At 67.3% G+C, this 109,669-nt stretch carries 107 protein-coding genes, 3 tRNA genes, 2 pseudogenes and 1 riboswitch (1 of these 113 cut by a window edge); of the genes and pseudogenes, 43 read left to right on the top strand and 69 right to left on the bottom strand.

The window, feature by feature from the left end; genetic code table 11:
- The 3 genes and pseudogenes from AB0280_RS14095 to AB0280_RS14085 form a co-directional block, all read right to left on the bottom strand.
- A protein-coding gene (locus AB0280_RS14095) for a putative quinol monooxygenase (protein WP_307487807.1) crosses the window boundary here: on the bottom strand, positions 1–216 show its 5' portion. 105 nt of this gene lie to the left of the window's left edge; only the first 216 of its 321 coding nucleotides appear in the window; its start codon is at positions 214–216; its stop codon lies beyond the left edge, outside the window.
- The gene (locus tag AB0280_RS14090; RefSeq protein ID WP_307487805.1) at positions 213–761 is read right to left on the bottom strand and encodes a DUF1990 family protein; all 549 of its coding nucleotides are present in this window, start codon (positions 759–761) and stop codon (positions 213–215) included. Before AB0280_RS14090 ends, AB0280_RS14095 begins: the two co-directional genes overlap by 4 nt.
- Positions 754–1,166, bottom strand: a pseudogene (locus AB0280_RS14085) (MmcQ/YjbR family DNA-binding protein). The gene AB0280_RS14090 and the pseudogene AB0280_RS14085 overlap by 8 nt, the downstream one beginning before the upstream one ends.
- Positions 1,167–1,211: 45 nt before the next feature.
- Between AB0280_RS14085 and AB0280_RS14080 the strand changes: the two are divergent.
- Positions 1,212–2,246 (top strand): isopenicillin N synthase family dioxygenase, encoded by a 1,035-nt coding sequence (locus tag AB0280_RS14080; RefSeq protein WP_307487800.1) that lies wholly within the window; start codon positions 1,212–1,214, stop codon positions 2,244–2,246.
- A gap of 24 nt (positions 2,247–2,270) precedes the next feature.
- On the opposite strand, the gene AB0280_RS14075 is transcribed toward AB0280_RS14080, so the two are convergent.
- Positions 2,271–2,696, bottom strand: coding sequence for a CoA-binding protein (locus AB0280_RS14075; protein ID WP_307487798.1), 426 nt, complete (start codon positions 2,694–2,696; stop codon positions 2,271–2,273).
- Positions 2,697–3,013: 317 nt separating this feature from the next.
- Here AB0280_RS14075 and AB0280_RS14070 point away from each other — a divergent pair, with 317 nt between their 5' ends.
- The 7 genes from AB0280_RS14070 (at position 3,014) to AB0280_RS14040 (ending at position 10,890) form a co-directional block, all read left to right on the top strand.
- Positions 3,014–3,829 carry an ABC transporter ATP-binding protein gene (locus AB0280_RS14070; protein WP_307487796.1) on the top strand — a complete coding sequence of 272 codons (816 nt, stop codon included), beginning with the start codon at positions 3,014–3,016 and terminating at the stop codon, positions 3,827–3,829.
- 136 nt (positions 3,830–3,965) lie between these two features.
- Positions 3,966–5,015, top strand: a complete 1,050-nt coding sequence (locus AB0280_RS14065) for an aliphatic sulfonate ABC transporter substrate-binding protein (protein WP_307487794.1) — start codon at positions 3,966–3,968, stop codon at positions 5,013–5,015.
- Positions 5,015–5,917: an ABC transporter permease gene (locus tag AB0280_RS14060; protein WP_307487792.1), complete on the top strand. Its 903-nt coding sequence runs from the start codon at positions 5,015–5,017 to the stop codon at positions 5,915–5,917. The genes AB0280_RS14065 and AB0280_RS14060 overlap by 1 nt, the downstream gene beginning before the upstream one ends.
- Positions 5,908–7,860, top strand: a complete 1,953-nt coding sequence (gene acs, locus AB0280_RS14055; protein ID WP_366367560.1) for an acetate--CoA ligase — start codon at positions 5,908–5,910, stop codon at positions 7,858–7,860. Before AB0280_RS14060 ends, acs begins: the two co-directional genes overlap by 10 nt.
- On the top strand, positions 7,857–9,047 hold the full coding sequence (sfnG, locus tag AB0280_RS14050) for a dimethylsulfone monooxygenase SfnG (protein ID WP_224024721.1): 1,191 nt from the start codon (positions 7,857–7,859) through the stop codon (positions 9,045–9,047). The genes acs and sfnG overlap by 4 nt, the downstream gene beginning before the upstream one ends.
- Positions 9,047–10,399 carry an O-acetylhomoserine aminocarboxypropyltransferase/cysteine synthase family protein gene (locus tag AB0280_RS14045; RefSeq protein ID WP_307487788.1) on the top strand — a complete coding sequence of 451 codons (1,353 nt, stop codon included), beginning with the start codon at positions 9,047–9,049 and terminating at the stop codon, positions 10,397–10,399. Before sfnG ends, AB0280_RS14045 begins: the two co-directional genes overlap by 1 nt.
- Positions 10,396–10,890 (top strand): CoA-binding protein, encoded by a 495-nt coding sequence (locus AB0280_RS14040; RefSeq protein ID WP_214944045.1) that lies wholly within the window; start codon positions 10,396–10,398, stop codon positions 10,888–10,890. Before AB0280_RS14045 ends, AB0280_RS14040 begins: the two co-directional genes overlap by 4 nt.
- A 60-nt stretch (positions 10,891–10,950) precedes the next feature.
- Here the strand turns inward: AB0280_RS14040 and AB0280_RS14035 are convergent, their stop codons facing one another.
- The 5 genes from AB0280_RS14035 to AB0280_RS14015 form a co-directional block, all read right to left on the bottom strand.
- A complete protein-coding gene (locus tag AB0280_RS14035; RefSeq protein WP_307487785.1) occupies positions 10,951–11,892 on the bottom strand; it encodes a hypothetical protein in 942 nt (313 codons plus the stop codon).
- Entirely contained in the window at positions 11,889–12,440 is a 552-nt protein-coding gene (locus AB0280_RS14030; protein WP_364399031.1) for an RNA polymerase sigma factor, read from the bottom strand. Before AB0280_RS14030 ends, AB0280_RS14035 begins: the two co-directional genes overlap by 4 nt.
- A gap of 295 nt (positions 12,441–12,735) precedes the next feature.
- Positions 12,736–13,107, bottom strand: coding sequence for a YegP family protein (locus AB0280_RS14025; protein WP_159633548.1), 372 nt, complete (start codon positions 13,105–13,107; stop codon positions 12,736–12,738).
- A gap of 178 nt (positions 13,108–13,285) precedes the next feature.
- Complete coding sequence (locus AB0280_RS14020) at positions 13,286–14,575, bottom strand: adenylosuccinate synthase (protein WP_175319083.1); 1,290 nt, start codon at positions 14,573–14,575, stop codon at positions 13,286–13,288.
- Positions 14,576–14,771: 196 nt separating this feature from the next.
- On the bottom strand, positions 14,772–15,836 hold the full coding sequence (locus AB0280_RS14015) for a M14 family zinc carboxypeptidase (protein WP_366367557.1): 1,065 nt from the start codon (positions 15,834–15,836) through the stop codon (positions 14,772–14,774).
- A gap of 229 nt (positions 15,837–16,065) precedes the next feature.
- Positions 16,066–16,170: riboswitch (SAM riboswitch) on the top strand.
- Positions 16,171–16,183: 13 nt separating this feature from the next.
- Here AB0280_RS14015 and AB0280_RS14010 point away from each other — a divergent pair.
- Both AB0280_RS14010 and AB0280_RS14005 read left to right on the top strand, forming a co-directional pair.
- On the top strand, positions 16,184–17,392 hold the full coding sequence (locus AB0280_RS14010; RefSeq protein WP_366367555.1) for a cobalamin-independent methionine synthase II family protein: 1,209 nt from the start codon (positions 16,184–16,186) through the stop codon (positions 17,390–17,392).
- A gap of 211 nt (positions 17,393–17,603) precedes the next feature.
- Entirely contained in the window at positions 17,604–18,233 is a 630-nt protein-coding gene (locus AB0280_RS14005; protein WP_275180994.1) for a uracil-DNA glycosylase, read from the top strand.
- A 70-nt stretch (positions 18,234–18,303) separates the two neighbouring features.
- Here the strand turns inward: AB0280_RS14005 and AB0280_RS14000 are convergent, their stop codons facing one another.
- From AB0280_RS14000 to AB0280_RS13990, 3 genes are all read right to left on the bottom strand, one after another.
- Positions 18,304–18,729, bottom strand: coding sequence for a DUF3151 domain-containing protein (locus tag AB0280_RS14000; RefSeq protein ID WP_224024709.1), 426 nt, complete (start codon positions 18,727–18,729; stop codon positions 18,304–18,306).
- The gene (gene fbaA, locus AB0280_RS13995) at positions 18,730–19,749 is read right to left on the bottom strand and encodes a class II fructose-bisphosphate aldolase (RefSeq protein ID WP_141158310.1); all 1,020 of its coding nucleotides are present in this window, start codon (positions 19,747–19,749) and stop codon (positions 18,730–18,732) included. It lies immediately after the preceding gene.
- 122 nt (positions 19,750–19,871) lie between these two features.
- Positions 19,872–20,528 (bottom strand): TrmH family RNA methyltransferase, encoded by a 657-nt coding sequence (locus tag AB0280_RS13990; protein ID WP_236560896.1) that lies wholly within the window; start codon positions 20,526–20,528, stop codon positions 19,872–19,874.
- 71 nt (positions 20,529–20,599) lie between these two features.
- Here AB0280_RS13990 and AB0280_RS13985 point away from each other — a divergent pair, with 71 nt between their 5' ends.
- Complete coding sequence (locus tag AB0280_RS13985) at positions 20,600–21,436, top strand: HAD-IIA family hydrolase (RefSeq protein ID WP_159633566.1); 837 nt, start codon at positions 20,600–20,602, stop codon at positions 21,434–21,436.
- On the opposite strand, the gene AB0280_RS13980 is transcribed toward AB0280_RS13985, so the two are convergent.
- The 5 genes and pseudogenes from AB0280_RS13980 to AB0280_RS13960 all read right to left on the bottom strand — a co-directional run.
- Positions 21,433–22,473 carry a thioesterase domain-containing protein gene (locus AB0280_RS13980; protein WP_159633569.1) on the bottom strand — a complete coding sequence of 347 codons (1,041 nt, stop codon included), beginning with the start codon at positions 22,471–22,473 and terminating at the stop codon, positions 21,433–21,435. The genes AB0280_RS13985 and AB0280_RS13980 overlap by 4 nt on opposite strands.
- Positions 22,474–22,542: 69 nt before the next feature.
- A complete protein-coding gene (locus AB0280_RS13975) occupies positions 22,543–23,163 on the bottom strand; it encodes a hypothetical protein (protein ID WP_307487774.1) in 621 nt (206 codons plus the stop codon).
- An 81-nt stretch (positions 23,164–23,244) separates the two neighbouring features.
- Positions 23,245–23,994 carry a GAF and ANTAR domain-containing protein gene (locus AB0280_RS13970; protein WP_307487772.1) on the bottom strand — a complete coding sequence of 250 codons (750 nt, stop codon included), beginning with the start codon at positions 23,992–23,994 and terminating at the stop codon, positions 23,245–23,247.
- A gap of 145 nt (positions 23,995–24,139) precedes the next feature.
- Entirely contained in the window at positions 24,140–24,724 is a 585-nt protein-coding gene (gene pyrE, locus AB0280_RS13965) for an orotate phosphoribosyltransferase (protein WP_200830744.1), read from the bottom strand.
- A 48-nt stretch (positions 24,725–24,772) separates the two neighbouring features.
- Positions 24,773–26,032, bottom strand: a pseudogene (locus tag AB0280_RS13960) (FAD-dependent oxidoreductase); the annotation flags it as partial.
- A 75-nt stretch (positions 26,033–26,107) separates the two neighbouring features.
- Here AB0280_RS13960 and nadE point away from each other — a divergent pair.
- Positions 26,108–26,962 (top strand): ammonia-dependent NAD(+) synthetase, encoded by an 855-nt coding sequence (gene nadE, locus AB0280_RS13955; RefSeq protein ID WP_159633581.1) that lies wholly within the window; start codon positions 26,108–26,110, stop codon positions 26,960–26,962.
- 90 nt (positions 26,963–27,052) lie between these two features.
- On the opposite strand, the gene AB0280_RS13950 is transcribed toward nadE, so the two are convergent.
- On the bottom strand, positions 27,053–27,850 hold the full coding sequence (locus AB0280_RS13950) for an IclR family transcriptional regulator (protein WP_307487770.1): 798 nt from the start codon (positions 27,848–27,850) through the stop codon (positions 27,053–27,055).
- Between the two features lie 161 nt (positions 27,851–28,011).
- Here AB0280_RS13950 and AB0280_RS13945 point away from each other — a divergent pair, with 161 nt between their 5' ends.
- The 4 genes from AB0280_RS13945 to AB0280_RS13930 are packed head-to-tail and all read left to right on the top strand — an operon-like array spanning position 28,012 to position 32,111.
- On the top strand, positions 28,012–28,728 hold the full coding sequence (locus tag AB0280_RS13945; RefSeq protein ID WP_307487767.1) for a CoA transferase subunit A: 717 nt from the start codon (positions 28,012–28,014) through the stop codon (positions 28,726–28,728).
- Positions 28,729–28,781: 53 nt separating this feature from the next.
- Positions 28,782–30,221 (top strand): short-chain fatty acid transporter, encoded by a 1,440-nt coding sequence (locus AB0280_RS13940; protein ID WP_224024697.1) that lies wholly within the window; start codon positions 28,782–28,784, stop codon positions 30,219–30,221.
- 37 nt (positions 30,222–30,258) lie between these two features.
- Positions 30,259–30,930, top strand: coding sequence for a CoA transferase subunit B (locus AB0280_RS13935; protein WP_275180997.1), 672 nt, complete (start codon positions 30,259–30,261; stop codon positions 30,928–30,930).
- Positions 30,927–32,111, top strand: a complete 1,185-nt coding sequence (locus AB0280_RS13930; protein WP_275180998.1) for an acetyl-CoA acetyltransferase — start codon at positions 30,927–30,929, stop codon at positions 32,109–32,111. The genes AB0280_RS13935 and AB0280_RS13930 overlap by 4 nt, the downstream gene beginning before the upstream one ends.
- A 126-nt stretch (positions 32,112–32,237) precedes the next feature.
- Here AB0280_RS13930 and AB0280_RS13925 read toward each other — a convergent pair whose 3' ends face one another.
- Both AB0280_RS13925 and AB0280_RS13920 read right to left on the bottom strand, forming a co-directional pair.
- A complete protein-coding gene (locus AB0280_RS13925; RefSeq protein WP_307487762.1) occupies positions 32,238–32,921 on the bottom strand; it encodes an ankyrin repeat domain-containing protein in 684 nt (227 codons plus the stop codon).
- Positions 32,922–32,931: 10 nt separating this feature from the next.
- Positions 32,932–33,504 (bottom strand): GlcG/HbpS family heme-binding protein, encoded by a 573-nt coding sequence (locus AB0280_RS13920; RefSeq protein ID WP_275181000.1) that lies wholly within the window; start codon positions 33,502–33,504, stop codon positions 32,932–32,934.
- Between the two features lie 197 nt (positions 33,505–33,701).
- Here AB0280_RS13920 and AB0280_RS13915 point away from each other — a divergent pair, with 197 nt between their 5' ends.
- The 5 genes from AB0280_RS13915 to AB0280_RS13895 all read left to right on the top strand — a co-directional run bounded on the left by AB0280_RS13915 (position 33,702) and on the right by AB0280_RS13895 (position 37,183).
- Complete coding sequence (locus AB0280_RS13915) at positions 33,702–34,931, top strand: sensor histidine kinase (protein ID WP_307487760.1); 1,230 nt, start codon at positions 33,702–33,704, stop codon at positions 34,929–34,931.
- Positions 34,928–35,554 (top strand): response regulator, encoded by a 627-nt coding sequence (locus tag AB0280_RS13910; RefSeq protein ID WP_224024691.1) that lies wholly within the window; start codon positions 34,928–34,930, stop codon positions 35,552–35,554. The genes AB0280_RS13915 and AB0280_RS13910 overlap by 4 nt, the downstream gene beginning before the upstream one ends.
- A gap of 132 nt (positions 35,555–35,686) precedes the next feature.
- Positions 35,687–35,890, top strand: a complete 204-nt coding sequence (locus AB0280_RS13905) for a cold-shock protein (RefSeq protein WP_009357211.1) — start codon at positions 35,687–35,689, stop codon at positions 35,888–35,890.
- A 121-nt stretch (positions 35,891–36,011) separates the two neighbouring features.
- Entirely contained in the window at positions 36,012–36,347 is a 336-nt protein-coding gene (locus AB0280_RS13900) for a hypothetical protein (protein WP_224024689.1), read from the top strand.
- Between the two features lie 50 nt (positions 36,348–36,397).
- Complete coding sequence (locus tag AB0280_RS13895; RefSeq protein ID WP_307487755.1) at positions 36,398–37,183, top strand: MerR family transcriptional regulator; 786 nt, start codon at positions 36,398–36,400, stop codon at positions 37,181–37,183.
- Between the two features lie 33 nt (positions 37,184–37,216).
- Here AB0280_RS13895 and AB0280_RS13890 read toward each other — a convergent pair whose 3' ends face one another.
- The 4 genes from AB0280_RS13890 to AB0280_RS13875 form a co-directional block, all read right to left on the bottom strand.
- Complete coding sequence (locus tag AB0280_RS13890; RefSeq protein ID WP_159633609.1) at positions 37,217–37,885, bottom strand: DedA family protein; 669 nt, start codon at positions 37,883–37,885, stop codon at positions 37,217–37,219.
- Positions 37,886–38,003: 118 nt separating this feature from the next.
- Entirely contained in the window at positions 38,004–38,780 is a 777-nt protein-coding gene (locus AB0280_RS13885) for an enoyl-CoA hydratase (protein WP_366367548.1), read from the bottom strand.
- The gene (gene mmsB / locus AB0280_RS13880; RefSeq protein WP_307487750.1) at positions 38,777–39,799 is read right to left on the bottom strand and encodes a 3-hydroxyisobutyrate dehydrogenase; all 1,023 of its coding nucleotides are present in this window, start codon (positions 39,797–39,799) and stop codon (positions 38,777–38,779) included. Before mmsB ends, AB0280_RS13885 begins: the two co-directional genes overlap by 4 nt.
- Positions 39,792–40,916, bottom strand: coding sequence for an enoyl-CoA hydratase/isomerase family protein (locus AB0280_RS13875; protein ID WP_366367546.1), 1,125 nt, complete (start codon positions 40,914–40,916; stop codon positions 39,792–39,794). Before AB0280_RS13875 ends, mmsB begins: the two co-directional genes overlap by 8 nt.
- Before the next feature lie 160 nt (positions 40,917–41,076).
- On the opposite strand from AB0280_RS13875, the gene AB0280_RS13870 reads away from it, so the two are divergent.
- Positions 41,077–41,883 carry an exodeoxyribonuclease III gene (locus AB0280_RS13870; RefSeq protein WP_307487745.1) on the top strand — a complete coding sequence of 269 codons (807 nt, stop codon included), beginning with the start codon at positions 41,077–41,079 and terminating at the stop codon, positions 41,881–41,883.
- Positions 41,884–41,917: 34 nt separating this feature from the next.
- The gene (locus AB0280_RS13865; protein WP_366367544.1) at positions 41,918–42,808 is read left to right on the top strand and encodes a hypothetical protein; all 891 of its coding nucleotides are present in this window, start codon (positions 41,918–41,920) and stop codon (positions 42,806–42,808) included.
- Between the two features lie 20 nt (positions 42,809–42,828).
- Here the strand turns inward: AB0280_RS13865 and AB0280_RS13860 are convergent, their stop codons facing one another.
- The 5 genes from AB0280_RS13860 to AB0280_RS13840 all read right to left on the bottom strand — a co-directional run bounded on the left by AB0280_RS13860 (position 42,829) and on the right by AB0280_RS13840 (position 47,516).
- On the bottom strand, positions 42,829–43,884 hold the full coding sequence (locus tag AB0280_RS13860; protein WP_224024677.1) for a LacI family DNA-binding transcriptional regulator: 1,056 nt from the start codon (positions 43,882–43,884) through the stop codon (positions 42,829–42,831).
- A gap of 156 nt (positions 43,885–44,040) precedes the next feature.
- Positions 44,041–44,289: a hypothetical protein gene (locus AB0280_RS13855; protein WP_159633630.1), complete on the bottom strand. Its 249-nt coding sequence runs from the start codon at positions 44,287–44,289 to the stop codon at positions 44,041–44,043.
- Positions 44,286–45,185 carry a carbohydrate ABC transporter permease gene (locus tag AB0280_RS13850; RefSeq protein ID WP_307487740.1) on the bottom strand — a complete coding sequence of 300 codons (900 nt, stop codon included), beginning with the start codon at positions 45,183–45,185 and terminating at the stop codon, positions 44,286–44,288. Before AB0280_RS13850 ends, AB0280_RS13855 begins: the two co-directional genes overlap by 4 nt.
- Entirely contained in the window at positions 45,182–46,219 is a 1,038-nt protein-coding gene (locus AB0280_RS13845) for a carbohydrate ABC transporter permease (protein WP_159633636.1), read from the bottom strand. The genes AB0280_RS13850 and AB0280_RS13845 overlap by 4 nt, the downstream gene beginning before the upstream one ends.
- 7 nt (positions 46,220–46,226) lie before the next feature.
- Positions 46,227–47,516: an ABC transporter substrate-binding protein gene (locus AB0280_RS13840; RefSeq protein WP_159633639.1), complete on the bottom strand. Its 1,290-nt coding sequence runs from the start codon at positions 47,514–47,516 to the stop codon at positions 46,227–46,229.
- Positions 47,517–47,656: 140 nt separating this feature from the next.
- Between AB0280_RS13840 and AB0280_RS13835 the strand changes: the two genes are divergently transcribed.
- Positions 47,657–49,465 carry a glycoside hydrolase family 13 protein gene (locus AB0280_RS13835; protein WP_307487736.1) on the top strand — a complete coding sequence of 603 codons (1,809 nt, stop codon included), beginning with the start codon at positions 47,657–47,659 and terminating at the stop codon, positions 49,463–49,465.
- A 32-nt stretch (positions 49,466–49,497) separates the two neighbouring features.
- Here AB0280_RS13835 and AB0280_RS13830 read toward each other — a convergent pair whose 3' ends face one another.
- From AB0280_RS13830 to AB0280_RS13790, 9 genes are all read right to left on the bottom strand, one after another.
- On the bottom strand, positions 49,498–50,109 hold the full coding sequence (locus tag AB0280_RS13830) for a hypothetical protein (RefSeq protein ID WP_307487734.1): 612 nt from the start codon (positions 50,107–50,109) through the stop codon (positions 49,498–49,500).
- Positions 50,106–50,744 (bottom strand): hypothetical protein, encoded by a 639-nt coding sequence (locus AB0280_RS13825; protein WP_366367541.1) that lies wholly within the window; start codon positions 50,742–50,744, stop codon positions 50,106–50,108. Before AB0280_RS13825 ends, AB0280_RS13830 begins: the two co-directional genes overlap by 4 nt.
- Entirely contained in the window at positions 50,741–51,121 is a 381-nt protein-coding gene (locus AB0280_RS13820; RefSeq protein WP_307487731.1) for a hypothetical protein, read from the bottom strand. Before AB0280_RS13820 ends, AB0280_RS13825 begins: the two co-directional genes overlap by 4 nt.
- On the bottom strand, positions 51,118–51,309 hold the full coding sequence (locus AB0280_RS13815) for a hypothetical protein (protein WP_159633655.1): 192 nt from the start codon (positions 51,307–51,309) through the stop codon (positions 51,118–51,120). Before AB0280_RS13815 ends, AB0280_RS13820 begins: the two co-directional genes overlap by 4 nt.
- Positions 51,306–51,755: an Asp23/Gls24 family envelope stress response protein gene (locus AB0280_RS13810; protein WP_224024667.1), complete on the bottom strand. Its 450-nt coding sequence runs from the start codon at positions 51,753–51,755 to the stop codon at positions 51,306–51,308. The genes AB0280_RS13815 and AB0280_RS13810 overlap by 4 nt, the downstream gene beginning before the upstream one ends.
- 199 nt (positions 51,756–51,954) lie before the next feature.
- Positions 51,955–53,547 (bottom strand): glycoside hydrolase family 68 protein, encoded by a 1,593-nt coding sequence (locus tag AB0280_RS13805; RefSeq protein ID WP_307487726.1) that lies wholly within the window; start codon positions 53,545–53,547, stop codon positions 51,955–51,957.
- A 494-nt stretch (positions 53,548–54,041) separates the two neighbouring features.
- A tRNA-Phe gene (locus AB0280_RS13800) sits at positions 54,042–54,117 on the bottom strand.
- Between the two features lie 48 nt (positions 54,118–54,165).
- Positions 54,166–54,239, bottom strand: a tRNA-Asp gene (locus tag AB0280_RS13795).
- A 91-nt stretch (positions 54,240–54,330) separates the two neighbouring features.
- Positions 54,331–54,403, bottom strand: a tRNA-Glu gene (locus tag AB0280_RS13790).
- Positions 54,404–54,567: 164 nt separating this feature from the next.
- Here AB0280_RS13790 and AB0280_RS13785 point away from each other — a divergent pair.
- The gene (locus tag AB0280_RS13785; protein WP_224024664.1) at positions 54,568–55,584 is read left to right on the top strand and encodes a PHP domain-containing protein; all 1,017 of its coding nucleotides are present in this window, start codon (positions 54,568–54,570) and stop codon (positions 55,582–55,584) included.
- A 42-nt stretch (positions 55,585–55,626) separates the two neighbouring features.
- On the opposite strand, the gene AB0280_RS13780 is transcribed toward AB0280_RS13785, so the two are convergent.
- A complete protein-coding gene (locus AB0280_RS13780; protein ID WP_307487723.1) occupies positions 55,627–56,310 on the bottom strand; it encodes a DsbA family protein in 684 nt (227 codons plus the stop codon).
- A 79-nt stretch (positions 56,311–56,389) separates the two neighbouring features.
- Between AB0280_RS13780 and AB0280_RS13775 the strand changes: the two genes are divergently transcribed.
- The 4 genes from AB0280_RS13775 (at position 56,390) to AB0280_RS13760 (ending at position 60,395) form a co-directional block, all read left to right on the top strand.
- On the top strand, positions 56,390–57,361 hold the full coding sequence (locus AB0280_RS13775; RefSeq protein WP_370871738.1) for a DMT family transporter: 972 nt from the start codon (positions 56,390–56,392) through the stop codon (positions 57,359–57,361).
- A 9-nt stretch (positions 57,362–57,370) separates the two neighbouring features.
- The gene (locus AB0280_RS13770) at positions 57,371–57,799 is read left to right on the top strand and encodes a metallopeptidase family protein (RefSeq protein WP_275181014.1); all 429 of its coding nucleotides are present in this window, start codon (positions 57,371–57,373) and stop codon (positions 57,797–57,799) included.
- Between the two features lie 10 nt (positions 57,800–57,809).
- Complete coding sequence (locus AB0280_RS13765; protein WP_275181015.1) at positions 57,810–58,730, top strand: cation diffusion facilitator family transporter; 921 nt, start codon at positions 57,810–57,812, stop codon at positions 58,728–58,730.
- A gap of 183 nt (positions 58,731–58,913) precedes the next feature.
- Complete coding sequence (locus tag AB0280_RS13760) at positions 58,914–60,395, top strand: C40 family peptidase (RefSeq protein WP_366367538.1); 1,482 nt, start codon at positions 58,914–58,916, stop codon at positions 60,393–60,395.
- 48 nt (positions 60,396–60,443) lie between these two features.
- Here the strand turns inward: AB0280_RS13760 and AB0280_RS13755 are convergent, their stop codons facing one another.
- The 5 genes from AB0280_RS13755 to AB0280_RS13735 form a co-directional block, all read right to left on the bottom strand.
- A complete protein-coding gene (locus tag AB0280_RS13755) occupies positions 60,444–61,328 on the bottom strand; it encodes an ABC transporter permease (RefSeq protein WP_224024654.1) in 885 nt (294 codons plus the stop codon).
- Positions 61,318–62,307: an ABC transporter ATP-binding protein gene (locus AB0280_RS13750; protein ID WP_307487714.1), complete on the bottom strand. Its 990-nt coding sequence runs from the start codon at positions 62,305–62,307 to the stop codon at positions 61,318–61,320. Before AB0280_RS13750 ends, AB0280_RS13755 begins: the two co-directional genes overlap by 11 nt.
- Positions 62,308–62,352: 45 nt before the next feature.
- Entirely contained in the window at positions 62,353–63,504 is a 1,152-nt protein-coding gene (locus tag AB0280_RS13745; protein WP_307487712.1) for a LolA family protein, read from the bottom strand.
- An 84-nt stretch (positions 63,505–63,588) separates the two neighbouring features.
- Entirely contained in the window at positions 63,589–66,453 is a 2,865-nt protein-coding gene (locus AB0280_RS13740; protein WP_370871737.1) for a PEP/pyruvate-binding domain-containing protein, read from the bottom strand.
- 38 nt (positions 66,454–66,491) lie between these two features.
- Positions 66,492–67,532, bottom strand: a complete 1,041-nt coding sequence (locus AB0280_RS13735) for a universal stress protein (RefSeq protein WP_159633685.1) — start codon at positions 67,530–67,532, stop codon at positions 66,492–66,494.
- Between the two features lie 425 nt (positions 67,533–67,957).
- Here AB0280_RS13735 and AB0280_RS13730 point away from each other — a divergent pair, with 425 nt between their 5' ends.
- Entirely contained in the window at positions 67,958–68,593 is a 636-nt protein-coding gene (locus tag AB0280_RS13730) for an NAD(P)-binding protein (RefSeq protein WP_159635870.1), read from the top strand.
- 55 nt (positions 68,594–68,648) lie between these two features.
- Here the strand turns inward: AB0280_RS13730 and AB0280_RS13725 are convergent, their stop codons facing one another.
- Positions 68,649–69,302: a copper resistance CopC family protein gene (locus AB0280_RS13725; protein ID WP_307487710.1), complete on the bottom strand. Its 654-nt coding sequence runs from the start codon at positions 69,300–69,302 to the stop codon at positions 68,649–68,651.
- Positions 69,303–69,413: 111 nt separating this feature from the next.
- On the opposite strand from AB0280_RS13725, the gene AB0280_RS13720 reads away from it, so the two are divergent.
- Entirely contained in the window at positions 69,414–70,856 is a 1,443-nt protein-coding gene (locus tag AB0280_RS13720; protein ID WP_159633691.1) for an NCS2 family permease, read from the top strand.
- A gap of 80 nt (positions 70,857–70,936) precedes the next feature.
- Here the strand turns inward: AB0280_RS13720 and AB0280_RS13715 are convergent, their stop codons facing one another.
- A complete protein-coding gene (locus AB0280_RS13715) occupies positions 70,937–72,241 on the bottom strand; it encodes a cation:proton antiporter (RefSeq protein WP_364398978.1) in 1,305 nt (434 codons plus the stop codon).
- A gap of 196 nt (positions 72,242–72,437) precedes the next feature.
- Between AB0280_RS13715 and hutG the strand changes: the two genes are divergently transcribed.
- Positions 72,438–73,391, top strand: coding sequence for a formimidoylglutamase (hutG, locus tag AB0280_RS13710; protein ID WP_366367535.1), 954 nt, complete (start codon positions 72,438–72,440; stop codon positions 73,389–73,391).
- A gap of 54 nt (positions 73,392–73,445) precedes the next feature.
- Here hutG and AB0280_RS13705 read toward each other — a convergent pair whose 3' ends face one another.
- Both AB0280_RS13705 and AB0280_RS13700 read right to left on the bottom strand, forming a co-directional pair.
- Positions 73,446–74,111 carry a response regulator gene (locus AB0280_RS13705; RefSeq protein ID WP_224024643.1) on the bottom strand — a complete coding sequence of 222 codons (666 nt, stop codon included), beginning with the start codon at positions 74,109–74,111 and terminating at the stop codon, positions 73,446–73,448.
- The gene (locus tag AB0280_RS13700; RefSeq protein ID WP_366367658.1) at positions 74,108–75,688 is read right to left on the bottom strand and encodes a sensor histidine kinase; all 1,581 of its coding nucleotides are present in this window, start codon (positions 75,686–75,688) and stop codon (positions 74,108–74,110) included. Before AB0280_RS13700 ends, AB0280_RS13705 begins: the two co-directional genes overlap by 4 nt.
- Before the next feature lie 311 nt (positions 75,689–75,999).
- Here AB0280_RS13700 and AB0280_RS13695 point away from each other — a divergent pair, with 311 nt between their 5' ends.
- The 4 genes from AB0280_RS13695 (at position 76,000) to AB0280_RS13680 (ending at position 79,511) form a co-directional block, all read left to right on the top strand.
- Positions 76,000–77,010: a Bug family tripartite tricarboxylate transporter substrate binding protein gene (locus AB0280_RS13695; protein WP_307487702.1), complete on the top strand. Its 1,011-nt coding sequence runs from the start codon at positions 76,000–76,002 to the stop codon at positions 77,008–77,010.
- A complete protein-coding gene (locus AB0280_RS13690; RefSeq protein WP_366367532.1) occupies positions 77,007–77,510 on the top strand; it encodes a tripartite tricarboxylate transporter TctB family protein in 504 nt (167 codons plus the stop codon). Before AB0280_RS13695 ends, AB0280_RS13690 begins: the two co-directional genes overlap by 4 nt.
- A complete protein-coding gene (locus AB0280_RS13685) occupies positions 77,511–79,049 on the top strand; it encodes a tripartite tricarboxylate transporter permease (protein WP_366367531.1) in 1,539 nt (512 codons plus the stop codon).
- Positions 79,050–79,118: 69 nt separating this feature from the next.
- Complete coding sequence (locus AB0280_RS13680; protein ID WP_159633713.1) at positions 79,119–79,511, top strand: universal stress protein; 393 nt, start codon at positions 79,119–79,121, stop codon at positions 79,509–79,511.
- Here AB0280_RS13680 and AB0280_RS13675 read toward each other — a convergent pair.
- Positions 79,508–80,389, bottom strand: coding sequence for a fumarylacetoacetate hydrolase family protein (locus tag AB0280_RS13675; protein ID WP_275182278.1), 882 nt, complete (start codon positions 80,387–80,389; stop codon positions 79,508–79,510). The two genes, AB0280_RS13680 and AB0280_RS13675, sit on opposite strands and share 4 nt — an antisense overlap.
- 205 nt (positions 80,390–80,594) lie before the next feature.
- Between AB0280_RS13675 and AB0280_RS13670 the strand changes: the two genes are divergently transcribed.
- A complete protein-coding gene (locus tag AB0280_RS13670) occupies positions 80,595–80,852 on the top strand; it encodes a hypothetical protein (protein WP_224024637.1) in 258 nt (85 codons plus the stop codon).
- A gap of 76 nt (positions 80,853–80,928) precedes the next feature.
- Here the strand turns inward: AB0280_RS13670 and AB0280_RS13665 are convergent, their stop codons facing one another.
- The 5 genes from AB0280_RS13665 to AB0280_RS13645 all read right to left on the bottom strand — a co-directional run bounded on the left by AB0280_RS13665 (position 80,929) and on the right by AB0280_RS13645 (position 87,494).
- Positions 80,929–81,174, bottom strand: a complete 246-nt coding sequence (locus AB0280_RS13665) for a hypothetical protein (protein ID WP_159633722.1) — start codon at positions 81,172–81,174, stop codon at positions 80,929–80,931.
- Positions 81,175–81,336: 162 nt separating this feature from the next.
- Complete coding sequence (gene hutH, locus AB0280_RS13660) at positions 81,337–82,929, bottom strand: histidine ammonia-lyase (RefSeq protein WP_275182280.1); 1,593 nt, start codon at positions 82,927–82,929, stop codon at positions 81,337–81,339.
- 99 nt (positions 82,930–83,028) lie between these two features.
- Entirely contained in the window at positions 83,029–84,726 is a 1,698-nt protein-coding gene (gene hutU / locus AB0280_RS13655) for a urocanate hydratase (protein WP_307487692.1), read from the bottom strand.
- A gap of 157 nt (positions 84,727–84,883) precedes the next feature.
- Complete coding sequence (locus tag AB0280_RS13650; RefSeq protein ID WP_307487690.1) at positions 84,884–85,726, bottom strand: IclR family transcriptional regulator; 843 nt, start codon at positions 85,724–85,726, stop codon at positions 84,884–84,886.
- 136 nt (positions 85,727–85,862) lie between these two features.
- Positions 85,863–87,494, bottom strand: a complete 1,632-nt coding sequence (locus AB0280_RS13645) for an HNH endonuclease signature motif containing protein (protein WP_366367529.1) — start codon at positions 87,492–87,494, stop codon at positions 85,863–85,865.
- A 229-nt stretch (positions 87,495–87,723) separates the two neighbouring features.
- Here AB0280_RS13645 and AB0280_RS13640 point away from each other — a divergent pair, with 229 nt between their 5' ends.
- Entirely contained in the window at positions 87,724–89,196 is a 1,473-nt protein-coding gene (locus tag AB0280_RS13640; RefSeq protein ID WP_307487685.1) for an amino acid permease, read from the top strand.
- 76 nt (positions 89,197–89,272) lie between these two features.
- On the opposite strand, the gene AB0280_RS13635 is transcribed toward AB0280_RS13640, so the two are convergent.
- Positions 89,273–90,136 (bottom strand): SDR family oxidoreductase, encoded by an 864-nt coding sequence (locus tag AB0280_RS13635; RefSeq protein WP_366367527.1) that lies wholly within the window; start codon positions 90,134–90,136, stop codon positions 89,273–89,275.
- A gap of 121 nt (positions 90,137–90,257) precedes the next feature.
- Here AB0280_RS13635 and AB0280_RS13630 point away from each other — a divergent pair, with 121 nt between their 5' ends.
- A complete protein-coding gene (locus AB0280_RS13630; RefSeq protein WP_159633752.1) occupies positions 90,258–90,632 on the top strand; it encodes a winged helix-turn-helix transcriptional regulator in 375 nt (124 codons plus the stop codon).
- Between the two features lie 167 nt (positions 90,633–90,799).
- Positions 90,800–91,063: a hypothetical protein gene (locus AB0280_RS13625; protein WP_159633755.1), complete on the top strand. Its 264-nt coding sequence runs from the start codon at positions 90,800–90,802 to the stop codon at positions 91,061–91,063.
- Positions 91,064–91,067: 4 nt separating this feature from the next.
- On the opposite strand, the gene AB0280_RS13620 is transcribed toward AB0280_RS13625, so the two are convergent.
- Positions 91,068–91,817 carry a 3-hydroxybutyrate dehydrogenase gene (locus tag AB0280_RS13620; RefSeq protein ID WP_224024612.1) on the bottom strand — a complete coding sequence of 250 codons (750 nt, stop codon included), beginning with the start codon at positions 91,815–91,817 and terminating at the stop codon, positions 91,068–91,070.
- 75 nt (positions 91,818–91,892) lie between these two features.
- Positions 91,893–93,272 carry an MFS transporter gene (locus tag AB0280_RS13615; RefSeq protein ID WP_159633761.1) on the bottom strand — a complete coding sequence of 460 codons (1,380 nt, stop codon included), beginning with the start codon at positions 93,270–93,272 and terminating at the stop codon, positions 91,893–91,895.
- Positions 93,273–93,399: 127 nt separating this feature from the next.
- Between AB0280_RS13615 and AB0280_RS13610 the strand changes: the two genes are divergently transcribed.
- Positions 93,400–94,296, top strand: a complete 897-nt coding sequence (locus AB0280_RS13610) for a LysR family transcriptional regulator (protein ID WP_224024609.1) — start codon at positions 93,400–93,402, stop codon at positions 94,294–94,296.
- A gap of 48 nt (positions 94,297–94,344) precedes the next feature.
- On the opposite strand, the gene AB0280_RS13605 is transcribed toward AB0280_RS13610, so the two are convergent.
- The 11 genes from AB0280_RS13605 to AB0280_RS13555 form a co-directional block, all read right to left on the bottom strand.
- The gene (locus AB0280_RS13605; protein WP_224024606.1) at positions 94,345–95,253 is read right to left on the bottom strand and encodes a spermidine synthase; all 909 of its coding nucleotides are present in this window, start codon (positions 95,251–95,253) and stop codon (positions 94,345–94,347) included.
- 60 nt (positions 95,254–95,313) lie between these two features.
- On the bottom strand, positions 95,314–96,849 hold the full coding sequence (rfaE2, locus tag AB0280_RS13600) for a D-glycero-beta-D-manno-heptose 1-phosphate adenylyltransferase (protein ID WP_224024604.1): 1,536 nt from the start codon (positions 96,847–96,849) through the stop codon (positions 95,314–95,316).
- Positions 96,846–98,297, bottom strand: coding sequence for an aldehyde dehydrogenase family protein (locus tag AB0280_RS13595; RefSeq protein WP_366367523.1), 1,452 nt, complete (start codon positions 98,295–98,297; stop codon positions 96,846–96,848). The genes rfaE2 and AB0280_RS13595 overlap by 4 nt, the downstream gene beginning before the upstream one ends.
- Before the next feature lie 93 nt (positions 98,298–98,390).
- On the bottom strand, positions 98,391–99,107 hold the full coding sequence (locus AB0280_RS13590) for an SDR family oxidoreductase (RefSeq protein ID WP_159633779.1): 717 nt from the start codon (positions 99,105–99,107) through the stop codon (positions 98,391–98,393).
- A 44-nt stretch (positions 99,108–99,151) separates the two neighbouring features.
- A complete protein-coding gene (locus AB0280_RS13585) occupies positions 99,152–100,546 on the bottom strand; it encodes a PfkB family carbohydrate kinase (protein WP_366367521.1) in 1,395 nt (464 codons plus the stop codon).
- Complete coding sequence (locus tag AB0280_RS13580) at positions 100,543–101,193, bottom strand: D-sedoheptulose-7-phosphate isomerase (RefSeq protein ID WP_370871741.1); 651 nt, start codon at positions 101,191–101,193, stop codon at positions 100,543–100,545. Before AB0280_RS13580 ends, AB0280_RS13585 begins: the two co-directional genes overlap by 4 nt.
- A gap of 86 nt (positions 101,194–101,279) precedes the next feature.
- Positions 101,280–102,545 carry a glycosyltransferase gene (locus AB0280_RS13575; RefSeq protein WP_224024594.1) on the bottom strand — a complete coding sequence of 422 codons (1,266 nt, stop codon included), beginning with the start codon at positions 102,543–102,545 and terminating at the stop codon, positions 101,280–101,282.
- Positions 102,542–103,576 carry a glycosyltransferase gene (locus tag AB0280_RS13570; RefSeq protein ID WP_224024592.1) on the bottom strand — a complete coding sequence of 345 codons (1,035 nt, stop codon included), beginning with the start codon at positions 103,574–103,576 and terminating at the stop codon, positions 102,542–102,544. The genes AB0280_RS13575 and AB0280_RS13570 overlap by 4 nt, the downstream gene beginning before the upstream one ends.
- Positions 103,573–104,661 carry a glycosyltransferase family 9 protein gene (locus AB0280_RS13565; RefSeq protein ID WP_224024590.1) on the bottom strand — a complete coding sequence of 363 codons (1,089 nt, stop codon included), beginning with the start codon at positions 104,659–104,661 and terminating at the stop codon, positions 103,573–103,575. Before AB0280_RS13565 ends, AB0280_RS13570 begins: the two co-directional genes overlap by 4 nt.
- The gene (locus AB0280_RS13560; RefSeq protein WP_224024588.1) at positions 104,661–105,197 is read right to left on the bottom strand and encodes a D-glycero-alpha-D-manno-heptose-1,7-bisphosphate 7-phosphatase; all 537 of its coding nucleotides are present in this window, start codon (positions 105,195–105,197) and stop codon (positions 104,661–104,663) included. The genes AB0280_RS13565 and AB0280_RS13560 overlap by 1 nt, the downstream gene beginning before the upstream one ends.
- A gap of 129 nt (positions 105,198–105,326) precedes the next feature.
- The gene (locus tag AB0280_RS13555; protein ID WP_307487666.1) at positions 105,327–106,286 is read right to left on the bottom strand and encodes a sigma-70 family RNA polymerase sigma factor; all 960 of its coding nucleotides are present in this window, start codon (positions 106,284–106,286) and stop codon (positions 105,327–105,329) included.
- A 146-nt stretch (positions 106,287–106,432) separates the two neighbouring features.
- On the opposite strand from AB0280_RS13555, the gene AB0280_RS13550 reads away from it, so the two are divergent.
- The gene (locus AB0280_RS13550) at positions 106,433–107,473 is read left to right on the top strand and encodes an NAD-dependent epimerase/dehydratase family protein (RefSeq protein ID WP_307487664.1); all 1,041 of its coding nucleotides are present in this window, start codon (positions 106,433–106,435) and stop codon (positions 107,471–107,473) included.
- A 92-nt stretch (positions 107,474–107,565) separates the two neighbouring features.
- Here AB0280_RS13550 and ccmD read toward each other — a convergent pair whose 3' ends face one another.
- Complete coding sequence (gene ccmD, locus AB0280_RS13545) at positions 107,566–108,435, bottom strand: heme exporter protein CcmD (protein WP_307487661.1); 870 nt, start codon at positions 108,433–108,435, stop codon at positions 107,566–107,568.
- Between the two features lie 185 nt (positions 108,436–108,620).
- Between ccmD and AB0280_RS13540 the strand changes: the two genes are divergently transcribed.
- Complete coding sequence (locus tag AB0280_RS13540; protein ID WP_224024581.1) at positions 108,621–109,589, top strand: hypothetical protein; 969 nt, start codon at positions 108,621–108,623, stop codon at positions 109,587–109,589.
- Positions 109,590–109,669: the final 80 nt, after the last annotated feature.

Genomic DNA, 109,669 nt, shown 5'->3' with positions numbered 1-109,669 from the left:
CTTCTTGAAGTGGTCGCTGTTCACGTGGTCGCCGGCGGCGTCGTCCTTGAAGGCTTCCACGAGGACGTATTCGTTGGGATCGTCCAGGCTGCGGGACCAGTCGAACCAGAGGTTGCCGGGTTCCTTCCGGGTGGCTTCGGTGAAGTCCGCCACGAGGGCCGGCCAGCGCTCGGACCACTCGGGCTTGACCTTGAACTTGACGACGATAAAGATCACTGGGATTTTCCTTCCGCGGCGAGACTGCGTGCCCCTTCAATGTACCGGGAAGTAACGTAGCGCTGCGCCGCACGGGTCACCACGCCGCCGGCCGCGTAGAACCAGTTGGCAGGCCTGCTGAACGCCCGGATCCGCAGCCATACTTCACCCTGGCTGTTGATCTCCACTTCAAAGGACTCCTCCCCTCGGGCAGGGTGTCCGGGCAGCGTCCCGTAGCCAAAACCCGCCGATTGCGGCACGCCGTCCGGCGTCGGCTCATGGACCCACACCACCTGGCAGGGGGCCGGCAGGCGGAAGGGCCCGACGCCGAATCCGCTCACCACGCGTGCGCCGGGGACCGCCTTTGGCGTGTCCGCGCGGACGCGCAGACCTGCCCGCCGCTGCAGCTCCCAGGCCAGGATGCCGTCCGCCACGCGACGGTAAACGTCCAGTCCGGTCCCCAGGCGTGTCTCCTCAAGGACACGGCCGTATCCTTCGGGAGCGCTGCCCTGTTCCGTGCCTCCCACTCCCGGGTAGTCCAGCCTGGCCGCGGCCCTGTCAGTCAATGCTGCCTTCCTTCCCGAGGCGCGCCCACCCCAGTTGTTCCTGCTGCTTCCCGCTCAATCCTGACACCACAAGGTCGTAGGAGTCCTCCACCATGTCCCTGACCATCCCGTCCGGCAACGAACCGTCGAGGCGGACACCGTTCCAATGGGTCTTGTTCATGTGCCATGCGCCGGTAATCGCCGGGTGCACCGCCCGCAGCTGCACGGCAAGGGCCGGTTCGCACTTCAGGTTCACGTAAAAGTCGTCCTCATCCATGGATGACACGCAAACAGCTTGGCCTCATGGCGGGTGCCGCCGGCAATGTGGGCCCGGACCTTGAAGACCGATGTTTCCGGTCCGAACGGAAAATCCTCGTAGGCTCCCGGAAACGAAAGGCAGATCGTCCGCAGCGCGTTTGGGTCCATGAAGGAAGCCTATAAAGCAGGCCTGCACGGTGCTAGTCTGCGAGGATGTCACGCGACCAGGGAGCCATACCTGTTCTGGATCTGAGTACCGCACGGCAGCCCTACGGGCCCTTCAGCCCGGAGTTCATCGAGCAGCTGCGGCATGCCACCCACGATGTGGGCTTCTTCCAAATTACCGGCTACGGGGGCCGCCCTGGCCAGGCAGAAGAGCTGCTGGACCTCCTCAGGCGCTTCTTCAACCTGCCGATTGAGGAGCGGATGAAGCTGGACAACCGGCTGTCCCCGCACTTCCGCGGCTACACCCGGATGGGCACCGAAATGACCCAGGGCCGGGCGGATGCGAGGGAGCAGATCGACTACTCCCCCGAACGTGAGCCGGTGAAGGACTATCCGGAGGACCAGCCCTACTGGCTGCTGCAGGGGCCCAACCTCTGGCCGGACGAGGCGTTCCCCGGGCTCAGGCCTGCCGCCATGGAGTGGGCCGAACTCATGTCGGAGGTAGGGATGGAGCTGCTGCGGGCCATCGCGGTGTCGCTGCAGCTGCCGGAGGACTACTTCGATGAACCGTTCCGGGACACCCCGGCGTGGATGGGCAAGCTGGTGCACTACGTGGGCGGCGTGGTGGAAGCCGCCGGTGACCAGGGTGTCGGTTCGCACGCCGACTACGGGTTCGTGACCCTCCTGCTCCAGGACGGCGTGGGCGGCCTGGAAGTACTGCCGCCCGGCACCAGCCAGTGGTTGCCCGTGGAGCCCCTTCCGGGAGCCCTGGTGGTGAACCTCGGCGAGATGCTGGAGGTAGCCACGGAGGGATACCTCGCAGCCACTGTCCACCGCGTCCAGGCCCCGCCGCCGGGCGTGGACCGCTACTCGGTACCGTTCTTCTGGTCGCCCCGGCTCGATGCGGTCATCGAACCGGTTCCGCTGGCTTCCGGGCTGAAGGCGGCGGCCCGGGGCATCACGGACGATCCCGCCAACCCGCTGCTGGCTTCCTTCGGCATGAACATGCTCAAGGGCCGCATGCGCGCACACCCTGACGTCACGGAGCGGCACTATCCTCACTTGTTGCAGGGCCGGAGCTGATTAACTGCCGGAGCCGCTGAAGCTCTACAGGTTGTACTTCCAGGCGAGCTGCGCCGGGCAGGCGTTCATCACCACGTCGAGGCCGGCCGCCTTGGCGCGCTCCGCCGCCGCCTCATCGATGACGCCCAGCTGCAGCCAGACGGCTTTGGCCCCCACGGCAATGGCCTGGTCGACCACGCTGCCCACCTTCTGCGAATTCACAAAGCAATCCACGACGTCGATGGGCTGCTTTTCCGCCGGGATGCCGGCCAGCGTGCGGTACCCGGTTTCGCCGTGGACAGCATCGCCGGGCAGGTTGACGGGAATGATGTCCATGCCAAGCTTGTCGCGGATAAAGAGCGAAACATCGTAGGCTGCGCGCCACTCATTGGTGGTGAGGCCGACGATGGCCCAGCGGCCCTTGGTTCGCATGAGGCGTTCAATGACTGCAGGATCGTTCGTGTGGCCCATGGGATCAGCCTACGCGCCATGCCCGGGCTCGTGGAGTGTCGAATAAAAGAACGATCTCCATTCGCTGACGGACGCGTGAACGAATATTACGCGGCAGACGCGAGAGTTTGCTCTCGCCGATTCATTGCTGTGTAGTGGTCTTTGACCATCCCGAGCGGCCGAGAGACCTGGATCGATGACGCCGCAGCAACCCTGGTCGCCGGACGCGCCCCAACGCCCCGGCGATAGCAAGGACCGCAGCCGCGGGTATCCGGAACTGACCACTCCGGACGGCTGGCTCCGTAGGGTGCTACTGCCAGGACCGATGGAGTGATCCTATGACCGCAGTTTTGTCGCCCCTGCCAGCCGGGGCGGGCACCGCCCACGCGCCAGCCCTTCCGGTGTCCTTCCGGGGCCTGCGCCGCACATTCGGTACCGGTTCCGCTGCCCACACCGTCCTGCGGGACGTGACCTTCGATGTGGCAGCGGGAGAGGTGCTGGCCATCCTGGGACCCTCCGGTTGCGGAAAGTCCACCCTCCTGCGCGCCACCGCCGGCCTGGATTATCCAAGCGCGGGGTCGGTAGTCATCGAGGACACCCCCGTGCATGGCATCGATCCCCGGTGCGCCTTCGCCTTCCAGGAGCCCCGGCTGCTTCCCTGGCATACCCTGCAGGCCAACGTCGCCATCGGACTGCCTGCCGGAACCAGCGCGAAAGAAGGCAAAGCCAAGGTGGCGCGGCTCCTGGAACTCGTGGGGCTCCAGGACTTCGCCAAACATCGTCCCCGCGAGGTGTCCGGCGGCATGGCGCAGCGCACGTCGCTTGCCCGGGCCCTGGCCCGGAACCCCGGGGTCCTGCTGCTCGACGAACCCTTCGGCGCGCTGGACGCCCTCACCCGCATCAAGATGCAGGACCTGCTCCTGGACATCCACCGGGAAGAGCCCACCACCGTCCTGCTGGTGACCCATGACGTTGACGAAGCCCTTCAGCTCGCCGACCGCATCATCGTCCTGGGTCCCGACGCCGCCGGCGCAGGCGCCACCATCGTCAGGACCATCAAGGTGCCCGGCAGCCGGCCGCGAGAGCGTGCCTCCGCGGAACTCGCGCACCTGCGCAGTTCGCTGCTTGAGACGCTGGGCGTCGACGGGCACTAAGCGCCCCTGACACCTCCGGGACCGCCACCGCCCCCGGTTGGTGCCTGCCGCCGTCGTACTTCACGCTCCACTCCCCGGCACCCGGCCGGCCGCTTCTTCTCCGCACCGTTCCATCACCCGCTTCCAAAGGAAACCCATGCCGCACGCATTGCCCATCACCCGCCGTTCAATCCTTGGCGCAGCAGCCCTTGCTGCCTCCGCGGTCCTGGCACTCACAGGCTGCGTCGCCGGGGAAGGCTCCTCCGGCAGCGCGGCAGCGGCCGGTAGTAGCAAAGGCGGAACGCTCAACATCGACTTCGCCACCTACAACCCGCTGAGCCTGGTCATCAAGAAGCAGGGCTGGCTCGAGGCCAGCCTCAAAGACCAGGGCGTCACCGTGAACTGGGTTCAGTCCGCAGGCTCCAACAAAGCCAACGAAGCCCTCCGCTCCGGCGCCATCGACGTAGGTTCCACCGCCGGATCCGCAGCGCTGCTGGCCCGGGCCAACGGCTCGGAAATCAAGACCATCGACATCTACTCCCAGCCCGAGTGGGCGGCCCTGGTGGCACCCGCCGGCTCGGACATCTCCTCCGTGGCCGACCTCAAGGGCAAGTCCGTGGCCGCCACCAAGGGCACCGACCCCTATTTCTTCCTGCTCCAGGCACTCGAGCAGGCCGGCCTCAAGCCCGGTGACGTGACCGTCCAGAACCTGCAGCACGCGGACGGCCGCACCGCCCTGGAAAACGGCTCGGTCCAGGCCTGGTCCGGGCTGGACCCCATCATGGCCGGGGCGGAGCAGAAGGGCGCCAAGCTGTTCTACCGCAACCTGGACTTCAACACCTACGGCTTCCTGAACGCCACCGAATCGTTCCTCAAGAACAAACCTGAGCTGGCCCAGGCCGTGGTGAACGCCTATGAAAAGGCGCGCGCATGGGCGGCGCAGAACCCGGACCAGACCGCCCAGATCCTGGCCGACGTAGCCGGACTGGACCTCGCCGTGGCTAAGACCGTGGTTTTGGAGCGAAGCAACCTGGACGTGGACCCCGCGCCCGGTGACGCGCAGCGCAAAGTATTGGAGAAGATCGGCCCCACCTTCGTGGAAACAGGTGACGTCAAAACGCAGAAGCAGATTGACGACGCCGTGGGCTCCCTTCTCGACGACTCGCTGGTGAAGAAGGCTGATCCGTCAGCCATCAAGGCCTCCTGATGAGCTACCCAGGAGAGCCGAAGACCACCAGCGGCAGTGTTGCGGACAGGCGTGCTGCAGCCGCCGCCGCAACCGCGGCAGACGCCGCCCAGACGGGCGCCGCTACGGCATCCGCTCCGGCACCGGGATGGTCTCCCGCCGGAGTCCGTTCCAGGAACTGGGCGCGTCTGCCCCTTGGCCTCATCATTCCCGTTGCGCTGCTGGCAGCATGGCAGGTGGCCTCCACGAACGGTATGTTCACCGTGGTCCAGCTGCCTCCGCCCGCCATGGTGCTGGCTGCTGCCGGCGAGCTCGTGGAACGCGGCGAGCTGGGCACCCACATCGCCATCTCCACCCAGCGGGTCCTCATCGGGTTCCTGGTGGGAGCCGTCCTGGGCCTGGTCGTGGGCGCCACCGTGGGCCTGTCCAAACTGGCCGACGCCCTGCTGGCACCCACCATCGGCGCACTGCGCGCGGTGCCGTCGCTCGCCTGGGTGCCGCTGCTGATCCTGTGGATGAAGATCGGCGAGGACTCCAAGGTCACCCTCATCATCATCGGCGCGTTCTTCCCGGTGTTCACCACCGTGTCCCTGGCACTGCGCCACGTGGACCGGAACCTGGTGGAAGCCGCCCGCGCTTTCGGCCTGAAGGGGGTGCGGCTGCTGACCACCGTGCAGCTTCCCGCGGTGGTCCCCGCAGTGTTCTCGGGGCTGCGCCTGGCCCTGGCCCAGGCCTGGCTTTTCCTGGTGGCCGCTGAGCTGATCGCTTCCTCCATGGGCCTGGGCTTCCTATTGATCGACTCGCAAAACAACGGCCGAACTGACCGGCTGCTCCTGGCCATCGTGATGCTCGCCGTCATTGGAAAAATTACCGATGCCCTGCTGGGCCTGGCTGAAAAATGGGCGGTGAAACGATGGGCTTAAGCGCCGCTGAAACGATGGACCTGAACGCGGGGGTCCACCCTGACAATGTTGCCTTTTGGGAGCAGCAGGCGCTGCGTCTGGACTGGGACACACCGTGGCACACGGCGCACCGCTGGCTTCCGGCAGACCCGGAGGCTGCCCGCGGCCCGGAGATCACCTGGTTCGAGGGCGGCACGCTCAACGTCGCCGCCAACTGCGTGGACCGCCACGTGGCGGCCGGCCGCGGCGCCAAGGTGGCCCTCCACTTCGAAGGTGAGCCGGGCGACCGCAGGTCCATCACGTACGCCGAACTCCAGCGCGAGGTGGCCAAAGCCGCCAATGCGCTCCTGGCCCTGGGCATCACCAAGGGTGACCGCGTGGTCATCTACCTCCCGGTCATCCCCGAGACAGTCATCATCACGCTCGCCGTGGCCCGGATCGGCGCGATCCACTCCCTGGTGTTCGGCGGTTTCTCGGCCGAAGCGCTGAAGTTCCGGGTAGAGGACACCGGCGCCAAGCTCCTGGTCACCACCGACGGCCAGTTCCGCCGCGGCGTGGCCGTTCCCGTGAAGGACAACGCGGACGCCGCCGTCGCCGGGGACAACGCCATCGAGCACATCCTGGTGGTCAACCGCACCACCCCTGCCAACGGCCTGGCCGCCGTCTCCATGACCGCAGGCCGCGACGTGTGGTGGCATGACGTCGTCGGAAACGCCCCGGACGTCCACGAGCCGGAGGCGTTTGACGCCGAGACGCCGCTGTTCATCATGTACACGTCCGGCACCACCGGAAAGCCCAAGGGGCTGGTGCACACCTCCGGCGGCTACCTGACGCAGGCTTCGTGGAGCTTCGAGCACCTGTTCAGCAACCCGGATCCGGCCCTCCGCGACCACGACGTGCACTGGTGCACGGCCGACCTCGCCTGGGTCACGGCCCACACCTACGAAATCTACGGCCCGCTGTCCAACGGCGTGACGCAGGTGATCTTCGAAGGCACTCCCAACACCCCGCACCCGGGCCGGCATTTTGAGGTCATCGAACGCTACGGCGTAACCCAGTACTACACGGCACCCACCCTGGTCCGGTCCCTCATGGGCTGGTTCCCGGACGGCGTCCCGGACACCTACGACCTGTCCTCCATCCGCCTGCTGGGGACCGTGGGGGAAGCGGTCAACCCCGAGGCCTGGCGCTGGCTGCGGAACAACGTGGGCGCCGGCACTGCACCGGTGGTGGACACGTGGTGGCAGTCCGAAACCGGGGCCACCATCCTCTCCCCCGCGCCGACGGACAGCAGCTTCAAGCCCGGCTGCGCCGCCCGTCCCCTGCCGGGAGTCAGCACCAGGATCGTGGACGACGGCGGCAACACCGTTGCGCCGGGCGTACAGGGAAACATCGTGGTTGACTCCCCCGGACCCGCCATCGCCCGCACCGTCTGGGGCAACCCGCGCCGCTACTTCGACTCCTACTGGAGCAAGTACGCGGACCAGGGCTGGTTCCTCGCAGGCGACGGCGCCAAGTACGACGCCGACGGCGACATCTGGATCCTGGGCCGCGTGGATGACACCCTGAACGTCTCCGGCCACCTGCTCTCCACCATCGAGATCGAGTCCGCCCTGGTGTCGCACCCGGACGTGGTGGAGGCCGGCGTCTGCCCGGTGGCGGATCCGAAGACCGGCCACGCGGTGGTGGCCTTCGTCGTGCTGAAGGCCGGGGCCCCGGCTGACTGTATCGACGAGCTCCGCAACCACGTGGCCAAGGAGATCGGCCCCATCGCCAAGCCACGCGACGTCGTCGTGGTTCCCGATGTCCCCAAGACCCGCAGCGGCAAGATCATGCGCCGGCTGCTCACCCAGCTGTTCGAGGGAACTGCGCTGGGCGACACAACCTCCCTCCAGAACGAACCGGCCATCGCCGGTATCCAGGACGTCCTGCGCCAGCGGGCCCTACCGAAGGAAAATTCATGACCGAGATCAGCAACGTCGCACGACTCTCCGAACCGCTCAAGTTCGCCTACTGGGTGCCCAACGTCTCCGGCGGCCTGGTGGTATCCACCATCGAACAGCGCACCGGCTGGGACTTCGACTACAACAAAAAACTGGCGCGCATCGCCGAGGAGTCCGGCTTCGAATATGCCCTGACGCAGACGCGCTACGCCGCCTCCTACGGCGCGGACAAGCAGCACGAGGCGACGTCGTTCAGCCTGGCCCTGTTGGCCGCCACGGAGCGCCTGAAGGTCATCGCCGCGGTCCACCCGGGCATGTGGCACCCGGGCGTGCTGGCGAAGTACATCATCACCGCCGACCACATCTCCAACGGCCGTGCCGCCGTCAACATCGTCTCCGGCTGGCTGAAGAGCGAGTTCACCAACTTCGGCCTGGAGTGGCTGGAGCACGACGAGCGCTACGTCCGCACCGAGGAATTCATCAACGTCCTGCGCGGCCTGTGGACCGAAAAGGAGTACAGCCAGTCCGGCAAGTACTACAACATCACCGACTTCACCCTGAACCCCGCCCCGGTGGACGTCCCCGGCCGCGCCCACCCCGAGATCTTCTTCGGTGGAAACTCGACGGCGGCCCAGGCCACCGCGGGCCGCGTGGCGGACTGGTACTTCTCCAATGGCAAGGACCTTGAGGGTTTCAAGGACAACATCGCCGGCGTCGTCGCCTCTGCCGGCGAGGCCCGCCGCGGCACTGCCGGCCAGTTGGCCGCTCCCCGTTTCGGGCTGAACGGCTTCGTCATTGCGCGCGACTCGGAGAAGGAGGCCCGGGACACCCTGCGCGAGATCGTGGAAAAGGCGCACAAGCCCGCCGTCCAGGGGTTCCGGGACGCGGTGCAGGAGGCCGGTGCCGCCACCAAGGACGGCAAGGGCATGTGGGCGGATTCCACGTTCGAGGACCTGATCCAATACAACGACGGCTTCAAGACCCAGCTGATCGGCACCCCGGAGCAGATCGCCGAACGGATCGTCGAATACAAGAAGATCGGCGTGAACCTGTTCCTCACCTGCTACCTGCACTTCCAGGAGGAGGTGGCCGCATTCGGCCGGGACATCCTGCCGATCGTCCGGGAGCTTGAGGCGGACCTGGCCCGCAAGCACGGCACGGAACTCGACCTCTCAATCACTCCCGCCGCCCAGGCGGTGGCTGTCTGATGGCTGAGCGTACTTTCGGTTTCCGCACCCGCGCCCTGCACGCCGGCGGCACCCCTGACGCCGAACACGGCGCCCGTGCCGTTCCCATCTACCAGACCACGTCCTTCGTCTTCAAAGACACCAACGACGCCGCCAACCTGTTCGCACTGCAGAAGTACGGCAACATCTACTCCCGCATCGGCAACCCCACTGTCGCGGCGTTCGAGGAGCGCATCGCGTCCCTCGAGGGCGGCATCGGAGCGGTCGCGACGGCGTCGGGCATGGCAGCGGAGTTCATCACCTTCGCCGCCCTGACGCAGGCAGGCGACCACATCGTGGCAGCCTCCCAGCTGTACGGCGGCACGGTGACCCAGCTGGACGTGACCCTGCGCCGGTTCGGCGTGGACACCACGTTCGTGCCCGGAACCGACCCTGCCGACTACGCCGCGGCGGTCCGGGACAACACCAAGGCCATCTTCGTGGAGGTGGTGGCCAACCCGTCGTCGGAGGTCCAGGACCTGGCGGGGCTGGCAAAGGTGGCGCACGACGCCGGCATCCCCTTGGTCGTCGACGCCACCTTGAGCACGCCGTACCTGGTGCGGCCCATCGAGCACGGGGCGGACATCGTGATCCACTCCGCCACGAAGTTCCTGGGCGGCCACGGCACCACACTCGGTGGCGTGGTGGTGGAAAGCGGCCGGTTCAACTGGGGCAACGGCAAGTTCCCCACCATGACCGAGCCCGTGGCTTCCTACGGCAACGTCTCCTGGTGGGGCAACTTCGGTGAGTATGGCTTCCTCACCAAGCTGCGCAGCGAGCAGCTGCGCGACATCGGCCCGGCCCTCTCGGCGCAGTCGGCGTTCCAGCTGCTCCAGGGCGTTGAGACACTGCCGCAGCGGCTGGACGAGCACCTGAAGAACGCGCGGGCCGTGGCCGAGTGGCTGGAAAACGATGACAGGGTGGCTTACGTCAACTACTCCGGGTTGCCCTCCCACCCGCACTACGACAGGGCACGGAAGTACTTGCCGCTGGGCCCCGGGTCGGTCTTTTCGTTCGGGGTCAAGGGTGGGCGCGCCGCAGGGCAGAAGTTCATCGAGTCCCTGCAGCTGGCCTCCCACCTGGCCAACGTGGGTGACTCCCGGACCCTCGTCATCCACCCCGGCTCCACCACCCACCAGCAGCTCAGCGCAGCCCAGCTGGAATCCGCGGGCGTGCCGGAGGACCTGGTCCGCATCTCGGTGGGCCTCGAGGATATCGAGGACATCCTGTGGGATCTGGACCAGGCACTCACCGAAGCCTCCAACGCCGCGGCCCGGGACGCCGCCGTCGCCCAAGAACCCGCAGGCGCCTGCACGATCGGAGCAAACGCATGAGCACCGCCGAACGCACCTGGTCCGGCCCGTCGGCACCTGAGCGGCTGGCCCTGCTCCGGCAGGCGAAATCCATTGCCATTGTTGGAGCCTCTGACAAGCCGTCGCGGGCCAGCTACTTTGTGGCCACGTACCTGCTGTCCTCCACCCGCTACAAGGTGTATTTCGTGAACCCGGTGGTCAAGGAGATCCTGGGCCAGCCCACGTATGCGTCCCTGGCGGACCTGCCGGAGAGCCCGGACATCGTCGACGTGTTCCGCAAGCATGACGACCTTCCGGGCGTCCTGGACGAGGCCGTGGCCGCCGGTGCCAAAACACTCTGGCTGCAACTGGGTTCCTGGCACGAAGGCGTCGCTGCAGGCGCGGAAGCCGCGGGGCTCAACGTGGTGATGGACCGCTGCGTGAAGATCGAGCACGCGCGCTTCCACGGCGGACTCCACCTGGCCGGCTTCGATACCGGCGTGATTTCCTCCAAGCGCCAGGTCATGGCCTGACCGCGACTGCATGAGGCGACAGCGGGTCCGTCCGACGGGCCCGCTGTTGCTGTGTTTCGGCTATTTCGCCGGAGACGTGGGCTTGGGCCCGGCTCCCTGTCCTGCCGCCTGGGAGCCTGTTTGGCCCTGTCCCGGCATTGCGTTGGCCGCGGAGCCCGGCGCCTTTAGTGCCTCGGCGGCTGCATCCCCGGCTGACGGCCCGGTGCTGGCCGCCGGGAGTCCGGCCTTCGGCGGCCCGGAAGCCCCTTGCCCTGCCGGCATCCCGTCCGTCGCGGCGCCGGGATTCTCCTTGCCCCTGCCAAGTCCATTGCCCTGCAAAGAAGTCCCGGGAGCCGCGGGCGTGCACGCTTCGGCGCCGGCCTCGTGTTTGACCGGGCCGACGCACGGCGGGAACCCGGTGTGCGCCCGTCCCGTGTGGCGGGAGGAGCCGGCAGGATCCCGAAGGAGGCTGGAGGCAAGGTTTGCGGCATCGGCGGGCCCACCGGGTGCAGGTGAGCCGGCAGCGGCAAGGTCCCCGTCGGAAGCCACCTGGGGGCCCCGATAGCTGTAACCGGCGGCGGACGGTTCCCCCGCTGTACCGTTCCAGGGCGCCCAATCCTCCAGCAGGTGCTCCACGGGGCTGGTTCCGGAAGTGCTGGAGCTGGCGGCTACCCCGCCCACACCCAGCCCCATCCCGGCCACCAGCACCAGGCCCAGCGCGGTGGGGCGGTGCCGCCGGCGGCGGCGGCGGGCCAGTTCGTCCCCAGGCAGCGCATCGGGCTGTCCAGTGGCCTGTACACCGGGCTGTTCCGGCACCTCTTCAGCTGCCTGTTCAGCTGCTTCCCCGCCCGGTTCCCCTGCCGTGAGCAGTGCGGCAAGCTCACCGCTGGGTTCCGGCGCGGGCAGCGAAGCCAGGGTGCCCAGCGACAGCAGGGCGTTGCGAAGGTCCGCATCCAGCTGGCAGCCGGCGTCCAGCAGCATGTCATCAACAAGGGCGGCGCGGTTTTCCGGGGCGGGTGTCATGGCGCTAGGTACTCCTTCACTGCGGCGAGTTCCCGGAGTTTCAACAATGCGCGCCGCTGAAGCTGCTTCACCGAACCGGCGCTCTTTTCCATGGTCTCGGCCGTCTGTTCCACTGTGAGGCCTCCCACCAGGCGCAGCGACAGGACGTCCCGCTGGTCCTGCGGCAGACCATCCAGCAGCGTCAGGACCTCCTGGGGCGAAATGCGCTGCAGGGCTTCCTTTTCCGCTGAGGTGTCTACCCGCTGGTCGAGCTCGGGCTCGAAGGGCAGCTTGACCGGGGTCCGGCTTTGCCGCCGGTGGTCATCCACCATGCGGGCGTGGGCAACGGAGAAGATAAAAGTCCGCAGGCCGGATTCGCCGCCGTGCACGGTGTGGAGGCGGGGCAGCACGGAAAGGAACACTTCCTGCATGGCGGCCTCCGGATCCTCGACTCCCCGGGCTGTGAGGTAGCCCAGCACCTGTGATGCGTAGGTCTTGTAGACAAGGCTGAAGGCGGCAGTCCCGGAAAGCGGCTGGTCCGGAGCCTCGTCTGTCTGTGCATCGGTCACTGACGTAGTGCTTTCCGTCAAAGAAGGGTGTTGGCAAGGCGGGCGCTCAGTACATCCGGAACGCTGCCCTTACTTTACCCTCAGGTAACCACCCCGCCGGAACCGCCACGACGCCGGCAACAGGGCCGGTGCCGGGCCAGGCGGGTGCAGCCACCCTTGCGGAAAGACAAAAGAGCCGGCCTGGAACGTGATGGGGGACAGGTTCCAGACCGGCACTTCATAGGGGTAATCGCCGGGGACCCCCAAAGGGTTACGCGCTTTCAAAAAAACTTGTGAGAATTTCCTTCCCCGCCTGTCAGCGGGCTGCTGCCCTGGTCCACCGGGGTGCCGTGGCATGCCGGCGCGGCGCATTGGCCAGCGCAAAGGCGTGCCGCGTGGAGGGCGCGCGTTCTTCTCCGCACACGGGCACGACGGCGGCGGGCAGCCCGGCCGGAACAGCGGCAGCAGCCGCAGCGGGTTCAGCCGCGGGACGGGCTACGGTTCCGGCGGGACACAGGTCGGTGACCAGGCCCGTGCCGGCACATTCACGCACCGCGGCGATCCCTGCCGCCACAGCGGCCTTGTCCTCGAAGGGGCCGGAGACGGCGATAACGGCCCCGTCCGGAGCCAGGAGACGGAACCGGAAAAACGAATCAGCGTCGACGAATGCTTCAAATTTTCCGGCCATGACGATCCTTCCTTGGGCACCAGGTTGTACAGACGAGTCTGGCCGTGGCACCGGAAACCTCACAAGACCATGCGCGTTAAGCCTGTGTAAATTCGCTGTCCGCCACCAAAAGAGAAGCGGCAGGCCACCTGCGAAAGGTGGCCTGCCGCCGTCGTCATGCCTGCTCCGGGAGGGCGCGTCAGTCGTTGATGAGGTCGTTCACCACGATGGTCTGGTCGCGGTCCGGGCCAACGCCGATCGCGGAGAACCGGGTTCCGGAGAGCTTCTCCAGCGCCAGCACGTAGTTGCGGGCATTCTCGGGGAGGTCCGCCAGCGTCCGGGCTCCCGTGATGTCCTCGGTCCAGCCGTCAAAGTACTCGAAGATCGGCTTCGCGTGGTGGAACTCGGTCTGCGTCATGGGCATCTCGTCATGCCGGACACCGTCGACGTCGTAGGCCACGCACACCGGGATCTGCTCGATGCCGGTCAGGACGTCCAGCTTGGTGACGAAGTAGTCCGTGAAACCGTTCACGCGGGAAGCGTGCCGCGCCAGGACGGCGTCGTACCAGCCGCAGCGGCGCGGGCGGCCGGTGTTGACGCCGAATTCGCCGCCGGTCTTCTGCAGGTACATGCCCATCTCATCGAAAAGTTCGGTGGGGAACGGGCCGGCACCAACGCGGGTGGTGTAGGCCTTGATGATGCCGATGGAACGCGAAATCCGGGTGGGGCCGATGCCGGAACCCACCGAGGCGCCCCCGGCGGTGGGGTTGGAAGAGGTCACGAACGGGTAGGTGCCGTGGTCCACGTCCAGGAACGTTGCCTGGCCGCCCTCCATCAGGACTACCTTGCCCTCGTCCAGCGCCGAGTTAAGGACCAGGGTGCTGTCGATGACCAGCGGGCGGAGCCGCTCGGCGAAGGACAGGAAGTACTCCACGATCTCGTCAACCACAACGCTGCGGCGGTTGTAGACCTTGACCAGGAGTTCGTTCTTCTGGCGCAGCGAGCCTTCCACCTTCTGGCGCAGGATCGATTCGTCGAAGACGTCCTGGACGCGGATGCCCAGCCGGGCCACCTTGTCCATGTAGGCGGGGCCGATGCCGCGGCCGGTGGTGCCAATGGCACGGCTGCCCAGGAAGCGCTCGGTCACCTTGTCCAGCACCTGGTGGTACGGGGCCACCAGGTGGGCGTTGGCGGAGACCCGCAGTTTTGAGGTGTCGGCGCCGCGCGCCTGGAGTCCGTCGATTTCCTGGAAGAGTGCCTCCAGGTTCACCACGCAGCCGTTGCCGATGATGGGAACGGCGTTGGGGCTGAGAATGCCTGCCGGCAGCAGCTTGAGTTCGTACTTTTCACCGCCTACGACGACGGTGTGCCCGGCGTTGTTGCCGCCGTTGGGCTTGACGACGTAGTCAACACGGCCGCCCAGCAGGTCGGTGGCCTTGCCTTTTCCTTCGTCGCCCCACTGGGCTCCTACGATCACAATTGCTGGCATGGGATCCTCCCCCATTCGTTCGGACTGCCCGGGCCGGCCACCAGGTGGCGGGCCCATGCAGCGCCGTTCATGAGAATGCCCCGAACATACCGGCCTTCGCACAGCCGCAGCACGGCGCAGCGAAGCAAGAGTTCCGGGGCTCTTACCACCCAAGTTTAGCCGATGGGGCACTTTGTCCACTGTTGTGGCCCGCCGCCTATTCGTCCTCCGCCTCCCCGGCGGGCCGGGACGTCTGTTCGGCGAGCCTGTTCCAGAAGGAGGTGTCGGCGTCGGCAATGGACCCGTCCGCGATGGCCGCGGCCGTGGAGGTCAGCGTGGTGACGGTCTGCTTGATCAGGTAGCCGTTGCTGCGCTGTCCGAGTGCATAGCCGTCCAAATAGTGGTCCGACATGCCGCGCATCTCGAAGAGCAGGGTGGCGATGCCGTACTCCACGGAGATGCCGTTGCGGCTGATGGTTTCGGCACTGCCGCCCTGGTACTTGCCCAGGTGTCCCCAGCCGGTGGAGTCGACGTTGTTGAACACCACGGCGCCGAGCTGCTTGGATTTTTCGACGACGGCGGGGTCGGCGTTGGGGGTGGTGGGGTACAGGATGGAGCCCGACACCAGCTTGCCGTCACGCTCGGCCCGGGTTCCCTGGTGGTGCAGGTCGATCATGTAGTCGATCCGGTATTTGCGCATGACGTTGTTGTGCAGCGCCTGGGTCTCCGGCTGGACCTTGGCCACGTGGTCGCGGTTCAGGTCCACACCCTCGGCGTTGTAGCGGGTGAGGTGCCGGTCCCCCTTTGCGAGGTAATTGTCCAGGGAGAAGTTCACGTCGCCCATGGCGCCGTCCGCATTGAGCATGGGCACCACCAGGATGTTCACGCCTTTGAGGATGTCCGCGGATTTGCCGGTCCCCAGGTGCTTGATGAACTCCATGGCGCCCTCGGTGGTGAGCTGCTCGTTGCCGTGCTGCTGGGTCAGGTACAGGATGGTGGGCTTGGCGGGGTCCGAAATGTACTTGACCAAGTGGATGTCGCGCCCCTTGACCGTCTGCCCGATGACCTCCAGCTCCATTGCCGGCTGGCGGGCATCCTGGTCCTTCAGGAACGAGACCATCTGTTCGTACGTGGCGAGCTTGGACGTGGTGATCTGGCCGTTGCCGTCGTAGGTGGGGCCTTCGCCCACAGCGTGTGCCAGCGGGGCAGGTCCTGCTACGACGGCCAGCGCCAGGGCTCCGGAGACGGCGAGGGTCCTGAAATTTGCCAGGGGTTTCTTCACAGTGCGTTACCTCTTTCGAGTGCATCGGGGTGCCGTTAGCCAGCTTCGTCGCGGCGGCGGCATGTGACCTCAGCCAACCAAGCTTAACGAAACCTGTCAATAACCTGAACAAAAGCTGTAAGTATGCTGCTGCCCGCTGGGAAACGGCAGGAAAGCCGCCGGGCAGCCCGTCGCGACATAAAGCGGAGCAGACTTGCCCCGGGGCAGGCATCTGGATTTATGTGAGAGTGAACCATCCGGAGCGGCCGAGAGACCTGGCTCGATGACGCCGCAGCAACCACGGTCCAGCAGGATTCCTGCCGGCCGAAGGTGCTACTGCCAGGACCGATGGAAAGGAAGATTCCAGCATGTCCCTGAACACCGACCACATCCGCGTCACCCACGCGGGATCCTTGCCCCGCACCCCCGAACTCATCGCGGCCAACGCAGCCAAGGAAAGCGACGGCGTCACCCCTGAATTCCTGGAACTCCTGGAGGCCTCCGTGGTGGAGGTGGTCCAGCGCCAGAAGGACCTCGGCATCGACATCCCCAACGACGGCGAATACGGGCACACGATGTCCAGCTCCGTGGACTACGGCGCCTGGTGGAACTACTCCTTTGCACGGCTGGGCGGCCTGGAGCCAACCAACGTGGACCGCTGGGCCGATGCCCAGGTGCACCGCTCCTCGCCCGGCAACATTGTCCTGACCTCATTCCCCGACCGGCGCGACCGGCAGGCGTTTAACGAGGCCTACAACGACCCCTCCTCGGGCATCCTGTCCCACCGCAAGAGCGTGACCCAGCCCAAGATCGCCGGACCCCTGACCTACACGGGCCAGGACCTGGTGGCATCGGACATCAGGAACCTGAAGACCGGCCTCGCAGCCGCCGGGTTGTCGGACGGCTTCGTAGCATCCCTCTCCCCCGGCTCCTGCGCCCGCGTGGCCAACGAGTACTACAAGTCGGATGAGGAACTTGTCTACGCCTGCGCCGATGCCATGCGGGAGGAGTACAAGGCGATCATCGATGCCGGCCTCACCGTGCAGCTCGATGATCCGTCCCTGGCCGAGAGCTGGGACCAGATCAATCCCGAGCCCAGCCTGGAGGACTACCTGAAGTTCATCCAGCTGCGCGTCGAGGCCACCAACTGGGCCCTCCGCGACCTGCCCCAGGAACAGATCCGGCTGCACGTCTGCTGGGGTTCCTGGCACGGTCCGCACACCACGGACATCCCCTTCGCCGACATCATCGGATCGGTGCTGCAGGTGAACGCCGGCGCCTACTCCTTCGAGGCAGCCAACGTCCGCCACGAACACGAATGGCGGGTATGGGAGGACACCAAGCTCCCCGAGGGCAAGGTGATCATCCCGGGCATCGTCTCGCACGCCACCAACGTGGTGGAACACCCGGACTTGGTGGCAGACCGCATTGTCCGCTTTGCCGACGTCGTGGGCCGTGAGAATGTCATCGCCTCCACCGACTGCGGCCTGGGCGGCCGGGTCCACCCGCAGATCGCCTTCGCCAAGCTGGAGGCCCTCGGCGAGGGCGCCCGCCGGGCCACCAGCCGCCTCTGGTAGCTGCAAGAGGCGACGCGGGAACCCGCCGGTTCCGTGCCCTGGCTGAGTCAGGTGCACGGGACCGGCGTTTCGTTTCCCGGGGCTTGCTAAACTGGGTAAGGCCGACCAGGAATCGGCCCACCCCAATCAACCGCCGCTGATGTGTCGCGCCCCCGCGTGCCCGTTTCCGTGGCGGCAGCAACGCCAATCCCCGCAGGAGAACCAGCACTTCATGACAGCCCTGGCACCCGAAACATTCCACGAACAGCTCATGAGCCGCCGCTACGACCCCAGCGTTGCTGCCGTTAACGAGCTCTGCGATTCCCTGCGGGAGACCAAGCCCGGAACCGTGGTCCCTTATGTGGATCCCATGCACGACGTGGAGGAATGCCGCATCATCAGCCTGTTCTCCAACATTGGCGAGGCGGACCCGTCCGGGTTCATCACGGCCGGGGACCAGGACGCCGCGACCCGCATGCTGGGACTGCAGTGGAAGCTGGGCCTGCGCCCCGAGTTCGTGATGCCGTGGAACGTCCACCCCTGGCACGTTCCCGGTGAGCCCAACGGCAAGTTCACTCCCGACCAGATCCAGGCAGGCCTGAAGCCGCTGCTGAAGTTCCTGGCCCTGGTGCCCCGTGCCTCCGTCATCGTGGCGCACGGAACCGAAGCCAACCGGTTGGCCAACGCACTCCTGAAGACCGAAGTTCCGCTGCTGTGGCGCCGTGGCCTGAAGACCTACAAGGTGCGCTCCCTGAGCGGCCGCGCCTTCGCCGGTTCCCCCGCTCGCCAGGAGGAGTACCTCGAGGACATGCGCGCGGCCTACGCCGACGCCATGGCACGCACCGGCATCGCCAAGCCTTAAGCGACCGACGGCGGGTGGTTACCTTTCCAGGAAAGGTAACCACCCGCCGTCGTTGTTTAAGCGCAAAGGACTAAAACTTGCCCTCGATCGCTGCCTTCGCCGTGGGGTCCGAGTCGTTGAGGAACTTTTCGATCCGCTCCGGCTCGTCAGCCTCGCCGATGGCAGAGGAAGCCCTGCCCAGGGAATAGAGGGCCCGCAGGAATCCGCGGTTGGGCTCGTGCTCCCACGGGATGGGCCCGACGCCGCGCCAGCCGTTGCGGCGCAGCGAGTCCAGGCCGCGGTGGTAGCCGACGCGGGAGTAGGCGTAGGAATCGATGATCCGGCCCTCCGCCCATGCTTCTTCGGCGAGCACAGCCCAGAGCAGCGAGGACGTGGGGTGCTTGGCCACCAGGTCCAATGCCTCGTGGCCGGCCTCCAACTGCCCGTGCACCTCGGTTTCGGCAGGCAGGAGCGTGGGCTCCGGCCCCATCAGGTTCCGGCGGAACTCGTCCGACATCTAGAAGGTCTTTCCGGCCGAACCGAGCTGCTTGGTGGCTTCCACCACGCGGGCTGCCAAGCCGGCTTCGGCGGAGGCGCCCCAGACGCGGGGGTCGTAGGTCTTCTTGTTGCCCACTTCGCCGTCAACCTTCAGGACGCCGTCGTAGTTCTTGAACATGTGGTCAGCCACCGGACGCGTGTAGGCGTACTGGGTGTCGGTGTCGATGTTCATCTTGATCACGCCGTAGGAAACGGCGTCGGCGATCTCCTGGTCGGAGGAGCCGGAGCCGCCGTGGAACACGAGGTCGAACGGGTTGTCCTTGCCGATCTTTGCACCCACCTGGGCCTGGATGTCCTTGAGGATCTCCGGGCGCAGCTTGACGCCGCCGGGCTTGTAGACGCCGTGCACGTTGCCGAACGTCAGGGCGGTGATGTAGCGGCCGTTTTCACCGGCGCCGAGGGCGTCGATGGTGGCCAGGGCGTCCTCGACCGTGGTGTAGAGCTTGTCGTTGATGGCGTTCTCCACGCCGTCTTCCTCGCCGCCGACGGTGCCGATCTCCACCTCGAGGATCATCTTGGCGGCAGCGGTGCGGGCCAGCAGGTCACGGGCGATCTTCAGGTTCTCCTGCAGGGTCTCTGCGGAGCCGTCCCACATGTGGGAGTTGAACAGCGGGTTGCGGCCGGCCTTGACTTCAGCCTCGGACGCTTCCAGCAGCGGCAGGACAAAGCCGTCCAGCTTGTCCTTGGGGCAGTGGTCCGTGTGCAGGGCGATGTTGACACCGTAGTTCTTGGCCACCTCGCGGGCGAAGGCAGCGAAGCCCAGGGAACCGGCCACCATGTCCTTGGTGGAGGCACCTGACCAGTAGGCGGCACCGCCGGTGGAAACCTGCACGATGCCGTCGGACTCTGCCTCGGCGAAGCCACGCAGTGCCGCGTTCAGCGTCTGCGAGGACGTGACGTTGACGGCGGGGAAGGCGAATCCGCCCGCCTTCGCGCGGTCGATCATCTCGGCGTAGATCTCTGGGGTTGCAATGGGCATGCTGGCTCCTCTGCTGAGTTTCGTCTGTGGGTGGATGACCCTCAAATAGACCGCTTACGGCTTGGCACCATCCTAGCCATTCCCGGGCTGCCAGGGTGTTTCGGGTCACCTGTCGGTAATACTCACACGTGCTGGTTGAAGACGTGCCGGCGGATCCAGGCGTGCATGGCTATAGCCGCGGCGGAGGCGGCGTTGATGGAGCGGGTGGAGCCGAACTGCTCGATGGACAGGGTGGCGGCGGCCGCCTGGTGGACTTCCGGGGTCAGGCCCGGGCCCTCCTGCCCGAACACCAGCACGCAGTCGCGCGGCAGTTCGTACGTCTCCAGGGGCACCGAGTCCGGGAAGATGTCGATCCCGATGATCGCCAGCCCCTCCCCCTGCGCCCACTGGACGAAGTCCTCCACGGTGGGGTGGTGGCGAACGTGCTGGTAGCGGTCGGTGACCATGGCGCCGCGCCGGTTCCACCGCCGTCGGCCGATGATGTGTACTTCCTTGGCGAGGAAGGCGTTGGCGGTGCGCACCACGGTGCCGATGTTCAGGTCGTGCTGCCAGTTTTCAATGGCCACGTGGAAGTTGTGCCGCCGGGAGTCCAGCTCCGCGACGATCGCCTCGTGCTTCCAGTAGCGGTATTTGTCCAGGACGTTGCGCCGGTCGCCGTCCGCCAGCAGGTCAGGGTCCCAGTGGTCGCCTTCCGGCAGTTCCCCTTCCCAGGGCCCGACGCCGACCTCCGCCTTTGCGGGTCCGGCCTCCCCGGGCTGGTGGTCGGGTTCGTCTGTCATGCCGGGCGTTTGGTTCACCCTTCAACACTAGACTGGACTCTTCGGGCAATCATCACAGGCGGAGGCAGGGCATGGCAGACGAGGACCAGGTAGCAGGCAACCCGGCGGTATACCGGAGCGGCCAGGAGATTGAGTGCTGGCTGACGGACATGGACGGCGTCCTGGTCCATGAAAACCAGCCCATCCCCGGGGCGGCTGAGCTGATCCAGCGCTGGGTGGACACCTCAAAGCGCTTCCTCGTGCTGACCAACAACTCCATCTTCACGCCCCGCGACCTCGCCGCACGCCTGCGCGCTTCCGGACTGGAGATCCCCGAGGAGAACATTTGGACCTCCGCCCTGGCCACCGCCCAGTTCCTGAAGGACCAGGTGTCTGCCGGTGGCTCGGAATCGGGCAACCGCGCCTACACCATCGGCGAAGCAGGGCTGACGACGGCGCTGCACGAGGCCGGCTTCATCCTCACCGACCAGAGCCCGGACTTCGTGGTCCTCGGCGAGACGCGCACGTACTCTTTTGAGGCAATCACCACGGCCATCCGCCTGATCCTGGCCGGTGCGCGGTTCATCGCCACCAACCCGGATGCCACCGGCCCCTCCAAGGACGGCCCCATGCCGGCCACGGGTGCCATCGCGGCCCTGATCACCAAGGCCACCGGCCGCGAACCGTACATTGTGGGCAAGCCGAACCCCATGATGTTCCGGTCGGCCATGAACCAGATCGATGCACACTCCGAGACCACCGCCATGATCGGTGACCGGATGGACACGGACATCATCGCCGGCATGGAGGCAGGCCTGCACACCGTCCTGGTCCTCAGCGGCATCACGCACAAGGACGACATCGCCGCGTACCCCTTCCGGCCCAACCAGGTGCTGAATTCGGTGGCGGACCTGAAGAACCAGATCTAGAAGATGCTGACCCGGGAGCCGCCCCGGGGCAGCGGGAAGTACTCGTCCAGCAGTTCCGTGACCAGGGGCCGGTAGATCTGCGGGTTCCAGCCGGGGCTGGCGTGGGCGGGCGCCGCACCCGTGGTCTGCAGGTTGCTGGAGACCATGTTGTCCTTGAACACCACCGCCCAGGTTTCGGCCGCGGTCTCATAGTCAACAGTGCCGTCTTTGGGGTTGCCGATATAGGCCATCTTGGCTGTTCCGAGGTGGCCGGCGAACTGGCTTCCCTCGAAGTGGTAGATGTAGGCGGACTCCGTTTGGACCAGGACGTTGGACGGGGCAATGGGTGAGAGCTGCTCCAGCGTCTGGTTCAGGATCTGGCGCCAGCTCCGTTCGTCCTTGTGGATGATCCGCTCCCCCAGTTCATACCCGCCGCGCAGGGTGGAGGGGAACCTGACGCCGCTCTCGTAGAGGAACACCACGCCGTCGAACCAGCTTTGGTCCAGGACGTCATGGGCGCTGTAGGGGCTGGAGTCCAGGAGGATGAACTGCACCTGGACGCCCTGCAGGGCCAGGAGCCGGGCCGCCACCTGGGTGGCGAGCATGCCGCCGAAGCTGTGCCCGTAAAAGAAGAGCTTGGTGATCTTCTCGGCAGTGATGTAGTCGGTGATCGCGTTGACCACCTCAGTGATGTTGAGCCCCAGGTTGGAATATCCGACGGCGGCGAGCCGGGCGCGCTTGTTCAGTGCGCCCCTGAGCGTGTTCAGGATCCACTGCGCTTCTTCCCAGCTGGTCTTGTACCCGGGGAACAGGAACCAGCTTGCGTCCGGGTAGTAGGCATCGGCGAAGTCGTCCGCAATGGTCAGGATCCTGGTAGTCCGGCGCTGCGACTGCACTTCACGGGTCATCAGCATGTCCGCCGCCAGCAGCCCGGAGGCGCCGGCCCCGGCCAGGAACGTACGCCGCGAAAAGCGTTTGAGGGCAGCCGCTTCCGCCAGCAGCCGGGCATCGGAGACCCCTCGCCGGCTCTGTGGATTAACTTCCCCCTCATACGGCACACTCCTACCGTAAGCCCCGGGAAAGTCACCACGGCAACCGCGGATGTTAACGTTCGGTGACGCTGAGCGTCAACTGGCGGCCTGCCCCTCCGTGGCCGGGAAGGGCGCCTGCGGTTCCTGCTGGCGGCGAAGGATCTCCAGGCCAATGTCGTTATAGCGGCCCAGCAGGTCAGCGCCGTCGGTGGCGTCCGGGTTATCCAGCAGGGCAAAAGCGGAGTCGCTGGCGTGCAGCAGTTCCTGCTCCGTGTATTCCGTCAGCGGACGGCCATACAGCCCTTCGATCCACATCACCGGCAACTGGGGGTACTCACCTGCGAACTCACCGCCGGGGAAAAGCTCCCTGATGTCATCATCCACCAGGAGCGGGCGGAGGCTGGAGGCGTCCCATTGTGCCCAGTCGTGCGCCGCGGGGGTGAGCTGAAGGGACACCCCGGCGGAGGGGACGCCCGGCAGGGACGTGGTGTCCATGGCGTTGAGGTCGCCGCGGAGACCTGCCAGCGCGGATGATTCGACAAGTTCAGCCTGCGAGAGATCGACGCAGATACGGCAGCGGATGCCCATCCTCCGGACGCGGCGGATGATGTGGACCAGTTCAGCACGGGAATCGTGGTGAAGGGCTCCCCGGACTTCAATCCGGACGATGTCCGCGGGGACATCAAGGTTAACGAGTGCGTCTAGCGCGCGGTCCATAGGTACTCCAAAAGAGGTTCTATGGCCGACGGCTCAACCTCCGCTAGCGTAACCCTCACCGGGCCTCCGCACAACCTGCCTTCAGGCCCGCCGACCCTGGCCGACTTTGCCCGGTTCCTGGTAGTGGGTACGCGCTCCGGCGGTGCCGCCCACCGAATCCACCAGCGACTTGGCGATGTCCCGGAGTTTGGTGTTGCTGTTGCTGGACGCCTCGGTGAGGATTTCGACGGCCGCTTCCTGGCTGCACCGGTTCTGCGCCATGACGATGCCGATGGCGATATCGATGATGGTCCTCGACTCCAGCGTGGCCCGCAGGTTCGTCGCACTGTCTGCGTGCAGCGAGAACCGGACAGCCAGCCGGAGTGCTTCGGAAATTTCCCGGGTGAAGTCCCGCGCCCTGTCCGCCGCCCGGCCGTCAAACTTGCGCGGGGCGTCGGAGTAAAGGTTCAGCGCGGCCTTGGCCTCCCCCTGCAGGTTGAACGGCAGCGACAGCACCGAACGCAACCCGTGGGAGGCAACGGCAGCCGCATAGTCCGGCCCCCACCGGTCCTCCTGCAAGAGGTCCGGTACGTAGACTTCGCGCTCTTCCTGCGCCGCGGACAAGCACGGACCCTGGGCGAGGGAATACTGGATTTCATCCACTTCCCGCGCCGTTTCGCTGCTCCAGCCGATGGTGGCTGCCTTGCGGTCGCGGAGCAGCGTGATGCCGCACAGGGCGTCGTCGCCGTCGCCTGCCATCTGGTGCGCGGAGAAGCGTGCCAACTCGTTGAGGAAGTCCTCGAAATCGGCGCTTTCCAGGATGAGGTTCTGGACTTGGTCCGTCGCGCTCAAAGGCTGTTGTGGGGGGAGCAAAATACAGGATCTCCAAGCAACTGAAAGGTGTTAACGCAAATAATAAATCAGCCACCAGCGGCGGGCCAACACCGGTCCCCCAGGTGTCCCGGAGCCGGCCGCCGGGGCCGGCCCCGTCACGGGACTAGTCCAGGCCCAGCTCGTCCTTGCCGAATGCGAACAGGTAGGGAACGCCGGTTTCGGCTTCGATCTTTTCCTTGGCGCCGGTATCGCGGTCCACGATCACGGCCACTGCCACGACGTTGCCGCCGGCTTTCCGGACGCCTTCCACTGCGGTCAGCGCGGAGCCGCCTGTGGTGGACGTGTCTTCCAGGACCAGCACCTTGCGGCCCTCAACGGACGGCCCTTCCACCTGGCGGCCCATGCCGTAGGACTTCTGGGCCTTCCGGACCACGAACGCGTCAACTGTCCGGCCGGCGTCAGCGGCAGCGTGCATCACTGCAGTGCCAACGGGGTCGGCACCCATGGTGAGCCCGCCGGCGCACTCGAAGTCGATGCCGGCGTCGTCCGCCAGTGCCAGCATTACCTGGCCCACCAGCTTTGACGCCTCATGGTGCAGGGTGATGCGGCGCAGGTCGATGTAGTAATCGGCCTCGGCTCCGCTGGAGAGGATCACCTTGCCGCGGACCACGGCAAGTTCCTTGATCAGTTCGAGCAGTCGGGCGCGGGCAGCCGCGGTGTCTACCGCAGTGTCAGTGGGCGAAGTCATGGCCCCAAGTTTAGTGGGTGGCGGGACGGTGAGCGGGCGGGCGAAGCCGGGCGCGTGCTCGGGGCGCGGCCCGATCGCAATGACCCGGGGCAGGACACGCTTGACCACGGGGTTGTGGCGGAGGATGAAGAAAAGCAGGCGCTGGATGGAGAACGGCTTCCGGTCCCCCACCCGGGCCAGCATGTCGCCGGACAGTGTGCCCGCGAAGAGCGGAACGAACACCACCCGGTGCATGACCCGCTGCACCGCCTGGACCAGCACCGTGGGCATGCGGCGGCGGCGCTGGATCGAAGCAAGGGTCCTGGTCCGCACGCGCCCTTGGCGCAAATCAGGGGCCAGGCGTTCCGCGGCTGCCACCGCGTCCTGGATGGCCAGGTTGATGCCCACCCCGCCCGCGGGGGACATCGCGTGCGCGGCGTCCCCAATGCAGAGAAAACCGTCGACGTACCAGCGCCGCAGCCGGTTCAGCCTGACGTCCAGCCAGTGCAGGTCCGCCAGGCTGCGGATGGAATCAACGCGGTCGGCGAGGTCGGGGCGCAGCGCTGCCACCCGCTGGCGGAAGTGTTCCACGCCGTCTTCCCGGATTTTGGCATCCGAGCCCTTGGGGGCCAGGTATCCCATCTGGTAGTAGTCGGTGCGGTTGAGGGCGATCAGGGCATCGCGGTCCCCCAGGGCGGGGACCACCCCGGCGACTTCGCCGCGCTCGGCGGCGCGGCGCGGGATTTTGAACCACCAGGTGTCAAAGGGCACCGGGTACTCCTTCGCCCGCATCCCGGCCGCCTGTCGCAGCACTGAATGCCTGCCGTCCGCGGCCACTACGACGTCGGCGTGCAGCACCTGCTCCGGGCCCTCCGCGCCGCCGGCGGTGGACCGGAAGCGCACTCCGGTGACGCGTCCGCCGTCGAACTCCAGGCCGGTGGCTTCCGTTTCCATGAGCAGGGTGAACGTCGGTTCCGCGGCGGCGGCCGAGGCGAGGAAATCCAGGAAGTCCCACTGGGGCATCATGGCCACGTAGTTGTACGGGGGCTTCAGGGAGTCAAAAGCCGCCAGCGTGACCAGCCCGCTGCCGGGGACCGGGACAGCGACGTTGCTCAGCCTGCTCTGCGGGAGGGCCCGGAATCCGGCGCCCAGGCCCAGTTCGTCGATCAGCCGGATGGTGGACGCATGCACGGTGTCGCCACGGAAATCCCGCAGGAAATCACGGTGCTTTTCCAGGACTGCCACATGCACTCCTGCCCGTGCCAGCAGCAGCCCCAGCATCATTCCTGCAGGGCCCCCGCCCACCACGGCGCATCCCGTCCGCTCCATGCACCTAAGCTACGCCGCCCAGGGCCTGCCCGGAACAGTTGAGGGTTGTTGACAGCGCTGGCTAGGCTGGACACCATGCGCGAACTCCAGGCCAAGATCATTGAAGAAATGGGCGTGCAGCCCCGGATCGACCCCGCAGGGGAGGTGCGCAAACGCGTCACATTCCTCAAGGAATACTTGAAGGCCACCCACACCAAAGGCTTTGTCCTGGGCATCTCCGGCGGACTTGATTCCTCGCTCGCCGGAAGACTGGCCCAGCTGGCGGTTGATGAGCTTGAGGCCGAGGGCGTAGAGGCCAACTTCGTTGCAGTCCGCCTGCCCTACGGCGTGCAGCACGATGAGGAAGACGCCCAGGCGGCGCTGGACTTCATCAAGGCCAAGACCGAATGGACGTTCAACATCTCGGCGGCGGTGGATGGCTTCGAGGACGAGTTCGAGAAGACCGTGGGCTCGGAGATCTCCGACTTCCACAAGGGAAACACCAAGGCCCGCACCCGGATGATCGCCCAGTATGCGCTGGCCGGCGAGTTCAACTACCTGGTGCTCGGCACCGACCATGGCGCGGAGTCCGTCACGGGCTTCTTCACCAAGTACGGCGACGGCGGGGCTGACATCCTTCCCCTGTTCGGCCTCAACAAGCGGCAGAACCGGGCCCTCCTGGCGGAACTGGGTGCACCAGCGCGCGTGTGGGAAAAGGTGCCCACGGCGGACCTGCTCGACGACCGGCCGGGCCGCACCGACGAGGACGAACTGGGCATCAGCTACGACCAGATCGACGACTACCTCGAAGGCCGCGAGGTGCCGGACGCGGTGGCCGAATCCATCGAGCAGAAGTACCTCCGGACCCGCCACAAGCGCACCGTGCCGGTGACCATCTTTGACACGTGGTGGAAGGGCGAAGGGCCCGTGGAGCCCCGCGCCGGGCTCTAGGCAGGAATTCCCCACCCTTTGGGGTACGACGGCGGGTGTCACCGGACAGGTGGACCCGCCGTCGTCGTATCCCGGCACAGCCGTGGCGGCTCAGCGGGCCCGGCGCCCGCCGTCGGCGCGTCCGCCCAGCTGCTGTGTAATCCTGTGGGCCTCCGCCATCAGCAGGCCACCCAGCTCCTCCTGCCGTTCGGCCTTGAACCGCGGTTCAATGCCGGTCAGTGACAACGCCCAGGCCGGCCGTCCTGAACGGTCGAACACCGCCGCGCCCATCCCCCAGCTTCCCTCCAGGACCAGCCCCGGGTTCACCGAGTAGCCGGCCAGCCTGGTGCGGGCAAGGTTCTTCCGGACCAGGTCAGCCGTGTGGTTCACCGCGAAGGCCCCCGCATGCTCCGGCCACCGGCCCAGCAACTCTTCCTGCTCATTCGTTGGCAGGAAGGCCAGGATGGCTGTCCCGGCTGACGCGACGCCCAGCGGGAAGCGGACGCCCTCATGCAGGACAAAAGACCGGACAGGGAAGCTGCCCTCCTCCCGCAGGAGGCACACCGTCTCATTGCCCCGGCGGATGGAGAAGAAGGCGCTCTCCCCCGTGGCCTGGGCCAGCCGGCGCAGGCTGGGCCGGGCGATGTCCTCCATGGGAAACCGTGCCGAGGCCACCGATCCCATCAGGAGAATTTCCGGACCCAGGACCCAATTGCCCGTGACGGGATCATGGTCCAGCAAGCCCTCCGCGGCGAGCGATGTCAGGAGCCTGTGGGCCGTTGGGCGCGTGAGGCCTGATTCCCGGACCAGGGCCGCGAGGGGCATCCCCTCCGCGCCGCGGCCCACCAGCCGCAGCAGTTCGGCGATCCGTGCCACCACCTGGGCACCCTGCACCGGCGTCGATGCCATCACTTCCCCTTTGTCCACAATATGGATGCTTTTCGCCCTACTGTCCATACTGTAAGGCACAAACGAGTGATTCTTGACACGTTCTGCCGGGCGCCCGTAGTCTCCAAACTCAGATCCCAAGCGTCCACTAAGTGGACTACCGCGCTCAACGAGGAGACGTCATGAAGAAACTCCAGGCTTCTGCCGCCACGGCCCTGGAAGGGTCCCTGCAGGACGGCATCACCCTCGCCGTCGGCGGGTTCGGCTTGAGCGGCATCCCGGCCGACCTCATCGAAGCCGTCCGGGATTCCGGCGTGCGGGACCTCACCGTGGTTTCCAACAACATGGGCGTGGACAGCAAGGGGCTGGGCATCCTCATCGAGGCGGGCCAGGTCCGCAAGGTGATCGCCTCCTACGTTGGGGAAAACAAGCTGTTCGCCGAGCAGTACCTCGCCGGCAAGCTGGAGGTGGAGTTCACCCCGCAGGGCACCCTGGCTGAGCGCCTCCGCGCCGGCGGCGCCGGAATCCCGGCTTTCTACACCAAGACCGGGGTGGGCACCCTGGTGGCCGAAGGCAAGCCGCACGAGGTCTTCGATGGTGCAACGTACGTCCAGGAGCGGGCCATCCGCGCCGACGTCGCACTGGTCCACGCCCACACCGCGGACACGGATGGCAACCTCGTCTACCGCTACACGGCCCGCAACTTCAACCCGGTGGTGGCCACCGCCGGGATCCTGACCGTTGCCGAGGCGGAAGTGATCGTGGAGCCCGGCGTCCTGGACCCGAACCACATCGCCACTCCGGGCGTCTTTGTCCAGCGGCTGGTGCAGGCCACGGACCGGGTCAAGGACATCGAGCAGCGCACGGTCCGGCAGCGCACCGGCCTTGTCCCGGCCTGACCGAACCCACGCCAGCCCCTGAAACACAGCACTCAATGGAGAGAAACACCCTCATGACCAGCACGCAGACCACCCACCAGGACGTCCGCCAGAAGGGTTTGGCCCGGATGGCGGAAACGCTGGCCGGGTGGACGCAGAAGTGGTTCCCGGACGCCTATATCTTTGCCCTGGCGGGCGTGCTGCTGGTGGCCATCGCGGCCCTGGCCATCGGCGCCTCACCCAAGGCTGTGGTCGATTCGTTCGGCAACGGGTTCTGGGACCTCACGGCCTTCACTTTGCAGATGGCCATGGTGGTACTGACCGGCTACGTCGTGGCAACCTCGCCGCCCGTGGCCAGGCTGATTGAGCGGCTGGCCCAGGTTCCCGGCTCCGCCCGCTCCGCCGTCAGCTTCGTGGCGGTCCTGTCCATGTCCGTCTCGTTCGTGAACTGGGGCCTGAGCCTGATCTTCGGCGGCCTCCTGGCGCGGGCCGTGGCCCGGCGCAAGGACCTGCACGTGGACTACCGGGCACTGGGCGCCGCGGCCTTCATGGGGCTGGGTGCCGTCTGGGCCCTGGGCATGTCCTCCTCCGCCGCCCAGCTACAGGCAACCAAGGCCTCCATTCCGCCGGCGCTGCTGAAGATCACCGGCGTCCTGGATTTCGGGACCACCATTTTCACCTGGCAGTCCCTGCTGACCCTGGCCATCCTGATGCTGCTGACCACGGTCATCGCGCACTTCTCGGCCCCGACGGGAGCCGGCGTGAAGACGGCGGCCGATCTCGGCGTCGACCTTGATGACCAGCCCGAACCGCCGGCCGAAAAGTCCCGGCCCGGCGAATGGCTGGAATACAGCAGGGTCCTGCCCATCCTGGCCGGCGTGCTGACCTTGGGCTGGCTGGTGTCCCAGCTGCTGACCCTGCCCATCCTCAGCGTGGTCAGTTCACTCAACGGATACCTGCTGGTCTTCCTGATGCTGGGGCTGGTGCTGCACGGCACCCCGCGCAAATTCCTGCAGTCGGTCACCAAGGCCGTACCCGCCACGGCAGGAATCCTGGTGCAGTTTCCGCTGTATGCAGCGATGGCCGCCATCCTCACCAAGGCCCAGGGGGCCGGTGGCCTGTCGGTGTCCGAACACCTGGCACACTTCTTCACCAGCATCGGCGGCAACGGGGCATTCGCCGTCATCATCGCCATCTATACGGCCATCCTGGGCATGTTCGTCCCGTCCGGCGGCGGAAAGTGGCTGGTGGAGGCGCCCTACGTCATGCAGTCCGCCACGGACGTGAACATGAACCTTGGCTGGACCGTGCAGATCTACAACATGGCCGAGGCCCTGCCCAACCTCGTCAACCCGTTCTTCATGCTCCCGCTGCTCGCGGTGCTGGGCCTGCGGGCCCGGGACCTGGTGGGCTTCACGTTCCAGCAGTTCCTGTTCCACCTGCCGGTGGTGCTGCTGCTCGCGTGGCTGCTGGGCATGACGTTCGAGTTCGTGCCGCCGGTAATACCCAACTAAGTCAACGGGAACAGCTACAAGACCAAGGAGAAACCCCATGGGATGGACCAGGGATGAAATGGCTGCCATCGCGGCCGAGGAACTGAACGACGGCGACTACGTGAACCTGGGGATCGGCATCCCCACGCTGGTGGCCAACAACCTGCCCGACGGCGTGCGGGTGGTCCTGCAGAGCGAGAACGGCCTGCTGGGCATGGGCCCCTTCCCCTACGAGGGCGAGGAGGACGCGGACCTGATCAACGCCGGCAAGCAGACCGTCACGGTCCTGCCCGGCGGCAGCATCTTCGATTCCGCCACCTCGTTCGGCATGATCCGCGGCGGACACGTCAAGGTGGCCATCCTGGGCGCCATGCAGGTCTCCGGCAACGGCGACCTGGCCAACTGGACCATCCCGGGAAAGATGGTTAAAGGCATGGGCGGCGCCATGGACCTGGTGGCCGGGACCCCGCGCGTCGTGGTCCTCACCGAGCACAACGCCAAGGACGGCAGCGCAAAGATTGTGCGCGAGTGCACGCTGCCGCTGACCGGGCTCAGCTGCGTGGACCGGATCATCAGCGACCTCGCCGTCTTCGATCTGCACAAGGCGGACGACGGCGGCCGGCAGCTCACCCTGATCCGGCTGGCTCCGGGGGTCACCGTGGACGAGATCCGGGAAAAGACCGAAGCCGGCTTTGAGGTCCGGCTCGAGAATGAGGAAGTGGCGGCATGAGCCTGAAGGAACAGTTCGGCAAGGATGTCCTGCTCACCGGCTGGGGACACAGCCGGTTCGGCAAGCTGACGGAGGAGACCCTCGAGTCCCTGATCGTCCAGGTGGCCACCGAAGCGATCGGCACAGCCGGAATCGACCCCGGGCAGATCGACGAGATCTACGTGGGCCAGTTCAACTCCGGCATGATGCCGCTGGCGTTCCCGTCCTCGCTGGCCCTGCAGGTCTCCCCGGCCCTGGCCAACGTGCCCTCCACCCGGGTGGAGAACGCCTGCGCCTCGGGGTCGGCCGCCTTCCAGCAGGGCACCAAGTCGCTGCTGGCCGGCACCGCGAAAACCGTCCTGGTGATCGGTGCCGAGAAGATGACCCACGCCGGTGCAGACGTGGTGGGCGCTGCCCTGCTCGGCGCTGACTATGACATGGCCGGCAAGCCCTCCACCACCGGCTTCACCGGACTTTTCGCCGAGGTCGCGAAGCACTACGAAAAGCGGTACGGACCTGTTTCCGACGTACTGGGCAGCATCGCGGCCAAGAACCACCGCAACGGTGTGGACAACCCGTATGCCCAGCTCCGGAAGGATCTTGGCGAGGAATTCTGCCGCACCGTCTCGGACAAGAACCCCATGGTGGCGGACCCGCTGCGCCGCACCGACTGTTCGCCCGTCTCCGATGGTGCCGCCGCCGTCGTGCTGTCCGTCTCCCCCACCGCCGGCGCCACCGCCCCGGTCCGGCTCGCAGGCTTCGGCCAGGCCAACGACTTTTTCCCCGCCGAGCGCCGGGACCCCACCGCCTTCGCCGCCACCCGTGCCTCCTGGCAGCGCGCCATGGCGATGGCGGGCGTCGGCCTGGCGGACCTGGACTTCGCCGAGGTGCATGACTGCTTCACCATCGCCGAGCTGCTCATGTACGAGGCCATCGGCCTGGCCGAACCCGGCCAGGGGGCCAGGGCAGTAAACGAAGGCTGGGTCTTCAAGGACGGCAAGCTTCCCATCAACGTCTCCGGCGGCCTGAAGGCCAAGGGCCACCCGGTGGGTGCCACCGGCGTTTCCCAGCACGTCATCGCCGCCATGCAGCTCACCGGTACTGCGGGCGACATGCAGCTCCCGGCGCCACGGCGGGCGGCTGTGCAGAACATGGGCGGCGTGGGCATCGCGAACTATGTGAGCGTGCTGGAAGCGGTCTGAGCTGACAGCCCGCTGAATCTCCCCGGATTCAAAGCCCGACGGCGGCGCGTCGCACCAAGAGTGCGGCGCGCCGCCGTCGTTAACCGGCAAAGGTGGGCAAGCCCGGCGGTCCGGCACCCCGACCGGCTAACCCTGGCCGCGTATCACGGCGGCTATCCCTGAAAAGCCGAGCCGCTCAGCGTTCTGCAGCGCCGTCCGGCCTTCCGGGTCGCGGATTCCGGGGTCTGCGCCGGCCGCCAGCAGCAGCCGCACCACCTCCTGCTGGCGCGGGCCGCCGTCGTTGAGCAGGATGGCCTCCTGCATGGCGGTCCAGCCAAGGTTGTTGACATGGTTGACAGGCACTCCGGCGTTGATGAGGATCGTCACTGTTTCCACGTGTCCGTGCTCGCTGGCCGGGATCAACGCCGTCCCCCCGTAGCGGTTGGTGCTGGTGACGTCTGCCCCGGAGGCCAGCGTCAGCTGCAGGACGTCGTTGAGCCCTTCAGCTCCGGCGAACAGGAACGCAGAATCCTGGATAGGGTCCTTGGCGTTGACGTTGCCACCCCGGCCGATGAGTTCGGCCACCAACGCGGCGTTGTTGGCTTTGGCGGCCACGATAAGGTCCTGGTCCAGCCTTGCCTGGTCCGCGGGCGTCAGCGCCGGTGGGGACGCAGAGGAGGGCGGCGCGGGCGTCCCGGCACCGGGGCTGACCGAGGCAACGGGCGGCGGGGTATCCACTCCCTGCGGCTGGCCGGGACTGGCCTGGCACGCGGCCAGGAGCAACCCCAGCGCGGCCACGGTCATGAGTGCTGCGGTGCTGCCGGGCCTCAACGCGTCCAGCCTATTTCGCGGCGCCGGCGATGGCCTCCGCGCCTGCCGCCGCGCAGGCTTCATCCAGGGCGCCGTCAGGGGCCCCGCCGACGCCGATGCCGGCCACGGAGACACCGTTGACCTTCAGTGGAACACCGCCTGCGAGAAACAGGGTGCCCGGCAGATCCGCGATGGAGGGACCGTTGCCGTTGACGCGCCTGGCCAACTCGCTGGTGGGGGCACCGAACGCGGCTGCCGTATAGGCCTTCTGCTTTGCCGCTTCGATGGTGTGGGCGGCGGCGTTGTCACCCCGGAGCAAGGCCTGGACAGTACCAAAGCGGTCAACGAGGGCCACCGTGACGAACGGTATCTTGTCGGCCTGGCACTTCGCGAGCGCCGCCGTGACGGCCTGGGCCGAGGCGCCGGCGGCAATGCGGTTTTGCTGCACCACCGTTTCCGGAGCCGGCTGGACATCAACGGCAGGTACGACGACGGGTGCTTCCGTAGTGCCCGCGGTACCGGCGTTGGCGGCAGCCGTTGCTCCGGCAGTGATCATGAGGGCTCCGGCTGCGGCGGCGGCGAGGGCTTTGGTGGACTTCTTCAAGGTGTTTCCTTAGGTCAGGGAGGGATCGTGTTGCCGCTATCCATGCTTTCGGGAAACACCGGACCTGGCATCGGGCCTTCGTCTGGTCCCGGCTCCGACGAAAGGCCAGCCGTATCAGCCAAAAGGCTGAGGCACGGGAGAACCCGTGAGCCCTAGCATGGAAGGCAGCACTTCCCGCCACCAGATCCGGATCCAGCATGCCCGCCAGAAACACCACCCAACACACCGGGCCAGCCCAAGCCGCCGCCGGTCAGGGCGCCGGATCCCGCCGTCCGCTGCTTCCCAATGCCACAGGCCGGCCGGGCAGCATCGAAGCAGCCGTCCACCTGGGCTTCGCCGTCCTCCTGGTGGCCTCGGTGGTCCGCTACGTCATGCGGCATACCCCGGCCGACAATCTCCTGGTCCTGGGGCTCGCCGTTGCCGCTTGCCTGCTCTACGCCGTCGTGGCCCTGCTCTCGGTACAGGACCGCCGCGGAACCCCCTGGATGGTGGCCCTGGTGGCCGTCTGGGCGGTCCTGGTTGTGGCTGCACCGAGTTTCGCGTGGTGTTCCTTCGCTCTTTTCTTCCTCTGCAGGAGCGCCCTGCGCGGTGCCGCGTCCTATGTCCTGGCCGGCGCCATCACACTCGCCACCGCAGCCGGCCTGTTCCGGCTGGGCAACGGTACCGACCTGGCCATGCTTTTGGGGCCCTTGGCCGTGGGCGTTATGCTGACATTGATTTACGACCGGATACAGCACGACGCCGAGGAGCAGCGCCGCCTGCATGCGGACATTTCCCTGGCCCAGGGCCAACTGGCCGCCAGCGAGCGACGGGCGGGCACCATTGCCGAACGGGAGCGGGTGTCGCGGGAAATCCATGACACTGTCACCCAGGGCCTCGCCAGCAGCTTGCTCCTGCTCGAGGCCGCCGGCCGTGGATGGCCCAGTGCAGCAGCCCGTGACGGCCTTCTCCAGGCCACCAGCCTGCTCCGCGCGAACCTGGCGGAGACCCGGAGCCTGGTCCATGAGCTGGCCTCGCCCGGTTTGGAATCGGTTCCCTTGCCGGAGGCACTGCTGGCCACCGCCCGCCAGTACGTTCCCGGGACCACGCTGCTGGTGACCGGTGAGCTGCGGCCGGTCTCCCCTGATGTTCGCCACGCCCTGTTGCGCGTCGTGCAAAGCGCGGCGTCGAACATCCTGCTCCACGCTGCGGCGTCGGCGGCCACGGTAACGCTGGGCTTCCTGCCGGACGCCGTGACCTTGGATATTTACGACGACGGCGCCGGCTTCGATCCGGGGGCGGCGGCTCCGCCGTCGCACACGGGAGGCTACGGGCTGCGGGCCATGCGGCAGCGGGTGGAGCAGCTGGGCGGAACATTCTCCGTGCAGAGCGCCCCCGGCGACGGAACAATCGTGGCGGCGCAGCTGCCGGTGGAGGCGGGCGCATGAACAACATCACCGTCCTGCTGGTGGACGACCACCTGGTAGTCAGGAGCGGACTGCGCGCACTGCTCAGCACGGAGCCGGACATCGAGGTGGTGGCCGAAGCCGCGTCCGGCGAGGATGCCGTGCACCTGGCCCAGGCGTTCTCCCCCGCGGTGGTGGTGATGGACCTTGCCATGGGGCCGGGCATGGATGGGCTCGAAGCGATCAGGCGGATCAGGGACCTCAACGGCCGGCAGGCCATCCTCGTGTTCACCACGTACGATTCCGACGCCGACATCGTCCGTGCCGTGGATGCCGGCGCCATGGGCTACCTGTTGAAGGATGCTGCTCCGGAGGAGATTTTTGCCGCCATCAGGGGGGCGGCCGTGGGCAGAAGCGTGATGAGCCCGCCGGTGGCATCCCGGCTGTTCCAGCAGCTCCGCAATCCCGACGAAGTCCTGACGCCGCGGGAGGCCGAGCTGCTGGGCCTCCTCACCGAGGGCCTCAGCAACCGCGAACTCGGCCGGCGGCTTTTTATCTCCGAGGCCACGGTCAAAACCCATCTGGCGCACATCTACGCCAAACTCGGGGTGGACACCAGGGCGGCCGCCATCGCCACCGCGATACGGCGCGAGGGCATGCGTTGACGGCACTTTATGGCGCATACCCTTGCACCCAGAGCCTGCGCCCCGTACGTTGGGGTCTGTGGGGGACTAACTCCCGCACACTCCGGGACGATCCCCGGGGAGAGAATCAGAGTCACATGAAGGAATGCAGCCATGGCAACAGGCACAGTTAAATGGTTCAACGCCGAAAAGGGTTTTGGCTTCATTGCCCCCGATGACGGGTCCGCTGACGTATTCGCCCACTACTCGGCAATCGCCACCAGCGGCTACCGCTCACTGGACGAGAACCAGAAGGTCGAATTCGATGTGACCCAGGGCCCCAAGGGCCCGCAGGCAGAGAACATCCGCCCGCTCTAAGTCTTCGGCGGCCTCCGGCATACGCCGGGACCCCATCCAGCGGTTCCTCCAACCCAGGTTGGAGGGGCCGCTGTTTTTGTACCCGGCGTCTCTGGGTTTCCGCATTTGGGATAATTGATTCATGACCGGACAGGACCAGGACAGGGATCCCTGGGAGGAGTTTGACTCCCTTGGCCCCGCAGCGCCGGACCGCGTCCCCGGACAGCCCGGCGGGGAGCCGCACGGCTTCGGGTTCCGGACGGGGGTCCGCAGCGCCCGGGTGGCTGTCGGATTCGCCGTCTACGCGCTGGCCTTGGGGACCATCCTGGCCCTGACCGGGTGCGTCGTCTTCATCAGCCGGCAGCAGTGGCTGCTGCTGGGCCTCATGCTGCTCATCGAGGCCATCTTTGTTTTCGCCTTCACGCGTTTGGTGGCCCAGGCCAGGCGCCGGAGGCCCCACGGCCGGCGGGTTGGGTGACGGTCCGCCGCCCTTGACCTTGACGCAGCGTCAATGCCTAGGCTCGGTGCATGCAGGATTTCTACGACGCCGGTGGCAAGGACTGGTCCATCCAGGACGTAGCCAGGCTCGCCGGCACCACCAGCCGCACGCTCCGTCACTATGACGACATCGGCCTGCTGAAGCCCAGCCGGGTGGGCCACAACGGCTACCGCTATTACGACGGCGCCGCCCTCCTCCAGTTGCAGCGCATCCTGTTGCTGCGCGAACTGGGCCTGGGTCTGCCCGCAATCGCGGAAGTCTTTCACCGCCAGGTTGATCCAGTGGCAGCGCTGAGCCGGCATCTGGACTGGCTGGGCCAGGAGCAGCAGCGGCTGGCCCGCCAGGCTGAGTCCGTGCGGCAAACCATCGAAACAGTAAAGGCAGGAGGCCATCTGATGGCGGAGGACATGTTCAAGGGCTTCGACCACACGCAGTACAAGGACGAAGTTGAAGAACGGTGGGGCAAGGACGCCTATGCGGCATCCGATTCGTGGTGGCGCGGCATGGGGGCCGCGGAGAAACGGGAGTGGAAGTCCCAGGCGGAGGAGCTTGGCCGGGACTGGACGGCTGCCGCGGCTGCGGGCGTTCCTGCGGACGGGCCGGAAGCCCGCGAACTGGCAGGGCGGCATGTGGCGTGGCTGAAGTCCATCCCGGGAACGCCTGCCGCTGAAAGCGGCGGCGATATCCGGGGATACGTCACCGGGCTGGCCGACATGTACGTGGCGGACCCCCGTTTCGCCGCGAATTACGGCGGTGTCGAGGGGGCACGCTTCGTCCGGGAGGCCCTCCACAGCTTCGCGGAGACGTACCTCTAGGACACCGGGCCTCCAGGGCACCGGGAGGCTCCCTCAGCGGCGGGCATCCTCCCGTTGGGCCCTGGCCCGCTTGGTCCGCCGGACGACGAGCAGCACCACCGCAACGGCCAATGCGCCATAGACCGCGTAGTTCAGGAACCTGGAGTACTCCTCGATGAGCTGGTACTGCGTGCCCAGGAGGTAGCCCAGCCCGATGAGGGCGCCGTTCCACAGCCCGCTGCCGGCAAGGGTGAAAAGAGTGAATGTTCCCAGCGGCATGGCCGCCGCGCCCGCCGGCAGGGAGATCAGGCTGCGGACCCCGGGCAGCAGGCGGCCGAAGAAAATGGACGACCTGCCGTGCCGCCGGAACCAGCCCGCCGCGTGCTCGAAGTCTTCCCGGTCCACCAGCGGCAGCTTGGACAACCCCCGGATGGACCGGTCAAGCCCCAGCTTTGCCCCCAGCAGGTAGAGCAGCAGCGCCCCCAGATACGCACCAAGGGTACTGGTGGCAAAGACGAGGAAAAGATTCAGGGAGCCCTGCTTGGCCAGATAGCCCGCAAGCGGGAGGATCACCTCGCTGGGGATGGGCGGCACCACGGTCTCCGCCAGGGTAAACGCCCCGACGCCCCACTCCCCCAGCGTGTCGATGGACCTCGCCGCAAAGCCCACGATGCCCGTAAGTCCCTCGGTGGGGCTGGCTGCACCGGTGATCATCGTCCACATACGCTTACCCCGTTCCGCTGCATGCCGTGGCCGCGTGCTGGCCCGTACTGTCTACCTTACGGGGACCGGCGGACGCATGCCGTGCCGGCCGCGCCTGCCAGGGCATGCGTGCCAGGGACTAGCGGTGCTTGAATTCCGGCTGGCGCTTTCCCGTGAACGCCGCCATGCCTTCCTTCTGGTCCTCCGTGGCGAACAGGGAGTGGAAGAGCCGCCGTTCAAACACCACCCCCTGGGCCAGCCCGGTTTCGAAGGCAGCATTCACGGCTTCCTTCGCTGCCAACGCCGCAGGCTTTGACTTCCCGGCGATCACCCCGGCTGCCGTGAGTGCCTCGGACACCACGTCTGCTGCCGGAACCACCCGGGAGACCAGCCCGCACCGCTCTGCTTCCTCCGCGTCGATAAACCGGCCGGTGAGGATCATGTCCATGGCCTTGGCCTTGCCCACGGCCCGCGTGAGGCGCTGCGAGCCGCCCATGCCGGGGAGCACGCCCAGGTTGATTTCCGGCTGCCCGAACTTGGCGTTGTCCCCCGCGATGATCAGGTCGCACATCATGGCCAGTTCGCAGCCGCCGCCCAGGGCAAAGCCGGATACCGCGGCGATGGTGGGGATCCGCAGGCGGGTGAAGTCTTCCCAGCCCCGGAACCAGTCCGCCACGTACATGTCCATGTAGCCCTGGTCCGCCATCTCCTTGATGTCGGCGCCCGCGGCGAAGGCCTTGCCCGAACCGGTAATCACGACGGCGCCGACCCCGGGATCGGAATCCATGGCGGTCACGGCGGCCACCAGCTCTTCCATGGTGGCCTTGTTCAGCGCGTTCAGTGCCGAGGGCCTGTTGAGGGTCACCAGCCCTACCCTGCCCTGCTGCTCCACCAGGATGTTGGCGTACTCCGTCATTCGGGACTCCCGTCGTCGTGTGCTGTTGTGGCCCTGCGCCGGTCCGGCAACTCAATGCCGTGCTCCGCTGCGGGACCGTCGCCGGCCTGCCGCTCCGATGCGCCGCGGATTTCGGTGATGATGGCGGAAAAGTCGCGGCCCGCGCCGCCCTCCGCGGCAAACCTATCGTAGATCCGGGCCGCGAGCGCTCCCATCTGCCCTGCCACCCCGGTACTGTCGAGCGCGTTGACGGCCAGGTTGAGGTCCTTGGCCATGAGGGCCGAAGCGAATCCCGGCTGGTAGTCCCTGTTGGCGGGGCTGGTGGGGACCGGCCCTGGCACGGGGCAGTTGGTGGTCAGCGCCCAGCACTGCCCTGACGCGGCGGACGCGACGTCGAACAGGGCCTGGTGCGTCAGTCCCAGCTTTTCCCCCAGCACGAAAGCCTCGCTGACTGCGATCATCGAGACGCCCAGGATCATGTTGTTGCAGATTTTGGCGGCCTGGCCCGCTCCATGGGCACCACAGTGCACCGCCCGCTTGCCCATCACCTCCAGGAGCGGCCGCACTGCCTCGACGTCCTCCGCCTCGCCGCCGGCCATGAAGGTCAGGGTGCCTGCCTCCGCTCCCACCACGCCGCCGGAAACGGGGGCATCGACGGAACGGTGGCCCGCTTCGATGGCCAGGCGGGCTGCTTCCCGCGCCTCTTCCACATTGATGGTTGAGCAGTCCAGGAACATGGTCCCGGGCCGCGCGGCATCCAGCAGCCCGGGTTTCTCCGGTTGTCCAGGATTTCCAGCGCCGCCCCGGTAGGCGTCCAGGACGTGCCGGCCGCTGGGGAACATGGTCAGCACCACGTCGGCGCCCGCCAGCGCATCGACCGCGCTGGTCGCCACCGGAACACCCTGTGCCCGGGCAGCCTCCGCGGCTGCCGGCACCACGTCGAACCCGGTCACGCGGTAACCGGCACGGACCAGGTTCACGGCCATGGGACCGCCCATGTGTCCAAGGCCCAAAAAGGCCACACTGCCCTTTTCAGGCATGGTCCGCCTCCTTCACTTCCAGGTCCGGCCCGGGCTGCAGGTCCAGCTCCCCGCCGTCCAGCGGCTGGAAGAACCTGTCCACCTGCGCGGGCAGCACCTCGGCCAGCGTGGCCGGCTTCCACTGCGGGTTCCTGTCCTTGTCCACCACCTGGGCGCGGATACCCTCGCGAAAATCAGGGCCGGCCAGGAGGCGGATTCCTACCCGGTATTCCTGGGCCAGGGCCTCATCAAGGGTCAGGTTTGCGGCCCGGCGCAGGGACGCCAGGGTGACCTTGACCGAGGTGGGTGACTTGGCTTCGATGGTGTCCGCTGCGTCCGTGGCATCTTCCCGGCCGGGCCCGGTCCAGGCGCGGAGCCGGGCCACGATTTCCCCGGCATCGTCGCTGGCGTAGCAGGCGTCGATCCAGTCCCGTTGCCCGGACAGTGCCGAGGCCGGAGGCTGTTCGGCGCAGCGGGCGACGGCGGCTTCCGGGCTTTCGTCCTCCAGCGCCGCCACCAGCCCGGGCAGCGCGTGCGAGGGGACGTAATGGTCGGCAAGGCCCAGGAACAAGGCATCCCCCGCGTCCAGGTGTGCCCCGGTCAGGGCCGCATGGGTTCCCGTTTGGCCCGGCGCGCGGGACAGCAGGAAGGTGCCGCCGACGTCGGGGGCGAACCCGATGGTGGTTTCCGGCATCCCCATCCTGGTCCGCTCGGTGACCACGCGGACATTCCCGTGCGCCGAGACGCCCACCCCGCCGCCAAGGACCAGGCCGTCCATGAGGGCAACATACGGCTTGGGATACCGGGCGATGAGCGAGTTCACGCGGTACTCGGTCTGCCAGAAGCCGGCGGTCCGGTTTCCGCCGTGCAGCATGTCCCGGTAGATGGCCACGATGTCTCCGCCCGCGCACAGGCCCCGCTCCCCGGCCCCCTGCACCAGGACGGCCGCCACGCCGTCGTCCCCTGCCCATGCGGTGAGCTGCCGCAGGAGCAGGTCCACCATTCCGGCGGTGAGCGCGTTGACCGCCCGTGGCCTGTTGAGGGTGATCACGCCGAGCCGGCCGCGGCGGTCAAAAAGCACTTCCGCGGTTCCGTTTCCTGCCGTGCTGTCCGTGGTGTTGCCCGTAGCTGCCGTCATCGGCTGGTGCTCCTTCGCATGGTGGCCGGACGTGTGATCCAGGTCATTCTGGTGCGAATATACCCGCCGCCTGCTGCCCGGGACCAACCGTGCCCGCGGCGCGGACGGGGCCTTTTGAGGGCTTTACCTGCCGCGCGGCTGCCAAGGTAAGTTAGGAACCGTGAAGATAGCTACCTGGAATGTGAACTCGCTCCGTGCCCGCGCCGACCGCGTCGAAGCCTGGCTCCAGCGCAGTGACTGCGATGTCCTGGCCATCCAGGAGACCAAGTGCAAGGACGACAACTTTCCGTGGGAACTCTTTGAACGGATGGGCTACGAGGTGGCCCACTTCGGGGTGAACCAGTGGAACGGCGTGGCCATCGCCTCCCGGGTGGGGCTTGAGGACGTGGAACGGACGTTCCTGGACCAGCCCTCGTTCGGCAAGGCCGGCAAGGATCCCGTCCAGGAAGCCCGGGCCATGGCTGCCACGTGCGGCGGCGTCCGCGTCTGGAGCCTCTACGTCCCCAACGGCCGCTCCCTGGACGACGAACACATGCCGTACAAGCTCAAATGGCTGGAAAGCCTGAAGACCCATGCCCAGGGACTGGTGACCGATAACCCCCAGGCGCAGGTGGCGCTGATGGGCGACTGGAACATCGCTCCATTCGACGACGACGTCTGGGACATCGACCTGTTCATCGCCAACCGGTCCACGCACGTCAGCCCGCCCGAGCGTGCGGCGTTCCACGCGTTCGAATCGGCGGGCTTCACCGATGTGGTGCGCCCCTACACCCCCGGCCCGGGCGTCTACACCTACTGGGACTACACCCAGCTGCGGTTCCCCAAAAAGGAGGGCATGAGGATCGACTTCGTCCTGGCCTCCCCCGCGCTGGCGGCCCGCGTCACCGGCGCCTCGATCGACCGCGAGGAACGCAAGGGCAAGGGCGCTTCTGACCACGCTCCCGTGCTGGTGGAACTGGCGGACTGATGACTGCACCCTGGACCCTTCCAAGGAGACCGTGATGACGGGAAACCTCTACCGGGGCCAGGCCGGCCTGCCATTTTCCTCCACCCTGCGCGTCTACGAGCCCCTGGAAGCCTTCCCGGAGGAACAACGCCCGGCCATCAAGGCCGCGGGCGCTCAGGCCGTGTCCCGCGCCGCCGTCGAAAACGCGGAACTGCTGGCGTCGCTGGGACGTATCACCCGCACGGGCGGCGATCCGTTCCCCACGGGCCGCACCGACCTGGTGCGCGTCACCACGGCGCCGGAGCCGGAAGGCGGAACGGCCGACGACGGTGCCGGCGCCGGCACTGAGCCGGTCCTCCTGTATTGCCCTAGCCAGCTTGTCCTGCGCGCCGGGCTGGCCGCGAACGCCCTGATGGAGGGAATCCACGGTCCGCTGGCCGAGCTGCTGATTCCGGAGGAGCAGCGGGACCGGCACCAGGAGCGGATCGACCTGGTGAAGGCCCGTGACGGTTCCGTCCGCGTCCATACCCGGGCCTCAACCTGGGGCATCCCGTTCAGCTGGTTCTCGCTGTTCATGGAGTCCGACCGCAAGGATGTGGTGGAAGCCGCCGGGCGCATCCTCACCGTCCGCGTCTGGACGCCCATCACCGACGCCCTGGAGCGGGCCCGCTACGCGGTGGCCAATCTGGCCCTCGCCGCCCCGGACCTGGACATGCTCGATGACCTGGCGCAGCTGACGGAATGGCTTGAACTGTTCCACGTGAACTCCATGGTGGAGCTGGACTACGGCGCCGTGGCGGACAAGGTGTACCCGGACGAGTCCCCCATGGACATCAGGCTGGGCATCGAATGCCTGGCCGAGGGTGACATGACCGGCGCCGCCGCGGCCTACCGGCGGCTGGCCTCACGCTGGATCCCCATCCGGCAGCTGGCCCGCGCGTCGTAACGGTCCCCGGTTCCTGGCTGTTACAGGTTTTGGGGCGGCGCAGTGGTGCGCCGGATGATCAGTTCGTGGGGGGCGACGGCGGAACGCACCGCCCCTGCCTCGCCATCCAGTTCGTCCAGCAGCATCTTGGTGGCCAGTTCGGCCTGCTCGTCCGGGCGTTGCCCCACGGTGGTCAGGCCTATGGCGTCGGCAAAGTCGTGGTTGTCGATGCCCACCACGGACAGTTCGCCGGGAACGCTGACGCCCAAGCGGTTGGCCTCAAAAATGACCCCCATGGCCATTTCGTCCGAGGCACAAAAGATGGCGGTGGGCTTCTGCCCCGGCCGGGACCACAGCCGGCGCAAGGCTTCCTGGCCGCTGCGGACGGTGAAGTCCCCCCACTCATCCCATTCCGGCCGCGTCGGCAGCCCGGCCGCCGCCATGACGTCCTTGAAGGCCAGGATGCGCACCCGGGGGACGTCGAAGTTCAGGTCGGTCTCGTCGTCGCCATGCAGCAGGGCGATGTCCCGGTGGCCGAGGTCGATCAGGTGCCGGACCGCGGTTGAGGCGGCGGCGTAGTCGTCGATGCCGATGTACGGGCATTCCTCAACGTGCCCTCCCACCACAATCAGGGGGATATCGATCTTCTGCAGGTGCTCGATCTCTTCGTGGCTGAGCGCCATACACAGGACCAGCAGGGCATCGATCTGCTTGTAGACCATGGTCTTGCTGAAAAGCCGTTCGCGGTTGCTGCCATGGCCGCCAAGGTTGAACAGCGAGAGATTATAGTGGCGGGCGTGCAGTTCCCGGTCGGCGCCCTCGATGGCCTTGGAGAAGAACCAGCGGCTGACGAACGGGGCCAGGACGCCAATGGTCTTGGTCCGTCCGGTGGCCAGGCCGGAGGCCGACGAAGAAGCCACGTAGCCCAGGTCGCCTGCGACTTCCAGGATCTTCTTCCGGGTGGCCGGCGAAACCCGCGGCAATCCGCGGACGGCCCGGGAGACTGTGGCTGTTGAGACTCCGGCGGCAGCCGCCACGTCCTCGATGCTGACGCCGTTATGGCCGCCCCGCTGGGACCTTTCCGTTGTCCGTGCCACCGTGTCCCCTCTTTAACTCCTTTGCGGCGTAGGGCCGGCCGGCCCTGCGTTTACCCCGGCCCTGTATTTTTCCACTCCGCGGGCAGGCAGTGTTAACCGGTCCGCTGGCTGGGGTATGCACCCACCATCACAGCGGCGGCCCGGCGACGACCATTCCTACCTGCGGGCGGGGAGTTTCCGGCGCAGCCGCACCATGCCATACAGTGCCAGCAAAGTTGCCAGCAGTCCCAGCGCCCATCCAAGGGCAGGCTGGGCAGTTACTTCCATCCACACGGTGACCACCAGGAGGACCAGCGCCCAGAATGCGAGGAAGCCAATGATGATGTCGAAGTCCTCACCCGAGCGGACCAACCGGCTGCGGTTTCCCGCCCCCGGGATGCGGGGGCGGGAACCGTTGTCCGTCACTTGACTGCACCTGCCGTGAGGCCGGCGACAATCTTGCGCTGGAAGACCAGCACCAGGATCACCAGCGGAATGGTGACAATGGTGCCTGCGGCCATGATGGCCGTGTACGGGATCTGGTTGGGCTGTGCACCGGCGAAGTTGGCGATGGCCACCGTCACCGGCTGGGTTGCGTCGCTGGACAGCTGGCTGGCAATCAGGAACTCATTCCACGAGGAAATGAACGCCAGGATTGCGGTGGTGAAGATTGCCGGTGCAGCCAGGGGCATGATGACCTTGCGGAACGCCTGTCCCTGGGTGCAGCCGTCCACGCGGGCCGATTCCTCAAGCTCCCAGGGCATTTCCCGGAAGAACGAGGTCATGGTGTAGACCGTCAGCGGGAGCACGAAGGAGATGTTCGGGATGATCAGCGCCTGATACGTCCCCATCCAGCCGATGTTGGTGAACAGCTGGAAGAGCGGGGTGATCAGGGCAACGCCGGGGAACATGGAGGCTCCCAGGATGAAGCCGAGCACCAGGAACTTGCCCTTGAAGTTCAAACGGGCCAAGGCGTAGGCCGCGAACACACCGATCAGCAGCGAGACGGCCGTGACCACCCCGCCGATGAACACACTGTTCAGCAGAGCCTGGCCGAACCTGTTGCCGAAGGACGTGTCAAAGGCTGTCGTGAAGTTGTCCAGCGTGACGTGCGTGGGAAGGATCGAGGTGTCGTACGTGAAGCCCACCTCGCGGAACGCGGTGACCACCATCCAGTACGCCGGTGCCAGGCACCAGAGCAGGATGATGGCGGCGCTCAGGTAGGTCCGCCCCTGCGCCCACTTTTCCCGGTTCTGCGCAGCCTGGCGGCCCTTGTCCTGGCGGGCCCGGAGTGCCGAGGCGTCTGCTGTTGCCGTGGTCATTTCTTCCCCTTTCCTGTGGCGCCACTCTGCTCAACCACGTTTGCCCCGAGGAAGCGGACAAAGATGAAGGCGACGAGGAAGATGATGATGAAGGTGATGGTGGACAGCGCAGCCGCCGCATTGAAGCCTTGCCTGATTTGGTTGATCACCAGGATGGACAAGGTGGTGGTGTTATTGGCACCGCCGGTGAGGATGTACGGCAGGTCGAACATGCGCAGCGCATCCAGCGTACGGAACAGGATCGCCACCATGAGGGCCGGCTTGACCAGCGGAAGCGTGATCAGCCGGAACCGCTGCCAGGCAGTGGTTCCGTCCACCTTGGCTGCCTCGTAGACTTCTGCCGGGATCATCTGCAAGCCTGCCAGGATCAGCAGCGCCATGAACGGCGTGGTCTTCCATACGTCGGCGATGATCACGGCCCACTTGGCCGGCCACTCGCTGCCCGTCCACAGGATGGTGGTGTTGAACAGCTTGTTGGCGATGCCTTCGAAGGCGAAGATAAAGAACCAGAGCTTGGCCGTCACAGCGGTAGGGATGGCCCAGGGCACCAGCACGGCGGCGCGGACCAGGCTGCGTCCGCGGAACGTGCGGGCCATGATCATGGCCATCCAGAAACCGAGGACGGTTTCCAGTGCCACCGTTACCACCGTGAAGAAGAACGTGGTGGCCGTGGCGGACCAGAACTGGCCGCCCAGGGTGCCCGGCGGGCAGGCGACGGTTCCGCCCCCCGGCGCCGAACACTGCTGCGCCAGCCAGTTGACGTAGTTCTGAATTCCCGCCGGGCCGCCCGCGGTGAAGAGGCCCGTGGCCGGATCCAGGCCGGCATCCTTCTGGAAGGACATGACGATGGCGCTGATGATCGGGTAAACGATCACCACGGCCAGGGCGATGATGGTGGGGGCGAGGAGCCAGGAGGCCCAGCGCCCCTGGCTTGCAATCCTGTTGTCCTCCCCCACGCCCTTGGGCGCGTGATGGACGGGGGTACCGCCCGACGCCGGTGACTTGACCGGCGTCGGGCCTAGTTCGGTTGCCATGGCAGAACTACGATCCCGCACCGGCGGATTCGATGGACTTCTGCATGTCAGAGAGTGCGGTTTCCACGGACTTTTCTCCCTTGATTGCGGAGTAGGCGTTCTCTTGGATTGCCTTGGTGACAGCCGGGTAGAACGGCGTAACGGGACGCGGTACGGCGTTTTCGATGGACGTCTTCAGGACCGGCAGGTAGGGCAGCTTGGCAACGAGTTCCTGGTCCTCATACAGCGAACCAAGCACGGGGGCCAGCGAGCCCTGCGTGGCGTAGAACTTCTCGGTTTCGGCCGAGGTCATGAACTTCATGAAGTCGAGCGCGGTGGCCTTGTTCTTGGAGTAGACGCTGGTGGCGAGGTTGTGGCCACCAAGCGAGGAGGCACCCGGGCCGCTCTTGCCCGGCAGGGCTGCCAGGCCGGTCTTGTCCTTCACAGTGGATGAGCCTTCAGTGGTGATCAGGTTGAACGCGTACGGCCAGTTGCGGAGGAACAGGAGCTTGCCGCTCTGGAAGGCCTGCCGGCTGTCCTCTTCCTTGTACGTGATGGCTTCCTTGGGGATGTTGCCGTCAGCGTAGGCCTTCGCCAGGTTGCCCAGGCCGGCCTTGGCCTCGGCGGTGTTCAGGTCCGGCTTTCCATCCTTGTTAAGGACGGATCCGCCCGCGGAGTTGATGGCCTCGGAAGCATTTACCGTGAGGCCCTCATATTTGCTGAACTGGCCTGCGTAGCAGCCGATGTTGTTCTGCTTGGCGATGGAGCACATGCTCATCATCTCGTCCCAGGTCTTGGGCGGGGTGGGGACCAGGTCCTTGCGGTAGTACAGGATGCCGCCGTCGGAGGTCTGGGGAGCCGCGTACAGGGTGCCCTTGTACGTGGCGCTGTCCACGGTGGGCTTGAGCATGGCGCTGGTGTCGATCGCCATCTTGTCCTTCAGCGGCTGCAGCCAGCCCTTCGCTGCGAACTCCGCGGTCCAGACAACGTCCACATCCACGACGTCGTAATCGGACTGCTTGGCCTGGAAGTGCTGGACCAGGTCGTCGTGCTGCTGGTCCGCCTGGTCGGTCTGTTCCTTGAAGGTGACCTTTTCGTTCGGGTGGGCCGCATTCCACTTATCGACCAGGGGGCGGACAACGTTGCTGTTGTCCTTGCCCTGTACATACGTGATGGGGCCGCGGCCGTCGAGGTTGGCGTCAGCGTCGCTGCCCCCACCACCCGTAGTGCCCCCTCCACCCCCGCCACCGCAGGCGGACAACGTAAGGGCCAGAATGCCGGCAGTGGCAGCCGGAAGCAGGAATCTCGGGGTTTTCATTAGCTTGAAGCTCCTCGCTGAGTGACAAGTAAGTCGACAGTGCGCTTGCTAGGTGAGGTTGATGTGGTGACCATCACACTAGTAAGGTTGCTGTCTGCAATGCAAGCGTTTACATCAAAAAGTTATCAGAGGGGAACCAAATGCCCGATCCGTCCGTTCCCGCGCCGCGTCCAGCCTCCTATGCCTGGTGGGCCGACGCCGTGGTCTACCAGATCTACCCCCGCTCGTTCGCCGATGGCAACGGCGATGGCATGGGCGACCTGGGCGGCGTCACCGGCAGGCTTCCCTACCTTCGCGCCCTCGGGGTGGACGCCGTCTGGCTCTCACCCTTCTACAAGTCGCCGCAGGCAGACGGCGGTTACGACGTGGCGGACTACCGCCAGGTGGACCCCCTCTTCGGCTCGCTGGCCGACTTCGACACCATGTTGCAGGAAGCTCACCGCCTCGGCCTGAAGGTCATTGTGGACCTCGTTCCCAACCACACCTCGGATGAACATGCATGGTTCCAGGAGGCGCTGGCGTCCGCCCCGGGGAGCCCGGCACGGGACCGGTATATCTTCAGGGACGGCAAGGACGAGGTGCCGGGATCCGGCGACGGCAACCGGGCTCCCAACAACTGGAAATCCATCTTCGGCGGGCCGGCCTGGAGCCGCGTGAATGAAGCCGACGGATCACCGGGCCAGTGGTACCTGCACCTCTTTGACACCCGGCAACCGGACCTGAACTGGGACAACCCGGAAGTCCAGGAGGAGATGCGTTCAGTGCTGCGCTTCTGGCTGGACCGCGGCGCCGACGGCTTCCGGGTGGACGTCGCCCACGGATTGGTGAAGGAGGCAGGGCTTCCGGACTGGGAGGGCGTTGCAGCAATGGTGGAGGGAACCTCTGCACCCCACCGGGAAAGCCACCTGCCCGGTGATGCGCCGCACGCCCACACCGATGCCGAGGAACCCCACAGGGCAGTGTCCCCCATGTATCCGCCGTCGCCCTTTTTCGACCAGGACGGGGTCCACGCCATCTACCGGGACTGGAACCGCGTCCTTGCCGAATATGGCGGGGACCGCATGATGGTGGCCGAGGCCTGGGTGGAACCGGCCGAGCGCCTGGCCCGCTATGTCCGGCCAGACGAAATGCAGCAGGCCTTCAACTTCGATTTCCTGCTGGCAGGGTGGGATGCCGAGCGCATGGCGGACGCCATCGACGCATCCCTGGCAGCGGCAGCATCAGTGGGGGCCCCGTGTACGTGGGTGCTCAGCAACCACGACACCGTACGGCACACCACCCGGTTTGGCCTCAAGGATCCCACGACGTTCCCGAAGGGCATCGGCCCCGCCGACGAACAGCCGGACGCGGCGCTGGGCCTTGCGCGCGCCCGTGCCGCCACGCTGGTTGAGCTGGCGCTGCCTGGGTCCGCCTACCTCTACCAGGGTGAGGAACTGGGACTTCCCGAGCACACTGCGCTTCCTGACTCCGCCAGGCAGGACCCCACATTCTTCCGGACGGGTGGGGCTGAAATCGGGCGTGACGGCTGCCGTGTCCCGCTGCCGTGGGTCCAGGACCAGCCCGGGTTCGGATTCTCCGGGGCACTCTCCGCCAACGCGTCCGGGCCATGGCTTCCCCAGCCGGAAAGCTTTGGCCCCTTGGCCGCGGACCAGCAGGATGGCGAGGAGGGCTCAACCCTTGAGCTCTACCGGGCAGCGCTGGCCTTCAGGTCAGCACAGCAACTGGGCAGCGGCAGCGTGGAATGGACTGATGAACACGCGCCGGACAGTGGACTGCTGGCGTTCCGGAACGGGGATGTAGTGGTCCTGTCCAACATGGGCTTCGCCTCCGCCCCTGTGCCGGAGGGCTACACCGTGGCGCTCTCCAGCGGTCCCGAACCGGCCGATGAATGGGCCGGGATGCGGGAGGTTCCCGTGGACAGCACGGTGTACCTTCTGGGCGGCCGGTAGCAGCAGGGTGCCTGGGCTGCCCGTGCAGCAGTTCAGCGGACGCGCTCTGCCCGGCTGAAGCGTGTTCGCGCCCCGGCCCCGATGTGGATGAGGACAGGAATCTCCTTGCCCACAACGGACTCCAGGGCGTCCAGGAGCCCGGAGACCTCGGCTGCGAGCAGGTGCGGGGCCACCCCTTGGCGTGGCAGGAGCCGGACCTTCAACGCCGGGGAACCTTTCACGTCGTAGGTGGTGACGGTGGCGCCTGCCAGGTCCGGCCGTCCTTCAAGGGCCTGCCGGAGGGCCTGCTCGGCCACCCCGCCGCCTATCCGGACGTCCCCGGGGATCTCTCCGGGATCGTATTCGGCGGCCAGCAGGTTTGACCGGCCCTTGCCTTGCTGGGCGATCCAGGCGACCATGAGCCCCATCAGTGCCAGGAGCGCCAGCGCCACGACGATCCACAGCCAGCTCTCCGGCCGGCCCGGGAAACGGGTGGAGTCGAACAGCCGGCTGACACTCTCCCAGGCTCCGCCGGACCAGGAATGCCACCAGGAGCCCACCGGGGGCACGGTTGCCAGCAGCACCAGGAGGAGTCCGGTGCCCAGCAGGATCAGGCCCAGCACGGTGAGGAGGATGCGGTTGAGCAGTGCCGGGGTGCTGTTCATGCTCCGATCACCCCGGTCGGGGTCACGTTGACGCGCGGAACAGGGGCCGGCTCCAGCAGCATCTGGTCCAGCTCATCCCGCACCGCGCCAAGGACGCGGTCCGCGTCCACGGGCACACCGGAGGTTGGCCGGACGTTCACCAGCACCTGGCGCTGGGAGACGACCACCATGACCTGGTCGGGGGTGACGTTGGCGGCCAGCCGCGCGCGCCGGGCGATCGAGGAAGCGACGACCTCGTCATCCACCACCACGGCCGGGAGTCCCTCGCCCGGGGCGCCGGCCAGGAGATGGCGGGCACGTTTCCCGGGAAGGATTCCGTTGAGCAGGAAGACCAGGCCCAGCATGGCCAGCACACCGCCGATGGCCGCCAGCAGCAGCGGGGGGATTCCGGCGGGCAGGTCGACGATGCGCTGGGCAGCCACCTGCGGCTCGATCAACCAGGCGGGCTGCCCCACGGCGTGAACGCCGGACTCGAGGACGCCGTAGCCAGCCAGCACCAGGACCAGGACGGCGGCCACGACCGACACCACGGCCCTGGAGGAATGGGTTTCGCGGTAGACCACCCTGCGCATGTCCGGGCCGTTGCTTCTCCGGGATCTGCTGTTGGCCCGGCGGCTTTCCACGCTGCTGCTCACCGTACCCGCCCTCCTGTACTGATCTTTGCCCCGCTGACGCGGATGTCCACCCGGCTCAACTGCGAGCCGCTCAGTTCCGAGACCCTCGCCAGGATGCTTTCCTTGGCCTTCACCGTGCGGTCCCAGATGGATCCGCCCGCGATCCCGACCCTGGCAGCGTCCAGCACCACGGACTGCAAGGGCAGGATGCTGATGGGAGTGACGAGGGACAAGGCCAGCAGGCCGTCGTCGTCCGTCCAGTCCGCGCGCACGTCCTGGGCGTCGACTCCCAGCGCCTGCGCCGCAGCCGCCTTGGCAAGGCTGGTCAACGCCTGGGTGCTGATCCGGTTATGGCCGCTGAGCGCCTGCCCACGCACAACGGGCGCGGGCGAGCTCATGAGGAGGAGCGCCGGCCGGTGATGGCATCGAATATGCCGCGCAGGTCCAGCTTGCCTTCGGCGGCACGGCCCAGGAGCGCCCCGATGGCCATGAAAAGTAGGGAAACGAGAAAGCCCCACAGCCCGAACTGCAGGGACATGAATGCCACGAACGCGCCCATGGCCGTGCCTGCAACGGTGAGGTTCACAGCAGCGCCTCCCGTTCGGGAGCAACCGGCGCGGTGGTCTTGACGGGCGGCGGCACGTAGACGTCCGTGATTTCGACGTTCACCTCGATAACCTGCAGCCCCACGAGTTCTTCAACTGCCCGGTAAACGGCGGCCCGGACATCATTGGCCAGGGCGTGCAGGGGCGTTCCGTAGCTGGCCACCAGGGTGATATCCACGGCTACCTGCGTTTCGCCCACTTCCGCGTGGACGCCGGCGGCATGATCGGAACTTCCGACCGCATCACGGATGGCGCCCAGGGCACGGGACGGACCCGAACCGAGGGAGTAGACGCCGGGGACCGAGCGCGCGGCGATCCCCGCCACTTTTGCCACGGCGGTCTCGGAAATTACGGTCCGTCCCGGACCGGGAGCCGGACTGGCGGCAGGACGGCTTGGCACCACGGGTTGCGGGTTCTGGTATTCCATCAGGCACTCCCCCTTCTGTTGGTTCCACCCTATAACCAGGCTGCGGCACATGGGCTGGAAAACCCCGCGGGCGGGCCGCATCGCATATGGCGTTCCGCGCCGGGGTAATTCCGCGCCGGTTAAAAGGAACCAGGCGGGAAGCCCCTGGGGGCTCCCCGCCTGGATCACGTGCGGCGACCAGCCGCTGGTGCGTGAGGACCTACTTGTAGAGGCCTTCGCCGCCAACCCTTACATTGGTGGGCAGGTAGCCGAACGGGCCCAGGCCGTTCCGGCCAAAGTTCCTGTCCACCTGGGACACACCGTTGCGGAAGTTGATCTTCACGGTCGGTGACAGGGAGCCGCCGCGGACGCCGTTGACGTTGTCGATGAAGGACTGCACCAGGCCGCCGGGCTGCACGTAGTGCGAATATGCCTGGAACTGCCGGCCGTTCTGGTTCGGGGTGGGTGCCTCAGGGGACTCGGACGGAAGGTTCAGGTCCGTGGGCGAACCCAGGGCCAGGCCGCTGTTGTTCATCGGCTGGTAGTCCGAGCGGATGCCGTCGCCCACGAAGCCGTACACGCCGTCGGGACCGCGCATGCCTGCCGCGTAGGTGAACTGGTGGCTGATGGTGAACAGGTAGTACTTGTTCTTGCCGTTTTCATTCTGGATGAAGATCTGCGGACGCTCCGTCTGGTCGTTCACGCAGTTGCCGGAAAGGATGGGCGGAAGGAAGGACCACTTGGTCAGGTCCTTGTTGTCCGCCACTGCCAGCCCCACGTTCGCTGTCTGGAAGTAGGCGCCGCTGTTCTGGACGTCCGTTACGCTTTCCGCATGGGGCTCACCGGGGCGGTAGCCCAGGTCCTCGGCCTTGCACTGGTAGTCGCCGCGCTTTGCTGCGGTGTTGCCTTCGAAGACCATGTACGTCTTCCCGGGGTGGGCCGGGTCCACGAACGTGTAGGGGTCGCGAAATGCGAACCCGGCGTTCTGCGCCTTGGTCTGGTACATCTTTCCGTCCGGTTCCAGCAGCTTGGTGTGCTGGAACCCGTCGAACGTGACGCCGTTCTGGTCGGCGTGGATGTTTCCCAGCGCCTTGGCGATCACAGCGTCCGGGGCGATTCCGCCGCCGCCGGCGTTCCGCTCGGCCACATCGTAGAACGTGGTGGCCGTGTAGAAGACGTTCACGTGGTTGCCCTGCATCAGGCGCGTGGAGCCGGACCATTCGGTGTTGCCGATGGAAGTGTTGTCCAGGAACAGGTGTCCGCCGTAGTTCCACTTGTCCTTGGCCGGGTCCGCGTTGGTCTTCCGGAAGAAATAGCCGATCCGGGCGTTCCAGTGGCGCTGGTCGAAACCGTAACCGGCGTGCCGGTCAGCGACCAGGGAGAAGATGACGTCCCAGCCCTTGTAGCTGATCTGGTTGGCGTTTTCGTCCGTCAAGGACCAGGTGTCCCAGACCCAGACGTCGTCGTTCATGGCGGGGAAGTCCTGCGGGATTTCCGGCATGGTGACGTCCGGGCTCATGGAGTTCGCGCCCGGCGCGACGGTGGAGTCGCTCTGCGCCATGATCTGCCGGGCGTCTGCGCGGGTCCACTTGGAGGTGAAGTCCGACGCCGGGTCGAAGGCCTGCTGCGTGTGCTGCGTGGGCAGGGGGAAGCCCGGGGCGGGGGCCGGCATCTGCTGGACGGCAGGCGGGTCGGAAGGCTCGTTGGCCTGTGCCGCGGGGACGGCCAGCAAGGCCGAGGCGGCCAGGGTTGCCGCCAGCGCTGCGGCGCCGGTGCGCCACCGCAGCAGCCGGTGTTGGGGGTGCTTGTGCATGTCTTGCTCTTCTCGCGGAGTTGTAACTTTTCGTGGAAGGCGGGCGTGTGCCCATAACCCCGAAACCAACCGCGGCCCCGGCAACACCTCTGGCGTCATCAGGGACGCCGTTGTGTTGTGGGGTTCAGGCCTGGGTAGGGCCTGTCCGGCCGATGGAAAGCATGCTGTCCTCCGGCCGCGCTCAACCGTAGACGGGGTGGAGGGAGCACTTCAAACCCTGTTTCGGGAGCCGGAACCGGTTACCGCCCAGTAGAGTGCAAGCGCTTACGCAAGTCATTGCGCGCGCGTGCCACACCCCGTCGGCAGGGGTCAAATGTTTCGTTGGGTGCCCAAAGATTTCTCTCGACGGTGGCTGCGATGTTGCGTTAGCCACAGGGCGGACACTCATACGTGGCGGAAGGCCGCGTCAGGGGCAGAGGCGAAGCCTGGTCAAGGTTGCCCGAACCGGTGTTAAAGCAGAAAAGCACCAGTTCCGAAGAACTGATGCTTCCCAGTGGTGGCTCCGACCGGCGTCGATCCGGTGACCTTTCGATTTTCAGTCGAACGCTCTACCAACTGAGCTACAGAGCCTAGGTGACTAGTCACCATGACAGCCGGAATTTCTTCCAACAATCAGAGCGACCCTGACGGGACTTGAACCCGCGACCTCCGCCGTGACAGGGCGGCGCGCTAACCAACTGCGCTACAGGGCCTTGCGTTTCTTGCTTTTGCAGTATCTCTACCGCTTTTTTCAAGGCTTCCAGCCTACCAGACTTTTTTAGCCTGTTTGACCAGTTCCTTGCGTACCCCCAACGGGATTCGAACCCGTGCCGCCGCCGTGAAAGGGCGGTGTCCTAGGCCGCTAGACGATGGGGGCCAGAACCCGTTCGGAACAAAATAAAAGGCGTCAAGCGGGGCTTTCCGTCTTTGTCCTCTGCGTTTCTCCGAACTGGACTCTAAAACTATAGGGGCTAACCGGGAATATTCCAAAATCGGTGAAAAACCCCGCCGTTTGGCCCCGGGACGGGTCAAGATGGACGGATGGATGCCGTCGACGCGCTCAATGAGATCGCTTTCTGGCTGGAGCGCGGACGCGCGGCCACGTTCAAGGTCCAGGCTTTCCGGAAGGCGGCCGCCGCCATCAGCCCCCTCGGCCCCGCGGAAGTAGCCGAACGCGCCCGGAGCGGCCGGCTCAAATCCATGAAGGGAATCGGCGACCGGACCTACGCGGTGATCCGGCAGGCCGTGGACGGACAGGTCCCTGACTACCTGGCGGACCTCAGGGAGAAGGGTGCCCAGCCGCTGGCATCGGGCGGAACGGAGCTCCGGGCGGCGCTGCGTGGCGACCTGCACAGCCACAGCGAATGGTCCGACGGCGGCTCCCCCATTGAGCTGATGGTGGCGGCCGCTGAGGTGCTGGGCCGCGAATACCTGGCCCTGACTGACCACTCCCCCAACCTCACCATCGCCAACGGGCTGTCCGCCGGGCGCCTGCGGGAGCAGCTGGACGTGGTGGCAGGCATCAACAGCAACGGCGGGGCCACCCGGCTGCTGACGGGCATCGAGGTGGACATCCTGGAATCCGGCAGCCTGGACCAGGACCCGGAGCTGCTGGACCGCCTGGACATCGTGGTGGCCAGCGTCCACTCGAAGCTCCGTGCGGACCGGAAAACCATGACCACCCGCATGCTCGGGGGCATCCGGTCTCCGCAGACCAACGTCCTTGGCCATTGCACGGGACGGCTCGTTGAGGGCTCGCGCGGGACGCGGCCGCCGTCGGAATTCGACGCCAAGGAAGTCTTCGCAGCGTGCGCGGAACACAACGTTGCCGTTGAGATCAATTCCCGCCCGGAGCGGCAGGACCCGCCCGATGCCCTGATCCAGCTGGCACTGGACGCCGGGTGCCTGTTCTCGATTGACAGCGATGCCCACGCACCGGGACAGCTGGATTTCCTGCAGTACGGTGCCGAACGGGCAGCCCGCAACAACGTTCCGGCAGACCGGATCATCACCACCTGGCCGGTGGACAAGCTGCTTGCCTGGGCCGCCACGAAGTAGGGCGGCCTCGCTTCGGGGCAGCGTCGGCGGGGCTGACCGCCGCTACTTGACGGCGTCTGCCAGCTTCTGGCGGAAGTCCGCCTTGGTGGACAGCGTGAGCTTCTCACCGTTGAGGAAGAACGTGGGTGTGCCGGTGACGCCGAGGGCGTTGCCGTCCGCGATGTCGGCCAGGATGCGGTCCTCGGTCTTCTGGTCGGCCACGACGGCATCGAACTGCGCCAGGTCCAGCCCCAGCTGCCCGGCGTAGGTGCGGAACAGCGGCGCCTGGGACTGCTGGCTGCCGGCCCACTGAGACTGGTTTTCGAAAAGCTTGGCGGCCATCTGCTGGTACTGGCCCTGCTGCGCGGCCGCTTCCGCCGCCAGGGCAGCCTGGCCGGAATTGGGGTGCGCAGAAAGCGGGAAGTACCTGTTGACGAAAGTAATCCTGTCCCCGAACTCCGCCTTGAGCTCCTCCACGAAAGGATGGACTGCACCGCAGGACGGGCACTCGAAGTCCAGGAACTCCACCAGCTGGGCCTTCTCCTCGGCAGGCGCAGTGAGGCGGTGGCTGTCGGCACGAACCAGTTGCACAGCACCCGCGGCCGGAGGCGCCGCCTGCTGGGGCTTCGTTGCGGCAAAGATGGCGTACCAGGCAACGCCGCCCAGGACGATGAGAGCCAAGGCGATCCAGATGATCTTCCTGACAAGGCGCGGGGTGTCACGGCCGGGAGCCGAAGGAGAGGACATGGTCCGCATCCTAGCCCGCGGGCACCCACATGGCCGATTTCCGCCAGTTCGGTGCCTGCAGCAGCCGTACATTTGACTCATGCCTTCCACCAGCCCCGCCCGCCAGCCCCTGGCTTCCCCCGCCGCAGCACCCACGCCCGTGAAGGCCCTTGGCGTGGCGGCCATGGTGGTTACCGTGGTGCTGTGGGCCTCCGCGTTCGTCGGCATCCGCGCCATCGGGCCGCACTTCTCCCCCGGAGCCCTGACGCTCGGCAGGCTGGCGGTCGCCGCCGTTGTCCTCGCGTTCCTGGTGGTGCCGCAGCTGCTCAGGAGCCGGGTGCTGCCCAGGGGGCGCGAATGGCTGCCCATCCTGGCCTATGGCGTGATGTGGTTCGGCGGCTACAACGTTGCCCTGAACGCCGCCGAACACATCCTTGATGCCGGCACCAGCGCCCTGCTGATCAACGTCAACCCGATCCTGGTGGCCATCATGGCCGGCATCTTCCTCAAGGAGGGCTTTCCCCGCTGGCTGCTCATCGGCAGCACGGTGGCCTTCACGGGTGTTGCACTGATCGCCCTGGGTTCCGGACAGCCGCGCAGCCCCGGGGAAAGTTCGACGGCGGACCTGGCAGGCGTGGCGCTTTGCCTCCTCGCGGCGGTGCTCGCCGCAGTCAGCGTCATCATCCAGAAACCGGTGGTGCGGAAGTTCCCGGCGGCGCAGGCCACCTGGTTCGGCATCGTGGTGGGAGCACTGTGCTGCCTGCCGTTCGCCGGGCAGTTGGCGTCCGAAGTGCAGGCCGCTCCCCCGGAGGCCACCTGGGCGCTGGTGTACCTCGGTGTCTTCCCCACGGCCATTGCCTTTACCACCTGGGCTTACGCCCTGTCCCTGGTGGACGCCGGGAAGCTTGCCGCCACCACCTACCTGGTGCCCGGGACCACGGTGCTCATCTCCTGGCTGCTGCTCGGTGAAATCCCTACCGCCTGGGGACTGGTGGGCGGGCTGGTGTGCCTGGTGGGCGTAGGGCTGACCCGGCGCAGGACGCGGGCACCCGGGCAGCGGCCCGGGCGCTAGAGTCGGAGTATGCCAGCCAGCCTCCCGCCGGGACTGCCTATCCTTCCCGACGGCCCGCACGAACCGTCCGGGTTCACCATGTCTCCTGACGAATTCGAGGCGGCCGTCGAGGATGCCCTGGCCAGCATCCCGGACCGGCTGGCCCGTGCCATGGACAACGTGGCAGTCTTCATCGACGACGACTACGTGCCCGGTCCGGGGGAAGATCCGGACACCGTCCTGCTGGGGCTGTACGAAGGCGTCCCGCTGACCGAACGCGATTCATGGTGGGACGCCGGTTCCCTTCCCGACCGGATCACCATTTTCCGCGAACCCATCCTGGAGATCTGCTCCTCCCGGGAGGACGTGATCCACGAAGTGGCCGTCACGGTGGTCCATGAAATCGCGCACCACTTCGGCATTTCCGATGTCCGGCTGCACGAGCTGGGCTGGGGCTAGCCTTGTAAGCATGGGACACGACCACAGCCACAGCCACGGGATCACCGCCACCGGGCGGCACCGGAAACGCCTGGTGGCCGTCCTGGGCATCACGCTTGGCGTCGTCCTCATCCAGATCGTGGGAGCGGTGCTGTCCGGTTCGCTGTCCCTGCTCGCGGACGCCGGCCATATGCTCTCCGACGCGGCCGGCGTCACCATCGCACTGCTTGCCGCCTGGATCGCCGGCCGCCCGGCGAGCGACCAGCGGACCTACGGCTACCAGCGGGCAGAGGTGCTCGCGGCGTTGGCGAATGCACTGATCCTGATCGTGATCTCCGTTGTGATTTTCACGGAGGCCATCCGCCGGTTCGGGGCGCCCCCGGAAGTGCAGACGGACATCATGCTGTTTGCGGCCATCCTCGGCGCCGTGGCGAACCTGGTATCGCTGCTGATCCTGCGTGGGGCGCAGGATGAAAGCCTGAACATCCGTGGCGCCTACCTGGAGGTACTGGGCGACCTCCTGGGTTCGGTGGCCGTCATCATTGCCGCCGTCGTCATCATGGCCACAGGTTTCCAGGCAGCGGACACCATCGCTTCCGTCCTTATCGCACTGATGATCCTGCCGCGGGCCTGGAGCCTGCTGCGCGACGTGGTGGATGTCCTGCTGGAGGCCAGTCCGAAGGGCGTGGAGGTGCAAATGATCCGCGAGCACATCCTCTCGGTTGCCGGCGTGACCGATGTCCATGACATCCACATCTGGACCATCACGTCCGGTGTCCCCGTCTTCTCGGCCCATGTGGTGGTGGAGGACGGCGTGCTCAACGCACGGGGCGCCGACCAGTTGCTGGACAAGCTGATCACGTGCCTGGGTTCCCATTTCGATACCGACCACTGCACCTTCCAGCTGGAGCCTGCGAGCCACTCAGAGCACGAGGAACACCAACACGCCTGACCCCGACACACCCGTCAAATTCACGGGAAAATGACACGCTTGTGGTTTATGTTATTGATGTGACTGTTGTTGCCAATGTGCAAAAGGTCACGTAGCCTCGGACTGCTGGCGAGCAGCTGAGGGGCACGGTCGTGCCGCATCCAGAACCTCACTCCCAGTCTTACCGTTGCGAGGTCTCTGCAGATGGCTTTACCCGGATCCGGCCGCAGGACGGCTGCGCTGTGCGCCGCCGTCGTACTCTTTGCATCCGTGGCAACACCCGCACTCGCGGTACCGGCGCCATTGGCCCCCGTGGCCTTTCCGGCGTCGCCAGCGATTCCCTCGCCGGACGATATCGCAGCAGCGAAAGCCAGTGAAGCCGCGACGGCGGACCAGGTCACCGCGATTGAGCGCATTTTGGCGGATGCCTCCACAGCCCAACAGGCAGCCTTCGCGGTGGCCATGCAGGCCAACAACTCCTACAGCGAGGCGCTCGTGGAGCTGCAGCAGCGGACCGAAGCGGCGTCAGTTGCGGCTGCCAAGGCCTCTTCCGCGCGCGACCAGCAGGACAAAACCCGGAAGCAGGTGGGACAGCTCGCCGGTGACCTGTACCGCAATGGCGGCCTGAACCCCACCCTGGGAACGCTGGCCAGCGGCAGCGAAAGCCTGCAACAGGCCGCCACGCTTGAGGCGCTTTCTGCCAGCCGCAGCCGGGCCTTTGAGGCTGCGGACGCTGCTGCCACGGCCTACCGTTCCCTGACCGCCGCCGCAGAGGACGCCACCAAAGCCGCCGATGACGCTGCAAAGACGGCCGAGCAACGGAAGTCCCAGGCGGAACAGGCCAACGCCGCGCAGGTCAAAGCCGTTGCCGATGCCAAGGCACAGCGGACCATCCTGGTGGACCAGTTGGCCCAGCTCGGCAACACGACTGTGGCGCTCGAATCGGCCAGGGTGGATGCCCTTGACCGGCAACGCGAAGAGGCACGCCTTGCCGCCTTGTCCGCCGCCGCGGACCAGGCCGCCCGGGAGAAGGCAGAGCAGGACAAGGCAGCCCAGGAGAAGGCAGCCCAGGACAACGCCGCCCAAAACCGGCCCGCCACACGGAACGGCGGCGGCCAGGACATGGCCCCCGCACCGGCCGGTCCAGCGCCTGCTGCTCCGGCTCCGGCCCCAGTGGCGCCGGCTCCTGCTCCGGCAGCCCCGGCACCTGCACCCGCCGCGCCTGCCCCTGCGCCAGCCCCTGCTCCGGCACCGGCGCCCGCCCCGGCCCCGGCTCCAGCTCCGGCTCCGGCCCCCGCGCCTCCCACTGGCTCGGGCACGTATGAGGCAGCCATTTCGGTTGCCCTGGGGAAGGTGGGCGCGCCGTACTTCTACCAGTGGGGCGGCACGGGCGTGTACGGCTTTGACTGTTCGGGCCTGGTGCAGAATGCCTTCGCTGCGGCCGGAACGTACCTTCCCCGCACCGCATCCCAGCAGTATGCCGCCGCCCCGGTCCACGTTCCCATCTCGCAGGCCCGCCGCGGCGACCTGCTGGTCTGGGGTTCCGCGCCGAACTTCTACCATGTGGCCATCTATCTGGGGAACGGCCAGGTGGTGCAGGCGCTGAACCCGCAGGAAGGCATCATGGTTTCCAGCATCAGCTCAATGGTGGGCATGGACCTGTATCCGTACGCCGCCCGCTACTGACCAGCGGACTGGGCGCGCGGCGGATCCTGAAGGCTCCCGCCGCCGTCGTCAGCTCAGGATGTCCTTGGTGACGAAGCGGCCATAGGCGAGCGCGCCGAACACTGCCACGTAGCCGGCCTGGAGCAGGGCATTGTCCAGGAAGGAATCCCACACCACGGGCTGGCGGAGCATGTCGGCGAAACCAAGCCAGTAGTGGCTGAAGAGCCACGGGTGCAGCCAGTCCAACTGCGGAAGCTGGTCCGCGACCTGCGAAACCACCGAGACCACCACCGTTGCGGCCATCGCCCCAACGGGAACCACCGTCATGGTGGACAGGAACAGTCCGATCGCCGACAGCCCGGCCAGCGACACCGCGAGGTAGGCGGCGATGAGCACTATCCGCAGGGCAGCCTCGGCGGGCTGGACCACCCCGCCGGAGAGCAGTGTCACCGGGCCGACCGGGAACAGCGCCGCACCAATCGCCGCGCCCGCCAATCCAACGGTGAGCGGAGCCACGATGCAGAAGGCCAGCGCCCCCGCATACTTGACCAACAGGAGCCGCACCCGCCCTGCCGGCGCCACCAGGAGGTACCGGAGGGTCCCCAGGTTGGCCTCCCCGGCGATCGTGTCCCCCGCCACCACCCCCACTGCGAGCGGCATGAACAACGGGACGGAGACCAGCATGGCGGTGAAGGCCACAAACAGCCCGTTCTGGGTGATCCGGTCGAGGAACGCAGGACCCCGCCCCGGTGGGACCGCAGAGGAAACCTTCACGGCCACGGCAATGAGGACCGGGATGGCGGCGAGCGCCAGGAGCAGCGCCCAGGTCCGCCGGCGCCCGAACAGCACCTTAAGCTCAGACCCCAGAAGGGACAGTCCCGGGCCGCGCGGCGCGGCGGCCGTCCGGGTGGCTTTGGCGGTTTCCGGTATGTCCGCGGGAACGCTACTGGGCAACGTCGAATCCTTCCCCGGTCAGGGCAACGAAGCGGTCTTCAAGGCTTTCACGCTCGATGGCGAAGCCCCGGACGCGGACGCCGGCCTGCACCAGGTGCGCCACAACGTCCTCCGGGAGCACGGCAGGCTGCCCGGCGGCGGCACCCATCGCCGCAACAATGGTCTCCCCATCCAGCTGTGCGCGCTGGGAAGCCTGTGCCTCCTGGTCCCCCGGGCCGGGTGCCAGCCCCAGCCCTGCCAGGACCTGCCGCGCCGCGCCGCCGTCGGGCGTTACCAACCGCAGGCGGGTGCTTCCGGCCTGCCGCAGTTCGGCCAGGGGACCCTGTGCCACGAGCTTTCCCGCGCTCATGACAGCAGCGTGGGTGCACATCTGGTCCACCTCGGCCAGCAGGTGGCTGGACACGAACACAGTGGTGCCCTGGTGTGCCAGGGAGCGCACCAGGTTGCGCACTTCGCGGGTGCCCTGCGGATCCAGCCCGTTGGTGGGTTCGTCCAGTACCAGCAGGTCCCGGGGTGAGAGCAGGGCGTTGGCTATGCCCAGCCGCTGCTTCATTCCCAAGGAGTATGCGTGCACGCGTTTCCCCGCCGCGTGCTCCAGGCCTACGCGCTCCAGTGCCTGTTGCACGCGGGCTTTGCGCGTGGCGGGCACTGAATGCGGGCTGGCGGAGTCCAGCCGGTGGAGGTTGGCGGCGCCGGACAGAAAAGGGTAGAAGGCCGGCCCTTCCACCAAGGCGCCCACGCGCGGCAACACCTCGTGGAGCCTCTGCGGCATCTCCTGGCCCAGGAGGTTCACCGTTCCTGCGGACGCGGCTGCCAACCCCAGCAGCATGCGGATGGTGGTGGTCTTGCCGGAGCCGTTGGGGCCGAGGAACCCGAAGACCGTCCCGTGTGGGACGGCCAGGTCCACGTTGTCGACGGCGGCCTGCTGGCCAAAGTGCTTGGTGAGGCCCCGCGTCTCAATTGCCAGGCCGTCAGTCACCCCGCCAGGGCCGGCCCGATTGCCACTCCCCCGCCCGTCCAAGGCCTACCGGGCCGCTGCTGCTGCGGCCTGCAGCCTCTCCGGCGGCACCATTCCCGCGAAGATCCGGCCGTCGTCGGTGATCAGGATGTTGAGCAGGGCCGTGGACAGCAGCCGGCCACCGGGTACGGCGACGGCGGCCTGGGACAACAGCGGGTCCTGGAGCAGTGGTGCGGCCGCCGCAGCGGATCCAGCCGCCGTGCCCACCACCGTCTCCCAGCCGGTGCCGGTTATGGAGACATTCCCCTTGGCACCACCGTGCATGGCGCCCGGGCCATGGGCATCGGCGGGGTCATGGGATTTGGCGGGATCGTGGGATTTGTCCGGTACCGGGAGTTCCTTGACGGTGCTGCCCGGCGGAGGGGTGAAGGCGAAGAGTGACGGGTCCGGCGCGTCCAGCGAGAAGCTGGTGAACCCGGACGCGAAGGCAGGCTTATCCGCGCCGCGCGCGGTCACCTGGACTGACAACGGCATCCCGCTGGCACCGTCGACGGCGATGGCCACCTTGCCTACCAATGTTGCGTCCGTGCGGGGCTCGATCAGCAGGTTGTAGGCGGCGCGCCCTGCAACGGAAACGTCCGGGCCCACGGAAACGGCGGTGCTGGGGTCCACCTTCGACAGGAACTGTTGGGCCAGTTCAGCGGGAGTGTGCATCCCGGGTGCGCCGTGCGCGTCGTTCGGAAGCGCGGGATCCTCAGTGTGGGCAGGGTCCTGGGTGTGCGCGGGCAGGGACAGGTGGGCTGCCGAATTGTCCTTTGAGGAGTAGAGCCAGACGTCGCTGCCGTGGCGGACCACGTCCCGTTCGGCCAGTTGGTCCATCACCTGCACACGGGCGTTGTCCTTGCCGTCCACGTAGATGCGCGCGGTGTGCTTGCCTGACAACAGCTCGATCACCGACGCCACGCTGCCGGCCGAGGCAGGTCCGGACGCAGACCCGGACGGCTTGCCGGCAGCCGGAAGTTCCGGCAGTCCCAGTTCAGCGGACTGCTCCACCGTCCCGGAGAACGTGCGCACCTGGTGGCTGGCCGCCAGTTCCAGGACCTCGGCAGGTGTCTTGGCCGGCAATGGGTCGCTGGCGCCGGCCGGAAGGGACCCGATCAGGGCACCGGAGGCAATGACCACCGGAGCCGCGACGGCGGGCAGCCACCGCAGCCACATCCTGCGCCTTGTGCTGTTTCGTTGCACCTGTACGTGTTGGAACGGTCCGCTGGAATCCAGCCTGTTGGAGCCCATGGATCAAGACTACGCCCGTGCAGGTGGGTCCGTGCCCTTGGGAACTTTCCCGTTTTGCGGCGTACCGGTGCGTTCCGGCACGACGGTTCCCGCGCCGCCGTCGACCGTTATCTTTTGGCCCGTGCTGATCAGGGCGGTGGCGTCCGCCACGCCAACAACTGCGGGGATGCCGTATTCCCTGGCCACGACGGCGCCGTGGGAGTTGGGTCCGCCCATCTCCATCACCAGTCCTCCTGCCGTCAGGAACAGCGGAGTCCAGCCCGGGTCCGTGGACGGTGCAACCAGGATCTCGCCCGGCTCCAGGCGCGCTCCGACGGGATCCAGGATGACCCGCGCCGCAGCGGTCACCGTCCCGGCCGAGGCCGGGCTGCCGGCCAGGGTCCCGTTGGCCAGGTTTCCGTTGGACCCGGTTCCGTTCGCGGCGGTTCCGGCGGCCCGCACCGCCTCGGGTTCGGTGCCGTCCGAAAGCAGCACCCGGGGGATGTGCCGGCGCCTGAGCTCCAGGGCGTAGTCCTGGCGCCGGGCCGCCACGAGTGCTTTCAGGTCCGGGGCAGGCGCCGGGCTGCCCGCGGTTGTTCGGGTCAATGCCTGGCGGACTTCCGCGAAATCGAGGAAGAACACGTCATCCCGCCGTTCCACCGTGCCTGCCTGTTCCAGTTCGGTACCCACCAGGAGCAGCTGCCGGCGGACTTCCCCAAGGCCAAGCACCAACTGGTACTTCGGCAGCTCCCGCAGGCCGGCGAACATGCGCGCCCGCCGGAGTGCGGCACGCACCAGCCGTCCCCGGATCCTGCTGCGGGCAGCGGCCCGGGCCACGAGCCGGTCAACCTGCGCTTCTGCGTCCTCGGCGGCTTTGCTGAACTGGGCGTCCGGTGCCAGGGCGGGGTCGTCCAGCCGGAGGTAGTTGGCGAGGATGCCCAGGATGTGTTCCGGTTCCTCCGACCACCGGGGCAGTCCGACGTCGATCTCGCCGACAGCCCGGTGGCCGTATCTGTCCAGGAACCTGGCGAGGCCCGCGTCCAGGCGCGCAGGCAGCTCGCAGGCCTGGAAAGCGGCTGCGAGGGCGGCGGGATCGCGGGCCATCAGTGCGGTGCGTGATTCGGTGTCTTCCTGGATCGCCTGCGCCAGGTGCCACAATTCCAGGTCCATTTCCGTGGTGACGTTGTTGGGCAGGCCGCGGATCACCGGCTGCAGCCCGTCCCACGCATTGCCGCCCACGAGCTTTCCGGCAACGCCGAGCATCGCGAAGCCCAGGGCGGGAAGGGGAAGGATGGCCGGAACAATGGGGAACAGGCGCGATCCCACGAGGGACTCGGCGTGGTCCAGGCGGGCCAGGGCGCCGGCTGCGCCGCCGGGAGCCAGGGACACCTCGAACGTCCGGGTGAAGCGGTCCAGCCGGCGGAGGGCGGCACCGGGGCGGACCAGCGCACGGAGGAAGGTGGTGGGAACCTCTGTGCGGATTGCCGCGGGTCCGACGTGGCGCAGCAGCCCGAGGGGCGACCTGGTGGTCACCGAAAAAGCTGGGTCCGCGAACAACTGCCGCACGACGGTTGCCGTCCGTGCCTCCATGATGTCGAAGACCCGGGGAACGAGCCGCCGGCCAACGGTGCTGCGGATGGGAGTGGTGAAGTCGACGTAAATCCGCTGACCCGCCTCGGCGTAGGGGGACGGCCCTTCCCGTGGATCGGGAACAGGGAAGCCGGCTGCGGTGGCGACGGAGGAAGCGATGAGGCGCACTGCAGCCAGGCCCATGGGCGTCAGCGGCCGTGTCAGTCCCTGCGCGAGGCTGAAACAGAGGTAGGCCCTGGTCCCCCCAGCGGCGGACGCTGCCTGCGGCACCCTGCCGGCAGCACCGTTGCTTTTCGGGACCGGGTAGAGCGTGGTGATGGGCCTGGACTGCGTGAGCCACAGCCCATCCGCGCCGTCGACGGCCCACTCGATGTCCTGCGGGGCACCGAAATGCCCTTGGGCCTGCAGCCCCAACCGCATCAGGCCAGCCACCTGGCTGTCCGGAAGGCACGCGGTGCCCTGGGCGGCCTGCACGTGGCGGATTTCGGTCCCGCCGCCCGCAACCGGCCGTATCTCCACGCCCTTATCGCCGGGTTTCCGTTCCAGCACCCTGCCGGTCAGGGCGTCCACCACGAAGTGGTCCGGATTGACGGCGCCGGAGACCACGGCCTCGCCGAGGCCGGGGCTGGCGTCGATGACCACCTGCCGGCGGCTGCCGGTGAGGGGATTCGCCGTGAACATCACGCCCGCGGTCTGGGCGTCCACCATCCGCTGGACCACCACCGCGAGCGACACGGCTGCCGGGTCGATTCCGAGGCTTGCCCGGTACGCGGTTGCCCGCTCCGTCCACAGCGACGCCCAGCACCTCCGGACGGCGTCCAGCACCGCGGGCACTCCCACGACGTTCAGGAAGGTGTCCTGCTGGCCGGCGAAGCTGGCGAAGGGAAGGTCTTCAGCGGTGGCCGAGGACCTCACTGCCACCGCGACGCCGGGACCCAGTGCCGTATAGGCCTGCTCCACGGCGCGGGCTACGGCTGCCGGAACCGGAGCTGCAAGTATTGCTGCCCGTGCCGTTGCGGCCAGTCCGGCTACATCGGGAAGGTCCCCAGCGGCGGCCCCTGCCGTCTCCTCCAGGGTGGCGTAAACCGCTGCCAACGCGGGAAGCAGGGCATCGGGGGCGCCGATGGCCTGCCAGTACGCGGCGGTGGTGAGGCAAAAGCCGTCCGGAACCGGCAACCCGGCGGACAACAACTCCCCTAGGTTGGCTGCCTTGCCGCCCACCAGTGCCAGCATTCCTGAGTGCAGGCTGCCCAGGCCGCGCACCAGCCCGTCGGGCTCCTCACCGGCTGTCATCTGCTGCGTCATGTCCGCGGTCCCCCGCCGGCTGCCCGGAAAAGCGCGGTCTAGGCGGCGTCGCCCAGGATGGGTCCGAACCGCCCGCGGTCGGCCAGGCGGGGGTCCTCCCGGTCCGGGACCACCATGACCGGGCCCTTGGCGTGGTGGAGCACCCCGTCTGATGTTGAGCCCAGGAGCATTCCGGTGAACCCGCCGCGTCCGCGGGTGCCCACCACCACCAGTTCAACGTGCCGGCTTTCCTCGACGAGCACGTCCACCGGCGAGCCGTCCTTCAGCTCGTAGCCGGCCTGCAGGTTGGGGTAGTGGCTGCGGAGCCAGGCCATGCCGGCCTCCAGGGTGACCCGGATGTCATCGAACAGTGCCTTCCGGTCCATGGGCGCCGGAACCCAGGCCAGCGAGCCGCTGTACTGGGGAACGGCGCAGACCACGCGGAGGGACGCGCCAAGGCGTTCGGCCTGGTCGGCTGCTTCAAGGACGGCAACGCGGGCCTGCTCGGAGCCATCCACGCCAACCACCACCACGTTCTCCACCGGCCGGTGCCCGGACCTGGCCTGCTCGGCCTTGACGCGGCGGTCCTCCGTGGACTCACCGAGCCGGTCCGAGCAGAACAACGGAACCGTCACCGTGGGGCATTTCGCGTGGGCGGGCAGGGCACTGCTGACTGATCCGAGGAGCCGGCCCACAAAGCCGCCGCGGCCGCGGGTGCCGACCACCAGGAGTTCCGCGGTTTCGGAGATGTCCAGCAGGACGCCGGCGGCGTCGCCGTTCTCCACGGAGGAGCTGACGTCCACGTCGTAGGCGGCCACCTTTTCCAGGGCCTGCCGGGCAATGGCTTCGGCGCCTTCGCGGATGACGGAATCATCCACGGTGGCGTAGCCCCCGTCCAGGCCGGACGCGGCGAAGATCGGCACGGAGTAGGCGGTGACGATATGAAGCGGACGACGACGGCGCTGGGCTTCCCGCGCGGCCCACACCAGGGCGCACTGGCCGTGGTCCGAACCGTCGACGCCCACCACGATGCCGTGGGGAGCGGTTGCGCCACCCCCACCGTCCCGGGCCGGGTCCGGATGCAACTCTCGTGAGCCCATGGGGGCCGCCTCCTCGCGATACGCCTGATGTTGCGGCTATTCTGCCAGAAAACGGACCGCTCCCCGCGCACCCGGCCCAGCGGTGGCACCGGCAGGAAAAGGACCGCTCCCGATTCCCACTATTCTCTGTCCCCCAGGGCTTAGCAAGCCTGTTCAGGGGCTGATGGGCCCTGTTATCCACAGGCTTTTTGCCGGGTTCCGGAAAGCGCCTTCTCGCCACGGAAACGATTTCGTTCACGGGCTATCCACGGCCGCATTTGTTCTGTAGTCTTCAGGACATTGTTGGTCCGGGACGCCAACTGATTCTTCCTGTCAGGACGGTCCCGGCCATGCGCTGCGGCCGTGCTTGGGGGTAACGGGACGCGAGCCGGCGAGGATGCCGGCACCTGCCGAAGCTCCATAGGAGGGAAACTGTAGTGTCAAGCATGCCTGGGATTGCCGGGACCGAACAGACCACCACTGTCGTCATTGGCACGGGCCTGTCCGGACTGGCCGTGGCCGCTGAGCTGCGCCGCCATGGGGTGGACTCCATCGTGGTGGACGGCCTCGACATCCTGGGCCAGGCCCAGCCCGCGAACACCACGTCATTGCAGCGCTGCGATGCGGCGGACAGCGGCACCCTCCGCGAGCGGAACGAGATCCTGCGCCACCTGCGCAATTACGCCGCAAGCCACAGCGTGGACGTGCGGAATACCACCCGGGCGGTGCAGCTGACCATGCTCGAAGCACCGGACCAGGCCGCGCCGCAGTGGCAGGTGCACACCCCCACGGGCATCCTGGTGGCGGACCACATCGTGCTCACCCGTTGCGCCCACAGCCAGTTGCGGCGCATGCTCAACGACTTCGGCATTGCCGTGGGCCGGAACGTGGCGGCAGCCATGCGGGCCATTGGCATCTACCTGGTGGGAGTGGGCGAACTGATCACGCCATCGCCCAAAGAAGTGCTGCGCCAGGCCAAGACGGTGGGCCAGGCAATCTCCGCCAAGGTCAACCCGGACGGCGCCCTTCCGTCCACCGGCGTCTTCCCGGCAACGGGAAGCTTTGCTGCCCTGGGCTGCTGACTGCGGCGCCGGTACGCGCTGCAGGGCTGGACGGAACCGGCCCTGCCGGCGGGTGCTACTCCGCGGCCCTGTCCCCGGCCTCCCCGTCATCTTCGGTGTCCCCGTCGCCGGTGAGCCGGCGGCGGGCAAGGACGCCCAGCGCCACCAGCAGCCCCACGGCCACAACCGCAAAAATAACAATGCTCCACTGGAACGGCTCGCCCGCGCCGGCCGGCTCCGAGGCCTCTTCCGTGACCCCGGGCTGGGCGGTGCCCATGCCAGGGACCGCACCCGCCGCCGTCGAACTTCCCGCCGTGGGTGTCCCGGACGAGGCGGCACCCGGGGCACCGGAGGCCGCGGTGAAGGTGAACGTCCCCTCGATGGGATGTGAGTCCGAGCTGACCACGCGCCACGCCACTGTGTACGTGCCCGCCGGACCGCCCGGGCGGAGCTTCTGGGTGGCCACGTTGTCCACGATCTGCACGGAGCCATCAGCCCATTCGGTGCCGCCGGCATCCTTGATGGAGAAGGACGAACCGATGCCCAGCGGCTTGTTGCTGAAGGTCACCGAGACCTCGGCGGGCGGGACAGCCAGCGCAGCCCCCTGCGCCGGGCTGGTGGACTCGGCAGCATCATGGGCGGAGGCGGGGCCAGCGAGGCCCAGCGCGGCGGCTGCAAGGACAAACAAGCCGAGCACAAGGCTCAGCAACTGGCGGCGGACCTGGCGCATGGGTGGGCTGCTCCTCGTGTTGGCTTCCTTACAGACTAGGCGAATTTGCCGGCCCACTCCCCGCCGCTCCCTTAGGATGCAGGTATCCCCACACACTTCCCCGGAGGACTAATGCTTAAGCAAGGCTCTGCCCTGGACCGGTATTTCAGGGTCACCGAGCGCGGTTCCAACCTTTCCCGCGAGATCCGCGGCGGGTTCGCCACGTTCTTCGCCATGAGCTACATCGTGGTGCTGAACCCCCTGATCCTGTCCGGGCCCGACTCCAACGGCACCACGCTGGGCTTCCCCGCCGTGGCCGCCGTGACCGCGCTGGTGGCAGGCATCCTCACCATCCTCATGGGCGCGTGGGGCCGGCACCCCTTCGCCCTGGCCACCGGCTTGGGCGTCAACGCCTTCGTGGCTGTCACCGTGGCCACCAATCCCGGGCTCACCTGGCCGGACATGATGGGCCTGGTGGTCCTCTCCGGCGTCACCATGCTGATCCTGGTCCTCACCGGTTTCCGTACCGCCGTGTTCAAGGCGGTGCCGGACGGACTCAAGACGGCCATCGTGGTGGGCATCGGCCTGTTCATTGCCCTGATCGGCCTGGTCAACGCCGGGTTCGTGCGCCGCATCCCGGATGTCGCAGGCACCACCGTGCCCGTTGGCCTGGGCTTCGAAGGCAAGCTCCTGGGCTGGCCCACCGCCGTGTTCGTGTTCGGCCTGATCCTGACCATCGCCCTGGTGGTGCGCAAGGTCAAGGGCGCCATCCTGATCGGTATCATCACCTCCACGGTGCTGTCCGTCATCCTTGAGACGACCCTGCACATCGGCCCCAGCTTCGACGGCAAGAACTTCAACCCGCAGGGCTGGTCCCTGGTGGCGCCGGCGTTCTCCGGCTGGGCCGCGCCCGACCTCTCCCTGATCGGCAAGGCCAACCCGTTCGGTGCCTTCGAGCACCTCGGCTTCGTGGCCGCCACGCTGCTGGCCTTCGTCATCCTGCTCAGCATCTTCTTTGACGCCATGGGCACCATGGTGGGCCTGGCCAACGAGGCCGGCACGGTGGATGAACACGGCAACATTCCCGACGTCGACCGTGTGCTCCAGGTGGACGCACTCGGTGCCATCATCGGCGGCGGCGCCTCCGTCTCCTCCAACCAGATCTACGTCGAAGCCGGTGCCGGCATCGGCGAAGGCGCCCGCACGGGCGTGGCCTCCATCGTCACCGGCGTGCTGTTCCTGGTGGCCATGTTCTTCACGCCGCTGATCAACCTGGTGCCGTTCGAGGCCGTGGCCCCGGCACTGGTGGTGGTGGGCTTCATGATGGTCTCCCAGGTGGGCAAGATCGACTGGCAGGACTGGGGCATCGCCATCCCCGCGTTCCTCACCTTCACCCTGATGCCTTTCACCTACTCCATCGCCAACGGCCTGGGTGCGGGCTTCATCGCCTACGTCCTGATCCGTACGGTCCAGGGCAGGGTCAAGGACATCCACCCGCTGATGTGGGCTGTGGCCGCGGCGTTCGCGCTGTTCTTCGCCATCGGCCCCATCGAGGCGGCCCTGGGGATGAAGTAACACCTGCGCAGGGAAAGGGCTGGTGCGGCGTCTGCCGTACCAGCCCTTTTGTTGACACCGGGGTTTCCCTGGCCGGGGGCCTAGACGGGGGTGTTGGGGGCGAGTCCCTCGTCGCCGGAGACTGCCAGTGCCTTCTTCTGGCGCAGCCGGTCCAGCCGGTTCATCAGGGGCGAGGTGGTGGCGCCGTGGATCACGATGGACAGCGCCACCACCAGCCCGATGAAGGACCAGAGCCAGTGCGCCTGCTCCGTAAAGTGGCCTTCCCCCAGGGCAAAGGCCAGGTAGTACAGGGAACCGATGCCGCGGATGCCAAAGAAGGACAGTGCCACGCGTTCCCGCGGACCGGTCTTGCCACCCAGCAGGCCCAGCCAGCCCGCCAGCGGCCGCACCACCAGCAGGAAAGCAAGCGCCACCAGCAGTTCCGGAAGCCCGATCCCGGCCAGCAGCCCGCGGGCGATGGCACCGCCAAGGAGGACCAGGATCACCACGGTCAGCAGCCGTTCCAGCTGCTCCACGTAGGAGTGCAGCACCCGGTGGTAGCCGTGCGTCCGTTCGGCGGCCCGGATGGTCACGGCACAGACGAACACCGCTATGAACCCGTAGCCCTCCACCATCTGCGTCAGCCCGTACGCCAGGAACGTCGCCGCCAGGGCCACAAAGCCCTCCGAGTGGTTGGAGAGCCGCAGGCTGTCGGCACGGGCCGAGAAGAACAGCCTGGCGAGCAGCTTTCCGGTGAGGAACCCCACCACGAGCCCGACGGCCAGCCGCCACACCACGTCCAGCCCGAACCACTCGCCGAACCAGGCGGAGGGGTCCGCTCCGGCAACGCTGATGGCAATGGCAAGGTAGACGAACGGGAACGCCAGCCCGTCGTTGAGCCCGGCTTCCGATGTCAGGCCGAAACGGACCTCGTCCTCCTTGTCCGTGGATTCATCCTGGTCGGCAGGCTCGCCCACCTGCACTTCCGAGGCCAGGACGGGGTCCGTGGGCGCCAGGCTGGCCGCCACCAGCAGGGCCGCACCGAGCCCCAGGCCCAGGAACCACATGCCCAGCAGGGTCAGCCCCACGATGCAGAGCGGCATGGCGATGCCCAGGAGCCGCCACGTGGTGGACCAGCGCCGGCGTCCCACGGGCCGGTCCAGGGCCAGCCCCGCGCCCATCAGGGAAATGATCACGCAGACCTCCGCAAGGTGCATGACAAAGTCGCTGTGTTCCACCGGGTTGGGGTTGGGCAGCGATGGAATCAACGCGAAGGCTGCCATCCCTGCACCCAGGAAGACCATGGGCATGGACAGCGGCATGTCACGCAGCAGCTTGGGCAGGACCGCAGCGACGAACACGGCCAGTCCGGCCGCGGCAAAGAGTATATCTGGGGCTTCGAACATGGAGCGGCTCTCCAGCCTGGAATGGTGCGTGGATCCGGAGCGGCCAGGTCATCCCTGGACCGGTGGGCTGCTCTCACCTTAACCCCTGCACCAGGCACCCGATGTCCGGCCTGCCCGTTGCGCGGGTTCTTGGATTCCGGACAGGACGACGGCGCCGGCGCTGGTTTTCGTGCCCGGCATGCGGTGAGCTTGAGGCATGTTCCTCAAGCTTCCCGCCGTCGACGTCCCGCCCCGGCCCTGGACCGGCAGGTTCGACGGCGATGGTCCCGGCCACCGCCGCTGGTGGCAGGCGGTCACCGCCTCCGATGAATTGCGGGCCGCTGCGCCCGGACGCAAGCCCGCCGCCGTGCTGGGATTTTCCAGCGACGAGGGGGTCCGCCGCAACCAGGGCCGGACCGGGGCAGCCGCAGCCCCGGCGGCGCTGCGGAAAGCGCTGGGCCCGCTGGCCTTCCACCTGGACCGACCGGTGGCCGACGCTGGTGACGTGGTGGTCTCCGGGGAAGACCTGGAGGCCGGCCAGGAACGGCTTGGCCGGGTGCTGGCAGCCCTGCTCGACGCCGGCCACCAGACTGTGGTGCTGGGCGGCGGGCACGAAACCGCCTACGCCAGCTACCTTGGCGTCAGCGCATCAGCCGCGGTTCAAACCGGGCAGCGCCTGGGCGTCTTGAACCTTGATGCCCACTTCGACCTCCGCGACGAGCCGGTGGCCAGCTCCGGCACGCCGTTCCTGCAGATGGCTTGCGCGGAAGCGGACGCTGGACGCGAATTCCGGTACGCCGTCGCCGGGATCTCGGAGCCGAACAACACCCGGGCCCTGTTCGACACCGCGGACAAACTGGGGGTCCGCTACCTGCTGGATGAGGACTGCGAACCCAACCGGGTCCAGGACTTCGTTGCAGGGTTCCTGGCGGAGATCGACGTCCTGTACCTGACCATCGACCTGGACGTACTGCCCGCCGCGGTGGCCCCCGGCGTCAGCGCGCCGGCAGCCTATGGCGTGCCGCTTCCGGTCATTTCGGCGGTGTGCCGGCAGGTGGCCCGAAGCGGGAAGCTGCTGCACCTGGACGTGGCGGAACTGAATCCGGCGTTCGACATTGACGGCCGGACCGCCAGGACAGCGGCCCGGCTGATTGACACACTGCTGCGCTGAGGGCCGGCCCGCGGCGGCGGGCCTGCGGGGCGGCGCCCCCGGGCGCGGGTCCCGTCAGGCCTTGAGCACGTACCGCCGCTCGGGCCGTCCCACCCCGTACTTGAGCCGCACGTCCAGCGTTCCTTCGTCGTGCAGGTACTCGAGGTAGCGGCGGGCGCTGACCCTGGACGTGCCCAGCTCCTCGGCCATCTCGGCCGCCGAGACGTCACCGGCTGAAGCGTTCAGTGCCGCCTCCACCAGCTTCAGCGTCTCGATGCTGCAGCCTTTGGGCAGGGGCCGTTCGGCGCGGTCCAGGCCGAACACCCGGTTGACGTCCGACTGTTCGGCCACATCCTTGGACGCATCCAGGCTTTGGTAGGCGCTGCGGTAGTGCTCCAGCCGCTCCTGGAGGTCTGTCTGGGAAAAGGGCTTGATCAGGTAATGGACAATGCCGCCGCGCAGCGCCTTCCGGACCGTTTCAACCTCCCGTGCTGCACTGATGACCAGCACGTCCAGTTCTGGAGCAACAGCGCGCAGGCGTTGCATCAGGTCCAGGCCGTTGATGTCAGGCAGGTGGATGTCCAGCAGCACCAGGTCCGGCTGGAGGCGTTCGGTTTCGGCGACCGCCTGGGCGCCGGTGTGCGCCGCGCCCACCACGGTGAAGCCCGGCGTGCGCTGGATGAAGCCGGCATGCACCTTGGCCACCATGAAGTCGTCATCGACGATCAGGACCTTGATCATGGCTGGGTACTCCCTCGTTTCAGCACAGCGGTAAAGACAGCCCCATTATCGTTGGCCACAGCCAGGTTTCCGCCAGTCCGGCGGCACACCACCCGGGACAGCGCCAGGCCGAAACCGCGGCTGCCGGCCGGCCCGGGTTCCTTGGTCGTGAAGCCTTGGCGGAAGATGTGGTCGGTGGAGCCGCTGGGGACGCCGGGACCGTTATCCCGGACGGTGACCACCACGTCTTCCCCGGCTGTGCCGTCCACCCGCACCCGGACGGCTGCCTGCGGAAGCCCGGTGACGGCGTCGAACGCGTTGTCCACCAGGTTCCCCACCACGGTGGTGAGGTCCCGGGACAGCCCGTCATCGACGGTGTCCAGCACGGATTCCGGGTCCAGCTGCAGTGCCGCGCCCCGTTCGGTGGCGAGGCTCGATTTGGCGATCAGCAGGGCGGCGAGCGCCGGGTCCTTGATGCGGGCGGTCACTTCGTCGTTGAGCCGGGTCCGGTCCACGGTGGCACCGTTGACGAACTGGACCACGGAATCGTACTCGCCGATCTGGATCAGGCCGGAGATGACGTGGAGCTGGTTGGCGAACTCGTGCGCCTGGGCGCGAAGGGTGTCCGTGGCGGTGCGGGTGGTGCCGAGTTCGTGTTCCAGTTCCGATAGCTCTGTCCGGTCACGCAGGGTGGTCACCGAGCCGATGACCCTGCCGCGGGACTGGAACGGCACCCGGTTCATCACCACCAGCCGGTCTCCCACCAGGACCAGCTGGTCGGGCCCCGGCTGCTCCCGGGTGAGGACTTCCTTGAGGGCGGGTTCGACGGCGAGGGCCGCCACGCGCTTGCCCACACAGTCGGGCGGGAGGCCCAGCAGGGCCCGCGCGCTGTGGTTGGCCACCGTGATCCGTTCGTGCAGGTCCAGTGCCACGACGCCTTCCTTGAGGCCGTGCAGCATGGCCTCGCGGTTTTCCACCAGGCTGGTGATTTCGCTGGGCTCCATGCCAAGGGTCTGCCGCTTGACGCGGCGCGAGAGCAGCAGCGACCCGGCGATGCCCAGGACACTCGCCACCCCCAGGTAGGTGAGGAGGTTGGGGACGGCGTCGCCCAGGCGTTCGAGCACCGTTGGATAGTTCCGGCTGATGGAGGCGATCCCGATCATGCGCCCGGTGTCATCCAGGACCGGAACATGGGCGGACAGGAGCGGCGCAGGGGTTCCGCCCACCACGCCCGTCCAGGCGCGGCCCTCCATCACCCTGCTTGCACCCAGCTCCAGCGGCAGGCCCAGCAGGCTGGGATCCGAGGACGCCACCACGGTGCGGTCGATGCGTGCCAGCGCCACCCGGGATGAGCCGGAGACGATCCGCACGGACTCGGCCACCGCGGGCAATACTGCCCCGCCGCGCGGTTCCGTCTCCGGGAGGAGCTCACGCACCACGGGGTTGCCGCCCAGGGCTTCCGCTGCCGAGAGGGCGCGCCGGCCCTCGATCCGTTCGAACGCCGCAGCGGACTGCGCCAGGGAGATGGCGACGACGCCCACCAGGACGGCCAGGACGATGAGCAACTGCAGCAGAAGGTACTGGCCCGCGAGGGACATTCCTCGTCGTCGAGTCACAATGGTCTTCCTGGGGTTGCGGGCAGGGCAAGAAGTTGTCCTGCGCGTGTGGGAGGCCGTGGTGCGCGCAGGAATACGGGCGCGGGGGCCTGAGGTGGTACCGGGAACTATATCCCAAAGCCCGCAGCAGGGCCGTTGTGGGGATTCGGAAACGTGAACGCAATGAACACAACTTTCTCTGCGTACACAAGAGTGATCGCCGTCACTGCCGCCCCTAGCATCGGAACCACAAGGCACCGGAGCCACCAGGCAGCCGGTGCTGGCCAGATTTGTTTTTGAGAGAAGAGGAACACATGCGCCAGATCCGCGCATTGCGCGTTGCCGCCGTTGCTGCCGGCATCGCCCTGATGGCCACCGGCTGCGGTGCCACCAGCAAGAGCTCCACGGGCTCGGAAAGCTCCGGCGCTGCCGCCGGACCCATCACCGGCCTGCAGATCATGGTCCCGAACACGCCCGGCGGCGGCTACGACACCACCGCCCGCGCCGCTGCGAAGGTCCTCGATGACGAGAAGATCTCCACCAACACCGAGGTCTTCAACCTGGCCGGTGCCGGCGGCACCGTGGGCCTGGCCCGGATAGTCAACGAAAAGGGCAACGGCGACCTTGCCATGCTGATGGGCCTGGGCGTTGTGGGTGCCAGCTACACCAACAAGTCCGAGTCCAAGCTGACGGACACCACCCCGCTGGCCCGCCTCATCGAAGAGCCCGGCGCCATCATGGTCAGCAAGGATTCGCCTTACAAGACCATCGATGACCTGGTAAAGGCCTGGAAGGCCGATCCCGGCTCCATCGCCGTAGGCGGCGGCTCCTCCCCCGGCGGTCCGGACCACCTGCTGCCCATGCAGCTTGCGGGTGCCGTGGGCATCGACGCCACCAAGGTCAACTTCGTCTCCTACGACGGCGGCGGCGACCTTCTTCCCGCGATCCTGGGCAACAAGCTCGGTTTTGCCGCCTCCGGCGCCGGCGAATACCTGAAGCAGATCGAATCCGGCGAAGTCCGCGTTCTGGCCACCAGTGGCGAGAAGCGCCTGGACGGCGTGGACGCACCCACGCTCAAGGAATCCAACATCGACCTGGTGTTCACCAACTGGCGTGGCGTGGTGGCCCCTCCGGGAATCAGCGACAAGGACAAGGCGGCACTGATCGCAGCCCTGGAGAAGATGCACGGCACTGAGGGCTGGAAGGAAGCACTGAAGACCCACAGCTGGACCGATGCCTTCATCACAGGCGACCAGTTCAAGACCTTCCTCAGCGAGCAGGACAAGCGGGTGGCGGACGTCCTCACCAAGCTTGGGTTGGCGTGACATCCCTGACCACAGGTCTCAAAGGCCGCTCCGAGCTGGGAGTTGCACTCCTGCTCGGGGCGGCCGGCGTCCTGGTCTTCCTTGACGCCAACGGCCTGGTAACCCCGTATTCGAAGTCTGATCCGGTTGGGCCCAAAACCGTCCCCTTCATCGTGGCCGGGATGCTGGTGGTCTGCGCAATCCTGCTGGCCGTCAACGTCCTGCGCGGCGGCAAGGGTGAAGCCGAGGGCGGCAAGGACGTCGACCTGGCGCACCCCGCCGACTGGAAGACCGTCCTGCCGCTGGCGGGTGCCTTCATCCTGAACATCCTGCTCATCGACTGGGCGGGCTGGGTGATCTCGGGAACGGTCCTGTTCTGGGGCAGCGTCCTGGCCCTGGGCAGCCGCCACTTTGTCCGGGACGGGTTGATCTCCGTGGCCCTGTCCCTGTTGACCTTCTACGGCTTCTACCTCGGCCTTGGCATCGCACTGCCGGCCGGCCTCCTGGAAGGAATCCTCTAAATGGACGTCTGGTCCTCCCTGATGGACGGTTTCGCCACCGCCCTCACCCCCATGAATTTCCTGTACGCCGTGATCGGCGTCATCCTGGGCACCGCCGTCGGCGTCCTCCCCGGCCTGGGCCCGGCCATGACCGTCGCCCTGCTGCTTCCCGTCACCTACGCGCTGGAACCCACCAGCGCCTTCATCATGTTCGCCGGCATCTACTACGGCGGCATGTACGGCGGCTCCACCACCTCGATCCTGCTCAACACCCCTGGTGAATCGTCCTCGGTGGTCACCGCCATCGAAGGCAACAAGATGGCCAAGGCGGGCCGGGCGGCGCAGGCGCTTGCGACGGCGGCAATCGGCTCCTTCGTTGCCGGCACCATTGGCACGGCGCTGCTGGCCGTCTGCGCACCGATCGTGGTGAAGTTCGCCGTCAGCCTGGGCGCACCCAGCTACTTCGCCATCATGGTGCTGGCACTGCTGGCCGTCACGGCCGTGCTCGGCTCGTCGCGGCTGCGCGGTTTCGCCTCCCTGGGCCTCGGCCTGGCCATCGGCCTGGTGGGAATGGATTCCGTCACCGGCCAGCGCCGCCTGACGTTCGGCCAGCCGCTCCTGGCGGACGGCCTGGACATCGTGGTGGTGGCCGTTGCCATCTTCGCCGTGGGCGAGGCACTCTGGGTGGCGGCACACCTGCGCCGCACTCCCCTGCACGCCATCCCGGTGGGCCAGCCCTGGATGGGCAAGTCCGACTGGAAGCGGTCCTGGAAGCCGTGGCTGCGCGGTACCGCCTTCGGCTTCCCGTTCGGTGCCCTGCCGGCCGGTGGCGCAGAGATCCCCACGTTCCTGTCCTACGTGACGGAAAAACGCCTCAGCAAGCACCCCGAAGAGTTCGGCAAGGGCGCCATCGAAGGCGTGGCCGGTCCGGAAGCAGCCAACAACGCTGCGGCCGCCGGTACCCTGACCCCCATGCTGGCGCTGGGCCTGCCCACGAATGCCACCGCAGCCGTGATGCTCGCCGCTTTCACCAGCTACGGGATCCAGCCGGGTCCGCAGCTCTTCGAAAGCGAGGGGCCCCTGGTGTGGGCCCTGATCGCCAGCCTGTTCATCGGCAACCTGCTGCTCCTGATCATCAACCTGCCCCTGGCACCGCTGTGGGCCAAGCTGCTGCAGTTGCCCCGGCCGTACCTGTACGCCGGCATCCTGTTCTTCGCCACCCTGGGCGCCTACTCGGTGAACCTGCAGGCGTTCGACCTGGTGATCCTGCTGATCCTGGGCGCACTCGGGTTCATGATGCGGCGCTTCGGCCTTCCCGTGCTGCCGCTGATCCTCGGCGTGATCCTGGGTCCGCGGATCGAAGGGCAGCTTCGCAAGACCCTGCAGCTGAGCGCGGGGGACCCGGCAGGGCTCCTGGGTGAGCCGATCGCCGTCGGCATCTATGTCATCATTGCCCTCATCCTGGCCTGGCCCTTTGCCTACAAGCTGATCCGCCGCAACCGTCCGGAGCGCAAACCGCTGGTTCCCGCCAATTCCGGCGCTGCGGACTACAGTGACTGAACCGGCCAGGATCTGGCCCGACCAGTTAACTGAACAGCGCCCCATCCACTCCGCAGAACAGGAGCAACCATGACCGTTGTTGTGGGATACGTCCCGACCCCCGAGGGCGAAGCTGCCCTCACCCAGGCCATCGCCGAAGCGCGGAAGAGCAACACCACCCTGGTGCTGATCAACTCCTCCAAGGGCGAGGCAACCGTGGACAACCGTTTCGCCCAGGAAGGCGACATCCACGACATTGAGCAGCGGCTGGCCAGCCAGGGCATCCAGTACCTGGTCAAGCGGCCCGTCCGCGGCCATGACGCCGCCGCCGAGGTGCTGGACGCCGCCGAGGAGCACAAAGCCGACCTGATCGTGATCGGCCTGCGCCGCCGCACCCCGGTGGGCAAGCTGATCATGGGCAGCACGTCACAGCGCATCCTGCTTGAAGCGGACTGCCCGGTCCTGGCGGTAAAAGCGGGCTAGACCGCAGTGGCCGCCGGCGTCCGGTACAGCTCCTGGCGCTGGCGGCCCAGGCCCTCCACCTCTACCTCCACCACGTCCCCGGGCTGGAGGTAGGGGAAACGGCCGCTTAAGGCCACCCCCTGCGGCGTTCCGGTGAGGATCACATCGCCCGGCTCCAGCCGCATGTACTGGCTGCAGTGATGGACCAGGGTGGGCGCATCGAAAATCAGCTCTGCCGACGTCGAATCCTGCCGGGGCTCACCGTTCACCCAACTGCGCAGCCGCAGGCTGCCGCCGTCGGTCTCCCCTGCAGGGACCAGCCACGGACCCAGGGGCGTTGACCCGGGAAGGGACTTTCCCTTGGTCCACTGGCCGGCGGCTCCGGGCAGCTGGTACTCCCGTTCGGAAAAGTCATTGGCGGTGACGTAGCCGGCAATGCAGGCGGCGGCCTCCTCGGTGGAACCGAGGTAGCTGGCCTCCTTGCCGATCACGATGCCCAGCTCCACCTCCCAGTCGTATTGCGTGGAGCGGGGTGGAAGCGGGGCGGGGTCGAACGGGCCGGTGACCGTGTTGCTGGGCTTGAGGAAGACCACGGGAATGGTGGGCGGCTCCGCCCCCGATTCCGCGGCGTGGGCGGCGTAGTTCATCCCGATGCCCACCACGCAGCCAGGCCGGGCCACGGGGGAACCAACGCGGAGCGCAGCGGCACCTTCCAGGACCGGCAGCTCCCCCGCCTCCAGGGCTTTCCGGATTTTGTCCAGGCCGCCGGCGGCAAGGAACGCGCCGTTCACGTCATCGGTGATGGGCAGCAGGCTGAAATACCGGTCAACGCCGTCCGCGGAGGGGACCACGACGGCAGGCTGCTCGCTGCCACTTTCGCCCAGGCGCATGATTTTCATACCGAATTCTCCTCAAGCTGTTCCGACAGGTTTCAGGCCCTCTGGGCACCCGCTTCCATGCTCCCGGATTTTGCTGAGCGGCCGGGAACGGAACGCTTTGTGACCGCATCCCAGGGGCTTCCAAAGGACAGTCATCTGACATATAACGGAAGCAGCCGGTAGAATGATGGAGCCATCCTGGCACGAAACACAGAAAGTTCAGTACATGACTACAGCCACCTTGGAGCGCGTCCCCGCCGCCCAGACCCCCGAAGGGCCCGCCCCGCGGTCCATCAGCCTGGAGTTCTCCAGCGCCAGCGAGGTCCACGCCGGACTGGAAGAGGCGGTGGCCGAACTGATTGAGGTTGCAGCACAGGAAGCCGCGTGCGGCATCCTGGTTACCAGGCTGCACCCGGGACGCTACACCGTAGCCCTGGACGAATCGGTACCGTTTGGCGAAACGTACGAATCCATCGCCGCCTGACCAAAACCACAAAAAAGTCCCCGCACACCGTTAAGGCGTGCGGGGACTTTTTAGTGCCGGCGCTGCCGGTGGGCTGCTAGCCGCGGCGGACCTGCACGCCGTCGGACTTCAGGAAAAGCTCCTTCTCCGCCGGACCTGACGGGCCCGCCGGCACCAGCCAGAGGACGTTGCCGCTCTGCGACACCTCTTCCACCTCCCCGGCTGCCACTACATGTGCATGCTTGATGATCTCGACGCGGTCCCCGGCCTGGAGTGACTTCCAGTTGGACACCGCGGCGGAATGGGCATTGCGCCTCGACAGGACTGCCCCACGTGCTTTCATGTGAACTTCTACCCCTTTGTATCGTTCTGCCGCCACAGCCTCTTTGATGTGACTTTCACTACACCTTCAGTTCTACTACACTCCAGGCGCCAGGGAGGGCAGTGGCGCCGGATATTCCGCACTTCCGACGGAAGCGCAGCAGGCCCTGAAGATCCTTCGGTGTCAGGCGAGCGGCCCGACGGCGGATTCGGCTGCCCGGAGCACGTCACCTGAGGCGACCAGCCGGTCAGCCGCTTCCAGTTCCGGGGACAGGAAACGGTCCGTTCCGGGACCTTCCACCACGCCGCGGAGCGCTGCCACCACTGCGGTGCCCGCAGGTCCGGGAGTGAGGACGCCGCCCGAGAGCTGCGTGCGGATGTCCAGTGCCCGGGCGGAGGTCACCAGCTCGATGGCCAGGACGCGGCGGAGGTTCTCCACGGCTTTGCGCAGCTTCCGCGCCGCGTGCCAGCCCATGGACACATGGTCCTCCTGCATGGCGGAGCTCGGAATGGAGTCCACGGATGCCGGAACGGCCAACCGCTTGTTGTCCGAGACCAGGCCGGCCTGGGTGTACTGGGCAATCATCAGGCCCGAGTCCACCCCCGGGTCGGCAGCGAGGAAGGCCGGGAGGCCGTGCGAACGGGCAGGGTCAAGCATGCGGTCGGTGCGGCGTTCGGCGATGGAGCTGAGGTCGGCGACGGCGATAGCCAGGTAGTCCAGGACGTACGCCACGGGTGCGCCGTGGAAGTTGCCGTTGGAGCTGACGCGGCCGTCGGGAAGCACCACGGGGTTGTCGATGGCTGCCGCCAGTTCCCGGGTTGCCACCAGTTCGGCGTGGTCCACGGTATCGCGGACGGCACCGGCCACCTGCGGGGCGCAGCGCAGGGAGTAGGCGTCCTGGACCCGCGAGTCGCCCACCTTGTGGGAGGCCACAATGGGCGAATCCGAGAGCACGCGCAGCATGTTGTCCGCGCTGGCCGCCTGGCCCGGGTGAGGCCGCAGTGCGGCGTGCAGCTCGGGCAGGAACACCTGGTCGGTGCCCAGCAGCGCCTCGACGCTCAGCGCGGCGGTGATGTCCGCCGTCGCCAGCAGCTGGCGCAGGTCCGCGATGGCCATGAGGAGCATGCCCAGCATGCCCTCGGTGCCGTTCACCAGCGCAAGCCCTTCCTTTTCAGCGAGGGTGACGGGCTCGATGCCGTGCTCCGCAAGCAGCTCGGCGACGGGCCGCTCACCGCGCCCGCCGTACGTGACGCCGTCGGGCCCTTCCGCCTCCCCCTCGCCCATCAGGACCAAGGCGCAGTGCGACAGCGGCGCGAGGTCGCCGGAGCAGCCCAGCGAGCCGAACTCGCGGACCACCGGGGTGATGCCCGCGTTGAGGACATCCACCATGGTCTGCAGGACCACCGGACGGACGCCCGTGCGGCCCGAGGCGAGGGTCTTGGCGCGCAGGAACATGATGCCGCGGACCACTTCCCGCTCAACTGCCGGACCCATGCCTGCCGCGTGGCTGCGGATCAGCGATTTCTGCAGCTGGGTGCGCAGCTCGTTGGGGATGTGGCGGTTGGCCAGGGCGCCGAAGCCGGTGGAGATGCCGTAGGCAGGTGTATCACTGGAGGCCAGGCTGTCGATGTGGGCGCGGACTTTCGCCACCGTTTCGAGGGCTTCCGGGGCGATGGTGACCTTGGCGTCGTGGCGCGCGACGGCGAGAACATCCTGGGGCGTGACGCCGACGGACCCGAGGGTGACAGTGAGCGGTTCGTGGGTAATCGTGGTCAATTTAAGTTCCTTGTGTTGTTTCATCGACTGCTCCGTAAGCGCCCTTTTGAGGGGTCATAACGGCACCTACGGAGCAATCGATGTGGAATTGGGGCTCGGTTAGCGGGATTCCTGCATGGGGATGCGGACACCGCGTTCCTTGGCGACGTCGAGGGCCCTCTCGTAGCCGGCGTCGGCGTGGCGGATGACGCCCATACCGGGGTCGTTGGTGAGGAGGCGTTCGAGCTTTTCGGCGGCGAGGTCGGTGCCGTCGGCGACGGAGACCTGGCCTGCGTGGATGGAGCGACCGATGCCCACGCCGCCGCCGTGGTGCAGGGAGACCCAGGTGGCGCCGGAGGCCGTGTTCAGGAGGGCGTTCAGCATGGGCCAGTCGGCGATGGCGTCCGAGCCGTCAGCCATGGCCTCGGTTTCGCGGTACGGAGAGGCGACGGAACCGGAGTCCAGGTGGTCGCGGCCGATGACGATGGGGGCCTTGACCTTGCCCTCCTTGACCAGCTGGTTGAACAGCAGGCCGGCCTTGGCGCGTTCGCCGTAACCCAGCCAGCAGATGCGGGCCGGCAGGCCTTCGAATTCCACCCGTTCCTGGGCTGCGTCGATCCAGCGGTGCAGGTGCTTGTTCTCGGGGAACAGCTCCTTGATGGCCTCGTCCGTGACACGGATGTCCTCGGGGTCGCCGGAGAGGGCCACCCAGCGGAACGGGCCCAGGCCTTCGCAGAAGAGCGGCCGGATGTAGGCGGGAACGAAGCCGGGGAACTCGAAGGCTCGCTCGTAGCCGCCCTTGCGGGCCTCGTCGCGGATGGAGTTGCCGTAGTCGAAGACCTCGGCGCCGGCATCCTGGAATTCCACCATGGCCTGCACGTGGCGGGCCATGGAGGCCTGGGCCTTCTTGGTGAAGCCTTCCGGATCCGCTGCAGCCTCGCGGTGCCACTCGTCCACGGTGATGCCCTCGGGCAGGTATGACAGCGGATCGTGTGCCGAGGTCTGGTCGGTGACGATGTCCACGGTGAGCTCGCCTGCCTTGTGGCGGCGCAGGATTTCGGGGAAGACTTCGGCGGCGTTGCCCACGTAGCCCACGGACCAGCCGCGGCGCTCTTCCTTGGCCTTGAGCACCTTGGCGATGGCGGCGTCGAGGTCGGTTTCCACCTCGTCCAGGTAGCGCTTGCCGGCGCGGCGGCGCAGGCGGGATTCGTCGACGTCGACGATCAGGCAGGCGCCCTCGTTCAGGGTGACCGCGAGCGGCTGGGCGCCGCCCATGCCGCCGCAGCCGCCGGTCAGGGTCAGGGTGCCGGCGAGGGTGCCGTTCTCGTCGCCCGTGAGCTTGCGGGCGATCGCGGCGAAGGTCTCAAACGTGCCCTGCAGGATGCCCTGGGTGCCGATGTAGATCCAGGAGCCGGCGGTCATCTGGCCGTACATCATGAGGCCCTCGGCCTCGAGCCGGCGGAATTCGGGCCAGGTGGCCCAGTCGCCGACAAGGTTGGAGTTGGCCAGCAGCACGCGGGGTGCCCATTCGTTGGTGCGGAACACGCCCACGGGCTTGCCGGACTGAACCAGGAGGGTTTCGTCCTTTTCCATGGTCTGCAGGGTGCGGGTGATGGCATCGAAGGCGGCCCAGGAGCGGACGGCGCGGCCGGTGCCGCCGTAGACCACCAGGTCGTCGGGGCGTTCTGCCACTTCGGGGTCCAGGTTGTTCATCAGCATGCGCAGGGGCGCTTCGGTCTGCCAGGACTTGGCGGTGAGCTCGGTGCCGCGGGCTGCTTTGACCGGGCGGGCACCGGTGGTGAAATCGGCGGGTGCCATGGTGGGCTCCTTCTGGGTGGTGTGTCTGACGGAGGAAAGAAGTTCTGTATCCACTAAAGCCCCTCCAGGAAGGGCTTCACAGGGCTTTTGCATGGGTGCTGTCCGGGATGCCAGACGCGCCCGAGGCCTGCTGCCAAGGGGTTATGGTTGACAGCTTTTACTTGGTGGGGCGTCCGTGGATCCGGACCGAGAGCTCATCAGCCACCTTCTGGACCCGGGCGGCCAGCGCCGGCCATTCCTCCGGGGCCAACTTGTCTTCCAGGAAGGTGACCGCGACAGCGGCAGTGGGCCAGCCCAGGTGGTCGGTGACGGCGGCGGCGATGGAACCGAAGCCCGGGGTCACCTCGCCGTGCTCGGTGGCATACCCGCGTTGCCTGACCTGGTCCAGGTGCGAGGAAAGCGCCGAGTACTTCATGATGGCGCCCGCCACCTCGTGCCGCGCGCTGAAGGCGGCGGCGTTGGGGTAGAGCGCCCGGACCTGGGACTTGGGCAGGGCGGCAAGGATGGCGCGGCCGCTGGCCGTGAGGTGGCTGGGAAGGCGGACGCCGACGTCGGTCACCAGGGACGGGCGGTTCTTGGCCCGTTCCTCGACGATGTACAGCACGTCCCGGCCATGGAGCACGGCAAGGTGGGCGCTCTCGCCGATCGCATCCACCAGGCTGGCGAGCAGGGGCCGGCCCAGCCTGGACAGCGGTTCCTGCCGGGAGTAGGCGGAGCTGAGTTCGAAGGCGCTGATGCCAAGGCCGTACCGCTGCTCCTCGTGGAGATGAAGGACGAAGCCATTCGCCTCCATCACCCCCAGCAGGTGGTACACGCTGGAGCGGGGCAGGTCCAGGCTGGAGGCAATCTGCGAGGCCGCCATCGGCCCCCGTCTGGAAGCCAGCAGTTTGAGGATGCGCAGTGTGTTTTCTGCGGCTGGAACCTTAGACGATGCCTTTGCGGACACCCGGGGAGCCTGGGCTTCGGCGTTTGGTGTTGCGGCGCTTAGTGCAGTGCTCATGAAGTGGAAGTGTCTTTCTGGCTAGCTCTGTCCGGTATCCCGTACTTAAGCTTGCGTCCTTACGGGAGCCCGGGGCGACTCATTTTGAACCTTATCGTCTGAAATACCAGACAAACGCTCCCGGGACTCGGCACGCTCAGCCCAAGAGAACCGGCGCTTCCAGGTCCTCAAAGTCCAGGAACAGAGACCATTCAGGGAAAGGGTCAGCCGCCAGTTCAGTTTCGGAGGGACCAGGATCATCGGGGACGCTTAGCTCCTCAAGCAAGCCGAGGTGTTCGGGCACGTACCCGTCCGGCCACTGCAGTGCCCCGGCTGAAGTCTCCCGTTCCGAGGCGTCGCCGAACAACGCCAGGAGCCGTTGTGGCCAGTGGGTTGGTTCGGGGTCGGGGTGTTCTGGGCTGTAGTGCCTGCCCGTTGGTGAGGTCCAGCCGGGTGGTTCATTCTTGGTGGCCGGGTCCGGTGTCCATCTGGTGTGGTGTTTGAGCCGGTGGTGTTTGGGGCAGAGTTGGGCCAAGTTACTGGTTCCGGTGGTGCCGCCGTGTTCCCACGCTCGTAGGTGGTCGGTTTCGTTGTCGGGGGTGCGGTTGGTGCAGCCGGGGAAGGTGCACTTGGTGTCGCGCAGCCTGATCCAGCGTTTGATGGTTTCGGTGAGCCGGTAGTTTTTCCGGCCGATTTCCAGTGGTGCCCCGTCGCGGGGGTCGACGAGGACCCGGTAGAACGAGTCCGCCCCGTCGGCGACAAGTTTCCGTGCCATGGACGCCGGGATCGGTCCGAAACCATCCAGTACGGCGGGTTCATCGGTCACTCCGAGGAGGGCGAACACGGGCACGGTGACCAGGACATCGGCCCGCGGCGCAGGGACTTTCCCGATCCCGGTGACACCCTGCGCGCCCGGGGCGGTGCCGGTGGACCCCTCACCCGCAACCTGCCCGGCTCCGAGGAGCAGCGATGCGGCGATGTCGGGGCGGAGTTGGGTAAGGGTGCGGGGTTCGTCGGGGCCCTGGAGGCCGCGCGCGGTGGCGGTGGTCCGGTTCCAGATCGCGCAGGCGGTGTCCCCGGGCAGATAGAGGGAGACCCAGGCCATACCGTCCCGGTCGGGGGTGCATTCCATCCGCCGGTCGGCCACGCCCTTTACATGGCGCTTCTCGATCGATTCCGGATGGTGGCGCTCACGCCAACCACGCACCTTGGCCCGGAACCGGGACGGGACAAGCTCGCCGGGGGCGGCGCCGCGGGCGGGCTGGGGTGCGGCCGGGTCGAAGAAATGCGCCACCAGCGCAGCAGCACCAGTCCAATCGAGGCTCTCGGTTTCGTCCGCAACGATGCGGGCGTGCTGCCAGGACATCGCGCCCGCGGACAGGGCGTTCATAACGGGCGGCAGGGAGCAGATCCGGCGTGAGTGCTCCACCAACGCCCCTGCTGCCGCGGAGCTGATGGTCAGGACCCCGGCGATTTCCTCCACCACCGACATGTCAGCGTAAGCGCGGTCCTGGATCGAGGCGTCCGGCGACGTCATCGCCTGCTGGAACTCCACTGCCTCAGCAGCGGTCTCCGCTTTCACCGCGGCCAGTTGCGCTTCCAGCCGAGCCATAAGCTCCAGCCGTTCCAGCCGGATCTCATACCGCCGCTGCAACACATCCACACCGGCACTCGCGGCGGCCATTGCAGCATCTTCAAGGTTCTGGTCCTCAAGAGTGAGCGCATCCAGGGCAGCAACAGAGGAACGAACGCCCTCCAAGACCACCTCAGCACCACCGCCGATTCCCATACCGACATCATCCATCGACCCACTGACATTCACGCCGGGGGCTGCCGGCCGCCAGGCCCTCTGCAGCGGATGGTGCCTCAGCGCGTCAATCCGCGTGCCGCCGTCGAACGCATCTCACTGCCCACAGTCTGGAACCGAAGACACCAAGCCTCCGTGAGCCTCATCACGAACGGGCCGGAAATGGTCTGCTGGTTAGCGGCTCCCCTCCCAAAGACGAGAAGGTAACTCTATGCAACCCACCCCAACCCGGACCCAAAGTCCGGTGGAAACGCAAAAGCCGGCAGCCGTCGTCGGACAAGTCCTCAACAGGGGCCTCAATGTCCGGCACATCCGCTTCATGGCCCTGGGCTCGGCCATCGGCACGGGCCTCTTCTACGGCTCCGCCTCGGCGATTCAAAAGGCAGGGCCGGCCGTCCTGCTGGCCTACATCATCGGCGGCGCCGCGGTGTTCATGGTGATGCGGGCCCTGGGCGAGATGGCGGTGCGGCACCCGGTGTCGGGCTCCTTCAGCCAGTATGCGAGCCGTTATCTTGGCCCCCTGGCCGGCTTCGTGACCGGCTGGACGTACGTGTTCGAGATGGCGATCGTCGCCATCGCCGACGTCACAGCGTTCAGCATCTATATGGGGTTCTGGTTCCCGCAGGTGGACCGCTGGATCTGGATCCTGGCCGTCATCTGCTTCCTGGCGGCCTTGAACCTGCTCAGCGTCAAGGTCTTCGGCGAACTGGAGTTCTGGTTCTCGCTGATCAAGGTGGCGGCCATTATTGCCATGATCGCCGGCGGCGCCGCGATCATCGTGTTCGGCTTCCAGGCCGCGGACTCCACCGTGGCGCCCGGCCTGGGCAACCTCGTTGAGCATGGCGGCCTGTTCCCGAACGGCTTCGAGGGCCTGCTGGCATCCTTCGCCGTGGTGATGTTCGCCTTCGGCGGGATCGAGACGCTGGGCATCACAGCCGGCGAGGCAGCAGATCCCAAGAAGGTCATCCCCAAGGCCGTCAACACGGTGCCGGTGCGGGTGCTGCTGTTCTACGTCCTGACCCTGGGAGTCCTGATGAGTCTCTTCCCGTGGGACCAGGTGGGCACCAGCGGCAGCCCGTTCGTCCAGATCTTCAGCAGCCTCGGCATCCCGGCCGCACCGCACATCCTCAACGCGGTGGTCATCACGGCCGCCCTCTCTGCGATCAACAGCGACATCTTCGGCGCCGGGCGCATCCTCTTTGGACTCTCCAACCAGGGCCACGCGCCCGCAGCCTTCGGGAAGGTCTCGCGGCACGGAGTCCCCTGGATGACCGTGGTCATGATGGCCGGGATCCTGCTGGTGGGCGTGGTCCTCAACGCCGTCATCCCGGAGGACGTGTTTCTCGTTATTGCGTCCATCGCCACCTTCGCCACCGTCTGGGTGTGGGTGATGATCCTGGCGTCCCACGTGGCCATGAAGCGGGAAATCGCGCGGATGGGTCTGCCGGCGTCGGAATTCCCCTCGCCGTGGTGGCCGGCCGCTTCTGTCCTCACCATCGCGTTCATGGCTCTGGTGATCGCCGTACTGGGTGCCTTCGAGGACACCCGGATCGCACTGTACGTGGGCGCCGTGTGGCTGGGCCTGCTGGTCCTGGCGTACCGCCTGTGGATCAAGGGTGACGGACGACGGCGGGCCCACCTTGAGGACGAGACCTCGCCGCTGCCGGTGGTCGGCAGGGAATAACGCCGCGCCCCGGCAAGCACAACAAAAAAGGTGCCCGGCCCCTCATGGGGCCGGGCACCTTTGGCGTTCCGCCGTCCTAAGCGGCAGCAGCGGCGGCCCTGACCGCCCGGCCAAGGGACGTCGTCGGGCGCCCGATCAGCCGGCGGAGGTCGCCGGTGCTGACCAGGAGATCGCCGCGCGCAATGCCAAGGTCGGAGTCCGCAAGGATTTCAGCGAAAGCCTCCGGCACGCCCACGGATGCGAGCAGGCCTGCGTACTCCCCCGCGGGCAGGTCGTTGTAGCTGATGGACTTACCGGTCGCAGCGCTGATCTCCGATGCGAGGTCGGCCATGCTGAACGCGTCGTCGCCGCCCAGTTCGTAGACTTTGCCGGCCTGGTCGTCGGCCACCAGGACCGCGGCGGCTGCATGGGCGTAGTCGGCCCGTGAGGCACCACTGACCTTGCCGTCACCGGCGCTTCCTGCAACGGCGCCCTGCGCGAGGGTCCCGGGAAGCTGTTCGGTGTAGTTTTCCAGGTACCAGCCGTTGCGCAGCAGCACGAAAGGAACACCCGATTCACGCAGCAGGGCTTCGGTGGCCTTGTGCTCGTCGGCCAGCAACATGGCGGTGGTGTCAGCGTTGGCGATGCTGGTATAGGCAAGCAGTTCCACGCCCTCGGCCCTGGCGGCTTCGATGACGGTGCGGTGCTGGTCAACCCGCTGTCCCACTTCGCTGCCGGAGATCAGCAGCACGCGCTTGGCACCCTTCAGGGCAGCAGCGACTGAACCGGCGTCGGCGTAATCCATCGCCTTCACCTGGACCCCGCGCCCGGCGAAGTCAGCGAGCTTTTCAACGGACCGGCCTACTGCGACGATTTCTTCGGCCGGCACGCCGCGTTCCAGGAGGGCTTCAAGAACGTGGCGGCCAAGCTGGCCGGTGGCGCCTGTAACAACAATGCTCACAATGATTCCTTTCGGGAACTTTTACTCTGTCAGTGGGCACAACCGGCCCGGCCGCAGATAACTTCCCGAAAGAGAGTACGCACTTTGAAGTAAGGTACTGACCTGCAGGTAAGCTGGGGCCATGAAAGCAGCTCCCCTGCCTCCCGCATTTGCCGACGGCGTGTTCGCGGCCGGGTGCCCCAGCCGGACCGTGCTGGACCACGTCACCAGCAAATGGGGTGTCCTGATCCTGGTGGCCCTGTCCGAGGGTGAGCAGCGGTGGAGTGACTTACGACGACGGGCCGAGGGCATCAGCGAGAAAATGCTGGCACAGACGTTGAAGACGCTGGAACGCGACGGCCTGGTCAGCAGGGACGCGCAGCCGGTCATCCCCCCACGGGTTGACTACAGCCTCACCGAGCGGGGCTACGAGTTGAGCGCGCTGCTGGTGCCGCTGGTGGCCTGGGCGTTCGACAACGCCGACGAGATCATCAACGGGACCGGGAAGGCCAAGTAGTACCGGCACCCAAACTCGAGTACCTGTTACTGGTGTGACTGGTGTGAATAGCGCATAGCGTGGGCGTACGGTGGCGGCCGGAATGGGAGGACCATCCTCTGCTGGGAGCGTTCCGCCAACCAGCACCGTTAGCAGGCGGCGGGCTGCCGCTCGGAGGAGTTGGTCGCATGGCCAAGGACTACGTACAGGATCTTGCCGGCATGGGCCGGCCCGTCAGCCTCGGGGCTGCCCTTTCGGGGGCATGGGGCCGGACGTTGACGGTTTTCAGCCCCCGCTGCCCTTACCGGGTAGGGGACACGGTCATAGGCGACGACCCCTTCAGCGGCAGGCGCGAAGGGGTCGTCGTGTGGCAGGACCGCCGGTCAGTGGGAGTGAAGACCCCGTACGGCGTCTTCTTCTTTGACCACCGGCTGGTCAAGCCCCTGGACTGATGTACTAACGGGCTGACCAGCCGCCGTCCATGGTGTAGCTGGCACCGGTGACCATGCCGGCATCCGGGGACGCCAGCCAGGCCACCAGGGAGGCTACCTCGTCCGGTTCGACCAGGCGCTTGATGGCGGCTTCGGTGAGCATCACCTTCGCGAGGACCTCGGACTCCGGGATTCCGTGCATCTTGGCCTGGTCCGCGAGCTGCTTCTCCACCAGGGGCGTGCGCACGTATCCGGGGTTGACGCAGTTCGATGTAACACCGTGCGGGCCCCCTTCAAGTGCCGTCACCTTGCTGAGTCCTTCGAGACCGTGCTTGGCGGAGACATACGCGCTTTTGAACGGAGATGCGCGGAGGCCGTGCACCGAGGACAGGTTGATGACGCGGCCGAAGTTGTTGGCGTACATGTGCGGCAGGGCGGCCCGGATGAGCAGGAACGGGGCCTCCAGCATCAGGCTGATGATCCGGCGGAAGTCCGCAGGATCGAACTCCTCGATGGGGTTGATGCGCTGGATGCCGGCGTTGTTGACCAGGATGTCGCAGTCCAGGCTCAGTGCGGCCAGGGCGTCGACATCCAGCAGGTCCACTTCCCAGGCACTCCCGCCCACCTCATCGGCGAGGGCCGCAGCAGCGGCGGCGTCGACGTCGGCCACCACCACTTTGGCTCCCCGCGCCGCAAGTGCGCGCACGCACGCGGCCCCGATTCCGCTGGCTCCGCCGGTGACCAGCGCCTTGCGTCCATTCAATGTGTTGTCCATTGCAGTTCTCCTTGTGTACAGCCAACGACTTGTGCGCCCAACCGGTCAAACGCCCCGGTCAGCCCACCAGCCAGGTCAACGCCGTGCAGCGGTCAGCAGACCTTCGCGGGCCGCGTCTTCCTTGTCCACATCCTCCAGGGCAATGCCCTTGGTTTCCTTCAGGCTTAGCACGGCCACGGTGGTGATGGCACAGGCCACCACCAGGTAAATGGCGGTGGGCACCCACGAACCGGTGTCCTTCAGCCACTGGGTGGCCAGCAGCGGCGCCAGGGATCCGGCGAAGATGGACGTGACCTGCGAGCCGAGGGATGCGCCAGAGTACCGCATGCGGGTGGGGAACATCTCGGCCATGATGGCCGGCTGTCCCGCGTACATCAGGCCGTGCAGGCACAGGCCGATGGTGACGGCGAGGACGATGACCACTGCGTTCCGGGTATCGAACATCGGGAAGGCGAAGAACGGCCAGGTGGCACCCAGGATGGCGCCCGCGAGGTAGACGGGCTTGCGGCCGATCCGGTCCGCCAGCCGGCCGTACTGCGGAATGATGGCGAAGTGGATGACGTGGGCGATCAGCAGCGCCAGCAGGAGCGAGGACGTGTCGTACTTGTGCACGCTCTTGAGGTAGACAATCGCGAAGCTGACCACCAGGTAGTACATGATGTTTTCCGCGAACCGCAGGCCCATGGCCTGGAAGATGCCCTTGGGGTACTTGCGCAGGACTTCGAAGACGCCGTAGCTGACGGCCTGTTCCTTCTCCACCAGTTCCTTGGCTTCGAGGAAGATGGGCGACTCGCTGACGTTGGTGCGGATGTAGTAGCCCACGAAGACGATCACGGCAGAGAGCCAGAACGCCACCCGCCAGCCCCAGCCGAGGAACGCCTCACTGCTGAGGGTGGTGGACATGATGTACAGCACCAGGGTGGCCAGGAGGTTGCCTACCGGGACGGCGGCCTGGGGCCAGCTGGACCAGAAGGCGCGCGTCTTGTTGGGGCTGTGTTCGGCCACCAGGAGCACGGCACCGCCCCACTCGCCGCCCAGGGCGAAGCCCTGGATGAAGCGCAGGGCCACCAGCAGCGCGGGGGCCAGGTATCCGATGTCGGCGAAGCCGGGCAGGCAGCCCATCAGGAACGTGGAGATGCCGATGATCACGATGGTGAGCTGCAGGGTGGGTTTGCGGCCCAGCTTGTCACCGATCTGGCCGAACACGATGCCGCCCAGGGGACGGGCGATGAAGCCGACGGCGTAGGTGAGGAAGGCCTGGATGATTCCGTCCAGGTCGTTGCCCGTTGACGGAAAGAAGTACTTGCCGAAGACCAGGGTGGCAGCGGTGGCGTAGAGGAAGAACTCGTACCATTCCACAACGGTGCCCACCATGGAGGCGGCAACAATCCTCTTCAGTCCTGATCCTTCGGGTGCATGCCCGGCGTTGTTGGCCGGGCGCTGCTCTACGCTCATTGTTTCTCCTAGTGTCCACATTGACACGCGCTGTGATCTCCAGCACAAGTGACTCAGATGAGTATTGCTGCACAAAGGATGCACTTCAATGGCCAAAGAGGCAGTCAACGTGTGCACAATTGCAGATATGAATGCGAACCCTGATGACCTGCTGGTCCTTCTGGCGGTGTCCCGCTCCGCCAGATTCACGACGGCGGCCCAGGCCCTGGGCTTGAACCACACCACGGTCTCGCGCAGGATCGCCGCGCTGGAGAAGTCGCTGGGCGGCCGGGTGCTGTCCCGCGCCGCGGGTGGCTGGGAGCTGACGGAACTCGGCGAACGGGCCGTGCGGGCGGCCGAACAGGTGGAGGCGGTGCTGGGCACGCTGGGACCGGCCGGCCAGGCACCCGACCCGGTTGCCGGCGTCGTGCGCATGACCGCGACCGATGGCTTCAGCGCCTACATTGCCGCCCCGGCCGTGGCGCGGCTGCGCCGGGACCACCCGGGCCTGAGCGTGGAGGTAGTCACCATGACCCGCCGGGCACTGCAGCAGCGGTCCGGGCTGGACATCGAGGTGGTGGTGGGCGAGCCGCAGGTGCACCGCGCGGAGGCCATCCGGCTGGGCGAATACCGCCTGGGCATGTACGCCTCCCGCGCCTACCTTGCAGAGCACGGGACGCCGGCCACCGTGGCAGAACTGAACGGGCACCCGCTGGTCTACTTCGTGGACTCGATGCTGCAGGTGGACGACCTGGATGCGCCAAGGCGGCTGGTTCCCGCCATGAAGGACGGGCTGACCTCCACCAACGTGTTCGTCCACGTGGAGGCGACCCGGGCCGGCGCGGGCGTCGGGTTCCTGCCGTGCTTCATGGCCGACCTCCACGATGACCTGGTCCGCCTGCTGCCTGACAAGATCGGGGAACTGCTCCCCTACTGGATGGTCCTGCGCCCTGATTCGCTGCGCCGCCCCGCGGTGGCCGCCGTCGTGCAGGCACTCCGTGAACGGATGGCCGAGCACCGCGGCGCGCTGTTGGGCAAGGGTTAAGCCCGTCGACTGCTGAGTAACTGCCGTTTTGACCGCTGAAAACGGCAGTTACTCAGCAATCGATGGCGGTGGGGGTGGGTCGTGGCGGACCGGCGCTCCGGCCGCGAATGCCCGCACCTGGGCGTCATCCCACAGGTGTGCCGGGACTGCCCCGCCGAGGAGCCGGCGGCGCAGTTGCGGATCGTCGCCGAAGGGCACGTCGCTGCCGGCCATCACCATGTTTCCGTACCGCCGGCCCTTCAGCATGGCGGGATCGGCGATAATCACGGTGTGTTTGAACGCCGCCGCGATGGTGGCGGCGTCCTCCCGGGCGTTTTTCAGGTCCGGTGCGTCGCCGGAATTGGCGACATAGAGCCCACCGGGGGCCAGGACCCGCTTGGCATGCGCGGTGAATTCGGCGGTGGTCAGCGGACGGGGGGTGAATGCGCCGGCAAAGACGTCGCGGATGATGAAGTCCCTGGTCTGGGCAGTGAGGGTTTCCGTGACGGCGCGGGCCTCCCCCACGCGGATCCGCAGCAGGGGCGCCTTGGGGAGGTCGAACCAGCCGCGCACGTACTCGGCGAGCTTCCCGTCCAGCTCCACCACCACCTGGCGTGCGTCCGGGTAGGCGGCGGAAAAGTAGCGGGCCATGGAGCAGGCGCCGCCGCCCAGGTGCAGCCCGCGCAGTTTGTGCGCGGCCGACGGCGGCCAGCGGGACTCGATGAGCGCCGCCATCCACCGCATGTACTCGAAGTCCAGGAACAGGGGGTCGGCGAGGTCGATGTGCGAGCTCATGACGCCGTTGATCTTCAGGAGCCAGCCGGTGGAGTTGTCCTGGTCGGCGATCAGCTCGCAATCGCCGGTGTCGATGTAGTAGACGCCCTCCACCGGACCGTTCACCACTGATCCTTTGGGCACCTCGACCACACCGGCTGCCGGGCGGCCGGCCCTGCCTCCTGACTTTCCGCGTTTGCCCATTACCCGTGATCCGCTTCAGTCATGCTTCAACCCTATGTGACAGGCCCTGGCTGGCGGGGCCTAGGTGGCAGGGCTGGCAGCCCCCTGGCCGTCCCGGATCCGGTTCACCACGGCGGTGGTGGACCGTTCCGCCACATAGTCCAGGATGGCCACGCGGCCGCCGTACTCCTCCACTGCGGGGGTTTCCGCCAACATCTCGGGGGTGTAGTCCCCGCCCTTGGCGTACACCTCGGGCCGGAGCCTGCGGATCAGCGGCGCGGCCGTGGGGGTATCGAACACCGTCACGTAGTCCACGCAGCTCAGCGCGGCCACCACCGCTGCCCGGTCTGCCATGTTGTTGATGGGCCGGCCGGCCCCTTTGAGCCGGCGGACGGAATCGTCGCTGTTCAGCGCCACCACCAGGATGTCGCCCAGCTGTTTGGCCTGGTTGAGGTACCGGGTATGGCCGCTGTGCAGGACGTCGAAGCATCCGTTGGTCAGCACGATCCGCTGGCCCTGGGCGCGGTGAAGCTCCATCTGCCGCTCCAGTTCGTCCGCGCTCAGGGCAGTATCGGCGAAGGCTTCCAGGTACCGGCTGAGCTGGGCGGTGCTGCACACTGAGGTGCCCGGCTGGTGGACCACCACGTCGGCCGCCGACTGGGCCAGGTCCAGGCTGGCGGTCAGCGGCAGGCCGGCCGCGCGGGCCAGCGTCAGGGCAGCGACAAACGTGTCGCCCGCTCCGGATGCCTGTTTCTCCGCAGCCGGCCGCGCCCACGTCCGGTGCCGGACGCCGTCGGGAGTCAGCAGGACGGTTCCGTCCCGGTCCAAAGTGACCACCACGGCGCGCGAGCCGGTGCCACGGAGCAGCGCCCCGGCCTCCGCGGCCACGGCCTCCACCCGCTCCTGGCCTTCTGGCAGCTTCCGGTCCAGCAGCCGCGCGGTTTCCTGCGCATTCGGGGTCACCAGGTCAGGTTGCAGCGCGGCCCAGGCCCGCGGGTCGTGGGCATCGACCACCACCAGCGGCCGGTCTTTTCCGGCCGTGCCGGTCCCCAGGACATCGGCCAGGACCGTGCGGACGGGGTCCGCCACCACCCCGGTCCCGTAGTCGCACACCAGGACAGCGTCCCGGTGTCCGACGGCGGCACGCACCGAGGCGGCGAGCGCGTCCAGGGCGTCGGCCGGGACAGCCCTGGCCGAGTCGTCGAGGCGCAGCATCACCTGGCCGCCGCTGCTGATGCGTATCTTGGTGGTGGTGACCATGTCCGGATGGGACTGCAGGTGCTGGACGTCGATGCCCGCCGCGGCAAGCTGCCCGCGCAGGTCCTCACCGGCGTCGTCCGTGCCGATAATGCCGGCCACCGCCACCTTAGCCCCCAGGGCCGCCAGGTTCATGGCGGTATTGGCCGCCCCGCCGGGGACCGATTCGCGGGTTTGGATGTCCACCACGGGTGCGGGGGCTTCGCGGCACAGCCGTTCGATGCTGCCGCTCCACCAGCCATCGAGCATGACGTCGCCGATCACCAGGATCGATGGCTGTTCCGCTGCCAGCCTGCCGGGCAGCCAGTCGGTCAATGCCCGCTGGGTGGAGAGGTCAGTGGAGTCCGGGGACATGCTCATGGCAGGTCCTGTTCATCGATGACGGATCCGGCGCCGGCCTCCGCCGGCGCCGGTGGCGCTGCGATGTGGACCACCTTGACTTGGCTGAATTCGTCCAGCAGCTCGGGTCCGTAGCCGAACCCGGCGCCGCTCTCGCCGCGGGGCTGGGCCGCGCCGCCGGGAGCGCCGCCGAAGACCGCGTTGACCTTGACTGTTCCCACCGGCAGCGCGGCCACTGCCTGCTGGATGTGCGCGATGTTGCTGCTCAGGACGGTGGCGGCCAGGCCGTACTTGCCGCTACAGGCCAGGCGCAGGCCGTCGTCGAACGTGTCCACCACCTGGACCGGGGCCACCGGTCCGAACGTCTCCTCGGTCATGACCTGCATTCCTTCGGTGCAGCCGAGGAGCACGGTGGCCGGGTAGAACGAGCCGGGCCCGTCCGGCAGCGAACCGCCTTCAACGGCGCGGGCGCCCTGGCCCAGGGCCTCGGCGACGTGACCGTGGACGGCGTCCCGCATCCGGAGGTCCACCAGCGGCGCCACGGATCCGTTGCTGTTCCGCAGTGCGGCCTCGGCCTCCAGGGCGCTGCAAAACGCGGCAGCGATGTCTTTATGGACGTAGATGCGTTCCACGGACGTGCAGATCTGGCCACTGTTGGCGAACGCACCGATCGCAGCCTGCTCCGCAGCCCACGCCGGGTCCACGTCGCGGTCCACCAGCAGGGGATCATTGCCGCCGTTTTCCCGGATGACGTGTGCGCCGGTGCGGGCCCCCGCTTCTGCGATCCGGGCGCCGGAGGCGCTGGAACCCACGTGGGCGATCACGTCCACCTCCGCCTGTGACAGGGCTGCCCCCACGTCCACGCCGCCGGAGAGGGTCAGGAAGACGCCGGCAGGGAAGGCCGGTGCCAGGACTTCGCCCAGCGCCTCGCCCAGCCGGGGGCAGCGCTCGCTCGGCTTGTGGATGGCCGCGTTGCCCGTCACCAAGGCGGCCCCGATCAGGCCGCAGGCTACGGCCACCGGATCATTCCAGGGGGTCAGCAGGACGGCCACGCCGCGCGGCTCGGCAACGGTGTAGTCGGAGGCGAGCCGGCTGCCGCGGAGGCTGTGGCCGCGGTGCACCGGGCCCAGTTCGGCATATTGTTCCAGGGTGGACACGGCGGCGGCGATGCCCGCCAGTGCCTCCGCTTCCGGCCGCCCGGTTTCGCTGGCATTCAGCCCGGCGAGCTCCTGGGCGGCAGCATCAAGCGCCCTGGCGGCGGCGCGGAGTGCGGCACCACGCTCGGCCGGCGCTGTCGCTGCCCATCCGGGCGCAGCCCTGCGGGCCACGTCCACGGCATCATTCACTGCGTCCGGGCCCGCCTGGGGCACCGTCCAGAGCACTTCACCGGTCCGCGGGTCCTGGATGGTGATGCCGGCGTCCCCGACTGTTTCCTTGCCTGCGGTTGTTTCAGTGGCTGTGGTGGGCATGGTGTTCCTCCCGCCTTTCGGTGTGGGTATGTCGCTGCTGGCGTGTGGGTGCTGGTGGTCCTGCTGTGCCGTGGGTGGCGGCCGGTACCCGGCTTAGGGCCAGGAGCCTTCTTCCTCGTGGCAGATCAGCATTTCCCTGACCTCGCAGCCCGTGGGTTGGTTCAGGGCGAACAGGATGGCCTGTGCCGTGTTGGCGGGGTCGTTGAGCCGGGAATCGTCCTGCGGCTTGTACTGCTCGGTCCGGTCGTCGAAGAACCGGGTTTTCATGCCGCCCGGGATCATGGTGGTCACGCCGATTTCGCCGCCGGTTTCCGCGGCCAGTGCGTGGCTGAACCCCACCACGCCGAACTTGGAGGCGCAGTACGCGGTGGCATCGGCCACGGCGCGCTTGCCCAGGGTGGACGCCACGGTGACCACGCGGCCGTGGGTTTCCTTGAGGTAGGGCAGGGCCGCACGCACCACGGAAACGGTGCCCATCAGGTTGACCCCGATGACCTTTTCCCACTCGGTGGCTTCGACGTCGGCAAGCTTGCCGCAGCGGTCGATCCCGGCAGCAGTGACCACCGCGTCCAAGCCTCCCAGGGTTTCGGCGGCTTCCCGGACCGCGTGCTCCACGGCCGCGCGGTCCGCGACGTCCACTTCGAACGCCTTCACCCCGGAGACGGCGCTGATGTCGCGGTCCAGGACCACCGGCGTGCCGCCGGAGCGAAGGACGGCGTCGACGACGGCGGCCCCCAGTCCGGAGGCACCTCCGGTGACAAGGACGCGTCCGGGCGTGGTGGCGGCAGTTGCGGTTGATTCTGCGGTCATGGTGTTCCTTTCAATGGGGAAAACAAGACAATGCGAAGAGAAGTTCAGCTGACCTTGGCGAGTGCGTCCGCCAGGCCTGTGGTGGAACGGGCGGGGTGGAAGGGAACGGTGAGGCAGCGGCCGCCCCACCTTTCCACCAGGTCGGCCTCGGGCAGGCGGGCTCCCTTGTAGTCGCCGCCCTTGACCCAGATGTCGGGGCGGAGCCGGTCCAGGGCGGCTTCGGGGGTGTCCTCGTCGAAGACCATCACCGCGTCCACGCATTCCATCGCGAGGAGCAGTTCGGCCCTGTCGTGCTGGCCGATGATGGGCCGCTGCGGGCCCTTGAGCCGCCGCACCGAATCATCCGAGTTGAGGCAAACGATGAGGCAGTCCCCCAGTTCCCTGGCGGCGGCGAGGGACCTGATGTGGCCGGCGTGGATCAGGTCGAAGCAGCCGCCGGTGGCCACTACCTTCCCGCCGCTTTCGCGTACGGAACGGGCCAGCAGCAGCGGTTCGGTGGTGCGCCGGCCCCGGGCCGGTGCACCCCCGTGGTGGTCCGGGGCCGCATCCTGCCCCTGGGTATCCGGCAGCGCCGACACGCCTCCGGCCGCCAGGAAATCGGCGGCGTCGTGGACGGCGAGGGCCGCAGCTTCGGGAAGCCCGCGGCCGGCCAGGAGGTGCACTGCCAGGCCGGCCGCCAGGCGGTCGCCGGCTCCGCAGGGGTCCCCGGCTTCCACCCTTGGGGCGGGAACGGCGCGGGAAGAAGCATCCCCCTGCTGGAGCAGGACCGCCCCTTCCTCGCCTTTGGTCACCAGGACGGCCTGGCTGCGCCACCGCTCCAGCAGGACCTGCGCAACACCGTCCACAGAGGTGGGGACGTTCCCGGCGGCCTGGACCGCCTTGGTCGCTTCGGAAAGGTTCGGTGTCACTACGGCAACCCCCGGTACCGGTTCCGGGCCTGAGGGGTGCGGGTCCCACACGATGGGCACCGAACCGGCCAGGCGGCCCAGCAGCCCGCGCAGCTGGGGGTTGGCCGCCAGTCCCCTGCCATAGTCGGCCACGATGACCACACCGGCTTCTTCCACTGCGCGCAGCATGGCCGGGGTGACGTCCGGGATGGGAGTGCGTTCGCAGCCCTGGTCAAAGCGGACCACCGGATGGGAGCCTGCCCGCACGCGGGTCTTGACCGGCGACGGGTAGCCGCTGGTTCCTGCCACGAGCTGCACTCCGACGAGGTGCGTGCGCAACTGGCTGCCGGCGTCGTCATCCCCCAGCACTGTCACCAGGGTGACGGGCCAGCCGTCCTGGGCCAGCATGCGCGCCACCAGTCCTGCGCCGCCGGCACGGCGGAGGACGCCGGAAATGTCCACGACGGGGACGGGTGCGTCCGGGCTGAGCCTGGTGGCTTCACCGGAGAGGTCGACGTCGAGCATGACGTCACCCACGACGACGATCCTCATGGCCTGCCCCCGTTTGCCATCCCGGGGAAAGGGGCCGGGATGTGCCGGGCGACCTCGAGGTCGAAGGCGCGGCAGACGGCGTGCAGGGCGATCAGGTGCCCTTCCTGGGCGTTGGCGTTCAGGGCGTCGATCATGACGGCCTCATCGCAGGCGTCCGCCAAGGGGTTGGGACCGGCGCCGGTCAGCGCCCAGGTGGTCATGTTGAGCCGGGCGGCAACGTCCGCGGCCCGCAGCAGGTTGGGGCTCTTCCCACTGGTGGACAGCAGTATCAGCACGTCGCCGGAGCGGCCGTGCGCGCGCACCTGCCGGGCAAAGACGTCGTCGTAGCCGTAGTCATTGGCGATGGCGGTCATGGCTGACGACTCGGCGTGCAGGGAGATGGCGGAGAAGGGGACGCGTTCGCTGTCGAACCGGCCCACCAGTTCCGCGGTCAGATGCTGCGCCTCGGCGGCAGATCCGCCGTTGCCGGCGGCCAGGAGCCTTTGGCCGCGCAGCAGCCGCTGTGCCAGCTCCACGCCCCAGGCGGCGAGCCGGCCTGACTGGCTGCGCAGCGAGTCCAGGGCCGGAAGCACGTTGTCCAGGTGCAGGCGGACCGCGTCGGCGCTGGCGGGATCAACGAACGTGGCACCGGGGAGCACCGCAGGCAGTGCCGGGGCTGCGGTCAGGGTGCGCAGGTCTGCTTCACGCAGGTTTGGTTCGCGCAGGGTTGATTCACGCAGGGACGATTCGGCGGTCACAGTGCGGCTCCTTCCATCGGTACGATTCCGGCTGAAGCGCTGGCCGGCGCCCCGGCCACGGCAAGCTGGTAGGCCTTTTCCGTTTCCGCGGCCACCCGGTCCCAGGAGTAGCGGGTGCGGGCACGCCGCTCTCCGGCCTGGCCCAGCTTTGCCCTGAGGGTGGGGTTTTCCAGGAGCAGCGACAGGGCCGATGCAATGGCTTCGGGATCCCGGGGTGGCACGTGCAGGCCGGTGGCGTGGTCCACCACGGTGTCCCGCAGGCCGCCCACTGCAGCAGCCACCACCGGAACGCCGCACGCCATGGCCTCCAGCGGCACGATGCCGAAGGGCTCGTACCAGGGCGCGCACACCACGGCGTCGGCGCTGCGGAAGATGCCCGGCATTTCGGCCCGCGGCACCTGTCCCTGCAGCGTCACGTGTCCGGACACACCGAGCTCGGCGGCAAGGTCCAGCAGGCGGCGGATTTCCGGGTCCTTGTGCATCACGGTGGAGTCCCCGCCGCCGCCCACGATCAGGAGTTCGACGTCCTCGAATCCCGCCGCTTTGAGGTACGGGAGCGAGCGGATCACCAGGTCGACGCCCTTGCGCCGCACCAGCCGCCCTACCGACAGGATGCGGTAGCGGCGCTTCCTTGCGGCCACCGGCCCCTCCGGCGAAAAGAAGTTCAGGTCCACGCCGCAGGGCGCGATCGAGATTTTTCCGGTTGCGATGCCCATGGCCTTTAGCTCGAAGACTTCATCGGAACAGGTGGCGATGATCCGGTCCGCGGAACGTCCCACTCCCGGTTCCAGCCAGCGGCGTTCCTCGGGGCTGGTGTCTTCGGCGCCCTGGTGCCTGCGTTTGACGGTGCCCAGGGCGTGGAAGGTCTGGAGCATGGGGACGCGGTACCCGGTTTCGGGCCGCCTGGCCGCGTCCAGTGCGGCCAGGCCGGACATCCAGAAGTGGCCGTGAACCACATCCGGCGGCCGCTGCCCCCAGTCCCGGGACACCCCGTCCGCGAGCTCCCCCATGTAGGGCAGCAGGTCGTCCTTGGGCACGTGGCGGGCGGGCCCGGCGTCCACGTGGACCACCTCGAGGCCGCGTCCTACCCGGACCCGTTCGGGGAGCTCCGTTGCGTCCCTGCGGGTATACACGGTGACGTGGTGGCCCCGCTTGGCAAGGGCCTCGGACAGCGCGGCCACGTGAACGTTCTGGCCGCCGGCGTCCACCCCGCCCAGTGCCGCCAAGGGACTGGCGTGTTCGGAAATCATCGCGATTTTCATGGGGTCTTCCTCTCCCGCGCCGGGACGAGGATCCGCTCGTCCGGCCGTTCGTTGACGGAGTGCCGGGGCCGGCTGCGCAGGTCCGCCAGGAGCTCATCCCAGCGGTCCTGGAACTTGCCCAGGCCATAACGCTCCAGCGCCGCCTCCCGGGCGGCGAGTCCCCGCCGTCGGGCTTCATCCGGATTAGCGACCAGGCGCCCGGCGCACTGAAGCAGCTCATCCATGTCTGCCGAGACCACGCCGGCTTCCTGCGGCACTGCCCTGGGAGCTTCCGTGGCGGCAAGCACCACCACGGGCATTCCCAGGTGCATGGCCTCCAACAGGGACAGCCCCAGCGAGGTCCAGCGCATCGGGTGGACGTAGACCCGGCAGCGCGCAAGCTCCCGGTGCAGGTCCCGCGTTTTGAGGTCGCCACGGGACGTCAGCCGCGCGTCCCCGATTCCGGTGGCTGCCGCGAGCCCGTCGGTCTTCATGCCGAACACCTGCAGGGGCGCCACGGAGGCGAAGGCGGGCAGGAGGTCCGTCCCTGTGACCCGGCCACGCCGGACGGGCTCATTGACCACGACGCCCAGCTCGGGCAGCTCGCCCGTATACAGCTGTCCAGGGTCCGGGATCCCGTGCTCGATTACCGTGGTGGGGGCGGCGCCGTTGTCCCACGCCAACCGGTTGAAATGGGTCACGTGGACCACCGGGATCACGGTCTGGTCGGCGAGCGGATGGCTGATGTTTGGGAAATTGCCTTTGGGCGTGTTGTGTTCCACGAACACGGCCGGCAGGTCGACGCCGGGGATCCGGCCCAGGGCCCGGGCCACTTCGTCGATTTCTTCGGGCCGTTGGAGGACGACGGCGTCCACGGCGTCGCCGTCGAGGGCCGCCAGGTCCACCTCCCGCACTGATTCCGGCCAGTCCCTGCCGGCGCGGCCCAGTCCCCAGGCCCCGCCTTCGGGCAGGACGGGAAGCAGGTATTCGTGACGGCCGCGGACAAAAGCGTCCGTCCAGGAACCGTGGACATGCCAGAGCAGGATTCTCATCTGTTGCGGGCCTTTCTACGGGTGCTGACGTGGGTGCTGAAGGAGCTCACTCCGCTGATCAGGCGTTCCACGGCCGCCACGACTTCCTCGGGCGAGACAGAGTCGAGGCACGGATGGCCGGGAACCGGGCATACCCGGGCGCGGGACATGCGGCAGGGTGCGTTCTGGTCCCCAAGGAGTTCCAGGGGCACGCCGTAGGGCGCCCAGCGGATGGCCGGGACCACGGGTGAAAACAGGCACGCCACGGGTGTGCCCACCGCGGCTGCCAGGTGGGCCGGGCCGGTGTTGCCACTGATGACGGCATCGGCGCCGGCCATGACGCCTGCCATGGTGGCAAGGTCGGTCCGTCCGCCGAGGTCCAGGGCGGAGGGGCCCGCCACCGTGGCCGTCAGCGACGTCTCGCCGGGACCGCCGGTCACCACGACGCGGTAGCCGGCACCCTGGAGGAGCTCGACGGCGGCCGCATGGTGCAGAGGAGGCCACGCCCTGGCAGGAACTGCCGCTCCGGGGTGGACCACGACATAGGGCTCCGTACCCACGAGCGCTGCCACTTCGGCCACGGAGTTGACGCGCAGCTTTCCGTCATCGCCCGGAGGGAGCCGGAAGCCTGCGGCCTCGGCGATGCCCAGCGCCCGTTCCGCTTCGGGCTGGTCTTCGGGAAAGTCCTCCCCCGGTTTCAGGCGCACGTCAAGCAGCGAGCCAGCGTAATCGGTGGAGGCACCGGTGATGCGCTCCACGCCCGCCAGGCGCAGCAACAGGGCCAACGGCAGGGGTGATTGGTGGAAAGAGGTGAGGATAACGGCTTCGGTGATGCGGGAATTACGGACGTATTCGATCAGCCGGTCCGCGTGCGGGCCGGTCATCCGGGGTGCCGGATTCATGATCCAGGGGCTGTCCCAGCTGTAGACCTCGGCGACGCCGGGAAGCATGGCAGCGGCCGCTTCACCCTGCCGGCCGCACAGCATCACCACATGGTTGGTGCTGCCGCCATGCTGGGCGCGGCCGTTGGCCACCGCGCGGACCGCGGGGCCGGCCAGAAGGACATCGCCCATGCTGTCCAGCCGGGCCACCAGGACGCGCCCCATCAGGGCGTCTCCTGCAGCAGGCTTACGGCGGACGCCAGATCGGAAGCGACCAGCCGCGCCGCGGCCACCTCCTCGGCACGGGTTACGGGCGTGGGGACCAGGACCCCGATGGCGCCGGCAGCCTCTGCTGCCCCGACGTCGGCACCGATGTCCCCGATGAGGGCTGCCTCCGATTCGTGGATTCCCAGCTTGCGGCAGGCGCTGTGGACCATGCCCGGAGCGGGTTTGCGGCAGGAGCAGCCGTCATGCTCCGCGTGGGGGCAGACCTCCCACACATCGAACGGTCCCAGGAGTTCTTCCACCCGGGCATTGACCTTTGCCACGTCGTCGGCCGTAATCAGGCCGCGGGCAATACCCGACTGGTTGCTGATCACCCCGGTGGCAATTCCGTCCGCCCGCAGGCCGTCAAGCACTGATTTGGCGCCTGCTACGGGCCTTACCTTGCCGGGGTCACCGTTGTAAGGCACATCGATCACCAGGGTCCCGTCCCGGTCAAACAGGACAGCCCGGAGCTTGGACATTTCAGAGCTTCCCATAACCAACCAGTTCCCTCCTGCTGTTGCTCCTAAACAAGGCCGCGGGCTTTCCGGCTGCGGCAGCGGCGTACGAAGACGCAGTTGAGCAGGCAAGATGTAGGGTTTGTGCAGTGCCGCGCAGCAGGGCTGCTACCGGGTCCCGGTACCGCCGTGGCGCCGGTCCACGCGCTTGACGGGAGCGCCGGCATGCCCGGCCCTCCCGGTCCTGTGGAACGGTGCAACGGGGCCGGCCGGGTGGCCTGGCCGTACGGCGCGGCCTGGCGTTCCGTTGCCGGCTGTGGCCTCCGGGCTCCCGGATTGCGTGCTTTCCTCCAGCCTGCGCTGCAGTTCCACCAGCACCTTGGCCAGGCGGCGGGAGACCTGCATCTGCGACATTCCCAGCCGCTTTCCCAACTGCACCTGGGTTTCCTCGCAGAAGTAGCGCCGGTACAGAAGTTCGCGGTCGGAATCATCCAGGTCCTGCATCGCCTCACGGAGGCAGGCAAGCTCTTCAAGCCGTTCCAGCGGAGTTTCCGGGCACGCCAGCACCTCGCCGATGGAGGGTGCATCCGAGTTCGGGTTCACGGCGTCGAGGGAGTCCGGGTGCATGCTGCTGGACGCCGAAATGGCCTCCTGCACCTCTGCCGGGTCACTGTCCAGCTCCCCGGCCAGCTCCGCAACGCTGGGGTTGCGGCCCAGGGATTGGGTCAGCTCCGGCTCTGCCCGGAACAGGCGCGTCCTTAGGTCCTGGATATGGCGTGGCGGACGGACAACCCAGGTCCGGTCCCGGAGGTACCTCTTGAGTTCGCCGGTGATGGTGGGCGCGGCGTAGGCGGGGAAGCTCTCCCCTTTGGCCTGGTCGAAACCACGCGCCGCCTTCACCAGGCCCAGATAGGCCACCTGGTTCAGGTCAGCCCGCTCCCTGCCACGGGCTTCGAAGCGCGCTGCGAGAGCTTCTGCGAGGTCCAGGTACCTTAGGACCAGGTCGTTTTCGAACGTCTCCCGGAGCCGCCCTGAGGTGGCGGGAGGGGTTTGCTGGGATACGGATAACGGCTGTGGATGGTGGACGGGCGCAGCGTCCACGGCTAGTGCGGCAAAGGATTCGGGCATGAGTGTGGTTTCCCTCGGTCTGGTTCCGAAAGCCTGCGGCAAGACTTAGAAGTAGGAAATCATAAGCTTGCTTATAAAACAATCCTTCTCCGCTATAAGCTCGGAATGTAAACGGCAACCGGACCAACCCGCCTAGGAGTCTCGTCATGCGCATTGCCATCACCGGAGCCAGCGGAAATGCGGGAACAGCACTGCTGCGAAACCTGCAGCGCCAGCTGAAGAGAAAGCCCGGAAGCCTGGAACTGGTGGGAATCAGCCGCAGGCTTCCCGACACGTCCCGGGAGCCCTACGCCGGCGTGCAGTGGCACACCCTGGATGTGGGCCTGGAGCGGGACATTCCCCAGTTGGAGGAGGCTCTTGACGGGGTTGATGCGGTGGTCCACCTGGCGTGGCAAATCCAGCCGAACCGGGACCTGGACATGCTGCACCGGACCAACGTCATAGGAACGAAAAACGTCCTCGACGCCGCAGGCCGGGCGGGAGTCAAGCAGGTTGTCTGCGCCTCTTCAGTGGGCGCCTACAGCAAGTCGGGCAAGGACCAGCGCAGGGACGAGTCGTGGCCGGCGGGAGGAATGGCCGGTTCGCACTACAGCCGACACAAGGCCGAGCAGGAGAAGCTCCTGGACGGCTTCATGGCCGCGAACCCGGGCATCGCCGTCGCGCGACTGCGGCCGGCTCTCATCTTCCAGGAACACGCGGGGGCTGAAATCGGCAGGTACTTCCTTGGCCGCGTCCTGTCCCGGCTGGTGCCGCCCAAGCCATGGCTGCCGATACTGCCTGTCCCGGACAACCTGGTATTCCAGGCAGTCCATGCCGACGATGTCGCCGAGGCCTATTGGCGGGTGGTGGACCAGCGTGCCAGCGGAGCCTTCAATATCGCCGCAGAGCCGGTCCTGACGCCGCAGGAACTGGGGCGCATCCTTGGCGCCAAGAGGATCCTCCCCATCCCCATGGCGCTGCTCCATGCAGTCGTTGACCTGACGTGGCGCGCCCGGGTGCAACCCACCGATTCGGGGTGGGTGGAGATGGCCGCAGGCGCCCCCATCATGGACACCAGCCGCGCGGAACGCATTTTGGCCTGGGAGCCGAAAGTTTCGTCGATCGATGCCGTCAAGGAACTGCTTGCGGGCATGGGAAAGGGGGAAGGAGTCAGCCCTTCCCCCGTCCTGAAGCCGCACCGCCCCTAAAGGCACCCGATGGAGGCCGCCACCAAAAAGGCGGCGGCCTCCATCTTTCATGGCTGCGCGTCAGATGGCAGCGCGTTCACGTGCCGGTGCATTCAGATGCCGGTTCGAGGGTCGCCCTCGCCGCGCTCGTCCCGCACTCCATGCCCGGCGGCAGCGTCCCTGGCGTCCGCTTGGCGCCTCCGCCCAGCCTCAGCCTCTGCCTCAGGGATCCCGGCTTCGGCACCCGCCGCCTGAGCGTCATGGTGCCCGCCAAGGCCACCACCGGCGTCAGGAGTGCCGTACCGCCCGCCATGGCCGGTGTCCGCGCTTTCAGCACCGGGATACCCTGCATCCCTGCCCATGTCTGAGCCCACGTCCCGGGCAGGAGCCGCGTGGGCCGGACCGCGCCCGTCACGATTGACCTCGCTGCCCTGAAAATGCTGGGCGTCAAGCCCTTCGTGGCGCTCGCCCCGGGCGTCATACCCCTCGTGGCGCTCGTCCCGGGCGTCATTCAGTGCAGGGCGATCGTCCCGGGCAGCATTCACTACAGGGCGCCCCTGCCCGGCGTCGTATCCTTCGCGGCGCTCGTCCCGGGCGTCGTGCACTACGGGGCGCTCCTGCCGCCTGCCATCCGCCCCTACGTCGGGATCAAGTTCGTCCGCCTTCCGTGTACGGCTGGCAACGTCACCCCGCAGGGACTGGGCTTCCTGGCTGCGCTTTTCTGCTTCCTGGCGCAGCCGTGCAGCGTCAACCTGCGCCTGCTCGGCGTCCGCGCGCGCCCGGATGGCTTTGGCCTCCCGTTCGCGGGCATCAATTTCCATGTTCTCGGCTTCGCGCCGGATCTCGGCGGCCTTTTCCCGGTGCTCCTGGTCCCGCTTCTCCTGCATGGCTTTCCGGCGCCTTCCACCGGCCAGGAGCAGCAGCACGATCAGTACCACCACAACAACGGCAACTACCACCCATACCCATGGAGCTGTATCCACGTTTCCCACCACTTTCCACTTCGTTGTGACCGGGCAGGCCCTCGCCATTCCGGCTGACATTTTTGGAACGGTTATAACTCGCTTAGCAAGGGTACTTACCTTTCATTAGTAATCATGCTTATCATTTTACGGCCAGTATTGCTGGTTCTTGATCAACAACCGGCCTTCTTGGAAAGAGAGCGAAGATGACAGAGAACCAATGGCCCGAGGATCCCGCATACACGGCTCCCCCGGCCAATACAGGAATCCCTGGCGAGCGGGAGCCCGCCACCTTCCCCTCAACCGCTGCTCCCCTCGCCGGCGGCAGCCAGGCTGGTGACGCCTACGGCACGTCCCGCAAGGACGCAGCCAAGGAAGAAGCAGCCGATGTTGCCCGGACCGCAGCGGGATCGGCACAGAATGTAGCCCAGACGGCAAAGGACGAAGCCGCGAACGTGGCGCATGAGGCCAAGGCCAATGCACAGGACCTCCTGCACCAGGCAAAGTCCGGCCTCACCAGCCAGGCGGGCACCCAGCAGCAGAAGGCCGCGGAAGGCATCCGCAACATCTCCACCCAGCTGCACAGCATGGCCAACGCCCCGGACCAGCAGGGCATGGCCGGCGACCTGGTCCGCCAGGCCGCAGAACGCACCTCCTCCATGGCCACCTGGCTGGAAAACCGGGAGCCGGGTGACCTCCTGAACGAGGTCCAGCGGTTCGCCCGCAACCGCCCCGGAACCTTCCTGCTCCTCGCCGCCGGCGCCGGCGTCCTCGCCGGACGCCTCACCCGCGGACTCACCGCAGGCCCTCCCGAAACATCCACTGCCGGCACCGGTGCAGCGGGCCTGTCCGGCCAGTACTCCGGCGCCACCTACGGCGACCAGTACAACCAGTCATACCCCGTTGCGGGCGGGACGGTTCCGCCCCCGCCGGTCCAGCTGCCCGCACCGGCCACCACAACGGCCGGATACGACGGCGGCGCACCGGGCAGCAGCTATCCGGAAGCAGCAGGTCCGGCCAGCGGCCTGGACAGCCCGCAGCTCGTGGAGGAGCCCTGGTCAGGAAACCAGCTCTCCGACGACCCGCTGCGCGACCGCGCCCTCGCCGACGATCCCATGGCAAACGATCCCCTCACCCAGGACCGCACCCGGGGCGGCCAGACGGGTGGTCTGTGATGAGTAGCCAGATTCCGGAGCCGCCGCCCAGCGCGGCGCACGTGAAAGCGGACAACGCCTCACTCGGTGACCTGCTCGGG

Origin of the sequence: Pseudarthrobacter sp. 902506025, from assembly GCF_040702325.1 — a bacterium.
Taxonomy (GTDB): domain Bacteria; phylum Actinomycetota; class Actinomycetes; order Actinomycetales; family Micrococcaceae; genus Arthrobacter.
Note: the sequence above shows the minus strand (reverse complement) of the source record. Positions and strands in the feature narration are given on the sequence as shown.

What these genes read in the sequence shown, in the direction of transcription:
- AB0280_RS14080 (WP_307487800.1), top strand. Translation starts at nt 1,212, where the DNA reads ATGTCACGCGACCAGGGAGCCATACCTGTTCTGGATCTGAGTACCGCA.
- AB0280_RS14075 (WP_307487798.1), bottom strand. Translation starts at nt 2,696, where the DNA reads ATGGGCCACACGAACGATCCTGCAGTCATTGAACGCCTCATGCGAACC.
- AB0280_RS14070 (WP_307487796.1), top strand. Translation starts at nt 3,014, where the DNA reads ATGACCGCAGTTTTGTCGCCCCTGCCAGCCGGGGCGGGCACCGCCCAC.
- AB0280_RS14065 (WP_307487794.1), top strand. Translation starts at nt 3,966, where the DNA reads ATGCCGCACGCATTGCCCATCACCCGCCGTTCAATCCTTGGCGCAGCA.
- AB0280_RS14060 (WP_307487792.1), top strand. Translation starts at nt 5,015, where the DNA reads ATGAGCTACCCAGGAGAGCCGAAGACCACCAGCGGCAGTGTTGCGGAC.
- acs (WP_366367560.1), top strand. Translation starts at nt 5,908, where the DNA reads ATGGGCTTAAGCGCCGCTGAAACGATGGACCTGAACGCGGGGGTCCAC.
- sfnG (WP_224024721.1), top strand. Translation starts at nt 7,857, where the DNA reads ATGACCGAGATCAGCAACGTCGCACGACTCTCCGAACCGCTCAAGTTC.
- AB0280_RS14045 (WP_307487788.1), top strand. Translation starts at nt 9,047, where the DNA reads ATGGCTGAGCGTACTTTCGGTTTCCGCACCCGCGCCCTGCACGCCGGC.
- AB0280_RS14040 (WP_214944045.1), top strand. Translation starts at nt 10,396, where the DNA reads ATGAGCACCGCCGAACGCACCTGGTCCGGCCCGTCGGCACCTGAGCGG.
- AB0280_RS14035 (WP_307487785.1), bottom strand. Translation starts at nt 11,892, where the DNA reads ATGACACCCGCCCCGGAAAACCGCGCCGCCCTTGTTGATGACATGCTG.
- AB0280_RS14025 (WP_159633548.1), bottom strand. Translation starts at nt 13,107, where the DNA reads ATGGCCGGAAAATTTGAAGCATTCGTCGACGCTGATTCGTTTTTCCGG.
- AB0280_RS14020 (WP_175319083.1), bottom strand. Translation starts at nt 14,575, where the DNA reads ATGCCAGCAATTGTGATCGTAGGAGCCCAGTGGGGCGACGAAGGAAAA.
- AB0280_RS14010 (WP_366367555.1), top strand. Translation starts at nt 16,184, where the DNA reads ATGTCCCTGAACACCGACCACATCCGCGTCACCCACGCGGGATCCTTG.
- AB0280_RS14005 (WP_275180994.1), top strand. Translation starts at nt 17,604, where the DNA reads ATGACAGCCCTGGCACCCGAAACATTCCACGAACAGCTCATGAGCCGC.
- AB0280_RS14000 (WP_224024709.1), bottom strand. Translation starts at nt 18,729, where the DNA reads ATGTCGGACGAGTTCCGCCGGAACCTGATGGGGCCGGAGCCCACGCTC.
- fbaA (WP_141158310.1), bottom strand. Translation starts at nt 19,749, where the DNA reads ATGCCCATTGCAACCCCAGAGATCTACGCCGAGATGATCGACCGCGCG.
- AB0280_RS13990 (WP_236560896.1), bottom strand. Translation starts at nt 20,528, where the DNA reads ATGACAGACGAACCCGACCACCAGCCCGGGGAGGCCGGACCCGCAAAG.
- AB0280_RS13985 (WP_159633566.1), top strand. Translation starts at nt 20,600, where the DNA reads ATGGCAGACGAGGACCAGGTAGCAGGCAACCCGGCGGTATACCGGAGC.
- AB0280_RS13975 (WP_307487774.1), bottom strand. Translation starts at nt 23,163, where the DNA reads ATGGACCGCGCGCTAGACGCACTCGTTAACCTTGATGTCCCCGCGGAC.
- pyrE (WP_200830744.1), bottom strand. Translation starts at nt 24,724, where the DNA reads ATGACTTCGCCCACTGACACTGCGGTAGACACCGCGGCTGCCCGCGCC.
- nadE (WP_159633581.1), top strand. Translation starts at nt 26,108, where the DNA reads ATGCGCGAACTCCAGGCCAAGATCATTGAAGAAATGGGCGTGCAGCCC.
- AB0280_RS13950 (WP_307487770.1), bottom strand. Translation starts at nt 27,850, where the DNA reads ATGGCATCGACGCCGGTGCAGGGTGCCCAGGTGGTGGCACGGATCGCC.
- AB0280_RS13945 (WP_307487767.1), top strand. Translation starts at nt 28,012, where the DNA reads ATGAAGAAACTCCAGGCTTCTGCCGCCACGGCCCTGGAAGGGTCCCTG.
- AB0280_RS13940 (WP_224024697.1), top strand. Translation starts at nt 28,782, where the DNA reads ATGACCAGCACGCAGACCACCCACCAGGACGTCCGCCAGAAGGGTTTG.
- AB0280_RS13935 (WP_275180997.1), top strand. Translation starts at nt 30,259, where the DNA reads ATGGGATGGACCAGGGATGAAATGGCTGCCATCGCGGCCGAGGAACTG.
- AB0280_RS13930 (WP_275180998.1), top strand. Translation starts at nt 30,927, where the DNA reads ATGAGCCTGAAGGAACAGTTCGGCAAGGATGTCCTGCTCACCGGCTGG.
- AB0280_RS13915 (WP_307487760.1), top strand. Translation starts at nt 33,702, where the DNA reads ATGCCCGCCAGAAACACCACCCAACACACCGGGCCAGCCCAAGCCGCC.
- AB0280_RS13910 (WP_224024691.1), top strand. Translation starts at nt 34,928, where the DNA reads ATGAACAACATCACCGTCCTGCTGGTGGACGACCACCTGGTAGTCAGG.
- AB0280_RS13905 (WP_009357211.1), top strand. Translation starts at nt 35,687, where the DNA reads ATGGCAACAGGCACAGTTAAATGGTTCAACGCCGAAAAGGGTTTTGGC.
- AB0280_RS13900 (WP_224024689.1), top strand. Translation starts at nt 36,012, where the DNA reads ATGACCGGACAGGACCAGGACAGGGATCCCTGGGAGGAGTTTGACTCC.
- AB0280_RS13895 (WP_307487755.1), top strand. Translation starts at nt 36,398, where the DNA reads ATGCAGGATTTCTACGACGCCGGTGGCAAGGACTGGTCCATCCAGGAC.
- AB0280_RS13890 (WP_159633609.1), bottom strand. Translation starts at nt 37,885, where the DNA reads ATGTGGACGATGATCACCGGTGCAGCCAGCCCCACCGAGGGACTTACG.
- AB0280_RS13885 (WP_366367548.1), bottom strand. Translation starts at nt 38,780, where the DNA reads ATGACGGAGTACGCCAACATCCTGGTGGAGCAGCAGGGCAGGGTAGGG.
- mmsB (WP_307487750.1), bottom strand. Translation starts at nt 39,799, where the DNA reads ATGCCTGAAAAGGGCAGTGTGGCCTTTTTGGGCCTTGGACACATGGGC.
- AB0280_RS13875 (WP_366367546.1), bottom strand. Translation starts at nt 40,916, where the DNA reads ATGACGGCAGCTACGGGCAACACCACGGACAGCACGGCAGGAAACGGA.
- AB0280_RS13865 (WP_366367544.1), top strand. Translation starts at nt 41,918, where the DNA reads ATGACGGGAAACCTCTACCGGGGCCAGGCCGGCCTGCCATTTTCCTCC.
- AB0280_RS13850 (WP_307487740.1), bottom strand. Translation starts at nt 45,185, where the DNA reads ATGACCACGGCAACAGCAGACGCCTCGGCACTCCGGGCCCGCCAGGAC.
- AB0280_RS13845 (WP_159633636.1), bottom strand. Translation starts at nt 46,219, where the DNA reads ATGGCAACCGAACTAGGCCCGACGCCGGTCAAGTCACCGGCGTCGGGC.
- AB0280_RS13840 (WP_159633639.1), bottom strand. Translation starts at nt 47,516, where the DNA reads ATGAAAACCCCGAGATTCCTGCTTCCGGCTGCCACTGCCGGCATTCTG.
- AB0280_RS13835 (WP_307487736.1), top strand. Translation starts at nt 47,657, where the DNA reads ATGCCCGATCCGTCCGTTCCCGCGCCGCGTCCAGCCTCCTATGCCTGG.
- AB0280_RS13830 (WP_307487734.1), bottom strand. Translation starts at nt 50,109, where the DNA reads ATGAACAGCACCCCGGCACTGCTCAACCGCATCCTCCTCACCGTGCTG.
- AB0280_RS13820 (WP_307487731.1), bottom strand. Translation starts at nt 51,121, where the DNA reads ATGAGCTCGCCCGCGCCCGTTGTGCGTGGGCAGGCGCTCAGCGGCCAT.
- AB0280_RS13810 (WP_224024667.1), bottom strand. Translation starts at nt 51,755, where the DNA reads ATGGAATACCAGAACCCGCAACCCGTGGTGCCAAGCCGTCCTGCCGCC.
- AB0280_RS13805 (WP_307487726.1), bottom strand. Translation starts at nt 53,547, where the DNA reads ATGCACAAGCACCCCCAACACCGGCTGCTGCGGTGGCGCACCGGCGCC.
- AB0280_RS13785 (WP_224024664.1), top strand. Translation starts at nt 54,568, where the DNA reads ATGGATGCCGTCGACGCGCTCAATGAGATCGCTTTCTGGCTGGAGCGC.
- AB0280_RS13780 (WP_307487723.1), bottom strand. Translation starts at nt 56,310, where the DNA reads ATGTCCTCTCCTTCGGCTCCCGGCCGTGACACCCCGCGCCTTGTCAGG.
- AB0280_RS13775 (WP_370871738.1), top strand. Translation starts at nt 56,390, where the DNA reads ATGCCTTCCACCAGCCCCGCCCGCCAGCCCCTGGCTTCCCCCGCCGCA.
- AB0280_RS13770 (WP_275181014.1), top strand. Translation starts at nt 57,371, where the DNA reads ATGCCAGCCAGCCTCCCGCCGGGACTGCCTATCCTTCCCGACGGCCCG.
- AB0280_RS13765 (WP_275181015.1), top strand. Translation starts at nt 57,810, where the DNA reads ATGGGACACGACCACAGCCACAGCCACGGGATCACCGCCACCGGGCGG.
- AB0280_RS13760 (WP_366367538.1), top strand. Translation starts at nt 58,914, where the DNA reads ATGGCTTTACCCGGATCCGGCCGCAGGACGGCTGCGCTGTGCGCCGCC.
- AB0280_RS13745 (WP_307487712.1), bottom strand. Translation starts at nt 63,504, where the DNA reads ATGTGGCTGCGGTGGCTGCCCGCCGTCGCGGCTCCGGTGGTCATTGCC.
- AB0280_RS13740 (WP_370871737.1), bottom strand. Translation starts at nt 66,453, where the DNA reads ATGACGCAGCAGATGACAGCCGGTGAGGAGCCCGACGGGCTGGTGCGC.
- AB0280_RS13735 (WP_159633685.1), bottom strand. Translation starts at nt 67,532, where the DNA reads ATGGGCTCACGAGAGTTGCATCCGGACCCGGCCCGGGACGGTGGGGGT.
- AB0280_RS13730 (WP_159635870.1), top strand. Translation starts at nt 67,958, where the DNA reads ATGCCTGGGATTGCCGGGACCGAACAGACCACCACTGTCGTCATTGGC.
- AB0280_RS13725 (WP_307487710.1), bottom strand. Translation starts at nt 69,302, where the DNA reads ATGCGCCAGGTCCGCCGCCAGTTGCTGAGCCTTGTGCTCGGCTTGTTT.
- AB0280_RS13720 (WP_159633691.1), top strand. Translation starts at nt 69,414, where the DNA reads ATGCTTAAGCAAGGCTCTGCCCTGGACCGGTATTTCAGGGTCACCGAG.
- AB0280_RS13715 (WP_364398978.1), bottom strand. Translation starts at nt 72,241, where the DNA reads ATGTTCGAAGCCCCAGATATACTCTTTGCCGCGGCCGGACTGGCCGTG.
- hutG (WP_366367535.1), top strand. Translation starts at nt 72,438, where the DNA reads ATGTTCCTCAAGCTTCCCGCCGTCGACGTCCCGCCCCGGCCCTGGACC.
- AB0280_RS13705 (WP_224024643.1), bottom strand. Translation starts at nt 74,111, where the DNA reads ATGATCAAGGTCCTGATCGTCGATGACGACTTCATGGTGGCCAAGGTG.
- AB0280_RS13700 (WP_366367658.1), bottom strand. Translation starts at nt 75,688, where the DNA reads ATGTCCCTCGCGGGCCAGTACCTTCTGCTGCAGTTGCTCATCGTCCTG.
- AB0280_RS13695 (WP_307487702.1), top strand. Translation starts at nt 76,000, where the DNA reads ATGCGCCAGATCCGCGCATTGCGCGTTGCCGCCGTTGCTGCCGGCATC.
- AB0280_RS13685 (WP_366367531.1), top strand. Translation starts at nt 77,511, where the DNA reads ATGGACGTCTGGTCCTCCCTGATGGACGGTTTCGCCACCGCCCTCACC.
- AB0280_RS13680 (WP_159633713.1), top strand. Translation starts at nt 79,119, where the DNA reads ATGACCGTTGTTGTGGGATACGTCCCGACCCCCGAGGGCGAAGCTGCC.
- AB0280_RS13675 (WP_275182278.1), bottom strand. Translation starts at nt 80,389, where the DNA reads ATGAAAATCATGCGCCTGGGCGAAAGTGGCAGCGAGCAGCCTGCCGTC.
- AB0280_RS13670 (WP_224024637.1), top strand. Translation starts at nt 80,595, where the DNA reads ATGACTACAGCCACCTTGGAGCGCGTCCCCGCCGCCCAGACCCCCGAA.
- AB0280_RS13665 (WP_159633722.1), bottom strand. Translation starts at nt 81,174, where the DNA reads ATGAAAGCACGTGGGGCAGTCCTGTCGAGGCGCAATGCCCATTCCGCC.
- hutU (WP_307487692.1), bottom strand. Translation starts at nt 84,726, where the DNA reads ATGGCACCCGCCGATTTCACCACCGGTGCCCGCCCGGTCAAAGCAGCC.
- AB0280_RS13650 (WP_307487690.1), bottom strand. Translation starts at nt 85,726, where the DNA reads ATGAGCACTGCACTAAGCGCCGCAACACCAAACGCCGAAGCCCAGGCT.
- AB0280_RS13645 (WP_366367529.1), bottom strand. Translation starts at nt 87,494, where the DNA reads ATGGGAATCGGCGGTGGTGCTGAGGTGGTCTTGGAGGGCGTTCGTTCC.
- AB0280_RS13640 (WP_307487685.1), top strand. Translation starts at nt 87,724, where the DNA reads ATGCAACCCACCCCAACCCGGACCCAAAGTCCGGTGGAAACGCAAAAG.
- AB0280_RS13630 (WP_159633752.1), top strand. Translation starts at nt 90,258, where the DNA reads ATGAAAGCAGCTCCCCTGCCTCCCGCATTTGCCGACGGCGTGTTCGCG.
- AB0280_RS13625 (WP_159633755.1), top strand. Translation starts at nt 90,800, where the DNA reads ATGGCCAAGGACTACGTACAGGATCTTGCCGGCATGGGCCGGCCCGTC.
- AB0280_RS13620 (WP_224024612.1), bottom strand. Translation starts at nt 91,817, where the DNA reads ATGGACAACACATTGAATGGACGCAAGGCGCTGGTCACCGGCGGAGCC.
- AB0280_RS13615 (WP_159633761.1), bottom strand. Translation starts at nt 93,272, where the DNA reads ATGAGCGTAGAGCAGCGCCCGGCCAACAACGCCGGGCATGCACCCGAA.
- AB0280_RS13610 (WP_224024609.1), top strand. Translation starts at nt 93,400, where the DNA reads ATGAATGCGAACCCTGATGACCTGCTGGTCCTTCTGGCGGTGTCCCGC.
- AB0280_RS13605 (WP_224024606.1), bottom strand. Translation starts at nt 95,253, where the DNA reads ATGGGCAAACGCGGAAAGTCAGGAGGCAGGGCCGGCCGCCCGGCAGCC.
- rfaE2 (WP_224024604.1), bottom strand. Translation starts at nt 96,849, where the DNA reads ATGAGCATGTCCCCGGACTCCACTGACCTCTCCACCCAGCGGGCATTG.
- AB0280_RS13595 (WP_366367523.1), bottom strand. Translation starts at nt 98,297, where the DNA reads ATGCCCACCACAGCCACTGAAACAACCGCAGGCAAGGAAACAGTCGGG.
- AB0280_RS13590 (WP_159633779.1), bottom strand. Translation starts at nt 99,107, where the DNA reads ATGACCGCAGAATCAACCGCAACTGCCGCCACCACGCCCGGACGCGTC.
- AB0280_RS13585 (WP_366367521.1), bottom strand. Translation starts at nt 100,546, where the DNA reads ATGAGGATCGTCGTCGTGGGTGACGTCATGCTCGACGTCGACCTCTCC.
- AB0280_RS13575 (WP_224024594.1), bottom strand. Translation starts at nt 102,545, where the DNA reads ATGAAAATCGCGATGATTTCCGAACACGCCAGTCCCTTGGCGGCACTG.
- AB0280_RS13570 (WP_224024592.1), bottom strand. Translation starts at nt 103,576, where the DNA reads ATGAGAATCCTGCTCTGGCATGTCCACGGTTCCTGGACGGACGCTTTT.
- AB0280_RS13565 (WP_224024590.1), bottom strand. Translation starts at nt 104,661, where the DNA reads ATGGGGCGCGTCCTGGTGGCCCGGCTGGACAGCATGGGCGATGTCCTT.
- AB0280_RS13560 (WP_224024588.1), bottom strand. Translation starts at nt 105,197, where the DNA reads ATGGGAAGCTCTGAAATGTCCAAGCTCCGGGCTGTCCTGTTTGACCGG.
- AB0280_RS13555 (WP_307487666.1), bottom strand. Translation starts at nt 106,286, where the DNA reads ATGCCCGAATCCTTTGCCGCACTAGCCGTGGACGCTGCGCCCGTCCAC.
- AB0280_RS13550 (WP_307487664.1), top strand. Translation starts at nt 106,433, where the DNA reads ATGCGCATTGCCATCACCGGAGCCAGCGGAAATGCGGGAACAGCACTG.
- AB0280_RS13540 (WP_224024581.1), top strand. Translation starts at nt 108,621, where the DNA reads ATGACAGAGAACCAATGGCCCGAGGATCCCGCATACACGGCTCCCCCG.